The sequence below is a fragment of the Nocardia takedensis NBRC 100417 genome, from assembly GCF_000308695.1.
In the GTDB taxonomy this organism is placed as follows: domain Bacteria; phylum Actinomycetota; class Actinomycetes; order Mycobacteriales; family Mycobacteriaceae; genus Nocardia; species Nocardia takedensis.
In genome coordinates this window covers 1-82,817 of sequence record NZ_BAGG01000057.1, presented here as the reverse complement: position 1 = coordinate 82,817, position 82,817 = coordinate 1, and the positions used below count along the sequence as shown (strand labels likewise).

The following is an 82,817-nucleotide window of genomic DNA, read 5'->3' as shown; positions in this document are numbered from 1 at the left end:
ACGCTGCCCACCGAGGGCTACGGCGTCTATCCCCCGACGGTCACCGCCGCGGCGGGCACGGGCGGGGGCGCGCCGCGCGAACCCGCCGACGCGGTCGAGGACGTGCCCGCGCCCCGGCGGTCGCGGCGCACGGTGCTCGGCGTCGCGACGGTGCTGGTCGCGGGCCTCGCGGCGGCGGTGGCCGTGGCGCTCTCGACGGCGATGGGCCAGGATGCGGGACCGTCCGGCGCTCCCGCGACCATCGAGCAACTGCCGCTGGTTGGCAAGTGGCAAGGCACCGCCGAACGAGGACGACGCCGGCACGCTGTCGCACTACCGGATGACGATCACGCTGCGGTCGGGTGCGGTGGGCACGGTAATCGGGTCGACCTTCTACGAGGTGTCCGAAGGGGACTGCACGGGCGAACTGACCTTGCGCGAGCGGGCCGACGGCGGTTTGTCGGCGACGTTGTACGAGCAGATCGTGTCGGGGCCGTGCATCCCGAACGGCAATGTCACCGTCACGGCGGGCGAGGGCGGCGGACTGGATTTCGTGTACACGGGGGTCACGCGGTCGGGCCGACCCGAGCGGGTCACGGCGGATCTGGATCGCGTCGGCTGAGACCGGCACGACTTCGGGCAATCCTTTCGCGACACCCGGACATTTCGGATCTCAGCTATGCTACGAAGCGTAGTAGATATCGTCTCCGCCCCTTCGTGAGGAGCAGCGCATGTCGACCGAGACCCCGATCATCGCAGGCGTGGACGGATCCCCGGGGTCCGATGTCGCGGTCGCCTGGGCGGCGCGGACCGCCGCGCTGCACGGCACGCCACTGCACCTGCTGCACATCCTCGACGCCACCGCCGACTACGGCCCCGGCATGACCGAACCCCTCACCGCCACCGACTACACCCGCCTCGAGGAGCACGGCCGATGGGTCCTCGCGGAGGCCGTGAAACTCGCGACCGAGGCGACCGGGGATATCGGGACCCCGCCGATCCACACCGAGATGCTCCCGGCGGTCACCGGCCCGACCCTGGTCGACCGCACCGAGGGCGCGCGGATGATCGTGGTCGGCACCCGCAAGCGCGGCACCCTGCGGCGCGCGCTGCTCGGCTCGGTCAGCTCGGTGCTGGCACGACGCGCGCACTGCCCGGTCGCGGTGGTCAAGGAGGAGATGTCGCTCGACGCCGAGGTGCGCACCCGTCCGGTGATCGTCGGCATCGACGGCACCGGCGCGGACCCGGGAGCGGTGGCGGCGGCCTTCGCCGAAGCCGACGCGCGCGGTGTCGACCTGGTGGCGGTGCACGTGTGGATCGGCCCGGAACTGGTCGAGCAGGTGCGCGAACGCGAGACCGAGGCCGATCACGAGGAGGACGTCCTGCTCGCCGAGAGCCTGGCGGGCCACCGCGAGCGCCACCCGGACGTGACGGTGATCCGCGAAGTCGTGCGCGACCGCCCCGAGCGCTATCTCCACGAACGCTCCCGCGACGCGCAACTGCTCGTGGTGGGCAGTCGGGGTCGGGGCGGGTTCGCGAGCATGCTGTTCGGCAGCACCAGCCAGGCCCTGCTGCTCGGCGCCGACTGCCCGTTGCTGATCGTCCGCGAAGCGATCGATTGACGCCACACCCCCGTACCGTTCGCGCCAATCTTCCGACGGCGTATATCGACCACCGTGCCGTCGGTATCGAATTGATAAACAACAGGGCTGTTATTACGCAAATGTCGGAGACCGCAAATCTCGGTCAAATGCGGTGGTTCATCCTGTGCATCACCCGATGCCCAGACCGCCGGATACCCGGTCAACGCCGTATCAGCCGGTAGCGACACTCCAGATTTCCGTTTCCGTGACCTTTCTGTGTCTTGCTCATCCCACGAATACAGAATTACGGTTCCTCTAAGCAAATACCCAGCGACCAAGGGGAGGCGAGCCGTCCACGAGAGGGCTCGCGTTCAGCAATCCAACTCGCCCAAACAGCGGGAGCAGGTCATGAAACGAACCAGGCTAATTCTGGCGACGGCAGCCATCATCCTGGCCGGCGCGGGGGCTCTCGACATTCTCGGGGATCAATCCGTGCCGACCGACCGCATCGAGATCGCGGGCATCTCACACGACATGTCCGAATCCCGAACCGGTTACATCGCGGTACCGCGCACCGTCAGCTGCCCCATCGACGCCTCCGACGTCGCGGGCCACTGACACCACCCGCCCGAACGGGGCGTCGCCGAGACGACGCCCCGTTTCTCGTGTCCCGGAACGGAACTCAGCTCAGCGACACCGGCAGCGTGCGGTGCCCGTTGGAGACGAAACTGCCGACCGGCGCCAACTCCTCGACAGGCACCGCCAACCGCAGATCCGGGAACCGCGCGAACAGCGCCGGCAACGCGATATCGGCCTCCAGGCGGGCCAGCGGAGCGCCGATGCAGTGGTGCGCGCCGTGCCCGAAGGACACGTGGTCCTTGTCGGTGCGCCGCACGTCGAACTCGGCGGCGCTCGCGCCGTGCACCTTGGGATCGCGACCGGCGGCGGCGTAGGAGGCCAGGATCGCCTCGCCCTTGCCGATCGTGATGCCGTCGACGTCGATGTCCTCGACCGCGTAGCGCAGCGGCAGATGCGCGACCGGCGCCTCGTAGCGCAGCGTCTCCTCGACCAGATCCGACCACGGGACACGCCCGCCGACCACGTCCGCGCGCTGCTCGGGATGGGTCAGCAGCGCCACGATGGCCTGGTCGAGCAGGTTCACCGTCGTCTCGTGCCCGGCGTTGATGACCAGCATCAGCGTGTCGACGAGTTCCTTCTCGGTCAGCGCGGAGCCGTCGTTCTCGTCGCGGGTGGCGATGAGCACGCTGGTGACGTCGTCGCCCGGATTCGCCGCCCGGTAGGCCACCAGTTCGCTGACCAGCCCGTACATCTCGATGTAGTTGGCCTGCGCCTCCTCCGGCCCGAAGGAGGTGTCGAAGAAGCCGTCGACGCACTTGTGCAGGCCGGGGCCGAGATGGTCGGGAACGCCCAGTATCTCGGTGATGACCTTGATCGGCACCGGGTAGGCGTAGAGCGCGCGCAGATCGACGACCTCGCCGGCCGGCGTGGCCGCGAGCCGGTCGAGCAGATCGGTGACCAGTTCCTCGATGCGCGGACGCAGCGCGATGCTGCGGCGGTGGGTGAACGCGGGCGAGACCAGGCGGCGCAGCCTGCGGTGCTCGGCGCCGTAGGCGGTGAACATGTTCTCCACCGCGACCCACGGCAGCAGCGGCCACGCCTCGGTGATCTCGCCGTTGACGAAAGCCGCCCAGTGCTGCCGCGGGTCCTTCGACACCCGCGGGTCGGCCAGCAGGCTCTTGAGGGCCGCGGCGTCGGTCACCGACCACGCGGGCACCCCGCCGGGTAACGCCACCAGCGCGACGGGGCCGCGCTGCCGGATCCGATCCGACTCGCCTTGGATGTCGGCGCCGGTCAGGTCCAGGACGATCGGTTCATTCTGCATGGAACTCCTTACACCAGATTCAACTGCGGAGAGGGCGGGAAGACGACCGGGAGCGCGCTCACGGCCCGGTGGAACGGGCCCGGTCGCCAGACCAGATCCGTCGCGGGGATCGCCAGCGCGAGTTCGGGCAGCGCGTCGAGCAACTGATCGATGGCGTCCTGCACGATCAGGTAGGCGACCGATTTGGCGGGGCAGGCGTGCGGACCCGCGCTCCAGGCCAGGTGCGAGCGGTTGCCGGTGCGGTCGCCGCCGCGGATCGCGGGATCGTTGTTACAGGCCGACAGGCTGATCAGCACCGGTTGGTGCGCGGGCAACCAGGTGTTGTCGATCAGGATCGGCTGACGCGGGTAGGACGTGCAGAAGTTCGCCATCGGCGGGTCGTTGAACAGCACCTCGTCCAGGGCGTCGCGGGTGGACAGGCTGCCGCCCAGCACATTGCCGCCGAAGCGGTCGTCGGTGACCATCAGCAGCAGGGTGTTGGCGATGAGGTTCTGCTGCGGTTCGATGCCCGCGCCGTAGAAGCTGATCAGCTGGCTCAGCATCTCCACGTCGTCGAGACCGGCGGGGTGGTGGGCCAACCGCGAGGTGACGTCGTCACCGGGTTCGGCGCGCCGCAACGCGATCAGTTCGAGCAGCGCGCCGCTGAGCATCTCCATGCCGTTGGCCGCCTCGACGGTGTCGAACAGCATCGCCATACCGGTCGCGACCCGCTGGCCCAGTTCGGTCGAGCAGCCGACCATCCGGTTGAGCACCTCGAAGACCAGCGGAAACGCGTACTGGGTGACCAGATCCGCGGAGCCGGACTCGATGAAGGTGTTGATCAGCGGCACCGCGATCCGCTCGACGGTGGAGTGCAGCGCGTGCAGGTCGATGCCGTCGATGGCGGCCACGTAGGCCTGCCGGTAGCGGGTGTGGGTGGGACCGCTGTTGCGCAGCGCGTTCGGATACCACTCCATCATCGGCTTGATCGGCGAGTCGGCGGGCACGCTGTCCTGCCAGGCCCGCGGATCGGCCGGGAAGTGCTCGGGATCGTTGAGGATCCGCACCGCGGTCTGATAGCCGAGCACCAGCGTCGCCGGGACGCCGGGGGCGATCTCGATCGGGACCATCGACCCGAACTGTTCGCGCGCCCGGGTATAGGCGCCGTGCGGGTCGGCGGCGAATTCCGCGGTGTGCAAAGGCATTCGGGGGCCGTCGGTGTCGATCGGCGATCCGTGCTGCACGGGGCAGACGCCGGCCGGGGCCAGATGGGACGGAGGGGCTGAATGTGGCGTGCTCAATTGATAAGACTCCAGAAGGGGGTGAAACAGCATGTCGCCCGGGGTGATCGGCGGGGAGTTCCGAGATCGGCGCCGGTCGCGCCCACTGGCCGGCAACACTCGGTCACTGCCACAACGCTCCCGCTCAGTCTCGCTCGCACCACCCGATCTCGGCGCCCCGGACAGGGGGCCGATCGCGGACCGGAACTACAGGCGCCGCGCCGGCCCACCGAGTGGACCACCGACAATGCCTGTGGACCAAGCGTTTTCGCCGCCGCGGCGGGCGAAGGCGCGAGACTCCACCAGTCGTCCCGAACCCGACGACCCGTTCACGGTAGCAGGACCGCATCAGACGCGTAGCCGATGCGCCCCGGCGCTCAGGACAGCGGCGTCGGCTGATCCACGGTCGGCGGATGGCTGCGGTACATGGCCCGGATCAGCGCGGGGGCGTATTCGGGCGCGGCCGCGTGCACCGACAAGGTGTCGGCGACGCCGAGATAGGCCTCGACATCGCTACTCGCGTCTAGGAAGACCCGGCGGGTGAGTTGTTGCAGGTGAACCAGGTCGGGCAGGTCGCCCTCGGCGAAGCGCAGCACCGAGAACGACCCCTCGGTCAGCGCCGGTCCGCCGACCGTGTCGGCCAGGACCTGGATCGCGATGTTGGGCGCCTCGGCCAGCTTGCTCAGGTGTTCGAGTTGGGCCCGCCAGACCGCCGAACCGCCGATCGGGCGGCGCAGGGCGGATTCCTCGATGATCACCCACAGTTGGGCGGGCGCGGGTTTGGTCAGGATGCGCGCGCGCCGCATGCGCAGCGCCACCCGCCGCTCGCGCATGCTCTCGGTGTCGCCGGGGTGGGCCAGGGTCAGCAGCGCGCGGGCGTAGTCGCGGGTCTGCAACAGTTCCGGGACCACCCTGGACTCGTAGCAGCGCAGCCTGCGGGCCGCCTGTTCCAGATGCAGGAAGGTGTCGAAGCCGGGTGGCAGCCACTCGGCCTCGCCCTGCCACCAACTCTGCCCGACCACGCGGCGGGCCGCCTCGGCCAGCGCGACGCGATCGGCGTCCACGGTCGACTCTCGCAACTCTCGAGCGGCCATGTCACGAGTCTCCCACGTGAACGTGAGGATAAGCTATCCCCAAAATCCGGATTTTCCAGAATGATTCGCGAGAGGATCGACGAATCGAGCTGTGCCGCTCCGCGGTTGGACCACGGGCGGCCAGGGGGCGATGACCCGAGCGGGTGCATCAGGCGAAAGGGTGGAACATTCAGGTGAGCTCGAACGACGCGACAGACACAGCGGACACGGCGATCCCGTTGGACCGGCCGACCTCGGCGCGAGCCTACGGGTGGATGCTCGGCGGCAAGGACAACTATGCCATCGACCGCGAGATCATCCTACAGGTGCTGAAGGGGTTCCCGGAGTGCGTCGACATCGCACGCCAGAACCGTCAGTTCCTCTACCGCGCGGTGCGCTACCTGGTCCAGGAGGCGGGTATCCACCAGTTCCTGGACCTGGGCTGCGGGCTGCCGACCGACAACAACGTCCACGAGGTCGCCCAGCGCTTCGACCCGAACGCGCGGGTGGCCTACGTCGACATCGACCCGATCGTGCTCGCGCACGGCCGCGCGCTGCTGGCCGATCAGCAGAGCACCACGGTCATCACCGCGGACATGCGCGATCCCGACGCGCTGCTGGCCGATCCCGACGTGCGCAGGCTGATCGACTTCGACGAGCCGCTCGCGGTGCTGTTCCTGTCGGTGGGCCACCACCTCAAGGACGTCGACTCCGTCGGGTCGGGCGCGCGGCACGCGTTGCGCCACATCCTCGACACGGTCGCGCCCTCGAGCAGCTACCTGGCCTTCTCCCAGGTCGTCAGCGACGACGCGGCGCTCGGCGCGCAGTTCGCCGCCCAACTCGACGGCGCGGGCATCCCGTGGCAGAACCGCACCCCGCGCGAGGTCGACGCCCTGTTCGACGGCCTGGAGGCGATCGAGCCGGGGCTGCGCAACGTGATCGACTGGCGACCGGACCCGGACCAGCCGCCGCTCGAGCCGGTGCCCGATCAGCTGGTGTCCTTCGTCGGGGTGACCGACCGTCGCACGGTGGTCTACGAGTACGGGGGCATCCTGCGCAAACCCTGACCGGATCGTGGCGATGGCCAAAGCGTGCGCCACGAGCGCTGTGAGGTGTCAACGCCCTCGCCCATGATCGTCTGGCGCGCCGCGCGCGGCCGTTAGATTCGCCGGCGGTACGTGATCTCGCGCGTACCGCTGGGCGAAAGGTTCTCCGCATGACCGGTACCCGCGACAAACTCGACCGACTACGCGGCGTGCTCGCGGTGGCGGCGGAACCCGCGGGCGTGGCCGGGATCGCCAAACGCGAGCACAAGGGCATCCCCAGCGCGCGTGAGCGGGTCCGCGCGCTGCTCGACACGGGCAGCTTCCTGGAGATCGGGGCGCTGGCCCGCCAGCCTGGCAATCCGTCGGCCATGTACGGCGACGGCGTGGTGACCGGGCGCGGCCTGATCGAGGGCAGGCCGGTGGTGGTGATCGCCCACGACCAGACGGTCTTCGGCGGCTCGGTGGGCGAGATGTTCGGCCGCAAGGTCGCCGAGGCGCTGCGTTTCGCCTACGAGAAGGGCTGCCCGGTGGTCGCGATCAACGACTCCGGCGGCGCCCGCATCCAGGACGCGGTGACCTCGCTGGCCTGGTTCGCGCACATGAGCCGCCGCCAGGAGCGCTTGTCCGGGTTCGTCCCGCAGGTGTCGATCATGCTCGGCAAATGCGCGGCGGGCTCGGTGTACGGGCCGATCAACACCGATGTCATCATCGCCACCGAGAGTTCCTACATGTTCGTCACCGGGCCGGAGGTGATCAAGGCGGTGACCGGCGAGGACGTGTCGATGGAGGAGTTGGGCGGCGCGCACAACCAGGCCCGCAACGGCACCGTCCACCACGTCGCGGCCACCGAGCAGGCGGCCTTCGACTGGGCCAGGGCCTACCTGAGCTACCTGCCCTCCAACTGCCTGGAGTCCGCGCCGGTGGTCAATCCGGGGCTGGAACCGGAGATCACCGCCTCCGACCGGGAACTCGACGCGATCATCCCGGACTCCGATCGCGCGGGCTACGACATGCACGAGATCCTGCTGCGCCTGTTCGACGACGGCGAGTTCCACGAGGTGCGCGGCGAGTTCGCGGGCAACCTGATCACCGGCTTCTCCCGGATCGACGGGCGCAGCGTCGGCGTGGTCGCCAATCAGCCCCTGGTGCTGGGCGGCGCGGTGGACGCGCGGTGCTCGGACAAGGCCACCCACTTCATCCGGCTGTGCAACGCCTTCGGACTGCCGCTGGTCTTCGTGGTGGACACCCCGGGTGTGCTGCCCGGGGTGGAGGAGGAGCGCAACGGCGTCATCGTGCGCGGCGGGCGGGTGTTCCGGGCGATCATCGAGGCGACGGTGCCGATCCTGAACCTGGTGGTGCGCAAGTCCTACGGCGGCGCGTACGGGTTCATGGCCTGCAAACAACTCGGCGCGGACATCAGTATGGCCTGGCCGACCGCGCGCATCGCGGTGATCGGCGCGGAGAGCGCGGTCGACCTGGTCGGCCGACGGCAGTTGGCGGCGGTCCCCGAGGAGCAGCGCGCCGCGTTCCGCGAGGCGATGATCGACCAGTACAACGAGACCGTCGCCACCCCGTGGGTGGCCGCCGAACGCGGCTACATCGACGCGGTCATCGAGCCCTCGCGGACCCGCCTGGAACTGCGGCGCGCGCTGCGACTGCTGCGCGACAAGGAGGACTCGGCCTCCCCCAATCCGCGCAAACACAGCCTGTACCCGATGTGACCCGGCTCGGGTACCGCCCCCGGCGGTGAGCTGGTAGCTTCGGGTCGGCACCGCTCGTGCCGTGCGCAATCGCCCGGCAAACTCGTTTCCACACGCCCAGGGAGTCGCAGTGGCACCGACATCACGCCCCGGTCACCGGTACGGATCGCTGCGCCGCCGCGCGGTCGCGCTCTGCGCGGTCGCCGTCGGCGCGCTGTCGAGCGCGGGGGTCGCCGACGCGCGTCCGGTCGGCCCGTTCGACGTCGGCGGCGAGATCGAGATCGCCTACGACCAGCAAGGTGGGCCCGCGGTCTTCGGCGACCCCACCTCGCCCGAGTCCGACGCGGCCCGCGGCGGCAAGTACCAGACCTTCCAGCGCGACGCCTCCTTCTACTGGCAGCCCGCCACCGGGGCGCAGTCGGTGGGTGGCGCGATCCGGCAGAAATGGGGTCAGCTGGGATCGGAAGCCGGCACCCTCGGCTATCCCGTTACCTCCGAGCAAGTGACACCGTCCGGCGGCGGCCGGTTCAATCATTTCGAGAAGGGGTCGATCTACTGGTCGCTGGGCACCGCGGCCCACCAGGTCGGCGGGCCGATCCGCGACAAGTGGGGCGCGTTCGGTTGGGAGGGCGGCCCGCTGGGCTTCCCGCTGACCGACGAGGCCGCCGCGGGCAAGGGCGGGCGCTACAACCTGTTCACCGGCGGCGCGATCTACTACTCGAGCGCGACCGGCGCGCACGTGGTGTGGGGCGCGCTGCGCGACGACTGGGTGCGCGCGGGCGCGGAGAACGGCCGCTACGGCTACCCCACCGGCGACGAATACGACTACGAGGGCGGCAAGGCCCAGGAATTCCAGGGCGGCCGGATCACCTGGCGGCCCTGAAAAACCAGGGGCGGGAATAGTCCGCCGCCCAGTACGTTCGTTCGTGGTGGTCAGCCGAACGAACGAGAGGGCGCGACGTGGCGTTGGGGATTGCGGCATCGGATGTCGGCTTCCGTTCGGAACGAGGTCCGGTCCTCGCCTCGCTGATGTTGGCCACCGGATTGGTGGCGTTGGATTCGACCGTCATCGCCACGGCGGTCCTGACCATCACCGACAACCTCGGCGGGTTCTCGCAGTTCCCGTGGCTGTTCTCGATCTACCTGCTGGCCCAGGCCGTCACGGTGCCGATCTACGGCAAACTCGCCGACACGGTCGGCCGCAAACCGGTGATCCTGTTCGGCATCGCGGTGTTCGCCCTGGGCTCGCTGCTGTGCGGGCTCGCGGGGTCGATGGTCGCGTTGATCGTCTTCCGCGCGGTGCAGGGCATCGGGGCGGGCGCGATCCAGCCGATGACGATGGTCATCGCGGGCGACCTGTACACGCTGGCCGAGCGGGCCAAGGTGCAGGGTTATCTCGCGAGCGTGTGGGCGCTGTCCTCGGTGCTCGGCCCGCTGATCGGCGGCGTGTTCGCCGAATACGTGAACTGGCGGTGGATCTTCCTGGTGAATCTGCCGCTCTCGGCGGTGGCGGGCTGGATGCTGGTGCGCGGTTTCACCGAGGACGCGCCGCGGCGGCGGCAACGCGTCGACTACCTGGGCGCGCTGTTGCTGACCGTGGGCGCGGGCGCGGTGATCCTCGGCCTGCTCGAAGGCGGTCAGGCGTGGGCGTGGACCTCGCCGACCGGAGTGGCGATCTTCGTCGGCGGCGGCGCGGTGCTGGCGCTGTTCGTGCTGGTCGAGCGGCGGGCGGAGAATCCGATCCTGCCGTTGTGGATGTTCACCCGGCGGGTGGTGATCGCCAGCAGTCTGGTCTCGGTCCTGGTCGGGGCGATCCTGCTGGGCCTGACCTCCTACGTGCCGACCTTCAGCCAGGGAGTGCTGGGGGCGGGCGCGTTGGTGGCCGGTCTGACCGTCGGCGCATTGACGCTCGGGTGGCCGATCGCCGCGTCACAGGCCGGAAAGGTGTATCTACGCCTCGGCTTTCGCACCACCGCGTTGATCGGTAGCGGGATCGCCGCGGCAGGCGCGCTCAGCACGGTGTTCATCACCGAGCACTCCTCGCTCGCCCGGGTGGCGGCTTCGTGTTTCCTGGTCGGACTCGGCATGGGCTTGGTGGCCACGCCGACGCTGATCGCCGCGCAGACAGCCAGCGAATGGTCCGAACGCGGTGTGGTCACCTCCGCGAACATGTTCGCCCGCGCCCTGGGCAGCGCGGTCGGCGTCGCGGTGTTCGGCGCGCTGGTGAACTCCCGGATCGGCGCGACCGACCATCCCTCCCCCGGCGAATTGTCCGCGGCGGTGCACCTGGTGTTCCTCGGGGTCGCGGCGATGGCCGTGGTCATGGTGGCGGCCGCCGCGATGATGCCGGGCCGGCGGACCACGCTCGTGCCATGAGACCGGACACCGGTCGGTGACATGAGACCGGACACCGGTCGGCGACGAGCGGCCGGGTCGGGAAATAACCCGCGGGCGGTGCGCTGTTGGCCTTGAGGTCGACCCACACCACGTCGATCCGACCCAGGAGCCGCTGTGTTCGATGTCCCGCTGTCAGTTCTGGATCTCGCGCCCGTCGAGGAGGGCCACACCGCCGGGGAGGCCCTCGCGGCCACCACCGAGACGGCGGTGCGCACCGAAGCGCTGGGTTATCAGCGCTTCTGGGTGGCCGAACACCACAACATGCCGGGGATCGCCAGTTCGGCCCCGAGCGTGCTGTTGGCGCATCTGGCGGCGGCCACCTCCTCGATCCGGGTCGGTTCGGGCGGGGTGATGCTGCCCAATCACGCCCCGCTGGTGGTGGCCGAACAGTTCGGCACCCTCACCGCGCTGCACCCGGGCCGGGTGGATCTGGGGATCGGGCGTGCGCCCGGCACCGATCAGGCCACCGCGCTGGCGCTGCGACGCACCAAGGAGGGCCTCAACGCCGACTCCTTCCCGCAGGAACTGACGGCGCTGCTGCGCTACTTCCAGGGCGCGGACCCGGCGGGGATCACCGCGACGCCCGGACGCGGCGAACGCCCGGAGGTCTGGCTGCTCGGCTCCAGCGGGTTCAGCGCCCAGGTCGCCGGCCTGCTGGGCCTGCCCTTCGCCTTCGCCCACCACTTCTCCTCGGCCAACACCGATCCCGCGCTCGCGCTCTACCGCGAGAACTTCCGTCCCTCGGAGTATCTGGACAAGCCCTACGCGATGGTGGCGGTGGCGGTGGTGTGCGCCGACACCGACGAACGCGCCGAGGAGTTGGCGCTGCCGCGCGATCTGGCCTTCCTGCACCTGGCGACCGGACGCCCGCACGCGCTGCCCAGCCCGGAGCAAGCGGCGAAATACCCGCTCTCCGACCGTGAGCGGCAGTTCATCCTGTCCCGGCGCGAGGGGCAGGCGCTGGGTTCGCCGGAGACCGTGCGCGCCCAACTCGGCGCACTGCTCGAACGCACCCGCGCCGACGAACTCATGATCAACACCCTGGTCTACGACGTCGAGGACCGGGTGCGCTCGTTCGAGTTGGTCGCGGAGAAGGTGACGGCCTGAGCGTCTGCGCAGCTCGAAGCCCTGGTTGCGCAGCGATTCGCGCAACCGGTGGCGGCCCTCGAGGCTCGCGGCGGAGGCCAGGCGGTCCAGCACGCGTTCGCGCCAGGAGTGGGCCAGGCGCTGTTCGGCGTAGAAGCCCGCGATCGTGGTCTCGTAGTCGGCGACGTGCGCGGCGGTCCAGACCAGCAGCAACGGCGCCTGCTCGATGTGGGCCTGGTGGCCCGCGACCGCGGCCAGTCGCGCTCTGCGCTCGGGATCGCGGACCGCCACCACGCGCCAGACCTGGAGGTCGCGGGTCGGCGCGGCGGCGTCTGCGGTAAGCGTCACGCTGAATCGAATCGCGGGGAGCGAGTACGGTTGGTGAGGCATACCTAATTCCAGCTTCCGGAGGTTCCCTTGGCGCGACCCCGCACCACCTTCACCGTGCAGCGCACCGAATGGCTCACACCCCATCTGATCCGCGTCCATCTCGGCGGCCCCGGTTTCGCGGCCTTCCGGCCGAGCGAGCACACCGATTCGTACGTGAAGTTCATCTTCGAGCGCGACGGCGTCGAGGTGCTGCGCACCTACACGGTCCGTTCGATCGACCCGGTGGCCGGCGCGATCACCGCCGATTTCGTCTTCCACGGCACCGAGGGCATCGGCGGACCATGGGCCGCGGCCACGCGACCGGGCGACACCATCGACGCCTACGGCCCCGGCGGCGCCTACTCGCCCCGCACCGACGCCGACTGGCATCTGCTCGCCGGCGACGAGGCCGCGCTGCCCGCGATCGCCGCCGCGCTCGAGGCCATGCCGCGCGAAGCCGTCGGATACGCCTTCGTCGAGGTCGCCGGTCCCGACGACGAGATTCCGCTGGATCACCCCGAGGGCATCGCCCTGACCTGGCTGCACCGCGGCGACCGCGTCCCGGGCGAGGTGCTCGCCGAAACCGTCCGCGCGGCCCCGTGGCTCCCCGGTCAGGTCCAGGTGTTCATCCACGGCGAGGCCGCCGCGGTCATGCACGACCTGCGCCGCTACATCCGCCGCGAGCGCGAGGTCCCCGCCGAATGGGCGAACTCGATCTCCGGCTACTGGCGTCGCGGCCGCACCGAAGAGGGCTTCCGCCAATGGAAGTCCGACCTCCAGACCGCCGAATCCGCCGCCGCCCCCACCTGATCCGCCGCTTCGGGACGACCGCTCACGTCCGTTCGAGGTAGGACAGGGCGGCCGCCGTCTCCCGCATCCGGCCCCCGCGCGACCTTCCATCCCGACCGGTCCCGCTGAGCCGCGCCCCGCCGTGGCGGTAGCGTCGGGGCATGAGCTGCGTCGAGGTCGGCATCATCGGATTCGGACTCGCGGGGGCGGTGTTCCACGCCCCGTTGATCGACGCGCAACCGCGGATGCGGGTGGCCGCCGTGGTGACCGGTTCGGCGGAACGGGCCGAGCGCGCGAGGGCCGCGTATCCGGGAGTGCGGATCGTGCCCGACGCGGACGCGCTGTTCGCCGACCCCGCCGGACTCGACCTGATCGTGGTCGCCTCGCCCAACGACACCCACGTCCCGTTGGCGCTGCGCGCGCTCGAGGCGGGCGTCGCGACCGTGGTGGACAAGCCGTTCGCGCTGACCGGCGCCGACGCCGAAATCCTGGTGGCCGCGGCCGAGGCCGCGCGGGTACCGCTGACGGTGTTCCAGAACCGGCGCTGGGACGGCGATTTCCTGACCGTGCGCGCCCTGATCGCACAGGGTCGATTGGGCGAGGTGCGGCGCTTCGAGTCCCGTTTCGAGCGGTGGCGGCCGGTGTCCAAGGGCAGTTGGCGCGAGGTCGGGGCGGCCGAGCAGGGGGCGGGTGTCCTGCTCGATCTGGGTCCGCACCTGGTGGACCAAGCGCTGGCGCTGTTCGGTCCGGTCGCCTCGGTGTACTGCGAACTCGCACGCCGCCGCGCGGAGGTGCGCACCGACGACGACGTGTTCCTGGCCCTGACCCACCGCGACGGCGTCCGCTCGCACCTGTGGGCGGGCGCGGTGACTCCCATGCTCGGACCGCGCTTCCGGGTGCTCGGCTCGGAAGCGGGCTACCAGGTCCGCGGACTCGATCCGCAGGAACAGGCGCTGCGGGACGGTCGCGTTCCCGGCGAAACCGGATGGGGCGCGGTCGATTCCGAACACTGGGGCGTGCTCGGGGCGGACCCCGACCCGACCCCGCACCCCACGTCACCCGGCGACTATCCCGCCTTCTACGCGGGTGTGGCGGCGGCGATCCTCGACGGCGCACCGGTTCCCGTCGATCCGCGCGAGGCCGTGCACACCGCGCGGGTCCTCGACGCGGCGCGGCGCTCGGCCGAGAGCGGGCGCGTCGTCACCCTCTGAACCACGCGAAAGTCCGCGCGCGGGCGAATCTGTCGCCATCCTGGTTCCGACGCCCGAGCGGGCGCGCGAGCGGACGGATAGGGTGCGGCGGGTGGACAGAGTGGAACTGATCGACCGCGGCGCCTCCATCGCCGATCGGCTCACGACGACCCAGGCCGCGCCGCCGTGGTGGCTGGTGGTCGCGACCGGGGTGGCGGCGCTGATCCTGGTGGCCTACCGCCCGCTGTGGCGACTGACCCGCAACGTGGTGACGATCGCCCACGAGGGCGGGCACGCGCTGTTCGCGCTGCTCACCGGACGTCGACTGAACAGCATCACCCTGCACTCGGACACCTCCGGGTTGACGGTGTCCAGCGGAAAACCCTACGGGATCGGCATGATCCTGACGGCGATGGCGGGCTATCCCGCGCCGCCGCTGCTGGGCCTCGGGTTCGCGGCGCTGCTGGCCGCCGAGCGCATCACCCTCATGCTGTGGGTCGCGATCGCGCTGCTGGCGGCGGTCCTGATCAAGGTGCGCAACGTCTACGGCGTGTGCACCGTCGTCGGCCTGGGCGCGCTGGTGTTCGCGGTGTCCTGGTTCGGGACCGACCGGGTGCAGGCCGGTTTCGCGTTCCTCGGCGCGTGGTTCCTGCTGCTCGCGGGCGCGCGCCCGGTCATCGAACTCCAGCGCGGCCGCGCCCGCAAACTGCGCAACACCCCGCAGAACGTCGACTCCGACGCCGATCAACTCGCGCGCCTGACCCACGTCCCCGGCCTGCTGTGGGTGCTGTTCTTCGGCGCGATCGCACTGGCCTGCCTGCTGGTCGGCGGCGGCCTGCTGCTGTCGGACGCAACGGGAGTCTGCATCCCGGTCGTCTCGGGCGGTTCCTGCCCGCTGCCCGCCGGACTGCGCGGCTGAGCACCGTCACCGGAACAACCGCCGGTACGCGCCGGGCGTGACGCCCACCCGATCGCGGAAACGGCGGCGCAGGTCGACCGCCGAGACCAGTCCGACGCGGTGGGCGACGGCCTCCACCGGCAGGTCCGTCTCCTCCAGCAGGGTCCGCGCGGCGGCGACCCGGCGCGCGAGCAGCCACGCGCCCGGACTCTCGCCGAACCGTTCCGCGAACCGACGGGCCAACGTGCGCGGCGAAAACCCCACGCGCGCCGCGAGATCCGCCACCGAGAGCCGTTCGCCCAGGTGCGCGTCCGCCCAGTCCGACAGAGCGTCCAGCGGGTCCGGCGACGAGGCGACCGGAACGTACTGCGCCTGACCGCCCGACCGGTGCGGGCGGGTCACCATGTGCTGGGCGAGTCGGGCCGGTCGACTGCACGGGCCGCACCAGGGCCACCACGCGATGCATGGCAGGAAAGTACCCCGGCGCGACAGCCTCGACACTGTCGCGGGTGTTCGCGCGCTTGCCATCGTGGACGGCATGCATCCCCAGATCCTGACCCAGCCCGGCTACACCGCCGTCACCGTCACCGTCACCGCGGTCGAGGCCCGCGAGATCCTGCCGGGCGTGCGCCTGCGCTCGCTGCGTGGGTCGTCAACGGCCGATTCGGCCCGCCCGCCTCACTTCAGGTGGCGGGCGAGGAACCGGCCCCCCTCCTCCCCCGCGAACGCCGGAACGCCGGTGTGCCCGCCCATATTGGCGTGCAAGGTCTTCTCGCGGGAACCGAAGGCGTCGAACAACGCCAGGGCCGCCGCGCGGTCGTTCCCCTCGTCGTCCCACTGCAACAGCACGTGCAGCGGAACGGTGACCTCGCGGGCCTCCGCGAGAATGGCGCGCGGGACGAAACTGCCGGCGAACAGGACGGCGGCGCGCACGCGCGGTTCGACCCGCGCCAATCGGACGCCGATCGAAATCACCCCGCCGGAGTACCCGACCGGTCCGCCGATTCCCGGCACCGCGAGCAGGGCGTCGATGGCCAGCCGCCATTCCACCGTCGACTGCTCGACCAGCGGAAGAACGAGCCGGTCCACGATGTCGTCGGTGACCGGCTCGCCCTCCCGCAAGGCACGCTGGAGGTCGGCGCGGGCCTGATCGACCTCGGCTATCCGGGGCCGGTCACCGCTGCCGGGGAGTTCGACGGTGGCGGCGGCGTACCCCTGCGCCACGATCTGCCGGGCCCGCTCCAGCAGGCGCGGGTACATCTTCGCCAACCCGAGGGGCGGATGGCCGAGCAGGATCAGCGGGGCCTGCGCGGCGGGGGAAGGGGCGGTCCACAGCAGGCCGGGGATGTCGCCGAGGGTGAAGGCGCGCTCGCGGAGGTCGTCGTCGAGGCGCGTGTCGGAAGTGAAATGCATGGTCGTGTCTGCTTTCGGGAGTGCTGGTGGCGCTCCCGGACGACCTATCGCCCGACCGTGACCCCGGAGGGGAGCACCCACGTCGATACTGCGTTCACGGGTACCACCTCCTCGTTGTCTCGCACGGTCCCCGGAAAGGTAGCAGCGGGCGGCGACGTCGGGCAATCGAATTATTCGGCGCCCGGGCGCAGCGCCGCGCGAACCTGCTCGACCAGCAGGTCCGGGTCGGCGGTCGCATCGACGGTCCACCCGGACTCGTCGGCGGTCAGCGGTTCGAGATCGGCCAGTTGCGAATCCAGCAGGGCGGCGGGCATGAAGTGATCGCGACGGCTGCGCACTCGGCGGCGCAATTCGGCCCGGTCGGCGACCGGGTGGGCGAAGAAGACGGTGGGAGCGGCGACGCGCAGGCGGTCGCGGTAGGCGCGTTTGAGCGCCGAACAACTGACGACACCGCCGGAATCGCCCCGATCGGCCAACCAAGCAGCGACACGGTCGAGCCACGGCGCGCGGTCGGCGTCGGTCAGCGCCAGCCCCGCCGACATCTTCTCGATGTTCTCGCGGGGATGCAGGTCGTCGCCCTCGGCGAACTCGACACCCAGCGCCCGTGCCAGCCGGGTACCGAGGGTGGTCTTTCCCGTGCCGCTCACGCCCATGACCACCACGAGCGGGGTCTGCGGGCCCGTCATCGAGCGGGCCGGGCAGTGGGTTCGGCAAGCGCGGGCAGTCGTCCGGCGCGAGCGGGCGTCCCGGGGCCGGCATCGCGGACCGGCTCGCGGTCGCGGTGGTCGGCCGAGGTGTGTCCACGGGCGCTGGACCGCTTCGCGAACAACGCCGGTATCCGCGGGGAGGCTCCGGGACTCGATTCGTCATCGTGGTGATCCGTGTTCGGGACGGCCGAATTCGAACGTCCGCGCCACAGTAGGAGCACCGACCACGCCGTCGCGCCGAGCAGCAGCGCGTTGCGGACCGTCAGCACGAGGACGCCGGGCAGGCTTCCGGTGGCGACGCGGTCGTAAACGAACGGGAACTCCACCTGACTGGCGAAGGCGACGAGCAGGATGACCGGTAGCAGCGGCCGTTGCGCCGAGCGCGGGTCCAGCGCGCACACCGCCGCCACCGCCACCGCCCACACCACGTACTGCGGGCTGAGCACGCGACTGGTCGCCAGGGCCACCAGGACCGCGACGAGCACCAGATCCGGTGCGGCGGGCCGGATCCGCCACCACAGGAACACCAGGCCCGCCCCGAGTAGCACGGTCGCCACGACGCAGGCCCCGGCGAGGGCGGCCACGCCCGGACCCAGCACTTCCTCCGCGCCGTAGCGGTGCGCGATCGTGTAGTCGGCGCCGAACAGTCGGGCGATCAACAGCGGTGTGGCGGCGAGGGATTCGATCTGCACGCCGCGTTCGGACTGGAACCGCAGGAACGACCATCCGCCCGGCGCGAGCGCCGTTACGGCCGCCGAGGCCACCGCGCCCGCGAGGACGGCGGCCGCGCTCGTCACCCACAGCGACCGCCCGCGCAGTCCGAGCAGCACCACGGCGGGCCACAGCTTCAGCAGCACACCCGTCGCCACCACGACACCGGTCGCGATCGGCCTGCGCGCGGCCCACACCAGGGCCGCGACGGCGAGCGCGGCGACGATCAGGTCGAACCGGCCGTAACAGACCCGCCCCAGCAACGCCACCCCGAGCACCCACACCCACGGCCCGGTGCGCGCCGCGATCGACCGGTCGCGCGCGGCGGCGCGCAGCAGCAGGACCAACGCGCCCGCGTCGGCCGCCGCGACCAGGGCGAAGAACCACCACGAGTAGGCGTGACCGTCGCCGAGCAGCCACGGCAGGGCGATCAGTCCGCCCGCGCCGGGCGGATACTGCCAGCGTTCGTCGGTCGACGGAAACACCTGCCGGTTCACCAACAGATCCGCCCACTGGTGGTAGAGGCCCAGATCGGCGGCCGAGGCGTCCCACACGCTGTGCGGCAGCGCCGTGACGCCGGTGAAGACCACCATCACCACCCGGGTCAGCACCCACACCGCCCACACCCGCGCCACCCACGACAGTCGCCACACAAGCCCGCAGCCTACGGGGGACCGTCATCGGAACACCGCTCCGACGCCGTCGGTCGCAAACCCGCACGAAAGTCGCTGCTATCAAGGAGGATTCGTCTTCTGCTCGACCGCGACGCCGAGCATCGGATCGCGGACCGGCCCGACAGGTCAAGCTCCGGCGCCACCGTCGGTCCGCTCACTTCGGGAGGCGCGCACCCGGCCCCGCGCCGGTGAGTTGGATCGGGCACGATGGATCGCATGGAATTGCGCATCTTCACCGAACCGCAGCAGGGCGCAGATTACGACACGCTGGCGCGGGTCGCCAAGACCGCGGAGGACCTGGGCTACGGCGCCTTCTTCCGCTCCGATCACTATCTGGCCATGGGCGGCGCGGACGGACTGCCCGGCCCCACCGACGCCTGGATCACCCTGGCCGGGCTGGCCCGGGAGACCTCCACCATCCGCCTGGGCACCCTGGTGACCGCCGCGACCTTCCGCCTGCCGGGCCCGCTGGCCATCCAGGTCGCCCAGGTCGACCAGATGTCCGGCGGCCGTGTCGAATTCGGTCTCGGCACCGGCTGGTTCGCCGAGGAGCACGCCGCCTACGGCATCCCCTTCCCCGACAACCGGTTCGCCCGCCTCGAGGAACAACTCGCGGTGATCACCGGCCTGTGGGCGACCAGGCCGGGCGAGACCTTCTCCCACGACGGCGCGCACTACCGCCTCACCGACTCCCCCGCCCTGCCCAAACCGGCGCAGGACCCGGTGCCGGTGGTGATCGGCGGCCACGGCACCACCCGCACCCCGCGCCTGGCCGCGCGCTACGCCGCCGAATTCAACATGCCGTTCGCCTCGCTCGAGGATTCGGCGCGGCAGTTCGACCGGGTCCGGGCCGCGGCCGTGGAGCGCGGGCGCGCGCCGGAGGATCTGGTCTACTCCAACGCCCTGGTGGCCTGCGTCGGCCGCACCGACGCCGAGGTCGCGCGCCGGGCCGCGGCGATCGGCCGCGAGGTGGACGAGCTGAAGGCCAACGGGCTCGCCGGCTCGCCCGCGGAGGTGGTCGACAAGATCGGGCGCTACGCCGAGATCGGCGCGCGACGGATCTACCTGCAGATACTCGATCTGGACGATCTGGCGCACCTGGAACTCGTCGCAGCGCAGGTGCGGACACAGCTGTGACCGCACAATAGGACTGGGTCGACGAAATCCGGGTGGGTAGCCTTTCGGATGTTCGAAATCATTCGAAGGGACGAAGTTCGCGATGCAACCGCTCGGCATGGACGATCCGCGACGGATCGGTGACTACCAGTTGCTCGGCGTCCTCGGCGCGGGCGGGATGGGCCGGGTGTATCTGGGCCGCAACGCGGGCGGGCGCACCGTCGCGGTGAAGGTGATCCGCCCGGATCTCATCGACAGCGGCGATTTCCGGATGCGGTTCCGCCGCGAGGTGACGGCCGCGCGCCGGGTCGGCGGCGCGTTCACCGCCCCGGTCCTGGACGCCGACGTCGACGCGAATCCGCCGTGGCTGGCCACCGGGTACGTCGCGGGATTCTCGTTGGCCGAGGCCGTGGAGCGGTTCGGGACCTTCACCGAGGACGCGATCCTGGTGCTGGCGCGCGGCCTGGCCGAGGCGATGGCGGCGATCCACGGCGCGGGCGTGGTGCACCGCGACCTCAAGCCGTCGAACGTGCTGCTCGCCCTCGACGGCCCGAAGGTGATCGATTTCGGCATCGCCCGCGCCGTCGAGGACACCGCGCTGACCACCACCGGCAAGGTGATCGGCTCGCCGGGATTCATGTGCCCGGAGCAGGTCACCGGCGAACCGGTCGTCCCGGCCAGCGACATCTTCGCCCTGGGCGGGGTGCTGGTGTTCGCGGCCACCGGCCACGGGCCGTTCGGAACCGGCGACACCGTGCAGATGCTGTGGCGGGTGGTCTACGAGGAACCGCGCCTCGAGGCGGTCCCGGAGCGGTTGCGCCCGCTGATCGCGGCCTGCTTGCACAAGGACCCGAACGCGCGCCCCACCCCGCGACAACTGCTCGACGAACTCGGCCGCCTCGGCGTTCCCGAGGGCGGGGACTGGTTGCCGAACCCGGTGCTGCACGAGGTGGGCCGCCGAGTCATCCAGTTGCTCGACCTGGACTCCGGTACGCACCAGGTGCCGCCGGAACTGCACACCCCCGCGCCCGGTCCGGCCTCCGCCCACACACCCCCGCCTTCGGGGCACACCTCGACTCCGCGCTATCCGGCCTCGACGCCGACCTGGGTGGCGAGCGCCGGACATCCCGCGCCGGGGCAGCACCCGGCCACCACCCAGCGCACCGACTGGCAGACCCCGCCCGGCGGCGTCGCGGCGCCGGCCGCGCCGCAGTCTTCACCGCCGTCGAACAACCGAACCAGGATCGCGCTGGTCGCCGCGCTCCTGGTGACGGCGATCGCCGTGGCCGCCGGCGCGTTCCTGGTGGGAAACCAGTTGCGCGGCAACCCTTCCGACAACGCCGCGGGCGCCGAGACCACCTACGAGGCGTTCTCCGAGACCGAGACCCCGACCGAGACCACCGAGGAGACCTCCGAGTCCCCCTCGACGGACGCGGTCCCGGACGGGTTCCTGGGCACCTGGCGCGGCTCCGCCAACGACGGACTGGTCGGCTTCGACATCGAGGTGACCATCCACGGCGGCGTGGTCGGCGACGAGGTGGCGGTCTCCGCCAACACCGGCAAGCTGACCAAATCCCGCTGCGCCCGGATCGAGACGCTGACCTCGGCCGACGCCACCACGATCGTTCTGCGGGCGAAGCTGGACAAAGCCAACAGCACCGGCGTCGACTGCGCCGACGACGGCCAGGAGTCCACGATCAGCCTGGCTTCCGACGGCACCCTCACCTACACCACCCCCGGATTCTTCGGCGGTAGCATCGACGGGACCCTGCGCAAGAGTTCGTGAGCCACCAAGAGGGCCGAGAATGAGGTACCTGCGACGCACGGCCGCGCTGTGCGCGGCGGCGGCACTGACCGTCGGCGCGGTCGCCTGTTCGGACGACGACAGCACCGCCGATACCACCACGACCGCACTCGCCCCCGCTCCCGGCGTCCCCGGTTTCGGCGCGCCCGTGGAGATCGCGCGCGATCTGAACGTGCCGTGGGGTCTGGCGTTCCTGCCCGACGGGACGGCTCTTGTCGCCGAACGGGATTCGGGGCGGGTGCTGCGGGTCGCCGAGGGCCGTGCGCCGGAACCGGTCTACACGGTGCCGGAGGTGGCCGCGCGCGGCGAGGGCGGCCTGCTCGGGCTCGCGGTCTCCCCCGACCACGCGCGCGACGGCTACGTCTACGCCTACCTCACCACCGACCGCGACAACCGGATCGTGCGGTTCCGGCTCGACGGGCCGCCGCAACCGGTGTTCGAGGGCATCGCCAAGGCGAGCAACCACAACGGCGGACGGATCGCCTTCGGTCCCGACGGACTGCTCTACGTCGGCACCGGCGACGCCGCGCGGACCGCGTCCTCGCAGGACCCGGCCTCGCCGAACGGCAAGATCCTGCGCCTGACGCCCGACGGCGCGCCCGCACCGGGCAATCCCACCCCCGGCTCCCCGGTCTATTCCCTCGGCCACCGCAACGTGCAGGGCCTGGCCTGGGACGCCTCCGGTGCGCTGTTCGCCGCCGAGTTCGGCCAGAACCGGCTCGACGAGGTCAATCGCGTCACCGCAGGGGTGAACTACGGCTGGCCGGAGGTGGAAGGCGGCGGCGGGTCCGATCGCGGATTCACCGATCCACTGCTGACCTGGCCGACGGCGCAGGCGTCGCCGTCCGGGATCGCGATCGCCGGGGACACCCTCTACGTCGCGGCCCTGCGCGGGGAGCGACTGTGGTCCGCGCCGCGGTCCGGGGACGGTTTCGGCGCACCCACCGCGCTGCTGGACGGAGCCTACGGACGCCTGCGGACCGTTGCCGTCGCCCCGGACGGGTCGCTGTAGGTGACCACGTCCAACACCGACGGGCGCGGCGAGGTCCGTGCGGGCGACGATCGCGTCCTGCGTTTCCCGCCGCGCTGAGCCGCGGGCAGCGCGTAGGGCGTCACCGCCGCGAACAGCCGCAGGACCTCCAGCGCGAAATCCCTTCGGCGACACCCCAGATGACGCAGCGCCGGTCCGTGATCGACCGAGACCAGCACGGCCGCGCCCGCGAGTACGGTCCACCACACCGCCACCGCGGCCCACCGCGCGGCCCGGCCGGTGTCGGCGAAGGCCGACCGCAGGCGTTGGCAGTGGAACGGCACGTGCCGCCGCTCGTCGTCGAGGATCAGCGCCGCCACCCGCGCGGCCAGCGGATCGGCGCAGCCCTCGGCCAGCAACCGGTAGTAGTGCAGCGCGACCACTTCCGCGACCATCAGCGTCATGAGTTCGGCGCGCAGACCGAGCAGGCGACGCAATCGCACGAAGACGGTGTCGCTCCAGTGCGCGGCGACGGTGTCCGCGCCCGCGGTGGCCAGCAGGCGGCCGAGCAGTCGGGCGTGGTTGTTCTCCTCGGCGACGAACAATCGCACGGCGGCGGCGTAGTCGGGGTCGCCCGCGCGGTCGGCGGCGGCGATCAGGTGCGCGCCGTCGCCGTCCTCGCCGACCTGGAAGCGCTGGATGCTGCGGACCACCGCCGGTTCGAGTCGCGCGCCGCGCGCCCAGTCCGGGTCGCCGGCCGCCGCGCGCGCCGCCGCCCGCGCCGTGAATTCCTCCCGCCACCGGGCGAATCCGCCCCCGTCGCGGTGATCGAGTCGCACCGTGTCCATAGCGGCAACCCTAGGAGCCGAATGTGCGGGCGGCGGGGTGCGATTGTGGAGATTCCGTGCGCACACCGCTCGGTCAGGATTCCAGGACCGCCATCGCCGCGTTGTGTCCGGGAATCCCGCTGACCCCGCCGCCGCGCACCGCGCCCGCCCCGCACAGCAGGATCGTGCGATGCCCGGTGGCCACACCCCACCGCACGGCCGGGTCGTCGGGGTCGCCGAGCGCGTCGGTGTCCTCGGTGCGGAACGGAAAAGCCAGGTCGCGGTGGAAGATGTGCCCGCCGGGCAAGCCCACTTCCCGTTCCAGTTCGTCGGGGGTGCGGGCCTCCAGACACGGCGCGCCCGCGGCGTCGCGGGCCAGACAGTCCGCGATCGGTTCGGCCAGCACGGCGTCGAGTTGGGCCAGCGTCGCCGCGACCGCCTCGGCCTTGCGCCGGTCCGGATCGTCGGCGAACAGTCCGGCGGGCGTGTGCAGCCCGAACAAGGTCAGGGTGTGCATGCCGAGTTCGGCCGCGCCGGCCGACAGGATCGTGGGATCGGTCAGCGTGTGGCAGTAGATCTCCGAGGGCGGCGCGGTGGGCACCCGCCCCGCCGCCGCCTCGCGGTAGGCGCGGTCGAGTTGTTCGTAGGACTCGGCGATGTGGAAGGTGCCCGCGAAGGCGTCGGCGGGGTCCACGCGCAGGTCGCGCAGTCGGGGCAGACGGTCGAGCACCATGTTGATCTTGAGTTGCGCGCCTTCGGGTTTCGGCGGCGGCGGATCGCCGAGCAGGCGTGCCAGATGGTAGGGCGCGGCGTTGACCAGCACGTGTGCGGCGTGGTCGACGCCGCGGGCGTGGCGTACCTCGGCGGTGACGCCGTCGGTCTCGATGCCTGTCACCTCGCAGTCGGTGACGATGTGCGCGCCCGCCGAGCGCGCCGCCTCGGCCAGCGCGTCGGTGAGCGCCCCCATGCCGCCGACCGGCACATCCCAGTCCCCGGTTCCGCCGCCGATGACGTGATAGAGGAAGCAGCGGTTCTGCCGCAGCGACGGATCGTGGGCGTGGGTGAAGGTGCCGATCAGCGCGTCGGTCAGCACCACGCCGCGCACGGTGTCGTCGGCGAAACGCTCCTCGACGGTCTCGCCCAGGGGACGCTCGAACACCGCCTCCCACAGCGCCGGATCGGCGACGCGGGCCCGCAGTTCGGCGCGGGTCGGCAGCGGTTCGATCAGACTCGGAAAGACCCGCGCGGCCATCCGACCGGTGGCCGCGTAGAACTCCGTCCAGGCGTCGTAGTCGCGCGCGGAACCGGTCAGGCGGACGAAACTGTCACGGGTGCGCGTCCCGGAATGCGAGTCGACCAGCAGGCCGGTGTCACCGACCGGGGTGTAGGAGGAGATGCGGCGCGTGCGCGTGGTGAAACGCAGGCCCAGGTCGGCGACGATGCGGCGCGGCAGCAGACTCACCAGGTAGGAGTAGCGCGAGAGTCGCGCGTCCACGCCGGGGAACAGCGGAGCCGAGACCGCCGCGCCGCCCAGGGTCGCCGACCGTTCCAGGACCAGCACCGATTTCCCGGCCCGGGCCAGATAGGCCGCGGCGACCAGGCCGTTGTGGCCGCCGCCGACCACCACCGCGTCGTAGCGAGATCGCGTCATCGGTCCTCGATATCACGCGGGTGGACGCGCGGCGCTCCGACGCGCCACTACAGCTTTCCGTACAGGTAGCGGGGACGCCGTCCGATCAGGGTCAGCGCGCGCCGGTGCACGGCCTCGGCGTCGGCGGGCAGATCGGGCCAATCCAGCAGCGCGACACCGCAATTGGTCTTGGCGAACGGCGCGCCGGTCAGATCCCAGTCACCGAGCAGGCCGGTGAACTCGCACTGCGCGCACGCCGCGAAGGGTTCGGGGCCGTAGATCCAGTTCCGCTCGTACCCGTCGGCCAGCGGGGAACGGCAGCGCGGACAACTCGCGGCGCCGCCGCCGTTCCAGGCGCGGACGAAATCGAATCCGAGCATGGGCGTGATCAGATGACGGTCGGGAACCCCGGTCGGCCGGTCGCGCAGGCGCACCGCCTCGGCCAGCAATTCCGCGAGTGCCCGTTCCCGGACCGGATGTCCCGGAACGAGGGAGAATCCGCGTTCCGATTCCGCGGAGTTCACTTCCCGGCAACCCAGGAAGAAACGCACCGTTTCCCGGACCCGATGCATCGCGGCGGCATCGGATTCGCCCAGTGCGAAGTAGTACTGCACGAACACCGTGCAGAGCGTATCAGTACCCGCCGACATGTGCCGGGTCTCCGAAAGACGCTGTCCGGCAAGGCCGCACAGCCTCGGTGAGCTGCGGCAGGGGCGGACCGGACTTGTCGGTGGGCCCGCGTAGGTTGATCGTCGTGATGAGGAACGGGAAGGGAGCCGATGAACTCCGTGGGGAATGAATGGGAGCGGGCGTCGGTGGTGCGCGTACTGCCCGAGGTCGCGCCGCGCAAACTCGCGAAAGTACCGTTCGTCGAAATGGCCGACGGCCGGTTGCAGGGTGTGGTCTCGAGCGGATCGGATATCGCTCGGGTATATGTCTCGTCGATTTCGACGCCCGATCACGGACTCAGTTGCAGCACCAACAACAATCGCCCGTGCGGCGGTCTGCGCGACGCGTTCCCGTGCAAACATCTCGAGGCGTTGCTCGACGAGGCGGCGGTGCAATACGGGATCGAGCGGATCGCGCGTTTCCTGAACGTGGAGATCCCCGAGCACGGGCATCTGCACTACATGCTGCACGGCACGAAGGCCCCCGCCACCGCGCCCGAGGTGTTCAGCCGCTTCCTGCGGCATCTGACCTACCTGGAGCTCCCGGGCGCGGTCGCCCCGGTCCCCGAACTACGGTGGTTCCCGGCCGCGGGGGTGCGGCGCTGATGCTTCCCACACATCTGGCCGCACTGGCCGAGACACCGGAGGCCGTCCCCGCGGCGCTGGATCTGATCGCGGGATTCGACGCCGCGCTGGTCGACGGGTTCGCCCGCGCCGGCGAACCGGGCCTGGCCGCGCTCTCGGCGCTGGCGGGCGCGGTGGCCGGGTCGCCACTCGGCCCCGCCGCGGCGGCAGCCGTGGCCAAGCTCGGCGCGGGGTCGATCGGTCCCGAGGAGTTGAGCGCACTGGCCGGGGCGCGCGCCGCTGTTCTGGGCGCGGTCCACGACGCCCTGCTCGACAGGTTCGACGACACGCTGGGTCGCGGTCGGGCGGAATGGGCGGGCGCGGCCCCCGCGCCCGCGACGAGCAATCCGATGGCGGGATGCCGCGCCTGGCTCCAGGAGATCGCCATCACCGGGTGGCACGGGGTCGATCACGACCTGGTGGCCGCGGCCGATCGGATCATCGAATCGCTGTGGGCCGAACCGGGATCGCGCAGGCTCGCGGCGCTGGTCGACGGGTTCGCCGCCGAACTGCACGCCTGTGTCCCGATCGCCGCGATGCCCGCGGCGCCCGCGCGCCGCTGGGCCGACCTGTGGACCAGGGCGCTGCTGCTGACCTGGCGCGGCGAGGAAGCCGCGGAGCCCGAGACGGTGTCCGGTCGGCTGTTCGTCCTGGGCGTCGACGTGCACGAGCACGGCACGGCGGTCCAGGTGCAGGCGCACGCGCTGCTCGAATCCGGCGAGACGACCCGCCGGGTGCGGGTCACCGTCGGGGCGGCCAAGGTCGACACCATCGTCGGCCCGGCGATCTGGAATCTGTTCGGCGAGCACCCCCGCCTGTTGCGCGCGCTGGCCGAGCACCGGGTCCTGACCGTCACCGATCTGCCGCTCACCGCGGCGGGCGACCTGCTGTGGGGCGACGAATCCGCCGAGGTCGGCGAGCAGGCCGACCCGTTCACCGTCGCCCGGGTCCGCCTGCCCGACGCGCTCGCGCCCGCCGCCGCACCGCTGGACCGCGACCCGGTCCTGCTCGCCGAACCCGTTCTGCTGGAAGGCTATCGCGTCGGCGACGGCGCGCTCGAGCTGGACGGCCACGCGGTGCGCGTCGAGGTGGATCTGCTGCCCGGCTGCGGTCCGCTCACCCCCGACCTGATCGGCAAGTCCACGGCCATGCTCGGCCTCGCGCACTGGGGCGCGGCGGGCTGGTCGGTGCGTCCGCTGGCGGTACGGTACACGGTCAAGAACAAGACGCTCGCCGCGCACACCGGCGACTGGGCGCACGGGCCCACCGACGCCAAGATCGCCAAAGCACTGGCCAAATCCGGGGATTCGGTGGCCGTGCTGCGCGAACGAGCGGGACGGCTGCTGCGGAAATGACCACTGCCCACGAACCCGACGCGCACGAGACGCGTCGGCAGATCCTGTACTGGCGGCTGCTGGCCCGCGTCTTCGACAACGAACCGCAGGCCGCCCTCGAATCCGGCAGCATGGCCGTCGTCGAGGATCTCGGACTGCCCGCGGCCCTGCTCGATCCGAGCGTCTCGGTCGACACCGTCGTCCAGCGTTTCCCGGACCTCGAGGACGAACTCGGTGCGCTGCGCGCCGGTCTGGAAGCGGCCGCCGAGCGGGCGTCGGCTCCCGGCGGCGCGTCCGCGCTCGATCCCGCTGAGCCCGAGTCCGACCCATGCGACTCCGATCCCGGCGACTCCGATCCGGCCGCAACGGGCGACCTGGCCGGGCCCCACACGGCGCTCACGGCCGAGTCCGACTCCGACGCAGCCGTTTTCGACGCGGCCGATCCCGACGCGGCCGATCCCGACACGGGCGATCCCGACACGGCCGATCCCGACACGGCCGATCCCGACGCGGCCCATTTCGACGCGGGCCTCGGCGCGGCCGATTTCGACGCGGGCGTAGGCGCGGCCGATTTCGACGCGGGCGTAGGCGCGGAGGAGGTCCGCAACGCGGCGCTGTTCACGAAGCTGCTGCTCAACGTGTTCGCGACCGGATCGGGCGACGTCAGCGCGACCCAGTTGGCGAACTGGCAGAGTGACGCCGCCCGGATGCGCGGTCTGCTCGGTGACGACGACCTGCGCGCCGCGCTGGCCGATCTCGAGGGCGAGTTGGTCGCGCGGATGCGGTTGCGCGAGGTGCTGGCCGATCCGCGCTTGGCGAGCGCGCTCACCCCGAGCATGTCGCTGATCGAACAGTTGCTGCGCGACAAGTCGAATCTGTCCGGTGTGGCGCTGGCCAACGCCAAGGCGCTGATCCGCCGGTTCGTCGACCAGGTGGCCGAGGTGCTGCGCACCCAGGTGCGCCAGGCGAGCGCGGGCACGATCGACCGTTCGGTGCCGCCCAAGCGCATCCTGCGCAATCTGGACGTGGACCGCACGATCTGGAAGAACCTGACCAACTGGAATCCCGAGGACGAACGCCTCTACGTGGACCGGTTGTTCTACCGGCAGACCGCCACCCGCACGGTGCCCGCGAAGATGATCGTGGTGGTCGACCAGTCCGGGTCGATGGTCGACGCGATGGTCAACTGCACCATCCTGGCCTCGATCTTCGCCGGGCTGCCGAAGGTCGACGTGCACCTGGTCGCCTACGACACCGACGCCCTCGACCTGACCCCGTGGGTGCACGACCCGTTCGAGGTGCTGCTGCGCACCCAACTCGGCGGCGGCACCAACGGCCGGGTGGCCATGGCGCTGACCCAGCCGAAGGTCACCGACCCGAACAACACCGTGGTCGTGTGGATCTCGGACTTCTACGAATGGGAGTGCCAACCCCTGTTCGAGAGCATGCAGGCATTGCACCGCAACGGGGTGAAGTTCATTCCCGTCGGCTCGGTGAACAGTTCCGGCCATCAGAGCGTCAACCCCTGGTTCCGCGAACGGTTCAAGACCATGGGCACTCCCGTGCTGTCGGGCCGCATCCAGAAACTCGTCCACGAACTCAAGAACTTCCTCGACTAGGAGACGCCGATCATGACCGAAACCACGCTGCGCGCCCCCGCCGAAACCAAATACGCCGAGGAACTGGACTGGCTGGAATCCATCGACGACGGCCCCAAGCCGTTCGCGTGGCGGCTGAGCCCGAAGATGGTGCGCCTGTTCATCCTCGGGTCCGAACGCGCCGACGGCCTGGATCGCACCGTCGACCAGAAGTGGTTCGGCGACCGCAGTTTCGTCGAACGCGCGATCGTCACGCTGGCCTCGGACCGCGGCCTGCTGCTGATCGGCGATCCCGGCACCGGCAAGAGTTGGTTGGCCGAACTGCTCTCGGCGGCGATCTCGCGCAACTCCACCCTGGTGGTGCAGGGCACCGCGGGCACCACCGAGGACCACATCAAGTACTCGTGGAACATCTCGATGGTCATCGCCAAGGGACAGTCGCGCGAGTCGATGATCCCCTCCCCGATCATGACCGCGATGGAACAGGGCGTCATCGGCCGGTTCGAGGAGTTGACCCGCTCGACCAGCGACGTGCAGGACGCGCTGATCTCCATCCTGTCCGAGAAGTACGTCTCGATCCCCGAACTCGACGCCGACAACGTGGTGTTCGCGAAACCGGGCTTCTCGATCATCGCCACCGCCAACAGCCGTGACCGCGGCGTCAACGATCTGTCCTCGGCGTTGAAGCGCCGTTTCAACTTCGTGCGCATCCCGGTCGTCACCAACAAGCGCAGCGAGGCCGAGATCGTGCGCTTCCGCACCACCGAACTGCTGCGCAGGCACCGGATCGATCTGGAACTGCCGCCGACGCTGCTCGACATCCTGCTGGAGAGCTTCGCCGATCTGCGTTCGGCGGCGGCCGCCGCGGGCAGCGACGACGAGAAGCTGGAATCGGCGCTGTCCACGGCCGAGCAGATCGGCGTGCTCGAGGACGCGATCCTGCATTCGCGGTTCTTCGGCGACGCCACGCTGCGCGCGGAGACGCTGGCCGGTTCGCTGGTGGGGTCGCTGGCGCGGCGCGCGCCGGAGGATCTGGCGATCCTGAACAAGTTCTGGCACGGGGTGGTCGAGCCGCGCAGCAAGCAGGCGGGCGGGGAGTGGGAGCCGTTCCTCGAGGGCGGCCGCGATGCCCTGGCGAGGCTTTCGTGACCGCCTTCGCCCCGCTGCGCGAGCAGTTGAGCACGGCCGCGCAGCGGTTCGCGGCCGGGCCGGGCGTGCTCGGTGAGATCCTCACCGGCATCGTCGACGACGTCGATCGGGCCTTGAACGAACGCCTGGAGATCTTCCCGGTCTGTCACCACTCCCCCGCCTCGGGGCTGGCGATGGTGCGCAGGTTGCACGAGAAGCAGCCGAAGGTGCTCTATCTGGAACTGTGCGAGGACATGCGCCCGATCCTGGAGGAGTTGCGCAACTGCACGCTCCCGGTCGCGTTGCAGGCGTGGGCCGGTGAGCCGGACGGCTTTCCGGCGGCGTGGGCGCCGCTGTCGGTGATCGCGCCGATCACCGAGGCGTCGGCCGAATACCAGGCCATCTCCTACGCGTTGAGCACGCCGGGGGTGGAGTTGGTGCTGGTCGACCGCAGCACCGATCACGTGTTCCAGTGGTCGCCGCGCGAGGCGCGCGACGCGGCCGAGCAGGACGCCGACGCCCCGGCCGAGGACGCCCTGCACGGTGACGCGATCGGGCTGGAGATCGGTGATCTGCGACCGCATTTCGCCGAACTCGAGGAGCATCTGCTGCACCACGGCAAGGTGCGGCACTGGTCGGAGTGGTGGGACCAGTACGTCGAACAGCCGCTCGCCGGCGCCGACTACGACACCTACCGGCAGGTCATGGTGTTGATCGGCAGTCTGTTCCGCAGACTGCGGCGCACCGACCTCACCGTGGACGAGGACCGGGAGCGCTACATGTGGACCCGGATGCGCGAACACCTGGCCGCCTCCGGGGCCGATCCGGCGACCTGCCTCTACATCTGCGGCGCGAGTCACGCGGCCGGCCGGGTCGAGCAGTTCGGCCTGGATTCGCGGGCTCCGTTCGAGATCGGCCCGCGCTCGGCCACGAAATGGCAGTACGGCTTGATCCCGTCGAGTCATTCGGCGATCGAGGAACAGTTCGGTCTGGCGGCGGGGTCGGTCTCGATCGCGGCGGCCACCTGGACCAAGGGGCTGCGGCGCGGGCGGGTCAAGCCGTTCGCGCTGTCGGCGAAGAAGCCGACCGCGAAGCCGACGAAGGCCGTGGCCGCCCCGACGCCGACGGTCGCCGATCAGCTCACCGGGTTCCTGTCGAGTCCGCCGCGGCTCGACGCGGTGGACGAGGCCGAACTGCTGGACTGGTCGGTCGACATCGTGCGCTTGGCGCGGCGCAACGGCTACCTGGCCGGCACCGCTGACGCCATCGCCGTCTACGAGACCTCGATCCTGTTGGCGGGCATGCGCAACCGGGCTCGCCCGACGCCCTACGACTTCCAGGACGCGGCGGTCACCTGCATCGAGAAGGATCACGTGCCGGGGCGGCGCGACGTGCGGCGGCTGTGCGAGATCCTGCTCGGCGGCGACCGGGTGGGCCGGGTCGGCTACGCGGCGCTGCCGCCGCTGGCCCAGGACGTCTACGACCGACTCGCCCCGCTGGGCATCGATCCGAGCGGGCGCACCGTCAAACGCTGCCTGCTCGACCTGGACGCCGACCCCGCGTTGCGGCCGGGCTCGGATCTGCTGTGGATGTTGCGCAGGCTGCTGCCCGCGGGCGCGGTGCGGCCGGTGATGGGCTCGCGCGGTCTGGGGGAACGGTCCATCCAGGAGAGCTGGGACGTCGCGCTCGGCAAGTACCAGCGCGACCTGGTGCAACTGGGATACGAGGGCGTCACCGTCGAACAGGTGCTCGAGCAGCGCCTGCGCGCCTCGGTCAACGAACCGGACGCCACCGCCGCGACGGCATTGGCGGGCGTGCAGGACGCGCTGGTCTACCTGGGCTCGGCGCGTCTGGCCGACGAACTGGGCGCCCGCGCGGTCGAATTGCTGGCCGCCGAGCGCACGGTGGACGGCGCACCCGAGGTGCTGCGGCGGATACGGTCGCTGCTGAACTACTTCCGCTCCACCGAGGCCGGGTTGCCTTCGTGGTGCGGCCGGTTCGTCACCGCCGGGTACGCGCACTACTGCACCCTGCTGCCCACCGCGTTCACCGACGAGCAGACCGGGGTGCGGCCGGTCGCGGCGATGCTCGGGTTCCTGTTCGGCATGGAGAACCTGGCGCTGTCGCTGGGCTGCGACCACACCCAACTGGAACTCGCGGTGCGCCAATCCCATCCGGAGGCCCCCGCGAAAGTGGCGCTGCTGTGGGCCACCCGCATGCAGTTGGGTCTGCTCACGCTCGGCGAATTGCGGCTGCGCTGTGACGAGATGCTCGCCAATCCGCTGGTGGTCCCCGCCTTCCCGCAGTATCTGAGCGGGTTCGTACAGGCCATCGACCCGGTGCCGGTGATCAAGAGCTTCGTGGTCGAACTGCTGTCGAAGGCGTTCGCGCGACTGCCCGACCCGGTGCTGCTGCCGTGGCTGCCCACCTTGATCACCACGTTGCGGGGGCAGGCGGGCGAGCTGATCCCGTCGCTGGTCCGCGAAGCCGGGCGTACCTTCCCGTCCGACCTGGCGGGCATGGCAGCGTTCGTCCCGCCCTGGGAGCGCACCGCGCCCGCGGGCGCACCGCCCGCCGCGGCCGCGACCCCGGGCGGTCCGGTGGCCGACCTGCTGGCCGCCCATCCGGTCGGCGCCGACGCCTACGCCGCGCTGCTCGGCCTCGAGGGCGGCCGGCGCGAACCCTCCGCGGTCCCGGGCGGTGCGGTCGCCGCACTGGTCGAGGCACGGCCCGCCGCCGCCGACGCGCTCGCCGCCCTGCTGCCGGTGACGATCGGCGTGTGAGCCCGCGCGTCGCGGTCGGGGGCGGCGACCGCGACGCGTCCGGGCGGCGGCCCGTATACGATCGATGCGCCGCGGGTCCGCCGGGTTCGGGGCGTCGGGGGCGACATGCGGACCGCGTCGTGAGGAGTTCGGCATGGCTGGAATTCGGCAGCGCGCACCGATCCGGTACCGGCCGGGCGCGGTGGTCCCGCATGGCTGAGGAGCGGGCGCGGTTCGGGGTGCTCGGGCCGGTGGAACTGACCGTGGACGGTTCGGCGCAACCGCTGGGCGGTCCGAAACAGCGGGCGGTGCTGGCCTGCTTGGTGATCAACGCCGATCGGCCCGTGTCGGTCGAATCGTTGGCGCAGGCGGTGTGGGAGGACAACCCGCCGCCGGACGTGCGGGTCAGCCTGCACACCATCGTGTCCAATCTGCGCAAGCCGCTGCGCGAGGCCGGTCTGGACGCGCGCGGGGTACTCGCCCAGGTCGGGGCGGGCTACCGGGTGACGGTGGCGGAGAACGGCAGTGACGTGCGGCGCTTCGCCGGCGGCAAGGAGGCCGGGATGCGGGCGTTGGCGGCGGGCCGGTTCCGGGTGGCGAGCGAATTGCTGACCCTCGCGTTGGACCAGTGGCGCGGTCCGGTGCTCGCGGATCTGCGCGGACTGGCCTTCGCCGACGCCTACGCGACGGTCCTGGACGACGACCGCATGACCGTCGTGGAGGCCCGCGCGGAGGCGGATATCGCCCAGGGTCGGGCCGCCGCGGTGGTCTCGGAACTGTCGCACCTGGTGACCGAGCATCCGCTGCGGGAACCGTTGTGGCAGCAGTTGATCACCGCCCTCTACGTCGACGGCCGCCAGTCCGACGCCTTGGACGCGGTCCGGCGGTTGCGCACCACGCTCGCCGACGAACTCGGTATCGATCCCGGTCCGCCGATCCGCGACCTCGAGGCCCGCATCCTGCGTCAGGAACCGTTGACCGCCGATGTCGCGGGCGCGGCGTCGGCGACCAGGATGACCACCATCGTCGACCAGCACGCGGGCGATCTGCTCGCCGCGCTGCGCGACGAGAACGGCCACCGCTACCCGGTGCGCGGCCGCTTCACCCGGATCGGCCGCCTGCGCGACAACGACATCACCATCGAGGACGGCCGCGTCAGCCGCCACCACGCGGTGGTCGTGGACACCGGCCTGGCCTACGTCATCAAGGACCTGCTGTCCTCCAACGGCGTCTTCGTCGACGGCCACCGCGTCATCGACAGCATGGCCCTGTCCCACGGCGTGGTCGTGCGCATCGGCGACTCCGAATTCGTCTTCGAACTCCTCCCCCGCGCCATCACCCCGCCACCAGCCTGACCGCGCGGGCCAGCGTTCAGAGGACCAGGCAGGAGGTGCCGATGGGCAGGCCGACGCCGACTTCGACGGTGACCGTGGCGAGGGTGCCGTCCTCGGGGGACTGGCTCGCGGCGAGGGTGTGCGGGCCGCGGTAGGCGGGGCTCCAAGCGACGATGGCGACGCCGCCGGTGGGCGGGACGGTGGTGAACAGGACGCCGTTGTCGTAGAAGGAGACGGGGCCGACGGCGGAGGTGAGCCGCGCTTCGACGGTGTAGGCGCATCCGGTGCCGTAGTTGGTGAGCGGCCCGTAGTTGATGTCGGGGTAGATGCCAATCCTGGTGGCCGTGGCGGCGACGGGCGCGGGGTACAGCAGGGCGGCGACCGCGAAGCTCGCCGTACAGCAGGCGACGGCCGCGCCGCGGCGGGGACGCGATGTTCGGTTGGCGCGCTGACCTGTCATCCGGCCCTCGTTCACGTCGCAGGGATCGTCCCGGACGACGATCGTATCGAGCGGAGACCCGCGCGGAGCGGATATCCGACCGATGGGTCTGGTGTCGCGGTAGGCGGAACGGCGGGATGACGTGGGTCGGGATCGGCGCTACGCTGTCAATCGCGCCGACTCGCCGACTCACGTGTTCGATACATGAGTCCGGCCGTGTATCATTTTCGCGATGAGCATCTCCACGCGGCAGACCCCGACCCGATCCCCGGGACGACCGGCCTCCGCGACCAAGGAACAGGTGCTCGATCTCACCCGCCGCGCCTTCCTCGCGGGCGAACGCGTCGACGTGCAGGCGATCGCCGCCGAACTCGGCCTCAGCCGCGCCTCGATCTACCGGTGGTTCGGCTCGCGGGACGGACTGCTCGGCGCGATGCTGGTCGCCGAACACCGGCGCATGCTCGACCGCGCCGACGCCCGCTGCCGCACCCGCGGCGCGGCCCGCGTGCTCGAGGTCTTCGACCGGGTGGCCCGCTGGGAATCGGACAACGAACCGTTCCGCCGCTACTTCGAACACGAACCGCTGTCCGGCCTGCGGGTCATCACCGCGGGCGACGGACCGGTGCAACCGCATATCGTCGCGGCGGTGGTGGACCTGATCGAGCGGGTGCGCCGCGAGGACGGCTACGACCCGCCGCTGGAACCCGCGCTGCTGGCCTACGCGCTGGTCCGCCTGGGCGAGGCGTTCCTCTACAACGACCGGGCGGCGGGCATCCACGGCGATGTCGACCGTCTCCGGCAGGTGCTCGCGGTCCTGCTCGGCGCACCGCGCACCGGTTAGACCCGCGCGCGCTCCCTGGCCAGCGCGCGGTCGCGTTGCTCCTCGAAGCGCGGGACGCGCACCGTCGCCAGATCGTCGAGGAAGGCGGCCAGCCGTTCCCTGACCTGTTCGCCGCGCGGCCCGAAGTCGGTGCGCTCGAACAGATTCCACTGTCGCAGCACCGGTTGCAGCACGTCCTCGAGGTGCTGGCGCAGATCGTAGACGCCGTGTTTGGCCATCAGCACGCCGTTGCGCCGGAATTCGGGCATGCCCGCCCCCGGCATCTGGAAGTTCCGAACGATGGTGTCGATGGCCTCGACGGCTTGATCGGGGACCAGGTCCAGGGCCGCGCCGCACACGGTCCGATAGAAGATCATGTGCAGGTTCTCGTCGGCGGCGATGCGTTGCAGCATGCGGTCGGCGATCGGGTCCGCGCACACCCTGCTGGTGTTGCGGTGGGTGACGCGGGTGGCCAGTTCCTGGAAGGACACGTAGGCCACCGAACACAGGAACGCCGCGCCGTCGGCGATCTGGGCCCCGCTCGCCCCCGAGGAGAACCCGCTGGTCATATGCGTCATCCGGGCCTGCTCGAGCGCGACCGGGTCGACGCCGCGGGTGACCACCAAGTAGTCGCGCAGGACGATGCTGTGCCGGGCCTCCTCGGCCGTCCAGCGGCCCACCCAGGTCCCCCACGCGCCGTCGCGGGAGAAGTTCTCGGCGATCTCCCGGTGGTAGGAGGGCAGGTTGTCCTCGGTGAGCAGGTTGGTCACCATGGCGGCCTTGGCGACCGGGCTGAGCCGGGACTGCTCCGGGTCCCAGTCCCGGCCGCCGAGGGCGGCGAAGTTGCGGCCGTCGTCCCAGGGCACGTAGTCGTGGGGATGCCAGTCCTTGGCCATCGCCAGGTGCCGGTTCACGCACGTCGCGGCGACGGCTTCCAACTCGCCGAGGATCTCGCGCTGCGTCAGATCGCGTGCCAAGGGGTGCTCCTGCCTGTGCGGGTGTCGAGGGAGATGTGCGCACCCATGCCATCAGCCGCGGCGGCGCTGCGATCAGGGCCGAACGTCACCGCCGGGAAGGACCATGCGCGGCCGTGCGACCCCGGCCGGCGTTGTACGGTCGGTGTCAAGGGACTTCGGTCACCTGAGACGGGACCAACACCGTATTCCCGGCCCGCGCGCGTTCCGTACGCTGGACCGGCGGGCCGATCGCCGAAAGGAGTGCGCCGATGATCACCGTCTTCTTGGTCGACGATCACGAGATCGTGCGTCGCGGCGTGGGTGATCTGCTCGGTCTCGAACCCGATATGGAGGTCGTCGGCGAGGCGGGGACGGTCGCCGAGGCGATGGCGCGGATCCCGGCCGCGCGTCCGGACGTCATCGTGCTCGACGTGCGCCTGCCCGACGGCAACGGCATCGAACTGTGCCGCGAACTGCTCTCGCGTCACCGCGATCCGCGCTGCCTGATCCTGACCTCGTTCACCGACGAGCAGGCCATGCTCGACGCCATCCTCGCCGGGGCCAGCGGCTACGTGGTCAAGGACATCGGCACGCTGGAACTGGTCGACGCGATCCGCGCGGTCGGTGCGGGGAAGTCGTTGCTGGACAACCGCGCCGCGGCGGCGCTGATGGCCAAGTTGCGCTCGGAGGCCGAGGGCCGCACGGGTCCGCTGGCCGGGCTGACCGATCAGGAGCGGGTGCTGCTGGGGTTGCTCGGCGAGGGTCTGACCAACCGCCAGATCGCGGGCCGGATGTTCCTGGCGGAGAAGACCGTGAAGAACTACGTCTCGCGCCTGCTGACCAAACTCGGCGTCGAGCGCCGCACCCAGGCGGCGGTGCTGGCCAGCAAACTCGGCGCGCCGCCCGGCGAGCGCGGATGAACCTGCCCCGCATTCCCGAACCGGGAGTGGCGCAGTCGCGACTACGCGAACTGCTCGGTCAGGTGCAGGACCGGATGGCCGAGATCGTGGGCGTCCGCGATCAGATGGATCGGCTCATCGAGGCGATGCTGGTGGTCACCGCCGGTCTCGACCTGGACAACACGCTGCGTTCGATCGTGCACACCGCCATCGAACTGGTGGACGCGCGCTACGGGGCGCTGGGCGTGCGCGCCACCGACACCACCCGCGAATTCCTGTCCGAATTCGTCTACGAGGGCATCGACGACCGCGCCCGGGTGCGCATCGGCGCGCTGCCGACCGGTCACGGCGTGCTCGGCCTGCTGCTGCACGAGCCGACCCCGATCCGGTTGGCGGACATGTCGACCCATCCGTCCTCGGTGGGTTTCCCGCCGCACCATCCGCCGATGCGCAGCTTCCTGGGCGTGCCCGTGCAGGTCCGCGACGAGGTGTTCGGCAATCTGTATCTGACCGAGAAGGCCGACGGCCAGGAGTTCACCGAACAGGACGAGGTGCTGGTCCAGGCGTTGGCCGCGGCGGCGGGCATCGCGATCGCCAACGCCCGCCTCTACGAGCAGTCCCGCATCCGGCAGCAGTGGCTCGAGGCCACCCTCGACGTGGCGACGCAGTTGTTGGCGGGCGACGAACCCGACGAGGTGCTCGAACTGGTCGCCGAGCACGCCGTGCGGGTGACCGAGGCCGGGTTCGCCTTCGTCGCGCTGCCCGTCGATCCGCAGACCCCGCCCGCGGAGGTCACCGAACTGGTCATCGCGGCGGCGGCGGGCACCGGATCGGAAGGTCTGGTGGGTCAACGTCTTCCGGTCGACGCCTCGCATTCGGGGACGGCGTTCCGGGACGGCCGGGTGCATTCGGTCGGCGAACTGCGCTATGTGCCGCCGACCATCGCCACCATGGACGGCCCCGCGCTGATCCTGCCGTTGCGCGCGGGTGAGGCGGTGATCGGCGTGCTCACCACCGTGCGCCCCGGCGAGGTGCCGCCGCTGGACGCGCCGGGCCAGTCCATGCTGGCCGCCTTCGCCGGTCAGGCCGCCTTGGCCCTGCAACTGGCCCACACCCAGCGCCGCATGCGCGAACTGGACGTGCTCTCCGAACGCGACCGCATCGCCCGTGACTTGCACGACCACGTCATCCAGCGGTTGTTCGCGGTGGGTCTGGCCCTGCGCGGCACCGTCGGCCGCACCGACGCGCCCGAGGTGCGCGATCGTCTCGCCGACACCATCAACGACATCCAAGCCATCGTGCAGGACATCCGGCACTCCATCTTCGATCTGCACTCCTCCACCGGGGCCGAGGCGCCGAAACTGCGCAAACGCCTCTACGACGCGGTGCGCGGCATGACCGCCGACACCGGTCTGCGCACCACCGTGCGCCTGGCGGGTCCGGTGTCGGTGCTGACGCCGCCGCTGTCGGAGGACGTCGAGGCGGTGCTGCGCGAGGCGGTCAGCAACGTCATCCGGCACGCCGGGGCCACCTCGGTCACGGTCACGCTGACCATCCGCGACGATGTCACCGTCGAGGTCAGTGACGACGGCGCGGGCATGCCCGAACAGCTCTCCCGCCGCAGCGGTCTGGCCAATCTGGCCGCGCGCGCCGAACGCCTGGGCGGCTCGTTCACGATCGAGCGCGGCGCGGAGAACGGCACCACCTTGCGCTGGACCGCGCCGCTGACCTGAGCCGCCCCGGTCGAGGCGGCCTCAGTCGACCACGAGCACGATGAGCTGCCGGGCGGACCCGATGCCCGCGCCCTCGTCCTCGGAATCGGCGGTGGGGCCGCCGAACCAGGTGATCTGCCTGCGATGGTCGAGGCGGTCGATGACCTCCGGCATGGACGCGCCGACCTGGTCGACCCGGACCACGCAGACGTGGCAGGCGGGAGCGAGGGTGGGCGCGCGCCGCCCCTGCCCCGCGCTGCCGTCGAGCACGATGATGCCCGCGTCGGCGACGGCGGCCGCGCAAGTGGTGATCACCGCGTCGGCCCCGGCCAACTGCCCCTGCGGCAGGAACGGACTGTCATCGATCACGGCGTGCCGTTCGTCGGCCAGCCACGGGCGCGTCCACTCCTCGGGCAGTCCCTGCGGCACCACCACCGACAGCGCGCCCTGAGCGGTGAGCACCTTCGCGACGGTGTCGGGGATGTCCTGTTCGATGATGTGGTGCACGCGGGCGCCGTAGTGCGTCAACCGGGCGGCGAACAGGTCGATCAACGCGTTGCGGTCACCCGAACTCGTCGGCGGCCCTTGGCGCTGCCGGGCGCGCGACATCGGCACCAGACGTTCGTCCTCGGGCAGTTCTCTCAGCGCGTCCCGCACGCGACGCAGCAACTCCTCGCGCGGATCGGTCATCGTCCACCGCTCCCGGCACTGCGAGCGGTCTGTTCTCTACCCAATGCGCAACTCCCCCAGCGGATTCCACCGAACCGGCCAGTTGTTCCACCATGGCACCGCGATGGTAGCGCACATCGGCGGGCAAGGCGCGGTAGTGACACGGCCCGACTACACCGACCCTTCGGAGGTGCGCGCGCCGTCGTGGTGCACCGCGGCCAGTTCCAGACCGGCGTCGTCGGCGTCGACCCGGACGGTGTCGCCCGAGCTCAGCGCGCCGTCCAACAGCAGCCGCGAGAGCTTGTTGTCCAGTTCGCGCTGCACCGTGCGCCGCAGCGGCCGCGCGCCGTACTCGGGTTGGTAGCCGTGATCGGCCAGCCAGTCCACGGCCGGGTCGGTGATGTCGAGATCGATGTCCTGGGCGCGCAGCAACCGCCGCGTGCCGTCGAGCACCAAGCCGACGATGGAATGGATCTGTTCGCTGTCGAGGCGGTGGAAGACGATGGTGTCATCGATCCGGTTGAGGAATTCGGGACGGAAGTGCTCGCGCAGTCGTTCGGTGAGCCGCTGTTCGAGCAGGTCCCGCTCCCCCTCCGGGGTGGCCAACACCAGATCCGACCCGATGTTGCTGGTCATGATGACGATCGTGTTCTTGAAATCCACCGTGCGTCCGCGCGAATCGGTCACCCGGCCGTCGTCGAGCAGTTGCAGCAGCACGTTGAACACGTCCGGGTGCGCCTTCTCGATCTCGTCGAACAGGATCACCGAATACGGTTGGCGGCGAACCCGATCGGTGAGCTGGGCCGCGTCGTCGTAGCCGATGTAACCGGGCGGCGCGCCGACCAGGCGTGACACCGTGTGCTTCTCCTGGAATTCGCTCATGTCGAAGCGGATCAGGCGGTCCTCATCGCCGAAGACGGCCTCGGCCAACGCCTTGGCCAGTTCGGTCTTGCCGACGCCGGTGGGACCGAGGAACAGGAACGACCCGATCGGCCGGTCCGGATCCTTCATGCCCGCCCTGGCCCGGCGCACCGCCTCCGACACCGCCACGATCGCCTCGTCCTGACCGACCACGCGCTTGTGCAGGGCCTGCTCCAGACCGAGCAATCGCTGCCGCTCCTCGACGGTGAGATCCGCGACCGGGATGCCGGTGTGGCGGGAGACGATCTCGGCGACATCGGTGACCGTCACCTCGGGTTCGGCCCCGGCCTCGCCGTCGGCCAGACTCTCCTCGGCGGCGGCGATCTCGGCCTTGAGTTCGGTGGCCCGCTCGTAGTCCTCGGCGGCGACCGCGGCGTCCTTCTCCCGACGCAGGCGCGCGAGGTCGTCCTCCTTGGACTTCAGGTCGGGACCGGGTGTGCGGACGCGCAACCGGACCCGTGCGCCCGCCTGATCGAGAAGGTCGATGGCCTTGTCGGGCATGAACCGGTCGGTGACGTAGCGGTCGGACAGTTCGGCCGCCGCGATCAGCGCCTCGTCGGTGTAGCGGACCCGGTGGTGTTCCTCGTAGACATCGGCGAGGCCGCGCAGGATCTCGATGGTGTCGGCCACCGACGGTTCGCTGATCAGCACCGGTTGGAAGCGGCGTTCCAGCGCGGCGTCCTTCTCGATGTGGGTGCGGTACTCGTCCACCGTCGTCGCGCCGACCACGTGCAGTTCGCCGCGGGCCAGCGCGGGCTTGAGCAGGTTGCCCGCGTCCATCGCCCCCTCCGCGCCGCCGCCCGCGCCGACGATGGTGTGCAGTTCGTCGATGAACAGGATCAACTCGTCGGAGTGCGCGCGCACCTCGTCGAGGATCTTGGTCAGCCGCTCCTCGAATTCGCCGCGATATTTGCTGCCCGCCACCAGTGAGCCGATGTCGAGGGCGATGACACGGCGGTCGGCCAGGGTGCCGGGCACGTCGCCGTTGACGACGCGCTGGGCCAACCCCTCCACGATCGCGGTCTTGCCGACGCCGGGATCGCCGATCAGGACGGGGTTGTTCTTGCGGCGGCGCGACAGGATCTCCACCGTCTGCTCGATCTCCTGCGCGCGACCCACCACGGGATCCACTCTGCCGGCCCGCGCCTCGGCGGTCAGATCCCGCCCGTACTGGTCCAGCGTGGGCGTGGAACTGCTCGCGCGGCCGGGCGAGACCTGCGCGCGTCCGCCCGAGAGCAGGACCTGCGCGGCGGGGCTGTCGGGGGTCGCGGCCACGCCCAGCAGGACGTGTTCGGGACCGATGTAGCTGCTGCCGGATTCGGCCGCGCTGCGCTGGGCCGCGCGCAGGGCCGCCTTGGCCCCGGGGCTCAGCGCGATCGTGCCGTCGGCGGGTTCGCTCGCGTTGCCGGTGTCGGACAGGGTGCGCATCTGCTCGGCGACCTTGTCCGGGTCCTGGCCCAGTTCGGTCAGGATGCTGCGGCCCGGCTCGGACTCGGTGGCCGCGTAGAGCAGATGTTCCGGGGTGACTTCGGGATTGCCCCAGTTCAGGGCCGCCTCACGAGCGGTGGCGACCAACAGTTTGGCGTTGTCGGTCATCAGTCTGCCCAGGTCGGTGCGCTGCACCGGCGGTTGCGCCGCCATACCGGAGCCGAAGAAGCGCTGGAAGATCTCGTCGAAGGAATTCATCGAATGGGGCCACGCGTCGGTCATGTCCACCTCGCTCCATCGCGATCTCGAGCTACCTCCACGCAAACTACCGTCGGCGGCCGCGCGGTCGCAACCGGTCGGTTCGATCTTGATCCGCGGCCGACCGGACGTGACCGCTTCGATACCTCCCGGCCGCACCGACCGCGACCCCCGCCCCCTACGCTGCGACGATGACCCCCGGCACCGACGACGGCGGCCCCGCGGCGGTCCTGGCCCGCGGCGACCGGCCGCACACCCTCGCCGACCTGGACGCCGCGGTCATCGCCTGCCGGGCCTGCCCGCGCCTGGTCGCCTGGCGCGAACAGGTCGCCCACGAGAAACGCGCCGCCTTCCGCGACGAGACCTACTGGGGACGCCCCGTGCCCGGCCTCGGCCCCGCCGACGCGCGTCTGCTGCTCGTCGGCCTCGCCCCGGCCGCCCACGGCGGCAACCGCACCGGCCGCATGTTCACCGGCGACCGCAGCGGCGACGTGTTGTTCGCCGCCCTGCACGCCGTCGGCCTGAGCAACCGACCGACCGCCGTGCGCGCCGACGACGGACTGCGCCTGTACGGCACCCGGATCACCGCGCCCGTGCACTGCGCGCCGCCCGAGAACAAACCCACCGTCGCCGAACGGGACCGCTGCCGGGGCTGGCTGGACATCGAACTCGACCTGCTGGCCCCCACGCTCCGCTCCGTCGTCGTCCTCGGCGGCTTCGGTTGGCAGGCGCTGCTGCCCGTGGTGGCCGACGCGGGATGGACCGTGCCGCGCCCCCGACCGAAATTCGGGCACGGCGCGCGGGTGCGCCTGACCCCGGCCCGCCCGGACCGCGCGCCGCTGGAGGTGTTCGGCAGCTACCACGTCAGCCAGCAGAACACCTTCACCGGACGCCTCACGCCCGCGATGCTCGAACAGGTCCTCGCCCACGCGGGACGCGCGGCCGGACTGTCGGTCCGTTCGCCCTGACACCGGCCGTATCTCTGTCAGGATCGACGCCGTCCGATGAGTTTCGCGCGCACAGGAGGTCTATCCCGACATGAGGAAACTGATCTACGGCTTCAGCGTGTCCCTGGACGGCTACATCAACGACCGCGCGGGCTCCATCGACTGGACCGACCCGGACGAGGAACTGCACCAGTTCCACAACGACCGCTTCCGCGACGTCGAGATCTCGCTGCACGGCCGCCGCCTCTACGAGTTGATGGCCGAATACTGGCCGCACGTCGCCGCGGACGCCCCGCCCATCGAACGCGAATTCGGCGCGCTGTGGACCGGGAAACCGAAAGTCGTGTTCTCCCGGACACTGTCGGAGGTGCACTGGAACAGCACGCTGGTGAGCGAGAACGCCGTGGAGGAAGTCCGCCGACTCAAAGCCGAGGGCGACGGCGTGATCGAGGTCGGCGGCGCGGACCTCGCCGCCGCGCTGATCCCCCACGGCCTGATCGATGAATACCAGCTCTACCAGATGCCCGTCATCCTCGGCGGCGGCACCCCGATGCTCCCCGCCCTCGACGAACGTATCCGTCTCCGCCTCACCGAGACCCGCCGTTTCCGGACCGCGTACCTGCTCCGCTACGTCACCGCCTGAGTTCCGCAGATCGCCGGAGGCGCCGGCGGGCTCAGAGCCAGGAGTGCGGGCGCACGGCGTTGGCGCGGTCGACCAGGGCGAAGCGGTCGCGCCGGTTCGGGGTGATCATCGCGAGGGCCCGCAGCGCCGCTTCGAGGCCGCCGCGCAGGCCGCGCTCGGTGCAGGGGAAGCCGAGGACGGTGTCCGCCGGGTCCGTCGCCCGCCCGCCCGCGCGGAACCACCGCAGCGCGCCGTCCAGCACGGCGGCCCGCAACTCCAAGAGTCGGCGATCGTGCGGCAGGCCGGGCAACTGTCGGGCCGCCTCGTCCAGGACGTCGCGGGTCAGTTCGGCCGCCGGGCGGGAGACCAGCAGCGCGGCCAAGCCCATCCGGGCGATGTCGTGGCCGCGCGTTTCCGGGCGCACCCGCCGCAGCACCTCGAGCGCGGCGGACGGCTCGCCCAGGGCGATCGCCGACCGGGCCGACCCGAACGCCGCGGTCACCACCGTCGCGTCGGTCCGCCACACCGTGCGGTAGCGCTCGGCGGCCCGGCGACGCCAGGACTCCCGTTCGGGTTCGACGGTCTCCGCCGCCAGCAGTTCCGCGGTCGCCGCCATCGCGAGCACGGGGGCGAGTTCGCCGGGGACCATCGCGTGCACGACCTCGAATCGCGTGTGGGCGTGGCCGAGGCGACCGGTCCGCAGCGCGAGGATCGCCTCGAACCAGTCCACCCGCCACTCGGTCGGGTCCGCCGCCCGCAGACCGTCGAGGATCTCGCGCGCCGCGGCGGTCGCACCGAGGTCCAGGTGGACCCTGGTCTCGATCAGCGCGGATTCCCGCTCGAACGATTCGGTCGGCTCGCCGCGCACGGCCCGGGTGATCCGCAGCGCTTCGCGGGCCTGGCCGGGGTCGGCGTGCGCGCGGCCGGCGAGGACGTCGGCGGCGGGATCGTCCGGGTCGGTCATCGGAATCGGCAGGGCGGCGGCCAGATCCCGCGCGGTGAATCCCGGCGCGCGCCCGTTGCCGAGCGCGAGGTCCGGCAACGCCGCCGCGCCGAAATCGGTGCGCACCGCGCCGAAGATCGCCGACACCTGCGGGTGGTCGCGTCCGGTGTCGCGGGCCAGCACGATCCGCAGCACCCCTTCGAGTTGGCGGTACATCGCCGCGATCGAGGCGAAGCGCCGCCGCGGGTCCGCGTGGACGGCCCGACGCAGCAGCATCGCGAACTCCGGGTGCGCGCTCGACGTCGGCTCCTCGGCGTCCCACCCGCCGGGCAGGGCCAGTGCGGCCAAGGTCCGGCCGACGCTGTAGATGTCGGAGGCCACCGTGGGCCCGGTCCGGGCGATCTCGGGAGCCTGGAATCCGGGCGTGCCCTCCAGAACGCCCCCGGAGCGCAACGCGGCCACCGCGCCGAGATCGATCAGCGTGACCTCGTCCCGGCTCACCATGACGTTGTCCGGCTTGAGGTCGTTGTAGGCCAGGCCGAGTGCATGCAGGTGGTCGAGGGCGGGCAGGATTCCCAGCACGTAGGCGATGGCCTCGGCCACCGGAATCGGTTCCGCCCCGCGCTGTTCGAGCAACGCGCCCAGCGAGCGGCCGCCGATGTACTCCATCACGATGTAGCCGGCGTCGCGATGGGTCACGAAGTTGAAGATCTTCACGATGGCGGGATGCACGACCTCCGAAAGGAACTGGCGTTCGGCCAGCGCCGTCACGTGCGCTTCCGGATCGCGCGGATTGCGCAACCCTTTCAGCACGACCCACCGTCCGCCCACGCGACGGTCGCGGGCCAGATACACCCAGCCGAAACCGCCGTGCGCCAGACAACCTCGGATCTCGTACTGGTCGGCGACCACCTCGCCCGCGGCGAGGGCGGGACGGAAGCCGAACTGCGCCCCGCACTGTGCGCACCAGCCGTGCGTGACACCCGCGCGGTTTCCGTCCGACCGACCGACCGGGCCCGCGCACTTCCAGCAGAACCGTTTGTCCTCCGGCACCACGGGTTCGGCGAGCACCGCCGTCTCCGGTTCGATCGGCGGCACCTCGGGCAGCACGACCAGGCCGAGCCCGCGGCGCAGCGGACTGCGCCGGGACGGCCGGGACTCGAAGGGGCTCTCGACCGGATTCCTGCTCGCTACCACGTCATCTCACCAAGGGCTCGGTCCTGCGTCATCGACAAGGCGACGTGTTCCCCGACGGCACGCGACTTCTCGCACCGCCACGTTTCCGCGGACAACTCTGCCCGACGCGAACGTCCACCGAAACCGGTGTATATCTACTTAACAACGGTTTAACGCGATCTGTACATTACTCGGGCAGACTCGGCCGAGTCGGTGTCGAGGCACGTCCATCGCGAAACCGGAGGAGGCCGCACCGCATGAACCAACCGCACCACCAGCCCGCCCCGGCGTCGGGCAATCCCTCGACGGACGGGCGGCCGAGCGAATCCCCTTCGCTCGAGGAGGATTCGATCCAGCGGCAGGCCGCGGACCTCGCACACGAGGTCGCGGGCGAACTCGCCCTCGCCGGTCCGCCCGGTTGGCAACGCCTCGAAGCGTTCTTCGCGATCACGGTCGCGGGCGGAGTCGCCTACACCCACTACCGCGACGAGGACGACCGGGTGACCAGGCTCGGACCGGCCGGCGAGATCATCGATCTGGTCCGGCGGCTGCGTGAGCTCTCGGCCCGGCTCGGCGACGGCCCGTGGTGGCGCATGGTGGTCCGCCTCGACGCCGGCGGTGAACTCGACGTCGACTACGACTACGGCGACGAACCGTTCCCCGACGATCAATTGCTCACCCCGGAGGCGTATTCGACCGATCTGCGGGCCTTCCCGCGCGAGCGGATCCCGGTCTGGTTGGCCGCCTACATCGGCCACGACAATCGGCAGTGGCGCACCCCCCATCAGGCGCAGGCGCGAGCGCGCGCGGATCGGGAAGCCGGAGTCGTGGCCCAGCCCTGCACCACCGACTTCCCCGCGCTGCCCGTGCTCTGGGCGCGCTGGGCGACGATCGCGGCGGCCTTCGTCGCCGTCGGCTCGGACTGGGGTCCGCGAATCCTGCCCGCGCTCGGCGTTTTCGAAGGCGCATCGCGCAGCGGCGCGACGCTCTACGTGCTGCCCGACGGCCGCGCGGTGCTCTCGGGCGGGGTGTGGAACGCGCCCGAACTCGACGCCGCCTACAACGGCGGCGCGCCCATGCCCGACCTGTACGCGGGCGCGCCGGCGTGGGTGGCCAACCAGGTGCTCAATTCGCGCGCGGCGCGCGGACTGCTGTCGTTCTGCTACTGGTGGGAACGCGACAGTTGGTTCCGCGGCGAGTCGGCGCCGGCGGAAGCGCTCACCGCGGCGGTGCCGGGCGTGTGGTCGGCCCGGACCACCGCCGATGTCCTCTGCGGTGTGGTCAGCGCGGCCCCGAGCGAACGGCAGCGCGCCGCGGCGGACGATCTGGTGGCCGCCGCGGAATCCGGTGTGGTGTCCCGCGCGACGGTGGCCGCCCTGTTCGACGACCCGGCCGACGACATCGACGGCGCGCTGTATCAACTGTCGATGGCCGGAGTGGTGCTGGAACTGTCCGAGGAGTTGCCGCGCGAGGAGGCGATCCTCGCGGTCCGCGAACACATCCTCGGACTGGGTCTGGACACCGACGATTATCCCGTCGAGGAGTTGGTGGCCGAGCGGCTGAACGTGGGCTGGATGGTCTTCGCGCCGACCCGACCGGGCGAGATCGTCATCGGTCGCGCCCTCTTCTACATCGCCGACGACGGGGTGATCGAGCAGTCCACCTCCTCCACCGCGCCGTCCCGCTACGCCGAGGGTTTCGCGCAGCGCTTCCGTGATCGAAAAGTCCGCGACACCGCCGATTTCAGGTGATCCGCGGGCCCGCCGCGTGAGTCCCCGCGGCGATCGGGTCGGCTCGGTCGGCGATCGCCCCGGACGAGCAATCCTCGAGGTGCCGCGCCCGGGAACACCTCGATTCGTCCTCGGGTCCGCGCCGTCGAGACGGCGCACGGTGTCCGAAGCACGAGCGATCGGCTTTCACTCCCCCCGGGTCACGCGCTGGTCCGCCGATTCGGCGAAGACGTGGTCCAGGTAGTCGCCGTCCTCCGGCAGGTAGGCGCGCAGATCCACCGCGAGGTCGCGGCCGTCGGTGCGGACCCGATAGGCGTCCTGAACCGCCCGCAGCGCCCGCGGATCGCGATCCAGGTGTTCGACGAAGGCCAGGGTGTGCTCGATATCGCGCATTCCCAGCATTGCCTCGACGTACTCGGTCACGCGCGTTTCCCACGCCGTTGACACGTCCGAGCCTGTCGTTGCGACCGGCGAGACGACTCCGGCCGGCAGGTCGAGCTTCGGCAGCAGGCCCAGCAGACGGGCGAGGCGGAACTCCTGCGCGGCGGACAGTCGCCCCTGCCGCACCGTCTCATCGAGCACCTCGGGCAGTGGTCTGCCGACCGCCTCGAGCAATGCCTGTTCGAGGTGCGGGACCGCCCGCCGGTCAGCCACGACGGCCAGGACCCGCGCGAAGTCGATCGGCCCGTCACCGGTGAGCATCGCGCTCAATTCCCGCCCCGCGGTGACGACGTCCGGCGGCTGTTGTCCCGTATCCGCGAGAGGAACCCGGCTCTGTTCCGCGTCGGGCGACCGCGTCGCGGACTCGGCGGCGTCCCGGTTCTCCCACACCGATTCGCCGGATTCGAGCGACACGCCTCGATCGAGCGAGGTCTCGGCGTCGCGTCGCGGGGCGGTCTCGTCGGCGGTGTTCTCGCTGTCTCGGTCGTCCTGTTCGGGCTCGGCGGTGTCGGGGAGAAGCACTTCCGCCTCGATGATCAGCAAGTCGTTCGCTTCGTCGCGGGTGACGCCCGTGATGCGGTAGCGGGTGTCACGGGCGAGGAGGAGTTCGTTGCTGCCGGGGACGCCGCTGTGCTGTCCGATCCACAGACCGGGGGTCCCCGGCGGAACCGTCAGATTCAGTCGGTACTCGAACTCGCGGGCGTCCGGCAAGGTGGTCAGGTCGCGACCGACCGAAGTGGACAGGTAGCCGGGCTCCTGCTGGATCGTCCCCACCAGTTGCGACGGATCGGAACTCAGGAATTGCAGGGGTCTTCCGCTGTTGTCCCGCATGAACGAGATGCCGGTCAGGCCGCGCACGACTCGCACGGGCTCGGTGTTCGGCAGCGGTCCCATCGCCTCGTCGAGGGTTCGGATTCCCCGCTCGAGCCCGCCCAGGCTGGGCATCGTGCCGTAGAAGCGTCGGAACACCGGTTCCAAGGTCTGCTCGTAGAACCGGGCTTCGAATTTCGTCCCCGCGAGCAGGGATTCCGGGTCGTCGGAGGAACGCAGCGCGTAGAGCAGTCGGCCGACCGCGCCCGCACGGTGCGGGTCCGACATCACGTCGTAGAGATGCATCGGGTCGGGGTGGTCGTAGTGCTCGGCCAGCGCGTCGAGCGAAAGTTCGCGGCCACCGGTCAGTTCGGTCAGCAACGAGATGTGCTCGACGGCGGCGCGACCCCGGTCCAACGCCTCCACGACCGCGCGGCTTCCTTCCCGCAGCAAGGTATTGCTCAGGGTCGCGGCGTGATAGGCCCAGGCCGCGTGCTGCCGTCTCGGGGTGAGCCGGTGCCACTGATCCAACACGGCCTCGCCGTAGGCGGATCCCGCGGCGTCGGAATCGAAGACCCGGACACCGTGCGCGTCGAGGCGGCCGATGTCGACGGAATCGGTCCCGGCCGGCGTGCTCGGTCCCCGTTCGTGACCGGGGGGCGGCGCGTAGGCGAAGTCCTCGTCCAGATCCCCGGAAAGAAGGTGGAACGGGGCACCGCTCGCGGTGGTCGCCACGTGCAGGTGATCCGGATGCGCGGCCGAGGCGTAGAACAAGGTGAACGGGGCCTCGGGGCGACCGTGCCGGTAGACGTCGCGAGGCCGGCCGGGACGCAACACGACGACGTTGAGACCGAGTTCCCGCGCCGCGATGGGCAGCAGATCCACACTCATCAGATGATCGGTGGGCCGGTTCGGATCACGCACCGCCGCGAGCAGGGTCCGCAACCGTTCCCGCGCGCGTTGCTCGACGGCGGCGTCGAACTGCCGCACCGACTCGTCGAATTGCTCGATGCGCAGCGCTTCCGCCGCGGTCGTCGGCAGATCGTCGTCACTGCCGATCTGCCCGCTCATCCGCAGCGCGACCGTCTGCCTGATCAGCCGCCATTCCTCTCTGCTGCGCTCGATCCTCCCTCGGGCGCGACGCAGTGCCTCGACCTGCCATTCCCGCCGCCCCTCGGCAGTGAACGAGGCCAGCGACTCGACGTAGTGCGCCAGATCGGCTTGCATGCCCCGCGCGATCGTGCCGCGCACGGCCGCGAGATCGGACTGTCCGGCGGCTCGCGCCAGAACGGTCAGCACTCGGTTGCCGTCCTCGGGCGACGGAGCCCAGGTCGGTGGGGACGAATCGGTCGCGATCTCCGAGATCTCGGGACGCTCCGGCCGGAAGTTCCGCGTGACCAGCGCGCGAATGCCTCGGAGCGAGGTTCCCCCCGGCCGGGCCCGATCTTCCTGTCCCGTCGAGGAACTCGACGCGGCCCCTGACGAGCCCACGCGATCGCGGAGTCGGGACACGAGACGTCCCAGGCGACGCGAGCCGAGTCGACGGGCCGGACCGGTCGCCGATCCGGAATCCGCGGTGCTGCCGTCGATGCCGGAAACCCCGCCACGGTGCACCGCCGCGCCGGAGGTCTGCGCCGCCCGCCCGGGTCCGGAACGGTCCGAGCGGTTCTCGGGCGCGCCGATACGGACATCGGCCGGGAACGCGGGAACGACCGCGCCACGGGCGAACACCGGGCGGGGCGATCTGCCCTCCGGGGTGAACAGGATGGCGTGCACGGCGGCGGGCCGGTGCTGGCCGGGCAGCGTGTGCGTCGGATCGGCGGCGTCGTACACGCGGACGACGCCGCCCTCGTTGACCATCCGATAGGCGTGCGCGCCCACGGCGTTCGCGGCGGGCGCCGCGTGCTCGACCACGACGAGGGCCTGCGCACCGGGTCCGTGGATCATGAGATTCCGGACGATGGCGCTGTCGTCAGGATAGCCGTGTAGCTCCGCGCCCGCGGCCCGCTCCAATTCCCGGCGCGAACGCCCCGCCAACGCCGAACGACGTTCCGGAATCCGAATCCTGCTCTTGCGCAGACTGTCGCGGATCGCCGTCAAGGTGGCCACGACGCAGTCGGCGTCTTCTCGCGAGGTGAGCGGCCTCGGTTCCGCACTGTCGACGGGCGTGGCGGTGTGCTCGGTGGCACGGTCGCCGCGTGCCGGTCGTTTCGTCTCGGCGTTGCGGTGGCGAAGTCGGTGCAGCGGGGCTCGCACCATGTCGCGGAAGTGCCGGCGATCCGGTGCCGCTTCGGCGGGCCGGGCGGTTCGTGGTCCGGTCGCACGGCTCGGTCCGAAACGGGACAGCAAGCGGCGCAGACGGTTCGGCGACGTCCCGGCATTTCCCGGCATGGCGGTGTCGGCCCGCTGTGTCGTGATGGCGGTCGGGGCGGTGCCGTCGGATATCGGGGTGGGACGGCCCTGCACTACCGGTGCGGCGACGGTGTCGACCTCTTGCGCCGTGACGACGGTCGGATCGATCCCGGCCGATATCGGAGTCGCACGGTCCTGCCCGATCGGCGCAGCAACGGTCTCGACCTCCTGCGCCGTCACGGGGAGCGGGTCGATTCCCTCCGACACCGGAGTCGCAAGACCCTGGACTACCGGCGGGGTAACGGTGTCGGACCCGTGCGCTGTGACGGCGTTCGGATCGGTCTCGTCGGAAACCGGCGTCGCAAGACTCTGCGCTACCGGCGCGGACTCGGTCGATTCCGTGGCCGTCTCGGCCGGTGGCACGTGCGGAAGTTCCGCGAACGCCGCCGGCAGCAAGAAGGATTCGGCGAAAGATTCCGTGGAACTCGTCAGCGGGTCCAGACGCGGGTCGATGCTCCGAGCGATCTCCCTCGCGGACAGGGTGGCTCGCGCCGCGGCGGTGAAGTCGTGCCGGCCCGGCCACCGAGGCGGCCGACTGTCCCGAGGCGTGAACGTCAGGAAACTCGGCCGGTCCGGCGTGGACTCCGCTTGTTCGGCGGCGACGGGCTCGCCCGAATCCGAGGACTCGATCGACTCCGTGTCGTCCGAGGCGAGCGCCGCCCGGATGTCCGCCATCCTGAGCCGTGTCGGGCGCACCTCCTCGCCCTCGACCGCGAACCGGACCGATCGGGTGGGGCGCGCCGAGTCGAACGTCTGGAACGCCGTGTCGTCGTCCCGATCCGACTGTCGGGCGGGATCACGCGGCGGGGCGGCGTTGAGGTCCGTCCCGAGGTCGTCGGCGCTGGAGACCGACTCGTCGTCGGACAGGTCCAGCCAGCTCGTCCCCGGCCGTGGATCAGCCTTCTTCTCCCCGAGGTCGACGGACACGTCGAGGACCATCGTCGGCTGCCTACGGGCAGTACGCGGGCGTGCGGTCAGCGGCGAGATCGCACGATCGATCTGGCCGGCAATGGGCTTCGGGTAGGCGAGGACCTTCGTCTCCTCGTCGACCTTCGATTCACCGTCCACCTTCGCGCTGCCGTCGATCACCACGTCCGCGGCGCGTTCCTTGGCACCGCCGGCTTTCGCACCTCCCTTCTTCGCACCGTCGTTCTTCGCACCACCCTGCTCCGCACCGTCGGTCTTCGTGCCGTCGGTCTTCGCACCACCCTGCTCCGCACCGTCGGTCTTCGTGCCGTCGGTCTTCGCATCGCCGTCGATGGTCGACGGGTCTTCGTCGGATCGACGGCTTCCGTCGGGTGTCGCTGTCGTTTTCGGGGCGGACTCGGCGCTCACCGCGGGGACGGCCAAGTAGTAGTGCTCGTGGGCGATGAGAACCGAGCCGTCGGGGTGTGCGGTGGTGTCCTCGCCGAAGGTCCAGCCGCCGGGGCGGATTCGGCGATCGTGGAGGCGCAGGACCGTGCCCTGCTGCGTGAGTGCGGCCGCGGCGGCGCCGGGGACCAGGTCGAATGCGCCCATCCGCCAGGCGCCGCGCCCTCTGATCTGCGCCACCTGGCGGTCGAAGGCCGCGTTGTAGCGGGCGATGTCGGACTGCGAGACGGGGGCCCGCCGCTCCGCGTCGGTCAGTGTCCTTCCGCGGTTTCGTTCGGCGAGCATCAGATTCAGGAACTGGGCGAAGTACGCCTCGCGCCGGGGACCGGACAGTTCGTCGGCGGTCAGGCCGCGCAATCGGGTGATCCGTTGGTCGAGTTCGGCTTCCGACCGGTACGGGGCGGCGTGGACGATGCGTTCCACGGCGTGGAAGAAGCAGTCGCCGTCGAGCGGCATGGATTCCCACACGAATCCCGCCGGTGCGGGAACGCCGTCCACGATGGGCGATCGCTCACCTCGGGGCCGTTCCGGCGGCGGCACACGATCGCCGCCCTTCGGTCCGGAGGTTTTGGCCTCGGCCCCACCGGTCTTGGGCCGACGCCACAGCCGAACCCGTTGCCGCGCCTGCGTTCCGGTGGGACCATCGGCGGCCGCTTCGGCCTTGGCTTCCGCCTCGGGGTCCACCTTCACATCGGCGCTGACCTCGGTGTCGCCCGCCTTCGCTTCGACCTTCGCCTCGCCCTTGGCGTCGCCCTCCGTACCGGGTTCGGGTTCGGCTTTCCCGTCGAGTTTCGGTTTGCCGTCGGATCCTGCCTGGTCCTCGGGTGCGGGCTTGGCTGTCGGATCTTCGGGTGGGGCAGCCGGTTTGGGGGTGGTCGCGCTCGCGGGTGGGGTTTCGATGGTGCGCAGGACCATGTCGGCGGTGACCCAGACCGTGCCTTTCGGGCCTTGGACTTCCACGAGGGCGACGGTGCGCAGGCGTTGGCCGTCGGTGGGGGCATTGGTGCGCCAGAGGTTGCGGCGGACGCTGCCGATGCCGCCGGTGGCGCCCTTGGTCTCGGTGTGGCCCGCGAGCGGGACGCCCGCGACGCCCGCGCGGTGGTTGCCGTCGTCGGTGAGGGGGCCGGTGTAGCTGAAGGTGGGGGCGACGGTGGTGCTCTTGCTCTCGCTGGAACTCATGCTGTCGTTGGAGAACTCGAAGCGGTCGATGGCGGTCGACTTGGTGGAGTCCTCGGGGCGTGGCGAATACAGGCTGAGTTTGAGGCGGATGCCGTCGACGGTGATCTCCGCGGCGTGTCGGCGCGGGGCGGGCACGGTGTCGGACGGTTCGACGTTGAGCAGAGGCGCGGTGGACTGCGGTCCCATGGGGGTGAGCGCACCGCTGGCGACAAGGGTGACGAGGCGGTTGTAGGTGGCTTCCGCCGAGCGGGTGCCGTCGTTGGTGTGCAGCGAGGGGTCCACCGCGAGCAGCGCGGCGGCCAGTTGTGGTGAACCGTCGAATTCGCGGATGTCGAAGGGCAGTTCGGGAATCCACGGGTCCGGGGCCAGCAGTCCGCGCACGTCCGCGGGCACTTCGTCGGCGGGTTCGATGTGGGTCGCGGCCTCCAGGTCGACGTCCTCGCCCTCGGGCGCGCCGTCGCGAATCCGGGCGGGGCGCAGTTCGGTCGCGGACGGGTCGAACCCGAAGATCGCCGGTGCGGTGCGCGGGACCTCGGGGGCGCTCACGCCTGCCGTCGGCAGCGGTTTGGTGTCCGAGACGAGCAGTCGCACATGGGAAGTGGCGTTCACCTTGGAGGTCTCGGAGTCGCCTGAGGGTGGCAGTTCCGCCGGAACCAACCCGTGCATGACTCCCATCGAGAGCCCGCTCATGATCAACATGTCCCCGGCCTTGTCGGCCAGGTAGGCCGACAGCGTCTCGGTCATCGGCCGCCAGTCGACGGTGACGCTGTATTCGGTGGGGACCTTGAATTCGTATTGGGCGTCGCTGCTGCGCTGCCAGGCGCTGATGTCGCGGGTGGAGTTCTGGACGTCGCTGTGGGCGCCGGTGCGTTCGAGGGCGAGGGTGCCCGCGGGGCGGTGGCCGTCGCTCTGCCCGCCCAAGGTGACGCTGAGCTGGTTGCCCTTGGACCGACTGGTGACGACGCTGGTCGCGTCCGGTTCCAGCAGGGCGTTGCCGTCGGGCCGGATGTGGCGGTGGACGTTGTCCAGGGCGGCGGTGCGGGGCACCTGTTTGCCTTCCAGGGTCGCCAGTGTCCGGCCGTCGGGCAGGTCGGCGTCGGGGCGCGGGCGGGTGGTGAACGTGACGCCGACCAGGCGCGGGAACAGTCCGGTCCGGTCGACGAAATGGAATGTGTGGTTGCCCTCGGACCCGGCGTTGGCGAGGTTGCGCACGCCGAAACTGGTGGTGTGCTCGTTGATCAGCGTCGCGACGCCGGGATGGTAATTGTTCGAGCCGACGACGGTCGCGCCGGGCGAGACCTTCTCCACCAGGTTCACGGCGGCGTTCTCCAGCGCGCCGCGACCGTCCTCGAATACGACCTCGGTGACCGCGCCGAAGGACAGCAACCCCTTGGCGGTCGTCGGGTCGTCGGTGCGCTTGCCCGCGTAGGCGTCCGGGAGCAGGCGACGCTCGGTCGGCGTCCACTTCCCGTCCTTCTGCTCTTGTTCCTCGGGAAGGACCGGTGAGGGTTCGCCGCGGCTCTCGGCGTGCTTGCGGACCAGTTCCAGGTATTCGGGGTGGTCGTGCAGGTCGTTGTCGGTGAGGAAGAACTCGAGCCGTCTCGGCGCGTCGATCACGCGGGTGCGGGTGCCGTAGGGCTTGCCGCGCGCGAGTCCGCTGAGGAAGTTGCGCAGGCCGACCTTGACGGTGACGAGGTAGTGGGCGTCGGCCACGAACCGGTAGACGTTGCCGCCGTAGTCGGAGGTGACCCGCATGGTGTCGGTGGCGTCGGCGGAGGTGACGTGCTTGCTGGTCGAGTCGTCGCCGTGCCAGCCGCCGCTGGGCCGGAAGCTCTGATCGGCGTCCGCGCCGTAGGCGCCGTGCAGGGTGAGACCGCCTTGGTTGCCGCTGTTCTCGCTCCGCACGCGCGCGGTGCTGTTGGTGCCTTCGAGCCAGTGTTCGGTGTCGATGGGTGTCGCGCCGAGTGATTCGATGTTGTCGAACCAGCCGCGCACGTCGACGCTGTAGTCGGCGCCGGCGACGCCGCCGGGGATCTCGCTCTCGAACTTGTAGGAGTCGCGGAAGATCAACGGCGCGAACGAGGTCATGTGGTGCGGCGAGAACGCGGTGTGCACGGCGGACTGCACCCCGGAGGTGGGATGCGCCGCCGGCACACCGAACGCGTTGCGCCACAGCCACTTGCCGAATCCTGCCGCGCCGGCCCACGCACGGTTGCCGAGGTCGGACCAGGTGGGTCCGACCTCGGCCTGCGCCGAGTCGTCGTCGAGCCACGCGCCCGGCACCCGCGGCGGCTCGCTCTCGGTGCTCGGCGCGGACAGCTCCGACTCGGAGTCGGACAGCAGGAACGTGTCGGGGTGCGGGAGGTCGGTGATGTCGATCTCGGACAGCTCGTCGTCGGGGACCTCGGCGCGGTGCTCGGTGGGCGGGGCCGGAACAGGTTCGCGCACCGGCAGTTCGATGCTCTCGGTCGGTGGCGGCTGCGACCGGAACCACGCCCTGACGGCGGAGTACCACGGGCTCGGCGCGGGCGGACCGGTTTCCGACTCGGGCCGGTGGGTGGGAAGTACTTCGTCGGAGGACTCCGGGAACGCGCCCGGCACCGGGTCGCGCGGTTCGTCCAGGCTCTCGGCGGCCTCGCGTTCGATATCGGCGATGAGACCGATGGTGGCCTCGTGCAGGATCTCGCCGACCGGGTGGGCGGCGACGACGGCGGCCAGCGGAAGCCTGCCGACCCCTTTCTCGATCGAGGTCGTGGCGGCGAGACCCAGGCGTTCGGTGACTTCGGTCAGGTCGGTGTCCGCGTCGTCGCGGATACTCGGTTCGGCGGGCGGTCCGGCGGCGGGCGTCGCGCCGGTCAGGTAGGTCGGCACCGCCAGGTGGTAGCTGCCCTTCCCCTCGATCGATTCGGGGGACGGACCGTGGCTGTAGGCGATCTCCACGACGTAGCGGGTGGGCACGCCGAAGATCTGGATGCCGGGCTGGGCGGCTTTGGGACCGGGGCTGAAGGTGTAGTTCTCCTCGGCGTGGTTGTGGCCGCTCTCGACGGCGTTCGAGGTGCTGCCGGTCCGGTCGTAGGAGCCGTTGACACTCGACAGCGCCTGGCCGCCCTCGACGTCGAACGGATTGGTGAAGGCGAAACCCGCGCCGACATCCCAGGCGAACGGGGTGCTCTCGGAGCGTTCCGCGCCGGCCAGGATGATGCCCGAATAGTTCATCGTCTGAACCTGGGGCAGCATCCACTCGTGGGTGACGCCCGCGTTCGGATCGCCGTCCGGGTCGTAGCGGCCGTCCTCGGTCCCGTAGTCCCGCAGCGCCTTGATGGTGACGGTGACACGCTCGGTGTCGACCCCGTTGGACTTCTCGAAGACCGTGCGCGCGCCGCCCTGGATCATCTCGTCCGCGGTGCCCAGCCGATTGAGCCTGGCTTTGATCTGGGCGAGCTTGCGGGAGTTCTCCAAGAGCTGGTTCTTGGTCGAATCCTGGTCGAGCAGGGTCGAATGCTTCGTGTCGGGCGGGAGGAAACCCTTGTCGGCGATGTAGGTCTCGATCCCGTCGAGCACGTCCTGGGGAATGTCGACCTGCAGCGGGGTGGTCAGCAGTCCGAGCTGTCGCAGGTGCAGCAGGTCGGGGGGCAGGTAGCGGCGCTGCTCGGCCGTCGGCGCGCTGCCGAGGGAGGCTTTCGAGGGCACGAGCATGTTGACCGGGTAGCGCTTCCCGTGCTGCCCGCCCGACGCCCTCGGGGCCAGCGGCGTGCCCGGTTTCGGTTCGATGACCGGTCCGTCGGGGCGGACGAAGGTGACTCGGACCTCCATCTGCGGCGTGGTGTGCAGCAGGTGCGCGACCAGACGCAGCGCGCGCGAGGTGAAGGCCCGGCCGCCGTAGGTCAGCGAATGGCTGTGTTTGTGCGCGAGACCGGCTTTGAACGGGGTGAGGTTCGCGCCGATCGGGGCGTAACCGGTCTTCTCGTCGGCCTTGCCTTTGCCCAGACCGAACGACAGCGACACCGATCCGCCGAAGGCGTTGGAGATCTTGGCGGTGGCCATCGTGCGCAACGCCCGCAGCACGTTGTATTCCAGCCGGGAGGCGTTGGGCGTGGTGGTGGGGCCGGTGAGGGTCTCGCCGCCGTGGAAGTCCGGGATCTGGATCTGGAAGTACCCCAGCGGGTCACCCGAGGCGGTGTAGAGAGTCGGCGACTGCACCGAACCGCCGTGCATCATCGGGATGTTGCCGCGGAAGTTGCCGCCGAAGAACTCCCGCAACTGCGACGCCGAACCCTGCGAGATGTGCGCGACCTGATCGCCGAAGGAGGCCATCACATCGCTGAAGAGGCGGTCGTGGTGTGGGAAGTCGAGCGGACCGTAGAACGGCAGTTGCTCGAGGGACAACTGCGGGGTCGGGTCCGCCGGGTCGCGATGGTAGGGCGGCGGGATGGTGGCGTCGTCGTCGGGGTCGACCTTCGGGAGTCCGGGGCTCTCGTCCAGGTATTTCGGGAACCACGCGACCAGATCGTCCGGGGCGGGCTCCGGAATGGGCGTCCAGCCCTCGGCCGTCGGCAGATCCGCGGCCAGCACGCCGGCGACGCCGTCGTCGTTGAGTCGCAGCTCCCACTGCATCTCGTAGTCGTGCGGGACCGCCATGGCCTCGGTGCTGCGCTTCTTGATGATCGACTGGATCGTGGCGAACACCGAAGCGCCGGAGGACAGTTCGTTGTGGGTGGCCCTCAGCGAGGGCGTCACGCCCAGGTTGAGGAATGTGCGGCTGAACATGTCCCGCAGATAGCTGTAGGAGAGTGCGGCCGAGCGCAGGCTGTGACTGCCCGCCGAATCGGCCGTCTCCAGGATTCCGTAGGTCCAACGCTGCGTACTCACCGCCGGGCCCTGATTCGGCCGGGAGTTCTCGCGCGCCCGCAGTTTCAGACGTAGGAACACCGGGAACGGTGTGCCCCGGTACTCGACCGCCAGCGGCATCCCCGATTCGCTGAGCAGACGGTCGATCTCGGCGGTGGTGAGTCGGGAGGTGAGCTTGCGGTCGACGGCGGCACGGAATTTCGCGTCCCGGTCGCCTTCGACGCGGCCGCCCGGTTTCGCTCCCCGCACGAAACGGTCGACCCTCGCGGCCGGGCCGGTGGCCAGGAGCCGGTCGACGTTTTTCTTGAAAACGTCGTCGACGCCGAGGGTTTCCAGCTTCTCGCGGATCTGCTCGGGGGTGGCGTCCGGATTGTATTCCCGCACCTCCTGAAGCCATTGCACCGCCTCGAATCTGCCGTCCCTGGTCTCCACGGCGTGCACGACGTGACGGCGCAGCCAGTCGATCGTGCGCTGCGGGATCGGCATGACGTGGATCAGGTCCTCCGCGCCCCGCCGCAGCGCGCCGAACTCCCGGACCGGATCGCTGAGCGGCCGCCCACCGATCCGGGTGACGGCGGCCAGATTCTCCGCGTCCGTCGGCACGGTGAACACGGGCATGCCCTCCGCGTCGTAGAGCACCGCGTGGGTTCCCGCCAGCTCGCGCGGCACGCTCGGCGGGAAGACCCGGGTGGCGGAATCGGACCAGTCGTGCACCTCGACGTCACCGTCGTCGCCGACGCGCAGCAGGTAGGCGTGCGCGCCCACCCCCTCGACGTTGGTGTAACCCTGGTAGACGTCCACCACCAGCGCCACCGCGCCCGGCCCCAGCGGGCTCAGTTGCGCGGCGATGTCGGCGTGGTCGCGGAAGGGACGGAGCGGCGCACCCGCCCCGTCCGACAACGCTTCCGCCGTGATGCCCTCGATCCCGGCCAGCTCCTGCGGCACCCGCGCGTTCGGCCGCCCCGTGAACGCCGACAGTTGCGCGAGCGCGAGGACGCCGCAATTGACGTCGAGCCACAGCGTTTCGGGGTGAGCGGGCCCGGTCCGGGGCCGTTCCCGCTGCGCGGGCAGGTCGGTCGAGCCGTCGTGAGCGGGAGCGTCGCGGTAGCGGTTGTCGCCCTCGGTGTCGCCGGTGTCCGGGGGGACGGTGATCTCCAGCGTTCGCGACCCGACGCGGACGGTGGTCGCGGTGCCGTTGTGGTGGCTGCCCTCGCCGAAGTCGCGGGCGCCGAGTGAGGGGGTGTGCAGGGACGGCAGGCGACCGGGCCTTGGACGAGCAGGCGCGCCCTCATCGGTATTCGAGGTCACACCCACGGAGTGCGCGGAGGTGATCTCGGATACCGAGGAAGACTGCGATTCCGGCGTGGCGGGACCGGCGGGCAGCACGGGAGCGCCGTTCTCCCCGGACCTGAACCGCGAACGCATCGAACGCCCGGAACGCGTGAAGAACTCGGCGATGCGGGCCGTGCGGTCGGGCCGTTCCGGGGCTAGTTCGACCTGCCCACCCGCCGGAAGCGGGGTGGCGGGCGAACGAGTGTCGGCGGGGCCTGCGATGGAAGTCCGGATCGTCTCCGCCGAGGCCATGATGTAGCTGATCCGGCCCTCGGGCAGCGAGGTGACTTCCGTCAGCGGCCGCTCGAGGAACTCCTCCGGATCCCAGACCAGGATCTCCTCCGGGGCGAACGCCGCGTCGGAGTCGGCCCGCTCGGGGAACAGCATCGCCAGGGGGGAGCCGCCGTCGAACATCACCACGGCCATCGAGCCGACCCCGAAACCCTCGAACCGAGCCGCGATCTCACTCAATTGACGGGTGGGCGACGCATTCGGAGGGCCGGGCGGCGGTGCCCAGGTGGTGTCGAACATCCGGGCCAGATCCGCGATCTCCTGGGGGGTGATCAGCGATTCCCGGGTGCGCGGCGCGCCCATCTCGAACTCGGGAACATAGCGGACCGCGAACCGTGGACGGCCCACGAAACTCGCGGCGAGTGCGTCGATGGACTCCAGCGGACGGAACAGCCCGTTTCCGGCCATCACCATCAGGTATCCGTAGGCGGGCCCCCCGTCGTCCAGACTGAAACTCCCCGGCGGTTTGGCCGAGACGAAGTCCCCTGTTTCCTCCGACCACAGGGCCCGGAAGACGTCACGCCAATGGCTGTGCGCCTTGTCGATCTGCTCGGCCGTGGCCGGGATGACCTCGATGGCGGCCAGTCGCTCCACGAACTCCCACGGCATCAAGGCGGGGATCTCGACCCATCCGCCCTCGCGGTCCACCCAAGCCGACTGCGAGATCGCGCGTCCTGACCGGGGCCCCGGCGGGACGAGCAGGGCCAGGTGGCGAGTGCCGACGATCTCCGGTCGACCCTCGTCATCGAGCAGCACCGTCGTACCGTCGGGTCCGAATCGGTGGAAACTCACCGTGACCTGGGCGGCGGATCTGGCCCCGATACCGATCATCTTGTAGTCGATCGTGGCGATCTGCGAAACGATGTCCCGCGGCGAACCGTCGCGTCGGGTCCGCGCGTCGACGGTCTTGGCTCCCAGCCAACGTTCGGAGATCCGTCGGCCCGACAGCGCGGGGTCGGCGGGGAACGTCCCGGTCGCAGGCCCGGCGGCCATCGGCATGCCCATCCAGCTGGGAATCATCGCCAGCGACCACAGCAGACTGTTGCTCGGCCCGCCACGCCGGGGCAGCGCGCCGCCGACCGCCCGAGCCAGCTCGCGTCGGACATGTGGATCCCAGTAGGTGCGGGTGCCGACCAACTCCTCGAGCTCGCGTTGCGCGGCGGGGTCGGCGAGTGCGAACACCCCGGGTGGGAAGACCGCGCTCGGCGCGATCATCGAGGCGCGCATCTGCTCCAGCGGCGGAACCCAGCCGGGTGGCCGTCGCGGCGGTCGCGGCGCGTCCGGCTCGCCGATGAGGGTGTCCGAGTCGTCGGTCGAGTGGGTCGAACCGACCAGAGTGACCGACTCCGACGCGGTGTCGTCGGCGTCGACCTCACCGAGGACGAATCCACTCCCGCCGGCCGCCACTCCCGGGACGGAGTCACGCGCCGCGGCCCGCGGTTGTGCGAGGCGTTCGTCGTTCGCCTCGTCGGCTCGCGTCGGGGTCGAGAAATCTCCGTTCTCTGCTCCTGTGCTACCACGCACCCGGTCACCGACGCGGGAGAAGAATCCGGCCATCCGCTGCGAACGAGGTAGGCGTTCCGCGATCTGGTCCCGTCGCCGCTGATAGGTCGGTGTCCGGGCGGGTTCGGACAGGGGTCGGGCGAGCCACCGTTGTTCGGGCGCGCCCGCGATCGAGGTCCGCAAGGTTTCCGACGAGGCGGCCACGAAACTCGGCTCACCGTCCGGCACGACTCCCGCGACGGTCTCCCACTCGCTCAATACTTCCAGCAGTGGGCGTTCCGCCAACGCCTTCGGATCCCATACCGATACTTCGGCGAGGGTGAACTCTTCTCCGGCTTCCTCCGACAGGGGACGCAGCAGCACCAAAGGTGATCTGCCGTCGAACAACACCACCGCTGCCGAACCGACGCCCAGCTCACCCAGCCGCCAACCGGCCACCGCCAGCTGCTGACCCGCCCACTCGCCGGCAGGGCGGGTCCAACGGTCGCCGAACCACTGGGCCAGCTCCGCGATCTCCTGATCCGAGATCATGTCCCGCGCCGTGGGCACGACGAAGGGATAGGGCCGTCGTCGGCGCACTCCGACGACGTATGCGTCGAGCCGATCGATCTCCGCGGTGAATTCGTAGCGCACCGCGAATCTCGGATATCCCTGGAACGAGGCGATCACGGCTTTGACCGATTCGAGATCACGGAACAACCCCGGTCCGGGCAGCACCGTCAGACGCCCGTAACCCTCGCCCGGTGTCGTCGCCGAGAAACTCCCGGGGGGCTGGAACGCCGCGAAACGTCCCTCCATCGCCGACCACAACGCCGCGTCCAACGCACGCCAATGCGTACTCGCCAAACCGATGTGCTCCATGGAGGAGGGAATGACCCTGACGGAAGCAATCCTCTCTACGAGATCTGGCGGATAAGGGCCTAATGCCCCACGATAGTCGAGCCATCTGTCACCGATCACCGGATAGACCGCTCTGCGCCCGACCGCCGGACCCCCGGGATCGTCCTGCCGTCGCCCGCTCGGATCACGTCCGGCAAACCCGAGCTCGACCAATCCCTGCCCCATTCCGCGCATGGTCAGCAGCTGATTGATCGGCCTCCCCAACCAGTTGTGGATATGGTCCGAGCGGTTGGGTAGCCCGAGGTCGATCGTCTTCGCGCCCATCCACCGTTCGGCGATCTGCCAATCGCCCAATCCCGGATCCGTCGACGGAGAGCCGATCCGTGGACTCGCCACCGCCGGGACTCCGTTGGCCTGGGTGTACATCAACGTCAACGCCGCCAACACATTGTGGTCGGAGCCGGTCACCGCGAGCGCCAGATCCATGAACGCCCCGGGATTCCAATTCCTTCGGAGCGGAAGACGCCGCAGCATGTGCTCGACCTCCCGCAACCGCCGGCGATCGGCCGGGGCGTACATTCCCGGCGGGAAGATCTCGGCCGGGGCCGCGTAGAGATTCTCGTCGACCTCGCTGTCCAGATAACTCGGCAGAGGCGCCTGATCGTGTGTCGACCGGTTGGACGGCGGCGCACCAGGATTCCGCCCCGGGCGAGACGCGCCCTCCGAATACGGCGGCAGATCATCGTTCGGCGGAGCACTCTCGATCACCGGCGGTCCGACAACCCCCACCACGCCATCCGAATACGGCGGAAGCTCGTCATCCGCGACCGGATCACCCTCGGCAACCGCCGTCGCCGCACTCCCGGCGACCACCGACGGACCCGCGTGCTCGCTCTCGTGGGCGCGCGTCCGTACCTCCGTCCGCCCGTCGGACGACCGGGGCCGATCAGCATTCTCACCAGGTGAAATCGACGGACGACCGACACCGAGGAACGCGTCCGGCAGCGTCTCGGTGATCGCGCTCTCGACCGTGACCGCCGAGGCCGCCAGCACATGGATCGGCCCTGTCGGCGGCGTCTGCACCGATGACCAGTCGAGCTCCGAACCCGCCGCCGGATCCCACCAGACCGGCTGCCGCGGCCGATTCGACAACACGAGCGGACCACGACCGGGGACATCCACCACCGCGACCGATCCGACCCCGTACTCGGGCAGGTCCACCAACGCCTCGATATCCTCGAGCAATTCCCGCACCGGGACGTCCGGGTCGTCGTGCACATACCAATCCCGGTTCAGCCAGTCCGCCAGATCCTTCCGCTCACCGGCATCCAGGGAGGCGTGCTCGACACCGAACGGACCACCCGACCGCAGATCACCGACCGCGATTCTCGGATGTCCGGAGAACACCGCGACCGATGCCCGGATCGCCCGTCCAGCACACACCTTCCCCGCTCCCGACAACACCGATGCGGCGACCGGTGACGCGTCGTAGTCGGCCGTCCGGCCCGGCTCCCCCGGTGCTTGCGAGGTGATCGGATTCCGGTGTCCAACCGGCGCCTCCGGCGATTCCCCGACCACCGCGCTCATGAACGTGCGCGGATGAGGCCAGTTCGACCTGTCGACACCGTTCGCCGCGTCGATATCGTCGGATTCCCGCGCCGGTGCGTGCACCAGCGCGGCCGCCAACCGCACGCGCCGCGCCTCGGCGGTCCGCATGGTCGCCTCCGTACCGGGAACGAATTCCAGATACGCGACTCTGTCCAACCACTCCTGTGGGAGGGGATCGCTACGCACCACCCCCGTCTGCGCGTCCACCCACTTCACGATCGGATTCCCCGTAACCGGATCAGGATGCACGGACAGAGCCAGAGCGTGCGCGCCCGCCTCGAGCGCGGACTCGCCCTCGATCTGCTCGGCATTCTCGTCCAGGGCGGCAGACCGCCACGCCACGCGCACATACCCGAGCGCACCGGCGACCGGGTCACCCTCGGAGCGATCGATGGTCGCGTCCAGGGCCACCATCTGTTCGTTGATGGCCGCCACCTGATCGGCCACCGACCGTGTGGAACCGTCGGAGGTCGTTCGCACATCCACCCGCGCGGAACCCAGGAACTGCTCCGCCGCCCCCACACTGTGCAGATCGGGATCACGTCGGAACGCACCGAGGCGAGGACCTGCCGCCACCGGATTCCCCACCTGCGCCGACAGGTAGGCGAACGCACACATCTGACAGTTGATATCCCCACCCGGCAGACCTGCCGAAGCGTTGATCTCGGCCAACAGTTCCGGATGCGTACCGGGATCCCAACCGGGCGCGACCTGCCGCGCGACCTCCGCCAATCGCGACTGCTTCGCCGCGTCCACGCTGCCGTAGGTCCCGACCGGGAACATCCGCGACGGCGACGGCAGCCCCCGCGACCGCGACGGAATCGGAACTCGTTCCTCGGCAACCGAATCCACGGTCTGCTCCGCTATCGGCGGCGTCGGGTCGACGGATGTCGCATCGGAATCCGTCTCGACGGAAGCAGTGGTGAGATCGCCGTCCTCACCTGCGGCTCCCCGCACACCATTACGCTCGGAACTCTCGGCGAAGTGCCCGCTCATCCGGTCCGCGCTCGGCTGTGCCGATGCCCAGCCGAGTGGTTTCGCGCTCGGCGCGATCACCAAAGGCGCGACCTCGGGAGCGTCGGTCATGTCGGTGTCGACAGTTTCATCGGTCGTGTCGACCGGTGACGGCTGGAGCTGCTGCGGCTGCGGCAGTTGCGTCTGCGGCGGTGGCTGGGTGGGCGGAGGCGGTCCGGCGGTCGGCGCGGCCATCGACGGGCCGGCGTCCGGCGCCTCGGTCATCTCGGTATCGAGAGGATCGTCGCCGGTAGCGGCCGGTAGCGGCTGGGGCTGCTGCGGCTGCTGCGGCTGCGGTTGCGGCTGCTGCGGCTGGAACTGCTGCGGTTGGGGCAGTTGTATCTGGCGGGGCGCGTCGGCCGAGGGACGCGGCTCCGGTGCGTCGGTCATCTCGAGGTCGTCGACAGCGTCGGCATCCCGCTGACTCTCGGGTGACGGGTGCGGTGACCGGACGACATCGGCCGCCACCTGCGGCAGGGTCGCGAAGTCCGCGTTTTCGCCCGACGGTCCCGCCTGGCCGCCGTGCCGCCCGGGCCTGAGCCGGAGATGCGCCGCGATCCTGTCCAGCCGGCTCGGACGTTCGGCGGGGGTCGGTGCCGGCACCTGCGGTGCGGGCCACGGCCTGGCGGCCAGGCGCTGATCCGCCGGACCCGCGATCGAGGTCCGCAAGGTCTCCGACGACGCCGCCACGAAGAAGAAGTCACCGTCGCCCCGCCCCGCCCAGGCCGCCAACACCTCCGCCAGCGGACGTTCCACCAACGCCCGCGGATCCCACACCGACACCTGCGACAGCGAGAACTCCGCTCCCGGCTGCCGCGCCGCCGGACGCAACAACACCAGGATGCCGTCGGTGGCGACTACCACCGCCACCGAACCCACGCCCAGCTCCTCCAACCGGAAAGCGGTCGCCATCAGCTTCTCGGCGGGCGTCGTCCCTTCCCGCGGCGTATCCCACCTGGTGTCGAACCACCCCGCCATCTCGTTGATCTCCGGCCCGGAGGTCAACCCACTGCCCGGTGTCAGCTGAACGAACAGGCCGCTCTCACGCGGGTGGCGCCTGTCGAACCGCGCGATCGCCTCCGCGTGCTCGTATCGCACCGCGAACCTCGGGTACCCCTGGAACGAGGACACCAGCGCCTTCACCGACTCCAGATCGCGCAACAGGCCCCGTCCGGGCAACACCGTCAACCGTCCGTAACCGTCGGCGCCACCGGCCGCGGAGAAGCTTCCCGGAGGTTGGAACGGCACGAACCTCGCCTCGGTCGTCGACCACAACGAGGCGTCCAGCCGTCGGCGATGTGTGCTGGCCAGATGCATCTGCCGCAGGGTCGTCGCGATGACCTTGACCGATTTCACGGACTCGGGCGCAAGGTTCCTGCCCGTGCCGAAACTCCAGGTCGATCCCACATCGATCTGTCCGTGCCGATCGACCCAGCTACGGTCGTCGAGGACCGGCATGATCAGGACGTCCTCCCGCGGGCTGCCGTGCTGCGAGCCCGGCGGCGCGATCCTCATCTCGACCAGTGCCCGCGCCTCGACGTCGATGTAACGCATGAGCCGGCGGATCGCCCGGCTCCTGGCCGTGGCGTCGAGCCGATGACTGACGGCGGTCCACGCGTTCATCTCGATCGCCTTCGCGCCCAGCCACTGCTCGGCGAGCTGCCACTCTTCGCGGGTGCGGTCCGCCGATGGCGGCCCCAGTCGCGGACCCGCCACCGCGGGGAGGTTCGTCGAGTTCGCATACAGCAGTGCCAGCGGCCACGACACATCCCCACTCAGCATGCCGTCGCGGACACCGTCACCGGCCACCGCGAACGCCAGATCCTTGAAGAACCTGGCATCCCGATCCCGCCTGGTCCTGCGGTTCTGACGCTGGATCTCGCCTGCCACCCGCACCAGTGCCGAAGGATCGGCCGGTCCGTACATCCCGGGCGGGAAGATATGGGTCGGAAGCGCGATTTCGCGCAGGTCGATCTCGCGGTCCTGGTACCTCGGTGCAGGGTCCTCGATGGAACGGGGCACCTCGTGGGCCAGCGGCCTCTCGCGGTAATCCGGCGGAGCCTCCTCGTCCTCCCCGTCGTCCGGCACCTCCTCCTGCCAAGTCCTCGCCATCACGTATCCCAAGGGCGCCTCCTCGATCGACGGACCGCTCCCACTCGGCCCCGCCTCGACGACCGTGTCGACGCTCGCGGCGACCACGGGCGTCTCGGTGAGCGCCACCGCGTCGACCTCGTCCGACCTGTCTCGCGCAGGGGGCCGCGCGGGCAGATCCTCGCCGTCGGCCCAATCGAGCAAGAAGTTCACGAACGCCGTCGAGGGTTCCTCGTGCAGGCGTTCGCGCACGCGCCGGTATTCGCGCACCGAATCCGACAGCGTCGCCAGATAGTCGGCCGGATTCGGTTGCCGCAGCGCGTGATCGATCGCGGCTCGGTCGTCGGCGCGCAGCGCTGATCCGCTACGCAGCGCCGCCAGGTCCGCGGGTCGCAGCCGCGCCGGGTCCCCTCCGGTCAGCCTCGACAACACCGTGAGGACGCGATCATCGGACCGTAGCCGCTCCTGATCAGATTCCGTCCACCGATCTCCCGCGGTCGGCCGGTCGGCGTTCTCACCGGGGGACCGCGACGGTCCTCCGAGGATCCGCTGACGGAGTGAGTCGGTGAACCGAGCGAGCCCACCTCGCGAGCGCGGGGGACCGTTTCGTGGGTCGGGTTCGGTGACCAGCGGATCCGCGAACCTCACCGCCGTCGTTCGGGTCCGCGACGGGATCGGCTTCGTGCGTGGCAGGCCGAATCCGATCGCGTCCCGCAGTTGCAGCGCGGTGACGGGTAGGAAGTGGATCGGGCCTGCCGGAAGATCGGACAGGTCGGCCTGCGCGCCCGTGACAGGATCCCACCACACCAGTTCGGTATCGCCGACCTTCAGCAGCGCTATCGGATGCCTGCCCTTGAAGGTGGCGATCGCCATCGACCCCTTCAGGTACTTGTGATGGGCGAGTTCACGCTCGATCCCCGCCAGTTGCGTTCGCGGCGGGGCGCTTCGCGTTCCCTTCGCGGGCCGACGCCACGCACCGTGCAGCCGCTCGGCGAGTCCGGCCATCTCGGCGCGGGTCAGCGACATGTCGGTCCGGTCGCCCTCCCCGGGCGCGCCCCGCGCCGCGAGCTTCGGGAACCCCGCGAAGGTCTCCACCAGGGCGGTGAGGGCCGCGGACTCGGTGACCTGCCCAGGACCCTGCGGCACGATCAGCGGTCCGTAGGGAACTCCGGCCGGTCCGAGGCTGAAGGTTCCCGGGTGCTCACCGTCGAGAAACCGGTTCTCCTTTTCCGACCACAGCGCGAATTCCAGCGCCTGCTGATCCCGCTCCGGATCACGCCGGGCGCTCGACGTGTCGGGAGTCGACTCCGCCGTGGCCGGGGCAACAGTGGCAGCCGCGCCCACGCGCGACTGCACGAGCATCCGGTATTCGTCGACGGTCGCGGCCAGATCGGCGAGATAGAGGTCGACGGGCACCGCTCCGGGGCGCTGTATGTAGTCGAGGGCCGAGATCTGCGAGCGGGTCAGTTCCGCGCGCAGGCGGCGCTCGTTCAGGTCCCCGAGGTCCAGGGTGGCCACATCGCCCAGCGGCGCCAGCGCCTCGTACACCTGCACGTCCTTGGCGAGACCGGCCAGGTACGCGTCGGTCTGCCGGGCGACGCTCTCGGACGCGTTGTCGCCGAGGGGAACTCGGATTGCCGGGGACAGTGACGGAAGTGCGAGCAGCGGATCCGGTTGGGTGCCGGTGACGGCGGCCTCGACCGTGTCCGGCGAGGCCGCCAGGAGGTGGACCGTTCCCCCGGGCGGCGCCTGCACCGAGTTCCAGGCGAGCTCCGCACCTGCCGCGAGATCCCACCAGACCGCGCCCTGCGGTCGATTCAGCAATACCAACGGACCCCGGTCCGGGATGTCGACGACCGCGACCGCTCCCCGGCCGTACTCGGGGAGATCGACCAACGCCTCGATGTCCGCGAGAACCTCCGACACCGGCGTATCCGGCTCATCGAGTGCGTACCAGTCACGATTCACCCAGTGCGCGAGGATCTTTCGTTCCTCGGCGTCGAGCGGCGGCACGGTGACCGCGCCGTCGAGGGGCGCGCGCGAATCAGCCGGCGCGATCCGGGGATGCCCGGAGAAGGTCGCGACCAACGCTCGGATCGCCCGGCCGCCACGCACGGTCCGCACCGGTCCGGCCTCGGAGATCGTCGTGGATCGTGTCGGTGTGTCGGGATCGGCCCTGTCGATCGTGAGCGGCGTCGCGTCCGGCCGGGGCTGTGGTGGTGTCCCGATCGCCAGTGCCGCGAACGTCCGGGGATGCGGCCACGTCGACAGGGCGGCCCCGCTGGTCGGAAGGTCCGCCGAAGGCTGTGCGGCTTCGGACGCCGATGTCCGGGCCAGATCCGCCCGCCGTTCCTCGGCGGCGCGCATCGTGTCGACGGTGCCGGGGACGAACTCCAGATACGCGATCCGGTCCAGCCACGCCTGTGGGATGGGGTCCTGACGCAGTATCTCGTTCTGGGCGTCGGCCCACACCACGACCGGCTCACCGGTCTCGGGATCCGGATGCACCGACAGCGCCAACCCGTGCGAACCCGCCTCCTCGGGTTCGCCGCCGTCGAAAAGTCGGCTCTTCCCGTCGGGGGCGAACTTCTGCCACGCCACCCGCACATATCCGAGCGCACCGGCGCCCCGCCCGCGTTCGATCGTCCGGTCCAGCGCCACCAACGTCTCGTTGATCAACGCCACCTGATCGACGATCGGCCTCGTGGACCCGTCGGGGAGGTGTCGCACGTCCACCTTGGCCGCGCCGAGGAAGTCCTCCGCGACACCGACACTGTGCAGGTCGGGATCGCGACGGAATTCGCCCAGACGCGGCCCCGCCGCCACCGGCCGGCCGGCCTGTGTGGACAGATAGGCGAACGCGCACAGCTGACAGTTGATGTCCCCGCCGGGCATTCCCGCCGCCGCGTTGATCGCTTTCACGATCTCGGGATGTTCACGAGGGTCCCAGCCCGGACCCACGCCCGCCCGTCGCACCGCATCCTCGAGTCGGGCCTGGGCGGCGCTGTTCACACTGCCGTACGTTCCCGCCGGGAACATCCGAGACGGCGACGGCAGGCCCTCCACGTCGGTGACCACGCCCTCGACACCCGAACCGGAGACCCCGTCGAGGGTCGCGGATTCGGCTGTCGACGGAGAAGTCACCGACGCGTCGGACGACTTGTCGGCCGGTGCCCCGTCCTCGTCGTCGGAGAACTCCGGCTCGGTCGCCGAGGAATAGTCGAAATCAGCGGAGAAGACCGAAGTCCCGTCGGAGTCGTCGTCGGAGATCGTGGAGACCTCGGGGACCGTCGACGCGGTGGACTCCGGGTCGGGCGAGGGATCGTCGGTCGGGGCGGCCGCCACCGCCACGGGCACCGAGAGCGGCGTGAGTGGCACCCTGCCCGGCGGGCCCGGGATCGATCGTGCGAGGTGGCCATCGGCGCCGGACTCGTCGACGGTGTCCACCGTCGCGACGAAGCGCGGCGCGACGCCACGGGAATCGTCGTCATCGCCGAGGAGTTCCGAATCCGTGTCATCGGGCAGCGCGAACACGTAGGACACGAACCCGGTTTGGGTTTCGTTTCCGCCCGGGTTGCCGAAAGTGTCCCATTGGTCGTAGCGCTTGACGGTTCCGTCCTCGACCGTCCACCAAACAGGTTCGGCGATCGGTCCCTCGGCGACCAGGCCGAACAGGCCGCTGATCACGTTTCCCTCGGGTTCGGTGAATTCCACGAAGGCGGTGGATCCCGTCGGCATCTCGGCGAACATTCGACCGACACGGTCGAAACCGTCGTCGATGGAGCCCACGGCCTCGTCGATCTTGCGCAGCCGGGAGCCGAATTCGCGCGCCACCTCCGCGCGTCCGCGTTCCGGCACTCCCAGTTGCCGGACCGGGGACCGCACGTCCATCTGCGTGAGCAGTAGCCGGGGCCTGCCCGAGACGGTGCGTTTGGCCGCCACGGCCGCGTCGTACTCGTTGATGTCCCCGGGCAGGGCGGAGATCAGTCGGCCGTAGGGATGGATGCCGGGATGCTGGAAGGTGAGGTACTTGTACGGAACCCGCTCGTTCAGCAGCGACTGTTCCAGCTCGTGCTGGCCCTTCGCCATCGCCCGCACCCTGTCGACGGTCGTGAGTACGACGAAGGCGTCGCTCAGATTCTCCGGCGCGGTCGGGACCTGCTCGGTCAGCGCCCTGTTCGAGTAGTCCAACCATGTCGTGGCCGCCGCGGTCGGGCGCACCGCGGCCACCACGTGATCCACCGACGATCCGTCCGCGCCCCGGACCTTGCCGCCGATGTAGGCCATGACACCTGGACGGCGCATTTCCGAGGCGACCGTCTCGTAGATCTGCTGGGGGGTGAGCGGTGTTCCGTCCTCATCGGCCCACCCGACGAACCGCCGAGCCCCCAGACGCCTTTCGACCACTGTCGGGTCCAGCCGACCACTGTCGGGGGCGAGGAAGTCCGGACCACCGTGGAAAGCCGTCAGGAACGCGAAGGCCGCGACACCGTCGGCACGTACCGCACCGAATCGGGCTTCGGTCAACGCGATGATCTGTCGCCCGTAGGAAGTCGTGCCGGGCGGGTAGGATATCGGGTCCTTGAACATCGCCGAACCACCGGCGACCCGCAGGAGATCGCTCAGCACCGCACGCTCGGGATTCGGCGACGGCGCATACCGCGACGACAGTCCGACGATCTCCGCCATATCCTGCGGGCGCAGCGCGAGATCGCTGGGCAGTGTCGTATTCCGCAGCCCATAGTCGTAGTCGTCGTCATCGTCCGAGTCGTATTCGGGGCGGCTGTCCTCGGCGCCCCGCAAGCCCGCGAAAGGATCGTGCCCCGGCAGCAGCGCGATCGGCCCGCGGCCGCGCGGCGGCGCGATCGCCTCGCCGTCGGTGCCCGGCCGCAGGACTCGACGCAATTCGGCCTCGGACAACGTCATCGAAAGCGCACTGCTGTAGTGCTGGACGAGATCACGTATCTGCGGATTCAGCGCGCCGTCGGCCTGCGTGGTGGTCCCACCGACCGGGTCCCACCACACCGGCCCGGCGGGTGTTCCCGCACGGGACCGCGACGGATACACCAACATCAACGGCGCCACGGACACACCGTCGGAGAGCACTATCATCGCCGCCGAGCCCGGACCGAATCTCGCCGAGGTGATCCGTTCTCGAAGTGCCTCGAGTTGGCGCACCGGATTGCCGCGGGTGCGACCGGCCGACAGATAGGCGTGGAACATCTGCTGTAGCTCGGCGATCCGACCGGATCTGTACACCGTCGTCCGATCGAGCATCGCGCCGTCGCGATTGAGCGGATCCAGGACCGGCACCTCGAACTGCGGTGAACCGGCGAAGGTGGACACGCTCGCGATCAGCACACCCACCGGGTCGAACGTGCGTCCGGGCCCGAGGCCGCCGAACAGGATCTTCCCCGCGTACGCGGCCGGGTGGCCGAATTCCGACGCCTCGGCGTCGCGCGCCGAGGTGACGAGATCCCGCAGATGATCGGCCGCTTCGCTGATGCGCTGCGCGTTCGTCACGCGGATCGCGATACTCGCGATATCGCGGGAATAGGGCCCGATGTCGGAGGTCGCCGTCGCGGTGTGCGCATCCGCCCACACCGGCGACTTCGCCTGCGACGGGAACACCAAGGCGATCGAATGGGGTTCGCTCTGCCTCGGCCTGCGGTCGCGGAACAGCGTCCGGCCCTCGCCGTCGACCGTGTACCACCGAATATCGGCGAATACGAGTGTCTTTCGCGAACGGTCGTCCGCGACCATCCGATAGATCGCGTCCAGCCGCTCGGCGACCGACATCGTCGAATCGCCGACAGTTCCCGGCAGCGGGGTCCCGTCGGGCGCGAACGACGATTCGGTCGCGGCTGTTCCCAGACGTTGCGACATCAGGCGTCGACGGATGTCGTCGGGTATCTCGAACGACAACGCGGGCGCCACATCCGGCTTGCCGACGAAACCGTGCGCGAAGGCCAGCGTCGCCAGCCAACTGTTGTTGCCCCGACCCGGAAGGTGCACACCGGGATCGTTGATCGACCGCAGCGGCGCGTCCCCGTCGACGTCGCGCATCCGAGGATCCCACCCGCCCTCGAAATACCCGTTCCCACCGCTCAATTGCCCACGGATCTTGGCGAGCCCGTCCGGCTCCGACACCACGAATGCCGCGATCGTCGGGTCTTCCGAGAGCAGGGGGATCCGATCCACCTGCCGCGCGGACAGCGCCGCCGATGCCGGAGGCGCGGTCTCATCGATCTCCGGCGCATCGATATAGGAGAAGTTCGCCAGCCACAACCGACGCAACTCCGCATCCGACTCGGCCGATCGGGGCACTGTCTCGACGTCATCGTCGGCGGTGGCCGCCACCGATTCGGCCGAGGTGTCAACGGGAGAGTCAGCATCGACATCCACCCGGGAATCAGGAAGGGAGCGTCGCACCTGCGGTTCCGAGGACTGATCCGTTGTCGGCTCGAAGTCGGACGCCGTCACGACCTCCGGGACGTCCTGCGATACCTCGGGCCGATCGACCCGCCGGTCTTCCGCGGCCGCCGACACCGACTCCTGATCGGAGCCGTCGTGGATGGTGGCCGCGCCGACCGTCGAGGCCACGAAGTCCGCGGGCATCTGCGCACCGGTGAACCGCGCCATTCCGATGTACTCGAGCACAGATCGTTCCAGCCCTGCCAGGTACTCGGCCGGGTCCGGTTCGCGGAGGACGTGAGCGATGACATCCCGATCGAGATCGGTCAGGTCGGGGTCAGCAAGGAAATCCCGAAGGTCCGACTGTGTCAGTTCGTCGGGGTTTCCACCGGACAGGCCGGCGAGCACCTCGAAGACGAGGTTGTCCACTCGCACTCGGTCCTGCTCGGCCTCGGTCCAGCCACCCGTCGACATCGCCGCCTCGGTAGCGGTGGACGAGAGCGGCGCGAGGTCGAGAGCGGGCGATGAGGACTCCGCATCCCCCGGGAGATCCCGCGGCAACGTCGAATCACTGTTGTCACCGGGCGAATTCGTCGGTATCGGACGAATGCGCCGACGCATCTCGGCGGCGATCATGTCACGTCGGCTCGGCCGCGGCCCCGAACCCTGAGGAGACCGGTCGGCGGTAGGCGGCACAGTGGGCAGTCCGAACGAAACCCGATTCCCGGACGTGCCCCCGGCCATCGCGGGCAGTCCCGGCGCGGAAGTCGGCGCGAAATGGTGGGGATCGTGGTGCGGTCGGATGTCGGACGGCGCGATGATGGTCCCGTTCTTGAGGATCACCTTGTTCATCCGGTCTTGGATGTCTGCGACACGCGAGACCATGAGCTCGATGCTGTTGGCGGTCGCGGGTATGTCCGTGGGCGCGATGACGTCCAGGGTTTTCGCCGACCACCACACGACGTCGGAGATATCGGGATCTTCGGGAAACAACGCCACGAATGTGCGCGCGCCGCCGTCGAGCAGCATCGCGACGACACTTCCTCGGCCGTAGAGCGGCTTGAGCAGCCCCTCGCGAGTTTTCCGTACCACTGTCGCGACCGACTCCCCGGCCGTCTGCATCACGCCACGACCGAACATGTGCTCCAGGGCGATACGCCCTTCAGCGATGTCCTCGGTGGTCGGGAGCAGTGGCCGACCGTCCGGTCCGGGCGAGTCGTCGTAGGGCACCTCGAAGGCCACACTCTCCGCCATCGTGCTGACCAACGCCGCCGCCGTCATCGATTCAGCGACCTTGTCCGCTTTGGCGGCGCCCCCCAGCACCATCAACGTCCCGTACCCCGGACCGCCAGGAACCGCCGACCGACCCGGATGCCGCATCCTGCCCGGCGGCACCGCGGCCTCCAACGCGATCCGGTGCTCGGCCGCCGCCGACACCGAATCCCCGGTGCCGAGTATGTAGCTCAGGCTCCCGGTCTTGTCTACGAAATTCTCCCGCTCGAGATCATCACCCACATAGTCGGATTGAATATCCGTCCAGACCGGCTGCTCGGTTCCCTCGGGCAGGTGCACGGTGAACATGTGCCCGGTGTCGAGCTGCGGTGAGCCGTCGTCGTTGTAGAGTTTCCGACTCGGATCCAGTGGATCGGTGGCCTGCCAATACACCATCACCAGCCCGAAGACTCCGGAACCGGGTCTATCGCTGTCCTTGTGCGCGAGTTCGAGAATCTGGTCGTTGACCATTTGGTACTGACCACGCATGTCGGACGAACCACCGACAGTGGGACCGAGCTTGACTCGCCGCTTCCCGGTCCAGCGCTGCGCCGTCGGTACCTGGTTACGACTGTAATTGTTCGGCACCCAGCCGCCGATCCGCGGCCCCGTGATATCGAAATTGCCGATCAGACCAGAAGCGAACGCCATCGAGACCATGAAACAGTTGTTCTGGCCTCCATAGGTGGACCAGTCCGTGGCGTTGATCTCACGCTGCAACTGACGCTGGCTCAGCGGATCCCAGAACGACCGCAGGCCCGACTGCCGGAACAACTCGGCCGCTCGGTCCCGGCGCGCCTGATCGACACTGCCGTACATACCCGCCATCGGCAGGCTGGAAGGCAACTGGATCCGACGCAACTGCTCCGGCGACAGCCGTCGATAGGCGAACAGAACCGGCGTCGGATCGAGCGTCCGCCGCACCTCCTCAGCCGTATCCGGCCGCACACGCTTCTCCGGCCGCCCGGCCACCGGATCCCCACCACGTTTCGGCGGTCGCGGCGGCGGGCGGTTCGGCGCGATCTCGATCAGCTCGGGCGCTTCGGTCATCTCGATGTCATCGACCGGGGAGGCAACCGGCTGGGTAGGCGCGGGGGCCGTGTGAGCCGGCTCCGTGGTGGCCGGCAGGTCCGGGGCGTCGGTCATCTCGATGTCACCGACCGGCTGCGTCGACGCGGCCGCGTTTGCGGGCGGCGCGGGCGCCGTAACCGCCGGGGCAGGCGCCGCGGTAGTCGGTATGTCCGGTGCGTCGGTCATCTCGATGTCGTCGAAGAAGGCTCGGCGCGAATGGGTATCGACGGTGGAGACCGGTGGGAACTGGATCGGCGTGGCTGTCGGCTGGTTCGACGGCACGGCCGTGGACGGAGTGGGGACCTGCGGTGCGAGCGGTGGGTAGACCGTGCTGTGCGGCACTGTCCGACCGTCGCGCAACGTCACCAGATTCATGCGTCCGGCGATATCCGCTTTGCTGCCGATCATCAACTCGATCCGCGTCGCGGTTCTCGGCAACCGCGCGCGGCTGATGACATCGAGACTCGACGCCGCCCACCACACCGGCTCGGCGACATCGGCGTCTTCCGGGAAGGACGCGACGAACGCGCGCCCACCGCCATCGAGCAACATCACCCCTACCGCCCCCCGGCCGAACGGGGCGTTGGCGAGCAGCGTGTGCAGTTGGTCGGCGGATTCCTTGACCGTGGTCCCCCGTGACTGCACGACGCTGTGCGGGATCAACCGCGTCAAGGCGTTGCGTCCCGCGTCCCAGTCCTGTTGGGTCGGTCCCGATGGCTGCCCGTCGAGGGCGTGTTCGGGCCGATACGGAACCTCGAAGGTCGGCTTGTCGACCAAGGTGACCACCATCGCCGCCGCGATCTTCGGTTCGGCCACGTTCGCCGCCTGGGCCGGTCCACCCAGCACCACCAGCGAACCGAGCGCGGGACCGCCGACCGCCGACCGCCCCGGATGCGTCGTTTCTCCCGGCCTGTCCTCGGTCCCGAACCTCGCCTCGCGCAGGCGGATTCGGTGCTCGGCGGCCTCGGACACCGAATCCGACGATCCCAGGAGCACTTCGATTCGTATGGCGCTTCCCGAGGCGTCGATGTCCACGAGATCCGAGCCGACGAGGCCGGACCGGGTGTCGGTCCACACGACCGTGTCCGACCCCTCGGGGACATAGGCGGTGAACATGTGGACGGGGGCGGTTCTCGGTGTGCCGTCGTTGTTGTAGACCTTGACGGTCTCGTCGTCGGGGCGGGTCTCGTGCCAGTGGACGCCCACCATCGCGAAGACGCCCGCGGTCGGCGCGTCGTGGGTGGCGAGCGCGATCATCAGTTGCTGGATGGCCAGGAACTGCTCGCCGACCTCGCGCTCGGTGCCGTCGGTCCGCCATTGGGCATCGAGTTTGCGGGAACCGCCCCATCGTTGCGCGATCTCCCACTCCCCCGACGTGAGATCGTAGGGCGTCCACTCGCCCGGCCGCCCGCCCGCGGCATCCGGATTGCCGAGCAGACCGGACGCGGTGACCATGGAGACCAGGACACCGTTGTTCTGTCCCGAGAACGTCGCCACATCGGCGGCGTTGGCGAGGTCGTGCAGAGTCCCGCCCACAGCCGGGCGCCGGAAACCCGCCACACCGGACGCTCGATACTTCTCCAGCATCTGCTCGCGACGTGCGGGATCGACTTCGTCGTATTCGCCCGGCATCTGGATCTGCGAGGGCAAGGGAATACGACGTAGTTGCTCCGGCGTCGGACGGCGGTAGCCATAGCGGACCGGTTTCGACCCACTCGCCCGATCCTGGTCGCTCTGCGAATTCGGACGAGCGCGCTTTCCGGGCGCGGTCCCGGAAATCGGTTCTCCGGCCCCGCGCTTCGGTGCTCCCAGCTCGACCTGATGTGGAACCGGATCGGAGTTCGCCCCTCGATCATCGCCGCGGACCATATCCAGCAGCGGGTTCACGAAATCGACGGAATCCTCGTCGGAAGGCGAACCCGCCACCTCCAACCCACCCGATTCCACACCGTCAGGAATCGACCCCTGAACGAACCCACCGACAATCCCGGCCGGCGCCACGGGCGGTCCCGAGGCGGGAGTCGGCAGGAAGTGGTGGGGATCGAGTTGCGGTGTGATGTCCGCCGGAAGGATGCGTTTGTTGCCGGAGAGGATCACTTTGTTCATCCGGTTCTGGATGTCCTCGACACGCGAGATCATGAACTGGATTCCGGTGGCGGTCGAGGGGATATCGGTGGGCGCGATGACGTCCAAGGTTTTCGCCGACCACCACACGATGTCGGTGATGTCGGGATCCTCGGGAAACGACGCCACGAACGCGCGCTTGCCGTCGTCGAGCACCAGCACAGCCACGCTTCCTCGGCCGTAGGGCGCACGGAGCAACTGGTTGCGCAATTTCGGTACCAGCGTCTTTACCGTCTCCCCCTTCGGCGACCGCACGACCTCGAACTGTTTCCACAGAGACCTGCGTCCCTCACGCATGTCCTCGGCGGTGGGGAACAAAGGCTGACCGTCGGGCCCGTGCGCGTCGTCATACGGCACCTCGAAAGCCACCGTGCCCGCCATCGTGTTCACCAACGCCGCCGCCGTCAGCGACTCGGCGACCTTGTCCGCTTTGGCGGCGCCCCCCAGCACCATCAACGTCCCGTAACCAGGCCCACCCGGCACCGCCGACCGACCCGGATGCCGCACCCGCCCCGGCGGAACAGCGGCCTCCAGCGCGATCCGGTGCTCGGCCGCCTCCAACACCGAATCCCCGGTTCCGAGAACGTAATACAGCTTGCCGGTCTTGTCGATGTAGCGCTCGCGGGGGAAATCATCCTGCTTGTCGGATTGGATATTCGTCCAGACCGGGTTCTCGGCGCCCTCCGGCAGGTGCACAGCGACCATGTGCCCGCCACTGGTCTTCGGTGTGCCGTCGGCGTTGTAGAGTTTCTTGCTCTTGTCCAGCGGGTCGGTGGCATGCCAGGCGAGGGCGACCAGCGCGAAGACACCGGAGCCGGGCTCGCTTCTACGCGCGAGATCGCGAATCTTGTCCTCGACCACCTGGAACTGATCACGCATCGGACGATCCGGACCGGTGGCTCTGCGACCGGCATCGATTCGGCGGCCTCCGGCCCAGCGCTCCGAGGTGGCCTGCTGGTCGAGACTGGGGTTGTTCGTCCGCCAGGAGCCGATTCTCGGCCCCGCCAGATCGATATTGCCGATCAGACCGGAAGCGAACGCCATCGAGACCATGAAGCAGTTGGTCTTGCCTCCGTGGGTGGACCGGTCGGCGGCGTTCATCTCCAACTGCAATTGCCGCTGACTCGTCGGATGCCAGAACGGTTTCGCCCCCGACTGCCGGAACAACTCGGTCACCCTGTCCCGACGCGCCTGATCGACACTGCCGAACAAACCCGACATCGGCAGCGCGGAGGGCAACTGGATCCGGCGCAACTGCTCCGGTGACAGACGTCGGTAGGCGAACAGGACCGGGGTCGGATCCTCCAATCGCTTCGCGTCCTCGGCCGTATCCGTTCGAACCCGCTTCGCGGGCGGTCCGTCCAACAGGTCCCCGACACGTTTGCGCGTACGTGGCGGCACCTCGGCGGCCGGGGTGATCGCGGGCCCGTTCTCGCCGGGTGCGGATCGAACCGCCCCGACGGGCAGCGATCGCGGTCCCGGCGACGCATCCGGCTGGGTAGCGGTGATCGCCGACTCGATCGCGTCCGCGGAGGCCGCCCACACGCTGACCGACGCCATCGACGGCAGCGCCGACGCGTCCAACTCTTGATTGGGACCGATGTCCCACCACGTGGGGCCTTGCGGCCGGTTCAGCAACACCAGCGGACCACGACCACCCACCTCGACCACAGCGACCGCCCCCACTCCGTAATCGGGGCGGCTGAGCATTGCCTCGACCTCGCCCAGGTGCTCGCGAACCGTCTTGCCCGGCTCATCGAACCCGTGCCGATCCCAGGTCAACCAGTTCGCGAGATCATCGCGCTCACCGGCATCGAGAGCCGCGAAAGCGAGACTGTCACGATCCCCGGAACGCGAGTCGGCCACCGCTATCCGGGGATGTCCCGAGAAACCCGCGACCAGAGCCCGGATCGCACGCCCCGGACGCACACCCCGCACCGGTCCGCCGATAGCCAAGGCCATGAAAGTGCTCGGATGCGCCCACTGCGAGTTCCCGGCAGTCGGGGCGACCTCCGCCGGTTGCTCCGGCAACGTCGATTCCGCGCCGAACACCTCCGCCAACCCCGTGCGACGATCCTTCGCGTCCTCCATCGTCCGGACAGAGCCGGGCACGAACTCCAGATACGCGATCTTGTCGAGCCACTCCTGCGGGAACGGACCCCGGCGCGCCGGACGCGCCTGCACGTCGACCCACACCGCCTCCGGCTCGCCGGTCACCGGGTGCGGGTGCACCGAGATCGCCAGACCGTGCGCTCCGGCCTCGCTCGGCACACCGTCGACCAGCAGTTTGGTCTTGCCGTCCGCCGCGAAGGCCTGCCAAACCACCCGCACATACCCCACCATCGGAGACTCCCCGAACACCTCGGTGTCCGGGTTCTCCATCATGTGGTTGATGGCCGCGACCTGGTCGGCCACGTCCCGAGGGGACCCGTCCGGTCCGAAGCGCACATCCACCTTCGCCGAACCCAGCAATTGTTCGGACGCACCCACGCTGCGCAGATCCTTGTCCCGCCGGAACGCACCGATCCGCGGACCCACCGCCTCCGGCCTGTCCACCTGCGCCGACAGATAACCCAACGCACACAACTGACAGTTGAGATCCCCACCAGGAAGACCGAACGCGGCATTGATCGCCGCCAACACCTCCGAATGCTCACGCGGATCCCACCCCGGTCCCACACCCGCCCGGCGCATCGCCTCCTCGAGCCGCTTCTGCGCGGCCGCGTCGACACTGCCGTAGGTCCCGGCGGGGAACACCCGCGACGGCAGCATCAGACGGTTCGGACGGTTCGACGGGAGTTGCACCGAAACCGGTTCGCCGACCGGTGTCCCGGTGTCGGATCGTCGCGTTGTTCCCGCGGGCGATCGGGAAACGGGAGACCTCCTCGTTTCCAGGTCCATCGTCACCGAGGCGAGGGCGGCGATCGCGATCTCGGTGTCGGCGATGCCGTTGGTCTCAGCGATGCCGCGGGTGTCGGGCTCAGAGCCATCGGTGGTGCGGTTCTGCGGTGGAACCGGACGGGTCGTCTCCTGTGACACCGTCGGCGTGTGCGGGCGAGCCGGAGCCGTGCTCTCGGTGACTCCCGCGTTGAGCGTGAACGCTCGGTCGGGACCCCGTGGGGTCGTGACCGACCCGGCACGCGGCAACTCGTTCGCGGGCGGAACGGGTCGCGCGAGGGAGGTGGACTGGGTGGTCGCCTGCTGTTGCGTTGCGGGGGATTGCTGCTGGGCGGCCGGTTGTTGTGTCGCGGGGGAATGCTGCTGGGTGGTGGCGTTGACCTGCTGGGCAGCGGGAGCAAGCTGCTGGGTGGTGACGGGGACCTGCTGGGCAGCAGTCGATGGCTGCATCGGCGTCGGTTGCGCGGGCAACGCGGAGGTCGCCGATGATTCGGTGACCTCCGAACCTGGCTGGGCCTGCGCCGGATCGCGCACCTCACCCAGAGATTCGGTCGCGGTCTCGACACCTACCCGGGCGTCGGTATTCGAGGAGGTCGTGGACGAGTCGGGCATATCGACCCCGACCGGGCGGCCATCCACATCGACCCGGGTCTCGACCGGCGCACCCGGAACCGGGGTGGGCTGCTCGACCGGAGTCTCCGACCGGAACGCCACATCCGGTGAATCCTGGCTCTCGACAACCGCATCCACCCGTGGCGCACCCGGAGGAGTCGGTCGAGCTTCGACCGACTGATCCTGCGTCGATTCCTGCCCACTCACCTGCTCGGACCCGACCGGTTGCCCCCCACCGATCTGAGTGGCAGCGGCGGGATGCGAGGGGGCGCTGTCCGGCATACCCGGCTGCTGCTCGATCGAGGACGGCCGCTCCTCCCCCTCCTGCTGCTGGCCGCCCTCCTGCTGCTGGCCGCCCTCCTGCTGCTGGCCGCCCTCCTGCTGCTGGGCACCATCTTGCTGCTGCCCGCCCTCCTGCTGCTGGGCACCGTCTTGCTGTGTGGAGGTGGTCGACTCTGCCGCACCGGCTTGGACGGGTTGCCCGGCGGTGTCAGCGGGCGCACCCTCGACAGGCAGCATCGCCGTATCGCTCTGCGATCCGATCCCCTGCTGTGATATCGCCCCGGGTTGACCGGCGGCCGTCGAGTCGGTGGA

General features: G+C 70.1%; 42 protein-coding genes and 2 pseudogenes. 27 read left to right on the top strand and 17 right to left on the bottom strand.

Annotated elements, in window-relative coordinates; translation table 11 throughout:
• Nucleotides 1–26 precede the first annotated feature (26 nt).
• On the bottom strand, nt 27–242 hold the full coding sequence (locus ON30_RS11810) for a hypothetical protein (RefSeq protein ID WP_040706573.1): 216 nt from the start codon (nt 240–242) through the stop codon (nt 27–29).
• Between the two features lie 17 nt (nt 243–259).
• Here ON30_RS11810 and ON30_RS11805 point away from each other — a divergent pair, with 17 nt between their 5' ends.
• The 3 genes from ON30_RS11805 to ON30_RS39040 all read left to right on the top strand — a co-directional run bounded on the left by ON30_RS11805 (nt 260) and on the right by ON30_RS39040 (nt 2,180).
• On the top strand, nt 260–601 hold the full coding sequence (locus ON30_RS11805; protein WP_040706571.1) for a hypothetical protein: 342 nt from the start codon (nt 260–262) through the stop codon (nt 599–601).
• 109 nt (nt 602–710) lie between these two features.
• A complete protein-coding gene (locus ON30_RS11800; protein ID WP_040706569.1) occupies nt 711–1,601 on the top strand; it encodes a universal stress protein in 891 nt (296 codons plus the stop codon).
• 369 nt (nt 1,602–1,970) lie between these two features.
• Nucleotides 1,971–2,180 (top strand): hypothetical protein, encoded by a 210-nt coding sequence (locus tag ON30_RS39040; RefSeq protein WP_157183702.1) that lies wholly within the window; start codon nt 1,971–1,973, stop codon nt 2,178–2,180.
• Nucleotides 2,181–2,244: 64 nt separating this feature from the next.
• Here ON30_RS39040 and ON30_RS11795 read toward each other — a convergent pair whose 3' ends face one another.
• The 3 genes from ON30_RS11795 to ON30_RS11785 form a co-directional block, all read right to left on the bottom strand.
• A complete protein-coding gene (locus ON30_RS11795; protein ID WP_040706567.1) occupies nt 2,245–3,465 on the bottom strand; it encodes a cytochrome P450 family protein in 1,221 nt (406 codons plus the stop codon).
• 8 nt (nt 3,466–3,473) lie between these two features.
• Nucleotides 3,474–4,649: a cytochrome P450 gene (locus tag ON30_RS11790; protein WP_245554006.1), complete on the bottom strand. Its 1,176-nt coding sequence runs from the start codon at nt 4,647–4,649 to the stop codon at nt 3,474–3,476.
• 452 nt (nt 4,650–5,101) lie between these two features.
• Nucleotides 5,102–5,818, bottom strand: a complete 717-nt coding sequence (locus ON30_RS11785; protein WP_157183701.1) for a DUF5753 domain-containing protein — start codon at nt 5,816–5,818, stop codon at nt 5,102–5,104.
• Nucleotides 5,819–5,991: 173 nt separating this feature from the next.
• Between ON30_RS11785 and ON30_RS11780 the strand changes: the two genes are divergently transcribed.
• The 5 genes from ON30_RS11780 (at nt 5,992) to ON30_RS11760 (ending at nt 12,047) form a co-directional block, all read left to right on the top strand.
• Nucleotides 5,992–6,864 (top strand): SAM-dependent methyltransferase, encoded by an 873-nt coding sequence (locus tag ON30_RS11780; RefSeq protein WP_051029206.1) that lies wholly within the window; start codon nt 5,992–5,994, stop codon nt 6,862–6,864.
• Between the two features lie 149 nt (nt 6,865–7,013).
• A complete protein-coding gene (locus tag ON30_RS11775) occupies nt 7,014–8,564 on the top strand; it encodes an acyl-CoA carboxylase subunit beta (protein ID WP_040706565.1) in 1,551 nt (516 codons plus the stop codon).
• Between the two features lie 109 nt (nt 8,565–8,673).
• Complete coding sequence (locus ON30_RS11770; protein WP_174387465.1) at nt 8,674–9,426, top strand: LGFP repeat-containing protein; 753 nt, start codon at nt 8,674–8,676, stop codon at nt 9,424–9,426.
• A 77-nt stretch (nt 9,427–9,503) separates the two neighbouring features.
• Nucleotides 9,504–10,919 carry an MDR family MFS transporter gene (locus ON30_RS11765; RefSeq protein WP_051029205.1) on the top strand — a complete coding sequence of 472 codons (1,416 nt, stop codon included), beginning with the start codon at nt 9,504–9,506 and terminating at the stop codon, nt 10,917–10,919.
• Between the two features lie 135 nt (nt 10,920–11,054).
• Nucleotides 11,055–12,047, top strand: a complete 993-nt coding sequence (locus tag ON30_RS11760; protein ID WP_040706563.1) for an LLM class flavin-dependent oxidoreductase — start codon at nt 11,055–11,057, stop codon at nt 12,045–12,047.
• Nucleotides 12,048–12,065: 18 nt separating this feature from the next.
• On the opposite strand, the pseudogene ON30_RS42620 reads toward ON30_RS11760, so the two are convergent.
• Nucleotides 12,066–12,416 (bottom strand): annotated as a pseudogene (locus ON30_RS42620) (hypothetical protein); the annotation flags it as partial.
• 27 nt (nt 12,417–12,443) lie between these two features.
• On the opposite strand from ON30_RS42620, the gene ON30_RS11750 reads away from it, so the two are divergent.
• The 3 genes from ON30_RS11750 (at nt 12,444) to ON30_RS11740 (ending at nt 15,293) form a co-directional block, all read left to right on the top strand.
• The gene (locus ON30_RS11750; protein ID WP_040706559.1) at nt 12,444–13,205 is read left to right on the top strand and encodes a siderophore-interacting protein; all 762 of its coding nucleotides are present in this window, start codon (nt 12,444–12,446) and stop codon (nt 13,203–13,205) included.
• A gap of 140 nt (nt 13,206–13,345) precedes the next feature.
• On the top strand, nt 13,346–14,395 hold the full coding sequence (locus ON30_RS11745) for a Gfo/Idh/MocA family oxidoreductase (protein ID WP_040706557.1): 1,050 nt from the start codon (nt 13,346–13,348) through the stop codon (nt 14,393–14,395).
• Nucleotides 14,396–14,486: 91 nt separating this feature from the next.
• A complete protein-coding gene (locus ON30_RS11740; protein WP_063719864.1) occupies nt 14,487–15,293 on the top strand; it encodes a M50 family metallopeptidase in 807 nt (268 codons plus the stop codon).
• A 6-nt stretch (nt 15,294–15,299) separates the two neighbouring features.
• On the opposite strand, the gene ON30_RS11735 is transcribed toward ON30_RS11740, so the two are convergent.
• The 4 genes from ON30_RS11735 to ON30_RS11720 all read right to left on the bottom strand — a co-directional run bounded on the left by ON30_RS11735 (nt 15,300) and on the right by ON30_RS11720 (nt 18,756).
• The gene (locus ON30_RS11735) at nt 15,300–15,677 is read right to left on the bottom strand and encodes a helix-turn-helix domain-containing protein (protein WP_051029204.1); all 378 of its coding nucleotides are present in this window, start codon (nt 15,675–15,677) and stop codon (nt 15,300–15,302) included.
• A gap of 273 nt (nt 15,678–15,950) precedes the next feature.
• Complete coding sequence (locus ON30_RS11730) at nt 15,951–16,685, bottom strand: dienelactone hydrolase family protein (protein ID WP_040706555.1); 735 nt, start codon at nt 16,683–16,685, stop codon at nt 15,951–15,953.
• Between the two features lie 170 nt (nt 16,686–16,855).
• The gene (locus ON30_RS11725) at nt 16,856–17,371 is read right to left on the bottom strand and encodes a gluconokinase (RefSeq protein ID WP_040706552.1); all 516 of its coding nucleotides are present in this window, start codon (nt 17,369–17,371) and stop codon (nt 16,856–16,858) included.
• On the bottom strand, nt 17,368–18,756 hold the full coding sequence (locus ON30_RS11720) for a glycosyltransferase 87 family protein (protein ID WP_051029203.1): 1,389 nt from the start codon (nt 18,754–18,756) through the stop codon (nt 17,368–17,370). Before ON30_RS11720 ends, ON30_RS11725 begins: the two co-directional genes overlap by 4 nt.
• 237 nt (nt 18,757–18,993) lie before the next feature.
• On the opposite strand from ON30_RS11720, the gene ON30_RS11715 reads away from it, so the two are divergent.
• The 3 genes and pseudogenes from ON30_RS11715 (at nt 18,994) to ON30_RS11705 (ending at nt 22,787) form a co-directional block, all read left to right on the top strand.
• Nucleotides 18,994–19,914 carry an LLM class F420-dependent oxidoreductase gene (locus tag ON30_RS11715; RefSeq protein WP_040706584.1) on the top strand — a complete coding sequence of 307 codons (921 nt, stop codon included), beginning with the start codon at nt 18,994–18,996 and terminating at the stop codon, nt 19,912–19,914.
• A gap of 82 nt (nt 19,915–19,996) precedes the next feature.
• Nucleotides 19,997–21,679 (top strand): serine/threonine-protein kinase, encoded by a 1,683-nt coding sequence (locus tag ON30_RS11710; protein ID WP_040706550.1) that lies wholly within the window; start codon nt 19,997–19,999, stop codon nt 21,677–21,679.
• A gap of 19 nt (nt 21,680–21,698) precedes the next feature.
• A pseudogene (locus ON30_RS11705) lies at nt 21,699–22,787 on the top strand (PQQ-dependent sugar dehydrogenase).
• 801 nt (nt 22,788–23,588) lie between these two features.
• On the opposite strand, the gene ON30_RS11695 reads toward ON30_RS11705, so the two are convergent.
• Both ON30_RS11695 and ON30_RS11690 read right to left on the bottom strand, forming a co-directional pair.
• On the bottom strand, nt 23,589–25,145 hold the full coding sequence (locus ON30_RS11695) for a phytoene desaturase family protein (protein ID WP_040706548.1): 1,557 nt from the start codon (nt 25,143–25,145) through the stop codon (nt 23,589–23,591).
• A gap of 47 nt (nt 25,146–25,192) precedes the next feature.
• Nucleotides 25,193–25,744: a hypothetical protein gene (locus tag ON30_RS11690; RefSeq protein ID WP_040706546.1), complete on the bottom strand. Its 552-nt coding sequence runs from the start codon at nt 25,742–25,744 to the stop codon at nt 25,193–25,195.
• Nucleotides 25,745–25,903: 159 nt separating this feature from the next.
• Between ON30_RS11690 and ON30_RS11685 the strand changes: the two genes are divergently transcribed.
• From ON30_RS11685 to ON30_RS11660, 6 genes are all read left to right on the top strand, one after another.
• Nucleotides 25,904–26,398 (top strand): hypothetical protein, encoded by a 495-nt coding sequence (locus ON30_RS11685; RefSeq protein ID WP_040706544.1) that lies wholly within the window; start codon nt 25,904–25,906, stop codon nt 26,396–26,398.
• Nucleotides 26,398–27,771 (top strand): hypothetical protein, encoded by a 1,374-nt coding sequence (locus ON30_RS11680; protein WP_040706582.1) that lies wholly within the window; start codon nt 26,398–26,400, stop codon nt 27,769–27,771. The genes ON30_RS11685 and ON30_RS11680 overlap by 1 nt, the downstream gene beginning before the upstream one ends.
• A complete protein-coding gene (locus ON30_RS40985) occupies nt 27,768–29,369 on the top strand; it encodes a vWA domain-containing protein (protein ID WP_040706542.1) in 1,602 nt (533 codons plus the stop codon). Before ON30_RS11680 ends, ON30_RS40985 begins: the two co-directional genes overlap by 4 nt.
• A gap of 12 nt (nt 29,370–29,381) precedes the next feature.
• Nucleotides 29,382–30,497, top strand: coding sequence for an ATP-binding protein (locus ON30_RS11670; RefSeq protein ID WP_040706540.1), 1,116 nt, complete (start codon nt 29,382–29,384; stop codon nt 30,495–30,497).
• Nucleotides 30,494–33,259 (top strand): DUF5682 family protein, encoded by a 2,766-nt coding sequence (locus ON30_RS11665; RefSeq protein WP_040706538.1) that lies wholly within the window; start codon nt 30,494–30,496, stop codon nt 33,257–33,259. The genes ON30_RS11670 and ON30_RS11665 overlap by 4 nt, the downstream gene beginning before the upstream one ends.
• 191 nt (nt 33,260–33,450) lie before the next feature.
• Complete coding sequence (locus ON30_RS11660) at nt 33,451–34,593, top strand: BTAD domain-containing putative transcriptional regulator (protein ID WP_040706536.1); 1,143 nt, start codon at nt 33,451–33,453, stop codon at nt 34,591–34,593.
• 16 nt (nt 34,594–34,609) lie between these two features.
• On the opposite strand, the gene ON30_RS11655 is transcribed toward ON30_RS11660, so the two are convergent.
• Nucleotides 34,610–35,032 carry a hypothetical protein gene (locus ON30_RS11655; RefSeq protein ID WP_157183699.1) on the bottom strand — a complete coding sequence of 141 codons (423 nt, stop codon included), beginning with the start codon at nt 35,030–35,032 and terminating at the stop codon, nt 34,610–34,612.
• 211 nt (nt 35,033–35,243) lie between these two features.
• Here ON30_RS11655 and ON30_RS11650 point away from each other — a divergent pair, with 211 nt between their 5' ends.
• Nucleotides 35,244–35,852 (top strand): TetR/AcrR family transcriptional regulator, encoded by a 609-nt coding sequence (locus tag ON30_RS11650; protein ID WP_040706533.1) that lies wholly within the window; start codon nt 35,244–35,246, stop codon nt 35,850–35,852.
• Here ON30_RS11650 and ON30_RS11645 read toward each other — a convergent pair.
• Nucleotides 35,849–36,808 (bottom strand): acyl-ACP desaturase, encoded by a 960-nt coding sequence (locus ON30_RS11645; protein ID WP_040706531.1) that lies wholly within the window; start codon nt 36,806–36,808, stop codon nt 35,849–35,851. The genes ON30_RS11650 and ON30_RS11645 overlap by 4 nt on opposite strands.
• Before the next feature lie 248 nt (nt 36,809–37,056).
• On the opposite strand from ON30_RS11645, the gene ON30_RS11640 reads away from it, so the two are divergent.
• Nucleotides 37,057–37,707, top strand: a complete 651-nt coding sequence (locus tag ON30_RS11640) for a response regulator transcription factor (protein WP_040706528.1) — start codon at nt 37,057–37,059, stop codon at nt 37,705–37,707.
• Nucleotides 37,704–39,419: a sensor histidine kinase gene (locus ON30_RS11635; RefSeq protein ID WP_040706526.1), complete on the top strand. Its 1,716-nt coding sequence runs from the start codon at nt 37,704–37,706 to the stop codon at nt 39,417–39,419. Before ON30_RS11640 ends, ON30_RS11635 begins: the two co-directional genes overlap by 4 nt.
• Nucleotides 39,420–39,440: 21 nt before the next feature.
• Here the strand turns inward: ON30_RS11635 and ON30_RS11630 are convergent, their stop codons facing one another.
• Entirely contained in the window at nt 39,441–40,088 is a 648-nt protein-coding gene (locus tag ON30_RS11630) for a LutC/YkgG family protein (RefSeq protein WP_040706524.1), read from the bottom strand.
• 150 nt (nt 40,089–40,238) lie between these two features.
• Complete coding sequence (locus ON30_RS11625) at nt 40,239–42,698, bottom strand: ATP-dependent Clp protease ATP-binding subunit (RefSeq protein WP_040706581.1); 2,460 nt, start codon at nt 42,696–42,698, stop codon at nt 40,239–40,241.
• A 167-nt stretch (nt 42,699–42,865) separates the two neighbouring features.
• Here ON30_RS11625 and ON30_RS11620 point away from each other — a divergent pair, with 167 nt between their 5' ends.
• Both ON30_RS11620 and ON30_RS11615 read left to right on the top strand, forming a co-directional pair.
• A complete protein-coding gene (locus ON30_RS11620) occupies nt 42,866–43,642 on the top strand; it encodes a uracil-DNA glycosylase (RefSeq protein ID WP_051029202.1) in 777 nt (258 codons plus the stop codon).
• A gap of 70 nt (nt 43,643–43,712) precedes the next feature.
• Entirely contained in the window at nt 43,713–44,264 is a 552-nt protein-coding gene (locus tag ON30_RS11615) for a dihydrofolate reductase family protein (protein WP_040706522.1), read from the top strand.
• A 31-nt stretch (nt 44,265–44,295) separates the two neighbouring features.
• Here the strand turns inward: ON30_RS11615 and ON30_RS11610 are convergent, their stop codons facing one another.
• The gene (locus ON30_RS11610; protein ID WP_051029201.1) at nt 44,296–46,383 is read right to left on the bottom strand and encodes a serine/threonine-protein kinase; all 2,088 of its coding nucleotides are present in this window, start codon (nt 46,381–46,383) and stop codon (nt 44,296–44,298) included.
• Between the two features lie 236 nt (nt 46,384–46,619).
• Between ON30_RS11610 and ON30_RS36055 the strand changes: the two genes are divergently transcribed.
• Entirely contained in the window at nt 46,620–48,113 is a 1,494-nt protein-coding gene (locus ON30_RS36055) for a hypothetical protein (protein ID WP_245554005.1), read from the top strand.
• 165 nt (nt 48,114–48,278) lie between these two features.
• Here the strand turns inward: ON30_RS36055 and ON30_RS11600 are convergent, their stop codons facing one another.
• Nucleotides 48,279–82,325, bottom strand: coding sequence for an ADP-ribosyltransferase (locus tag ON30_RS11600; protein WP_169334903.1), 34,047 nt, complete (start codon nt 82,323–82,325; stop codon nt 48,279–48,281).
• 156 nt (nt 82,326–82,481) lie between these two features.
• Between ON30_RS11600 and ON30_RS39035 the strand changes: the two genes are divergently transcribed.
• A complete protein-coding gene (locus ON30_RS39035) occupies nt 82,482–82,778 on the top strand; it encodes a hypothetical protein (protein ID WP_040706518.1) in 297 nt (98 codons plus the stop codon).
• Nucleotides 82,779–82,817 lie beyond the last annotated feature (39 nt).

Coding starts and splice junctions, on each gene's coding strand:
- ON30_RS36055 (WP_245554005.1), top strand. CDS start 46,620: ATGAACCAACCGCACCACCAGCCCGCCCCGGCGTCGGGCAATCCCTCG.
- ON30_RS11655 (WP_157183699.1), bottom strand. CDS start 35,032: ATGACAGGTCAGCGCGCCAACCGAACATCGCGTCCCCGCCGCGGCGCG.
- ON30_RS11695 (WP_040706548.1), bottom strand. CDS start 25,145: ATGACGCGATCTCGCTACGACGCGGTGGTGGTCGGCGGCGGCCACAAC.
- ON30_RS11650 (WP_040706533.1), top strand. CDS start 35,244: ATGAGCATCTCCACGCGGCAGACCCCGACCCGATCCCCGGGACGACCG.
- ON30_RS11670 (WP_040706540.1), top strand. CDS start 29,382: ATGACCGAAACCACGCTGCGCGCCCCCGCCGAAACCAAATACGCCGAG.
- ON30_RS11785 (WP_157183701.1), bottom strand. CDS start 5,818: ATGGCCGCTCGAGAGTTGCGAGAGTCGACCGTGGACGCCGATCGCGTC.
- ON30_RS11630 (WP_040706524.1), bottom strand. CDS start 40,088: ATGACCGATCCGCGCGAGGAGTTGCTGCGTCGCGTGCGGGACGCGCTG.
- ON30_RS39040 (WP_157183702.1), top strand. CDS start 1,971: ATGAAACGAACCAGGCTAATTCTGGCGACGGCAGCCATCATCCTGGCC.
- ON30_RS11715 (WP_040706584.1), top strand. CDS start 18,994: ATGGAATTGCGCATCTTCACCGAACCGCAGCAGGGCGCAGATTACGAC.
- ON30_RS11685 (WP_040706544.1), top strand. CDS start 25,904: ATGAACTCCGTGGGGAATGAATGGGAGCGGGCGTCGGTGGTGCGCGTA.
- ON30_RS39035 (WP_040706518.1), top strand. CDS start 82,482: ATGCGAGGGGGCGCTGTCCGGCATACCCGGCTGCTGCTCGATCGAGGA.
- ON30_RS11800 (WP_040706569.1), top strand. CDS start 711: ATGTCGACCGAGACCCCGATCATCGCAGGCGTGGACGGATCCCCGGGG.
- ON30_RS11730 (WP_040706555.1), bottom strand. CDS start 16,685: ATGCATTTCACTTCCGACACGCGCCTCGACGACGACCTCCGCGAGCGC.
- ON30_RS11710 (WP_040706550.1), top strand. CDS start 19,997: ATGCAACCGCTCGGCATGGACGATCCGCGACGGATCGGTGACTACCAG.
- ON30_RS11625 (WP_040706581.1), bottom strand. CDS start 42,698: ATGACCGACGCGTGGCCCCATTCGATGAATTCCTTCGACGAGATCTTC.
- ON30_RS11775 (WP_040706565.1), top strand. CDS start 7,014: ATGACCGGTACCCGCGACAAACTCGACCGACTACGCGGCGTGCTCGCG.
- ON30_RS11660 (WP_040706536.1), top strand. CDS start 33,451: ATGGCTGAGGAGCGGGCGCGGTTCGGGGTGCTCGGGCCGGTGGAACTG.
- ON30_RS40985 (WP_040706542.1), top strand. CDS start 27,768: ATGACCACTGCCCACGAACCCGACGCGCACGAGACGCGTCGGCAGATC.
- ON30_RS11620 (WP_051029202.1), top strand. CDS start 42,866: ATGACCCCCGGCACCGACGACGGCGGCCCCGCGGCGGTCCTGGCCCGC.
- ON30_RS11635 (WP_040706526.1), top strand. CDS start 37,704: ATGAACCTGCCCCGCATTCCCGAACCGGGAGTGGCGCAGTCGCGACTA.
- ON30_RS11725 (WP_040706552.1), bottom strand. CDS start 17,371: ATGACGGGCCCGCAGACCCCGCTCGTGGTGGTCATGGGCGTGAGCGGC.
- ON30_RS11735 (WP_051029204.1), bottom strand. CDS start 15,677: ATGGTGACCCGCCCGCACCGGTCGGGCGGTCAGGCGCAGTACGTTCCG.
- ON30_RS11745 (WP_040706557.1), top strand. CDS start 13,346: ATGAGCTGCGTCGAGGTCGGCATCATCGGATTCGGACTCGCGGGGGCG.
- ON30_RS11615 (WP_040706522.1), top strand. CDS start 43,713: ATGAGGAAACTGATCTACGGCTTCAGCGTGTCCCTGGACGGCTACATC.
- ON30_RS11795 (WP_040706567.1), bottom strand. CDS start 3,465: ATGCAGAATGAACCGATCGTCCTGGACCTGACCGGCGCCGACATCCAA.
- ON30_RS11790 (WP_245554006.1), bottom strand. CDS start 4,649: ATGCCTTTGCACACCGCGGAATTCGCCGCCGACCCGCACGGCGCCTAT.
- ON30_RS11640 (WP_040706528.1), top strand. CDS start 37,057: ATGATCACCGTCTTCTTGGTCGACGATCACGAGATCGTGCGTCGCGGC.
- ON30_RS11680 (WP_040706582.1), top strand. CDS start 26,398: ATGCTTCCCACACATCTGGCCGCACTGGCCGAGACACCGGAGGCCGTC.
- ON30_RS11810 (WP_040706573.1), bottom strand. CDS start 242: ATGGTCGCGGGAGCGCCGGACGGTCCCGCATCCTGGCCCATCGCCGTC.